General features: G+C 62.9%; 98 protein-coding genes and 1 tRNA gene. 40 read left to right on the top strand and 59 right to left on the bottom strand.

All coding sequences use genetic code 11. The annotated features are described in order from the left end of the window. Positions 1-229: 229 nt before the first annotated feature. On the top strand, positions 230-1,321 hold the full coding sequence (locus tag OKC29_RS17295) for a porin (protein WP_270669437.1): 1,092 nt from the start codon (positions 230-232) through the stop codon (positions 1,319-1,321). Positions 1,322-1,385: 64 nt separating this feature from the next. Here the strand turns inward: OKC29_RS17295 and mdtH are convergent, their stop codons facing one another. Next, positions 1,386-2,579, bottom strand: a complete 1,194-nt coding sequence (gene mdtH, locus OKC29_RS17290; RefSeq protein WP_011704798.1) for a multidrug efflux MFS transporter MdtH — start codon at positions 2,577-2,579, stop codon at positions 1,386-1,388. 208 nt (positions 2,580-2,787) lie between these two features. On the opposite strand from mdtH, the gene OKC29_RS17285 reads away from it, so the two are divergent. Further along, positions 2,788-3,687 carry a LysR family transcriptional regulator gene (locus OKC29_RS17285; RefSeq protein ID WP_024946193.1) on the top strand — a complete coding sequence of 300 codons (900 nt, stop codon included), beginning with the start codon at positions 2,788-2,790 and terminating at the stop codon, positions 3,685-3,687. 46 nt (positions 3,688-3,733) lie between these two features. Here the strand turns inward: OKC29_RS17285 and OKC29_RS17280 are convergent, their stop codons facing one another. After that, positions 3,734-5,503 carry a M4 family metallopeptidase gene (locus tag OKC29_RS17280; RefSeq protein ID WP_073348947.1) on the bottom strand — a complete coding sequence of 590 codons (1,770 nt, stop codon included), beginning with the start codon at positions 5,501-5,503 and terminating at the stop codon, positions 3,734-3,736. A 351-nt stretch (positions 5,504-5,854) separates the two neighbouring features. Between OKC29_RS17280 and OKC29_RS17275 the strand changes: the two genes are divergently transcribed. Both OKC29_RS17275 and rimJ read left to right on the top strand, forming a co-directional pair. Further along, positions 5,855-6,409: a GNAT family N-acetyltransferase gene (locus OKC29_RS17275; protein ID WP_073348946.1), complete on the top strand. Its 555-nt coding sequence runs from the start codon at positions 5,855-5,857 to the stop codon at positions 6,407-6,409. Beyond that, entirely contained in the window at positions 6,409-6,960 is a 552-nt protein-coding gene (rimJ, locus tag OKC29_RS17270; protein ID WP_029305176.1) for a ribosomal protein S5-alanine N-acetyltransferase, read from the top strand. The genes OKC29_RS17275 and rimJ overlap by 1 nt, the downstream gene beginning before the upstream one ends. A 102-nt stretch (positions 6,961-7,062) precedes the next feature. Here rimJ and OKC29_RS17265 read toward each other — a convergent pair whose 3' ends face one another. The 3 genes from OKC29_RS17265 to OKC29_RS17255 form a co-directional block, all read right to left on the bottom strand. Continuing rightward, the gene (locus OKC29_RS17265; RefSeq protein WP_005309486.1) at positions 7,063-7,308 is read right to left on the bottom strand and encodes a hypothetical protein; all 246 of its coding nucleotides are present in this window, start codon (positions 7,306-7,308) and stop codon (positions 7,063-7,065) included. Between the two features lie 309 nt (positions 7,309-7,617). Then, positions 7,618-8,667: an oxidoreductase gene (locus OKC29_RS17260; RefSeq protein WP_073348945.1), complete on the bottom strand. Its 1,050-nt coding sequence runs from the start codon at positions 8,665-8,667 to the stop codon at positions 7,618-7,620. A 108-nt stretch (positions 8,668-8,775) separates the two neighbouring features. Further along, entirely contained in the window at positions 8,776-9,939 is a 1,164-nt protein-coding gene (locus tag OKC29_RS17255; RefSeq protein WP_029302372.1) for a multidrug effflux MFS transporter, read from the bottom strand. 222 nt (positions 9,940-10,161) lie between these two features. Between OKC29_RS17255 and OKC29_RS17250 the strand changes: the two genes are divergently transcribed. Both OKC29_RS17250 and hemW read left to right on the top strand, forming a co-directional pair. Then, on the top strand, positions 10,162-10,758 hold the full coding sequence (locus OKC29_RS17250; protein WP_011704791.1) for an XTP/dITP diphosphatase: 597 nt from the start codon (positions 10,162-10,164) through the stop codon (positions 10,756-10,758). A 134-nt stretch (positions 10,759-10,892) separates the two neighbouring features. Further along, positions 10,893-12,038 (top strand): radical SAM family heme chaperone HemW, encoded by a 1,146-nt coding sequence (gene hemW, locus OKC29_RS17245; RefSeq protein WP_073348944.1) that lies wholly within the window; start codon positions 10,893-10,895, stop codon positions 12,036-12,038. Between the two features lie 116 nt (positions 12,039-12,154). On the opposite strand, the gene OKC29_RS17240 is transcribed toward hemW, so the two are convergent. The 3 genes from OKC29_RS17240 to zntR form a co-directional block, all read right to left on the bottom strand. Further along, a complete protein-coding gene (locus tag OKC29_RS17240; protein ID WP_017410628.1) occupies positions 12,155-12,373 on the bottom strand; it encodes an alternative ribosome-rescue factor A in 219 nt (72 codons plus the stop codon). A gap of 127 nt (positions 12,374-12,500) precedes the next feature. After that, positions 12,501-13,037, bottom strand: coding sequence for a dihydrofolate reductase family protein (locus tag OKC29_RS17235; protein ID WP_073348943.1), 537 nt, complete (start codon positions 13,035-13,037; stop codon positions 12,501-12,503). Continuing rightward, positions 13,027-13,464 (bottom strand): Zn(2+)-responsive transcriptional regulator, encoded by a 438-nt coding sequence (zntR, locus tag OKC29_RS17230; protein ID WP_073348942.1) that lies wholly within the window; start codon positions 13,462-13,464, stop codon positions 13,027-13,029. The genes OKC29_RS17235 and zntR overlap by 11 nt, the downstream gene beginning before the upstream one ends. Before the next feature lie 411 nt (positions 13,465-13,875). Here zntR and purH point away from each other — a divergent pair, with 411 nt between their 5' ends. From purH to OKC29_RS17205, 5 genes are all read left to right on the top strand, one after another. Then, complete coding sequence (purH, locus tag OKC29_RS17225) at positions 13,876-15,468, top strand: bifunctional phosphoribosylaminoimidazolecarboxamide formyltransferase/IMP cyclohydrolase (protein WP_073348941.1); 1,593 nt, start codon at positions 13,876-13,878, stop codon at positions 15,466-15,468. 110 nt (positions 15,469-15,578) lie between these two features. Beyond that, positions 15,579-16,868 (top strand): phosphoribosylamine--glycine ligase, encoded by a 1,290-nt coding sequence (gene purD, locus OKC29_RS17220; RefSeq protein ID WP_073348940.1) that lies wholly within the window; start codon positions 15,579-15,581, stop codon positions 16,866-16,868. Positions 16,869-17,131: 263 nt separating this feature from the next. After that, complete coding sequence (locus OKC29_RS17215) at positions 17,132-17,506, top strand: cytochrome b562 (protein ID WP_011704785.1); 375 nt, start codon at positions 17,132-17,134, stop codon at positions 17,504-17,506. Continuing rightward, on the top strand, positions 17,487-18,041 hold the full coding sequence (locus OKC29_RS17210; protein WP_073348939.1) for a cytochrome b/b6 domain-containing protein: 555 nt from the start codon (positions 17,487-17,489) through the stop codon (positions 18,039-18,041). Before OKC29_RS17215 ends, OKC29_RS17210 begins: the two co-directional genes overlap by 20 nt. Before the next feature lie 274 nt (positions 18,042-18,315). Further along, entirely contained in the window at positions 18,316-20,892 is a 2,577-nt protein-coding gene (locus OKC29_RS17205) for an alpha amylase C-terminal domain-containing protein (RefSeq protein ID WP_073348938.1), read from the top strand. A gap of 445 nt (positions 20,893-21,337) precedes the next feature. Here OKC29_RS17205 and OKC29_RS17200 read toward each other — a convergent pair. From OKC29_RS17200 to rpsU, 5 genes are all read right to left on the bottom strand, one after another. Further along, a tRNA-Ile gene (locus OKC29_RS17200) sits at positions 21,338-21,414 on the bottom strand. A 194-nt stretch (positions 21,415-21,608) separates the two neighbouring features. After that, the gene (gene rpoD / locus OKC29_RS17195) at positions 21,609-23,504 is read right to left on the bottom strand and encodes an RNA polymerase sigma factor RpoD (protein ID WP_263642045.1); all 1,896 of its coding nucleotides are present in this window, start codon (positions 23,502-23,504) and stop codon (positions 21,609-21,611) included. A 183-nt stretch (positions 23,505-23,687) separates the two neighbouring features. Further along, a complete protein-coding gene (gene dnaG / locus OKC29_RS17190) occupies positions 23,688-25,475 on the bottom strand; it encodes a DNA primase (protein WP_073348936.1) in 1,788 nt (595 codons plus the stop codon). A gap of 88 nt (positions 25,476-25,563) precedes the next feature. Further along, positions 25,564-26,007, bottom strand: a complete 444-nt coding sequence (locus OKC29_RS17185) for a GatB/YqeY domain-containing protein (RefSeq protein ID WP_016349543.1) — start codon at positions 26,005-26,007, stop codon at positions 25,564-25,566. 15 nt (positions 26,008-26,022) lie between these two features. Then, on the bottom strand, positions 26,023-26,238 hold the full coding sequence (gene rpsU / locus OKC29_RS17180) for a 30S ribosomal protein S21 (protein WP_005309452.1): 216 nt from the start codon (positions 26,236-26,238) through the stop codon (positions 26,023-26,025). Positions 26,239-26,417: 179 nt separating this feature from the next. Here rpsU and tsaD point away from each other — a divergent pair, with 179 nt between their 5' ends. Next, positions 26,418-27,431: a tRNA (adenosine(37)-N6)-threonylcarbamoyltransferase complex transferase subunit TsaD gene (gene tsaD, locus OKC29_RS17175; protein ID WP_024946180.1), complete on the top strand. Its 1,014-nt coding sequence runs from the start codon at positions 26,418-26,420 to the stop codon at positions 27,429-27,431. Positions 27,432-27,515: 84 nt separating this feature from the next. On the opposite strand, the gene rpoS is transcribed toward tsaD, so the two are convergent. From rpoS to rlmD, 14 genes are all read right to left on the bottom strand, one after another. Then, a complete protein-coding gene (gene rpoS, locus OKC29_RS17170) occupies positions 27,516-28,499 on the bottom strand; it encodes an RNA polymerase sigma factor RpoS (protein ID WP_011704778.1) in 984 nt (327 codons plus the stop codon). A gap of 47 nt (positions 28,500-28,546) precedes the next feature. Further along, positions 28,547-29,587, bottom strand: a complete 1,041-nt coding sequence (locus OKC29_RS17165; protein WP_083557431.1) for a peptidoglycan DD-metalloendopeptidase family protein — start codon at positions 29,585-29,587, stop codon at positions 28,547-28,549. Positions 29,588-29,597: 10 nt separating this feature from the next. Then, complete coding sequence (locus OKC29_RS17160; protein ID WP_016349540.1) at positions 29,598-30,179, bottom strand: YqaA family protein; 582 nt, start codon at positions 30,177-30,179, stop codon at positions 29,598-29,600. Continuing rightward, positions 30,176-30,793: a protein-L-isoaspartate(D-aspartate) O-methyltransferase gene (locus OKC29_RS17155; RefSeq protein WP_011704775.1), complete on the bottom strand. Its 618-nt coding sequence runs from the start codon at positions 30,791-30,793 to the stop codon at positions 30,176-30,178. The genes OKC29_RS17160 and OKC29_RS17155 overlap by 4 nt, the downstream gene beginning before the upstream one ends. A gap of 4 nt (positions 30,794-30,797) precedes the next feature. Continuing rightward, positions 30,798-31,544: a 5'/3'-nucleotidase SurE gene (surE, locus tag OKC29_RS17150; RefSeq protein ID WP_073348935.1), complete on the bottom strand. Its 747-nt coding sequence runs from the start codon at positions 31,542-31,544 to the stop codon at positions 30,798-30,800. Beyond that, a complete protein-coding gene (gene truD / locus OKC29_RS17145) occupies positions 31,525-32,583 on the bottom strand; it encodes a tRNA pseudouridine(13) synthase TruD (protein ID WP_073348934.1) in 1,059 nt (352 codons plus the stop codon). The genes surE and truD overlap by 20 nt, the downstream gene beginning before the upstream one ends. Further along, positions 32,583-33,059, bottom strand: a complete 477-nt coding sequence (ispF, locus tag OKC29_RS17140) for a 2-C-methyl-D-erythritol 2,4-cyclodiphosphate synthase (RefSeq protein WP_016349536.1) — start codon at positions 33,057-33,059, stop codon at positions 32,583-32,585. The genes truD and ispF overlap by 1 nt, the downstream gene beginning before the upstream one ends. Further along, a complete protein-coding gene (ispD, locus tag OKC29_RS17135) occupies positions 33,056-33,787 on the bottom strand; it encodes a 2-C-methyl-D-erythritol 4-phosphate cytidylyltransferase (protein WP_073348933.1) in 732 nt (243 codons plus the stop codon). The genes ispF and ispD overlap by 4 nt, the downstream gene beginning before the upstream one ends. Next, positions 33,780-34,097, bottom strand: a complete 318-nt coding sequence (ftsB, locus tag OKC29_RS17130; protein WP_011704770.1) for a cell division protein FtsB — start codon at positions 34,095-34,097, stop codon at positions 33,780-33,782. The genes ispD and ftsB overlap by 8 nt, the downstream gene beginning before the upstream one ends. A 178-nt stretch (positions 34,098-34,275) precedes the next feature. Next, complete coding sequence (gene eno, locus OKC29_RS17125; protein WP_011704769.1) at positions 34,276-35,577, bottom strand: phosphopyruvate hydratase; 1,302 nt, start codon at positions 35,575-35,577, stop codon at positions 34,276-34,278. Between the two features lie 89 nt (positions 35,578-35,666). Beyond that, a complete protein-coding gene (gene pyrG / locus OKC29_RS17120) occupies positions 35,667-37,304 on the bottom strand; it encodes a glutamine hydrolyzing CTP synthase (protein WP_017410643.1) in 1,638 nt (545 codons plus the stop codon). Positions 37,305-37,445: 141 nt separating this feature from the next. Then, positions 37,446-38,243 (bottom strand): nucleoside triphosphate pyrophosphohydrolase, encoded by a 798-nt coding sequence (mazG, locus tag OKC29_RS17115; RefSeq protein WP_073348932.1) that lies wholly within the window; start codon positions 38,241-38,243, stop codon positions 37,446-37,448. A gap of 84 nt (positions 38,244-38,327) precedes the next feature. Then, the gene (relA, locus tag OKC29_RS17110) at positions 38,328-40,538 is read right to left on the bottom strand and encodes a GTP diphosphokinase (RefSeq protein WP_016349532.1); all 2,211 of its coding nucleotides are present in this window, start codon (positions 40,536-40,538) and stop codon (positions 38,328-38,330) included. Between the two features lie 266 nt (positions 40,539-40,804). After that, positions 40,805-42,127: a 23S rRNA (uracil(1939)-C(5))-methyltransferase RlmD gene (rlmD, locus tag OKC29_RS17105; protein ID WP_060390863.1), complete on the bottom strand. Its 1,323-nt coding sequence runs from the start codon at positions 42,125-42,127 to the stop codon at positions 40,805-40,807. Between the two features lie 153 nt (positions 42,128-42,280). Here rlmD and barA point away from each other — a divergent pair, with 153 nt between their 5' ends. From barA to OKC29_RS17090, 3 genes are all read left to right on the top strand, one after another. Next, positions 42,281-44,992 carry a two-component sensor histidine kinase BarA gene (gene barA / locus OKC29_RS17100; RefSeq protein WP_073348931.1) on the top strand — a complete coding sequence of 904 codons (2,712 nt, stop codon included), beginning with the start codon at positions 42,281-42,283 and terminating at the stop codon, positions 44,990-44,992. 72 nt (positions 44,993-45,064) lie between these two features. Next, positions 45,065-45,544, top strand: coding sequence for a DUF1456 family protein (locus OKC29_RS17095; RefSeq protein ID WP_011704763.1), 480 nt, complete (start codon positions 45,065-45,067; stop codon positions 45,542-45,544). 3 nt (positions 45,545-45,547) lie between these two features. After that, positions 45,548-46,468 (top strand): N-acetylmuramoyl-L-alanine amidase, encoded by a 921-nt coding sequence (locus OKC29_RS17090; RefSeq protein WP_073348930.1) that lies wholly within the window; start codon positions 45,548-45,550, stop codon positions 46,466-46,468. A gap of 69 nt (positions 46,469-46,537) precedes the next feature. Here the strand turns inward: OKC29_RS17090 and OKC29_RS17085 are convergent, their stop codons facing one another. Continuing rightward, complete coding sequence (locus OKC29_RS17085; protein WP_005309410.1) at positions 46,538-47,335, bottom strand: DeoR family transcriptional regulator; 798 nt, start codon at positions 47,333-47,335, stop codon at positions 46,538-46,540. Positions 47,336-47,607: 272 nt separating this feature from the next. On the opposite strand from OKC29_RS17085, the gene kbaZ reads away from it, so the two are divergent. From kbaZ to ast, 9 genes are all read left to right on the top strand, one after another. Further along, positions 47,608-48,921 carry a tagatose-bisphosphate aldolase subunit KbaZ gene (kbaZ, locus tag OKC29_RS17080; protein ID WP_073348929.1) on the top strand — a complete coding sequence of 438 codons (1,314 nt, stop codon included), beginning with the start codon at positions 47,608-47,610 and terminating at the stop codon, positions 48,919-48,921. A gap of 12 nt (positions 48,922-48,933) precedes the next feature. Continuing rightward, a complete protein-coding gene (locus OKC29_RS17075; RefSeq protein ID WP_017780936.1) occupies positions 48,934-50,103 on the top strand; it encodes an SIS domain-containing protein in 1,170 nt (389 codons plus the stop codon). Further along, the gene (gene agaV, locus OKC29_RS17070) at positions 50,103-50,576 is read left to right on the top strand and encodes a PTS N-acetylgalactosamine transporter subunit IIB (protein ID WP_005309404.1); all 474 of its coding nucleotides are present in this window, start codon (positions 50,103-50,105) and stop codon (positions 50,574-50,576) included. Before OKC29_RS17075 ends, agaV begins: the two co-directional genes overlap by 1 nt. Before the next feature lie 15 nt (positions 50,577-50,591). After that, a complete protein-coding gene (gene agaW / locus OKC29_RS17065) occupies positions 50,592-51,368 on the top strand; it encodes a PTS N-acetylgalactosamine transporter subunit IIC (RefSeq protein WP_073348928.1) in 777 nt (258 codons plus the stop codon). Beyond that, positions 51,358-52,236, top strand: coding sequence for a PTS N-acetylgalactosamine transporter subunit IID (agaE, locus tag OKC29_RS17060; protein ID WP_073348927.1), 879 nt, complete (start codon positions 51,358-51,360; stop codon positions 52,234-52,236). Before agaW ends, agaE begins: the two co-directional genes overlap by 11 nt. A gap of 46 nt (positions 52,237-52,282) precedes the next feature. Further along, entirely contained in the window at positions 52,283-52,717 is a 435-nt protein-coding gene (gene agaF / locus OKC29_RS17055; protein WP_010635027.1) for a PTS galactosamine/N-acetylgalactosamine transporter subunit IIA, read from the top strand. Continuing rightward, positions 52,718-53,917 (top strand): N-acetylglucosamine-6-phosphate deacetylase, encoded by a 1,200-nt coding sequence (gene nagA, locus OKC29_RS17050; RefSeq protein WP_073348926.1) that lies wholly within the window; start codon positions 52,718-52,720, stop codon positions 53,915-53,917. Then, positions 53,908-54,762 (top strand): tagatose bisphosphate family class II aldolase, encoded by an 855-nt coding sequence (locus tag OKC29_RS17045; RefSeq protein WP_073348925.1) that lies wholly within the window; start codon positions 53,908-53,910, stop codon positions 54,760-54,762. Before nagA ends, OKC29_RS17045 begins: the two co-directional genes overlap by 10 nt. Before the next feature lie 102 nt (positions 54,763-54,864). Next, positions 54,865-56,775, top strand: a complete 1,911-nt coding sequence (ast, locus tag OKC29_RS17040; RefSeq protein ID WP_073348924.1) for a thermostable cytotonic enterotoxin Ast — start codon at positions 54,865-54,867, stop codon at positions 56,773-56,775. Between the two features lie 84 nt (positions 56,776-56,859). Here ast and pdxJ read toward each other — a convergent pair whose 3' ends face one another. The 10 genes from pdxJ to rpoE all read right to left on the bottom strand — a co-directional run bounded on the left by pdxJ (position 56,860) and on the right by rpoE (position 65,604). Beyond that, positions 56,860-57,597 carry a pyridoxine 5'-phosphate synthase gene (pdxJ, locus tag OKC29_RS17035; RefSeq protein WP_073348923.1) on the bottom strand — a complete coding sequence of 246 codons (738 nt, stop codon included), beginning with the start codon at positions 57,595-57,597 and terminating at the stop codon, positions 56,860-56,862. 140 nt (positions 57,598-57,737) lie between these two features. Next, on the bottom strand, positions 57,738-58,445 hold the full coding sequence (gene recO, locus OKC29_RS17030; protein ID WP_039214654.1) for a DNA repair protein RecO: 708 nt from the start codon (positions 58,443-58,445) through the stop codon (positions 57,738-57,740). Beyond that, entirely contained in the window at positions 58,446-59,345 is a 900-nt protein-coding gene (gene era, locus OKC29_RS17025) for a GTPase Era (protein WP_011704750.1), read from the bottom strand. It abuts the gene before it with no gap. Further along, complete coding sequence (gene rnc, locus OKC29_RS17020) at positions 59,342-60,013, bottom strand: ribonuclease III (protein WP_044799232.1); 672 nt, start codon at positions 60,011-60,013, stop codon at positions 59,342-59,344. Before rnc ends, era begins: the two co-directional genes overlap by 4 nt. After that, positions 60,014-60,937 (bottom strand): signal peptidase I, encoded by a 924-nt coding sequence (gene lepB, locus OKC29_RS17015; protein WP_016349520.1) that lies wholly within the window; start codon positions 60,935-60,937, stop codon positions 60,014-60,016. Positions 60,938-60,940: 3 nt separating this feature from the next. Continuing rightward, entirely contained in the window at positions 60,941-62,734 is a 1,794-nt protein-coding gene (gene lepA / locus OKC29_RS17010) for a translation elongation factor 4 (protein WP_016349519.1), read from the bottom strand. Between the two features lie 120 nt (positions 62,735-62,854). Then, positions 62,855-63,316, bottom strand: a complete 462-nt coding sequence (locus OKC29_RS17005) for a SoxR reducing system RseC family protein (protein ID WP_073348922.1) — start codon at positions 63,314-63,316, stop codon at positions 62,855-62,857. A 93-nt stretch (positions 63,317-63,409) separates the two neighbouring features. Further along, positions 63,410-64,390: a MucB/RseB C-terminal domain-containing protein gene (locus tag OKC29_RS17000; RefSeq protein WP_016349517.1), complete on the bottom strand. Its 981-nt coding sequence runs from the start codon at positions 64,388-64,390 to the stop codon at positions 63,410-63,412. Positions 64,391-64,409: 19 nt separating this feature from the next. Continuing rightward, a complete protein-coding gene (locus OKC29_RS16995) occupies positions 64,410-65,000 on the bottom strand; it encodes an RseA family anti-sigma factor (RefSeq protein WP_011704744.1) in 591 nt (196 codons plus the stop codon). 22 nt (positions 65,001-65,022) lie between these two features. Next, entirely contained in the window at positions 65,023-65,604 is a 582-nt protein-coding gene (gene rpoE / locus OKC29_RS16990; protein WP_073348921.1) for an RNA polymerase sigma factor RpoE, read from the bottom strand. A gap of 182 nt (positions 65,605-65,786) precedes the next feature. Here rpoE and nadB point away from each other — a divergent pair, with 182 nt between their 5' ends. Next, on the top strand, positions 65,787-67,394 hold the full coding sequence (gene nadB / locus OKC29_RS16985; RefSeq protein ID WP_011704743.1) for an L-aspartate oxidase: 1,608 nt from the start codon (positions 65,787-65,789) through the stop codon (positions 67,392-67,394). Positions 67,395-67,618: 224 nt separating this feature from the next. Here the strand turns inward: nadB and OKC29_RS16980 are convergent, their stop codons facing one another. Both OKC29_RS16980 and OKC29_RS16975 read right to left on the bottom strand, forming a co-directional pair. Then, positions 67,619-67,996: a protein YgfX gene (locus OKC29_RS16980; protein WP_073348920.1), complete on the bottom strand. Its 378-nt coding sequence runs from the start codon at positions 67,994-67,996 to the stop codon at positions 67,619-67,621. 19 nt (positions 67,997-68,015) lie between these two features. Next, on the bottom strand, positions 68,016-68,285 hold the full coding sequence (locus tag OKC29_RS16975; RefSeq protein WP_011704741.1) for an FAD assembly factor SdhE: 270 nt from the start codon (positions 68,283-68,285) through the stop codon (positions 68,016-68,018). 113 nt (positions 68,286-68,398) lie between these two features. On the opposite strand from OKC29_RS16975, the gene ygfZ reads away from it, so the two are divergent. Then, positions 68,399-69,304 carry a tRNA-modifying protein YgfZ gene (ygfZ, locus tag OKC29_RS16970; RefSeq protein ID WP_073348919.1) on the top strand — a complete coding sequence of 302 codons (906 nt, stop codon included), beginning with the start codon at positions 68,399-68,401 and terminating at the stop codon, positions 69,302-69,304. Between the two features lie 18 nt (positions 69,305-69,322). Here the strand turns inward: ygfZ and OKC29_RS16965 are convergent, their stop codons facing one another. Continuing rightward, a complete protein-coding gene (locus tag OKC29_RS16965; RefSeq protein WP_011704739.1) occupies positions 69,323-70,201 on the bottom strand; it encodes a LysR family transcriptional regulator in 879 nt (292 codons plus the stop codon). Between the two features lie 124 nt (positions 70,202-70,325). Here OKC29_RS16965 and OKC29_RS16960 point away from each other — a divergent pair, with 124 nt between their 5' ends. Continuing rightward, the gene (locus OKC29_RS16960) at positions 70,326-70,763 is read left to right on the top strand and encodes a PACE efflux transporter (protein ID WP_011704738.1); all 438 of its coding nucleotides are present in this window, start codon (positions 70,326-70,328) and stop codon (positions 70,761-70,763) included. A gap of 95 nt (positions 70,764-70,858) precedes the next feature. On the opposite strand, the gene OKC29_RS16955 is transcribed toward OKC29_RS16960, so the two are convergent. Then, on the bottom strand, positions 70,859-71,200 hold the full coding sequence (locus OKC29_RS16955) for a hypothetical protein (protein ID WP_016349513.1): 342 nt from the start codon (positions 71,198-71,200) through the stop codon (positions 70,859-70,861). A 193-nt stretch (positions 71,201-71,393) separates the two neighbouring features. Between OKC29_RS16955 and cutA the strand changes: the two genes are divergently transcribed. The 3 genes from cutA (at position 71,394) to OKC29_RS16940 (ending at position 74,018) form a co-directional block, all read left to right on the top strand. Then, a complete protein-coding gene (cutA, locus tag OKC29_RS16950; RefSeq protein WP_123785003.1) occupies positions 71,394-71,711 on the top strand; it encodes a divalent-cation tolerance protein CutA in 318 nt (105 codons plus the stop codon). Next, positions 71,708-73,480 (top strand): protein-disulfide reductase DsbD, encoded by a 1,773-nt coding sequence (locus OKC29_RS16945; RefSeq protein ID WP_073348917.1) that lies wholly within the window; start codon positions 71,708-71,710, stop codon positions 73,478-73,480. Before cutA ends, OKC29_RS16945 begins: the two co-directional genes overlap by 4 nt. Positions 73,481-73,604: 124 nt before the next feature. Beyond that, a complete protein-coding gene (locus OKC29_RS16940) occupies positions 73,605-74,018 on the top strand; it encodes a hypothetical protein (RefSeq protein ID WP_024946158.1) in 414 nt (137 codons plus the stop codon). 186 nt (positions 74,019-74,204) lie between these two features. Here the strand turns inward: OKC29_RS16940 and OKC29_RS16935 are convergent, their stop codons facing one another. The 10 genes from OKC29_RS16935 to OKC29_RS16890 form a co-directional block, all read right to left on the bottom strand. After that, complete coding sequence (locus tag OKC29_RS16935; protein ID WP_073348916.1) at positions 74,205-75,509, bottom strand: NAD(P)/FAD-dependent oxidoreductase; 1,305 nt, start codon at positions 75,507-75,509, stop codon at positions 74,205-74,207. A gap of 220 nt (positions 75,510-75,729) precedes the next feature. Beyond that, positions 75,730-76,809, bottom strand: a complete 1,080-nt coding sequence (gene fbaA, locus OKC29_RS16930) for a class II fructose-bisphosphate aldolase (protein ID WP_024946156.1) — start codon at positions 76,807-76,809, stop codon at positions 75,730-75,732. A gap of 116 nt (positions 76,810-76,925) precedes the next feature. Continuing rightward, complete coding sequence (locus OKC29_RS16925) at positions 76,926-78,089, bottom strand: phosphoglycerate kinase (protein ID WP_043164440.1); 1,164 nt, start codon at positions 78,087-78,089, stop codon at positions 76,926-76,928. A gap of 62 nt (positions 78,090-78,151) precedes the next feature. Further along, a complete protein-coding gene (epd, locus tag OKC29_RS16920; RefSeq protein ID WP_073348915.1) occupies positions 78,152-79,162 on the bottom strand; it encodes an erythrose-4-phosphate dehydrogenase in 1,011 nt (336 codons plus the stop codon). 49 nt (positions 79,163-79,211) lie between these two features. Beyond that, the gene (locus OKC29_RS16915; protein ID WP_073348914.1) at positions 79,212-80,141 is read right to left on the bottom strand and encodes an ROK family protein; all 930 of its coding nucleotides are present in this window, start codon (positions 80,139-80,141) and stop codon (positions 79,212-79,214) included. A gap of 179 nt (positions 80,142-80,320) precedes the next feature. Beyond that, positions 80,321-81,388: a uroporphyrinogen decarboxylase gene (gene hemE / locus OKC29_RS16910; RefSeq protein ID WP_024943205.1), complete on the bottom strand. Its 1,068-nt coding sequence runs from the start codon at positions 81,386-81,388 to the stop codon at positions 80,321-80,323. A gap of 142 nt (positions 81,389-81,530) precedes the next feature. After that, positions 81,531-82,310, bottom strand: a complete 780-nt coding sequence (nudC, locus tag OKC29_RS16905; protein WP_073348913.1) for an NAD(+) diphosphatase — start codon at positions 82,308-82,310, stop codon at positions 81,531-81,533. A 200-nt stretch (positions 82,311-82,510) separates the two neighbouring features. Beyond that, positions 82,511-85,675, bottom strand: a complete 3,165-nt coding sequence (putA, locus tag OKC29_RS16900) for a bifunctional proline dehydrogenase/L-glutamate gamma-semialdehyde dehydrogenase PutA (protein ID WP_073348912.1) — start codon at positions 85,673-85,675, stop codon at positions 82,511-82,513. A gap of 269 nt (positions 85,676-85,944) precedes the next feature. Continuing rightward, positions 85,945-86,550, bottom strand: a complete 606-nt coding sequence (locus tag OKC29_RS16895) for a TIGR04211 family SH3 domain-containing protein (RefSeq protein ID WP_011704726.1) — start codon at positions 86,548-86,550, stop codon at positions 85,945-85,947. A 152-nt stretch (positions 86,551-86,702) separates the two neighbouring features. Next, positions 86,703-87,524: a potassium channel family protein gene (locus OKC29_RS16890; protein ID WP_073348911.1), complete on the bottom strand. Its 822-nt coding sequence runs from the start codon at positions 87,522-87,524 to the stop codon at positions 86,703-86,705. Between the two features lie 31 nt (positions 87,525-87,555). Here OKC29_RS16890 and OKC29_RS16885 point away from each other — a divergent pair, with 31 nt between their 5' ends. The 3 genes from OKC29_RS16885 to glnE all read left to right on the top strand — a co-directional run bounded on the left by OKC29_RS16885 (position 87,556) and on the right by glnE (position 92,342). Continuing rightward, entirely contained in the window at positions 87,556-88,806 is a 1,251-nt protein-coding gene (locus OKC29_RS16885; RefSeq protein ID WP_029302409.1) for a methyl-accepting chemotaxis protein, read from the top strand. A 91-nt stretch (positions 88,807-88,897) separates the two neighbouring features. After that, entirely contained in the window at positions 88,898-89,338 is a 441-nt protein-coding gene (locus OKC29_RS16880) for a GNAT family N-acetyltransferase (RefSeq protein WP_073348910.1), read from the top strand. 130 nt (positions 89,339-89,468) lie between these two features. Next, complete coding sequence (glnE, locus tag OKC29_RS16875) at positions 89,469-92,342, top strand: bifunctional [glutamate--ammonia ligase]-adenylyl-L-tyrosine phosphorylase/[glutamate--ammonia-ligase] adenylyltransferase (RefSeq protein ID WP_162275610.1); 2,874 nt, start codon at positions 89,469-89,471, stop codon at positions 92,340-92,342. A gap of 50 nt (positions 92,343-92,392) precedes the next feature. Here the strand turns inward: glnE and OKC29_RS16870 are convergent, their stop codons facing one another. The 4 genes from OKC29_RS16870 to OKC29_RS16855 all read right to left on the bottom strand — a co-directional run bounded on the left by OKC29_RS16870 (position 92,393) and on the right by OKC29_RS16855 (position 98,405). Beyond that, positions 92,393-93,127, bottom strand: a complete 735-nt coding sequence (locus OKC29_RS16870; protein WP_270669429.1) for an SDR family oxidoreductase — start codon at positions 93,125-93,127, stop codon at positions 92,393-92,395. A gap of 55 nt (positions 93,128-93,182) precedes the next feature. Next, on the bottom strand, positions 93,183-93,719 hold the full coding sequence (locus tag OKC29_RS16865) for a GNAT family N-acetyltransferase (protein WP_073348908.1): 537 nt from the start codon (positions 93,717-93,719) through the stop codon (positions 93,183-93,185). 175 nt (positions 93,720-93,894) lie between these two features. Then, entirely contained in the window at positions 93,895-96,054 is a 2,160-nt protein-coding gene (locus tag OKC29_RS16860) for an AsmA family protein (RefSeq protein WP_073348907.1), read from the bottom strand. Between the two features lie 203 nt (positions 96,055-96,257). Continuing rightward, positions 96,258-98,405, bottom strand: a complete 2,148-nt coding sequence (locus tag OKC29_RS16855) for a prolyl oligopeptidase family serine peptidase (RefSeq protein WP_073348906.1) — start codon at positions 98,403-98,405, stop codon at positions 96,258-96,260. Positions 98,406-98,640: 235 nt separating this feature from the next. Here OKC29_RS16855 and OKC29_RS16850 point away from each other — a divergent pair, with 235 nt between their 5' ends. The 5 genes from OKC29_RS16850 to OKC29_RS16830 all read left to right on the top strand — a co-directional run bounded on the left by OKC29_RS16850 (position 98,641) and on the right by OKC29_RS16830 (position 102,842). Continuing rightward, positions 98,641-99,852, top strand: a complete 1,212-nt coding sequence (locus OKC29_RS16850) for a threonine synthase (protein WP_073348905.1) — start codon at positions 98,641-98,643, stop codon at positions 99,850-99,852. Next, the gene (locus tag OKC29_RS16845; RefSeq protein ID WP_024946291.1) at positions 99,849-100,514 is read left to right on the top strand and encodes an amino acid ABC transporter permease; all 666 of its coding nucleotides are present in this window, start codon (positions 99,849-99,851) and stop codon (positions 100,512-100,514) included. Before OKC29_RS16850 ends, OKC29_RS16845 begins: the two co-directional genes overlap by 4 nt. Before the next feature lie 74 nt (positions 100,515-100,588). Next, positions 100,589-101,251: an amino acid ABC transporter permease gene (locus OKC29_RS16840; protein WP_073348904.1), complete on the top strand. Its 663-nt coding sequence runs from the start codon at positions 100,589-100,591 to the stop codon at positions 101,249-101,251. Continuing rightward, a complete protein-coding gene (locus OKC29_RS16835; protein WP_073348903.1) occupies positions 101,248-102,009 on the top strand; it encodes an amino acid ABC transporter ATP-binding protein in 762 nt (253 codons plus the stop codon). Before OKC29_RS16840 ends, OKC29_RS16835 begins: the two co-directional genes overlap by 4 nt. Beyond that, positions 102,006-102,842 (top strand): transporter substrate-binding domain-containing protein, encoded by an 837-nt coding sequence (locus tag OKC29_RS16830; protein WP_011704713.1) that lies wholly within the window; start codon positions 102,006-102,008, stop codon positions 102,840-102,842. Before OKC29_RS16835 ends, OKC29_RS16830 begins: the two co-directional genes overlap by 4 nt. Before the next feature lie 310 nt (positions 102,843-103,152). Here OKC29_RS16830 and OKC29_RS16825 read toward each other — a convergent pair whose 3' ends face one another. Beyond that, positions 103,153-105,099: a MacB family efflux pump subunit gene (locus OKC29_RS16825; protein WP_073348902.1), complete on the bottom strand. Its 1,947-nt coding sequence runs from the start codon at positions 105,097-105,099 to the stop codon at positions 103,153-103,155. 2 nt (positions 105,100-105,101) lie between these two features. Then, the gene (locus OKC29_RS16820; RefSeq protein WP_270669425.1) at positions 105,102-106,262 is read right to left on the bottom strand and encodes an efflux RND transporter periplasmic adaptor subunit; all 1,161 of its coding nucleotides are present in this window, start codon (positions 106,260-106,262) and stop codon (positions 105,102-105,104) included. 161 nt (positions 106,263-106,423) lie between these two features. Between OKC29_RS16820 and OKC29_RS16815 the strand changes: the two genes are divergently transcribed. Further along, positions 106,424-107,104, top strand: a complete 681-nt coding sequence (locus tag OKC29_RS16815; protein WP_073348900.1) for a response regulator transcription factor — start codon at positions 106,424-106,426, stop codon at positions 107,102-107,104. Beyond that, a complete protein-coding gene (locus OKC29_RS16810; RefSeq protein WP_162275609.1) occupies positions 107,101-108,384 on the top strand; it encodes a HAMP domain-containing sensor histidine kinase in 1,284 nt (427 codons plus the stop codon). The genes OKC29_RS16815 and OKC29_RS16810 overlap by 4 nt, the downstream gene beginning before the upstream one ends. Positions 108,385-108,413: 29 nt before the next feature. Here OKC29_RS16810 and OKC29_RS16805 read toward each other — a convergent pair whose 3' ends face one another. Next, on the bottom strand, positions 108,414-108,914 hold the full coding sequence (locus OKC29_RS16805; RefSeq protein ID WP_073348899.1) for an NUDIX hydrolase: 501 nt from the start codon (positions 108,912-108,914) through the stop codon (positions 108,414-108,416). Positions 108,915-109,342 lie beyond the last annotated feature (428 nt).

Raw genomic sequence — 109,342 nt, 5'->3', positions numbered from 1 at the left:
AGGGAAGTGAATATCTCACGTTGCTTGCATGAGGCGCTGGGGCACCCCATGCAACACGTAATTGGGACATAGCCTTTTTTATGCCTGCTTTTCAGGTCAAACCATTAATTAATCCTTGTGCGCTTCAGTTTCTATCAAGGTTCGCAGATCTACTCTGGGGCATCGGAACAGAAACCGATCAACAGGGCCGAGCACAGGTCCGACAGTGTTTACACCAGAGGAACGAACAATGAAAAAGACAGCATTGACCATGGCCATCTCCAGCGTGCTGCTGGCCGGTGGTGCGCAAGCCGCTACCGTCTACAACCAGAACGACACCAAACTCGACATCGGTGGTCGCGCTCAAGGCATGTACTACGGCACTGATGACAACGGTTCTGAAGGTGACCAGAGCTACCTGCGTCTACACGTTGCCGGCGAAACCAAGATCGACAACGAGCTGACCGCGTTCGGCTTCGCTGAATACAACCTGCCGGTCTCCGGCTCCGACAACGACGAGCTGCGTTATGCCTACGCTGGCATCAAGCACGATCGCTTCGGCGCCTTCAGCTACGGCCGTCAAGATGGTCTGTTCACCAAAGCCGTGAACAACTACACCGACGTGCTGCCAGAGTGGGGTGATGACGGTCTGGGCAAGGACACCGAAGTGTTCGGTACCGGTCGTACCAACGGCCTGGCCCAGTACATCTATATCTATCAGGGCCTGACCCTGGGTGCCCAGTTCACCGGCAACAACGATCCGCAGAACACCGATCGCTCCAACCTGACTGCCACCAACGGCACCTGGAATCCGAAGGGTTCCGCTGAAGGCTTCGCCGTGTCCGCCAACTATGACTTCGACATGGGCCTGAGCCTGGGTACCGCCTACAACCAGGCTGGCAAGACCGACGAGCAGGCTGCCAACGCCGCCTTCGGTGGTGACCGCGACGCCAAGCTGTACGGTGTCGGTGCCAAGTACGCCGTCGGCGACCTCTACCTGGCTGCCACCTACTCCCACGGTGAAGACCACATGTACGTCAGCACCTTCAACGGCTACGCCGAGAAGATGGATGGCTACGAAGCCGTCGCCCAGTACGCCTTCGGCAAGTTCAAGCCGTCCCTGGCCTACCTGCGTACCGACGTGAAGGACAACGCTCGCGGCATCGATGACACCGCCACCGAGTACGTTTCCATCGGTGCCTGGTACAACTTCACCGACAACTTCAACGCCTACGTTGATTACAAGATCAACCTGCTGGACAACGTCAACGGTACCCACACCAACTCGCTGGGCAAGAACACCGACGACGTGGTCGCCGTGGCCCTGCAGTACAACTTCTAAGTCTTCCCTGAATTGCCTACTGTATTTTTTACCGGCCGCCCAGCGGCTGGTTTTTTATTGCCCGTCAGATATTGACCCGCGCCAGACTCGGCTCACGGTGAAAGCAGTTCACCAGCAGCAGCAAGGTCGTCACCCCGACCGTGCCCAGCACCAGCCAGGGTAACCAGGGCTGACCCTGCAGCATGGCGTAGTCATGCAGCGCGCCGCCCCCCACGTAACCCGTCATGCCCCCCAGCGCCAGCCCCAGCCGGCTAAAGCCCATGTAGCTGCCGCGCGCCCCCGGTTGTGCGAGCTTGGTCATCAGCGTCTCCCGCGCCGGTTCGGCGATGACGATCCCCAGATAGAAGCAGGCCAGCAGCATGAATACCGCAGGCAGGGTGTTGGCAAAGGCCACCAGCCCGATGCCGGTGGTCATCAGCAGCACCCCGGCCATCAAGCGGCTCTCCAGCTTGAAGTGGCGCTCGCCATAGCGCGCCAGCGGATAGAGCAGCGCCAGCGAGATGGCGGTCTCCAGGGTATACATCCAGCCCACCGCCGTGGTGGTGCCCGCCATCTGCTTGACCAGGATGGGGAAGATCAGCATCACCTGGACCCAGAGCGCATAGTAGCCGCTCAGGATCAGCACCAGCCGACAGAACGCCTTGTCCGCCAGCACCTGACCGAGACCGGCGCGGATCGGGGTCGGCCGCACCGAGAGCTTGTAGGCAGGCAGGATCAGCAGGTTGCACAGCGCGGCGCAGACAAACAGGCCGGCCCCCAGCAGGCAGACATACTCGAAGTCGAAGTTGAGCAGCCAGCTGCCGAGCAGGGCCCCCACCACGGCGCCGGCGCTCTCCAGCATCATCAACAAGGAGATGTAGCGCCCCCGCTGACGGGGCCGGGTGAATTTGATCACCAGTGCGGCGCGGGGTGGATCGAACAGACAGCCTCCCAGCCCCGAGATGACGCAGGAGAGGATCAGCTCCAGCCCGCTCTGGGCATAGGCCAGGCTGGCAAACCCCGCCGCCCGCAGCAGCATGCCGCCCACGATGAGCGGCCGTGCGCCGAACTTGTCCGCCAGCGAGCCACCCAGAATGCCCAGTCCCTGCTGGGTCAGCTGGCGCAATCCCAGCGCCAGCCCGACCACCCCGGCCGCCCAACCGAGCTGATCCACGAAGCGCAGGCTGATCATGGGCATCACCACGAAGAATCCCAGGATCACCAACAGGGAATCCAACGCCAAAAACCACCGCCCCAACCGCCTCGCCCGCTCCACCATGACTACCCGTCCCCTGCTTTTCTGATGACATTCCGATTAATTCGTCTCATCGCCCGAATGACGCCGTCACCAAACGGGCTCAAGGTGCAACGAGCCCCTGAACCGATATGGCAATATGCCAAAGCACAACGATTGATACTGCTATTCTGGAAGGACGCCAGATATAGTGGTAGCCGACAACTGGCTATATTTTATATTGGATTATGTTATGGCTATGACCCTCGACGATCTGCAATTGCTGCTGGATGTGGTCAATCGCGGCAGCTTCAGCAAGGCGGCCGCCGTGCGCGGCTGGTCACAACCCATGGTGAGCCAGCGGATCGCCGTGCTGGAACAGGATCTGGGCCAGCCCCTGTTTCGTCGCCATCGGCGCGGCGCCACCCCCACCCCGGCCTGCGAGCAGTTCCTGCCTGCCGCGAGTGCGGCACTGAGTGCGCTGGAAGGGGGTCGCCTGGCAATGCAGGGAGCGCCGGCGCTGCCGCGCATCCGGCTGGCCTGCCTGCCCTCCCTGACGACCGTGGTGTTCGGCCCCCTGCTGCTGGCACTGGTCGACGAGACCTTCGAGATCCGCTGCAACACGGATCACTCCGGCATCATCATGCAGGAGCTGCTGACCGGCGAGACCGACGTCGGCTTCATCCTCAAGTGTCCGGCCATCGCCGGCATCCAGCTCGAGCTGCTCTATCGCTCCCCCATCATAGCCGTGGCCTGTGCCACCCATCCGCTGGCCGGGCGGCAGGGCCTGACCCTGCAGGACATCGCCAACGAGCGGCTGGCCCCCCAGCAGTGGGGCACCGGCTGCGACGAGCTGATCCTGCAGTTGCGACTGCTGCGCCAGGTGGCGAGCCCGCTGCACGCCATCCAGCCCGCCAGCGCGGCCCGGGAGCTGGCGCTGGAGCACGGCTTCATCACCCTGATGCCGGCGCTCGCCATCGCCCGGGATCTGGAGTTCGGCCGGCTGGTGCAGCTGGACGTGGTGGATCTGCCGCCGGATCACTGGGACGTGATGATGGCCTGGCGCAGCGGCAAACGGCCCAATCCCGCCAAGGAGCGGGTGCTGGAGGCCGCCCGTACCCTGGCCCGGCGCTGGGCGGGCAAATCCGCATAAAAAAAGCGCCGGACAAGTCCGGCGCTCCCTCTCTATTTAAAGTTGCTCAGTAACTGGCCTTGAGGGTCACCCCAGAGAAGGCGCTGAAGGCGCTCAGCTGCACGTTCCAGGTCCCCGCCTTGGGCGAGTTCAGGGTGCAGGTCTCGGCATTGCCGCTCTTGTAGGGGCGGCAGTCATAGCTGCTGCTGGTCGGCACGCTGCCGAACTTCACATAGAGATCCGCATCGCCGGTACCGCCGCTGCTGGCGATCACCAGCTGGCTCTTGCCGGCCGGTACGTCGATGGTGAAGTTAAGCTTGCCACCCTTGGCGGCGGAGAGACCGCTCACCGGCACCCCGTTTTGCAGCACGCTGCCCGGCTGCGGCGTGGTGCCGCCACAGGAGGCATTGACCCCCACTGTGGTAAAGGCCGCCGCCACGTCGGTCACGCTGTAGCCCAGGTCGGTAGCGGCCTTGGTCACGCCGCAGGCGCCCTGATCGAAGGTGGTGTTGGCGCCCCAGTAGAGGCGGTTGGCCAGCACGAACACTTCAAAGGCCTTGCGGGTATTCCAGCCGCTGGTGTTGGCCAGCAGGTAGAAGGCGCGGTTGTAGACACCTGAGCTGTGGTGCACGTCGATGCCATCGTAGTAGTCGCTGGCATGACCGATGGAGCTGCCGTCCCGGGTCGGATCCTCAAAGTAGCGCAGCGAGCCGTTGCCCTTGAAGATCTGGGCGCCCACCAGCCAGTCGTTGCTGCCCTTCATGAAGTTCTCGGCCGCTTCCCCCGCCATGTCGGAGAAGGCCTCGTTGATGCCGCCCGACTGACCGGAGTAGACCAGCCCGGAGTTCTGCTCGGTGAAGCCGTGGCTCACCTCGTGGGCCGCCACGTCCAGGCTCACCAACGGGTAGAAGGTGGTGGCGCCGTCACCGAAGGTCATCTGGCTGCCGTCCCAGAAGGCATTCTCATAGTTGCGGCTGTAGTGCACCCGCATCTTCAGCTTGAAGGTCAGCGGCGCCGTGTTGTACCAGTTGCGGTACATGTCGAACACCACGTTGCCGAAGTAGTGGGCGTCGTTGAGCGGCGAGTAGGCGCCGTTGATCTCCTTGACCGTGTTCTCCGGACAGGTGAACTGATGAATGGCGCCGCCCGTGGTGGCGTGATTCATGTTGAGGGTGTCCACGTTCGGGCTGGTCATCCGGCAGTTGTCGTCCACCAGCAGCGGGCCGAAGTCGGCGCCGTAGAAATACTTGCCGGTCTTGACGTTGCCACCCGGGCCGGTGGCGTCCTTGTGGTTGATCCCTTCCCAGCGCTTGAGTTCGCTGCCGTTCTGGGCATCGATCACCACGAAGGGGCGGCTCGGCTCATCGCTCGCCGCCAGCCAGGAGACCAGATAGACCAGGCGGGCCTGCCCCGCGTCATCCTGCATCACGAACAGCTTGACCCGCTCGTTGCTGCCCTTGGCCCCGGCCCGCGCCTTGCTGGCAGCATCGGCCGGCGACAGGGCTGCAGTCGGGCTGGCCACATCGGCATCGATCTGGCGCAGGATCTGGCCGGAGACCTGGCTTATCTGCCCACCGAGGGACTGCTCGGCCACCAGCACCTGGCCCCAGACCGGGATCCCGTGCCAGGTCTGCTCATAGCGTACCCGCTGCTGACCGTTGGGCAGCTTGACCGCCCGTATCTGACGAAACTCGCCATCCCCGGCCAGGGCGCTCACCCCGGCAGCGCCGCTCGGCGCCCCCTGAATGCCCGCTACCTGATGCACATCCACCTGTTCTGCAGCCAGCGCTGCGCTTCCCCAGCAGGCCAATACCACGGCCAAATAGACTTTGTTCATCCGTCTTTTCCTTAAGTCGATGAAGATTACACGTCGGGTCCGTTGCCCGGCGCTCCTACACTAGTTGGCACGTTCAAGATTGCTGCCTGTCATATGTGACAGAGCAGCACAAACCCATAGCAGGATCTGCTGTTGCCCCTGTTTGGTAGCGTGAGAAGAGATCAAAATGGCGAATAACACCAAAAAAAGCCGAACAATGGCCAGGCGCTTGCTGGCCTCCACCAACCGCCCCTCCATATGGGGATGGCGGGGCGCAAGAACAGATGGAAAACCCTTGGCGTACAAGGGGTTGATTGGCTACATTGGCGGTTTGGCGGCCCGCTTCGGGCCCTGACTGGAGGGGAGGTACGGATGTTTTCATGGCAACTGGACGACGAGCTGGCGCTGCTGTTCCTGCAGCCCGACATGGCCAGCGAACTCTTTGCCCTGTGTCGGGAGAACCGCGACTACCTGACCCAGTGGCTGCCCTGGCCGCCCTACATTCAGCAGCCCGCCGACAGCACCACCTTCATCCGCCACGCCATCGAGAAGTTTGCCCGCGGCGAGGGGCTGACCACCGCCATCGAGTATCAGGGGGAAGTAGTCGGCGTCATTGGCTACAACCAGATCGACCGGGCGCTGGCCAAGGTCAGCATCGGCTACTGGCTGGCCGAGCGCTGGCAGGGCAACGGCATCATCACCCGCGCCTGCCAGGCCCTGATCCATCACGCCTTCGAGGAGATGGGGATGGAGAAGGTGGAGATCAGCGCCGCCACCGACAACGAGCCCAGCCGGGCCGTCTGCGAGCGCCTCGGCATGCAGCAGGAGGGGATCACCCGCCGTGCCGAGCGGCTGGCCGACCGCATCGTGGATCACGTTCACTACAGCCTGCTGCGCGATGAGTGGCTCAGGCAGAGGGATCACTGATGGCGCTGCCACACCTGTGCACGGCCCGCTGCCAGCTCACCATACTGCCCCCTGAGCGGGCCGACCTGATGCTGGATTTCTATCTGCGCAACCGCGCCCACCTCGCCCCCTGGGAGCCCAGCCGGGACGAGAGCTTCTACACCCTGAGCCACTGGCACGGCCGGCTGCGCGACAGCTATGGCCAGTTTTTCAATGGCAGCGGGGTGCATCTGGTGGCGCTCGATCCCCATGGTGAACAGGTGATCGCCACCTGCAACTTCACCAACATCCTGATGGGCGCCTTCAAGGCCTGCCATCTGGGTTACGCCATCGACCAGACTCACCAGGGGCAGGGGCTGATGCAGGAGATCGTCGAGGCCGGCATCGACTACCTGTTCCGGGAACACGGCCTGCACCGCATCATGGCCGGCTACATGCCGTCGAATCAGCGCAGCGGCGCCCTGCTCGAGCGGCTCGGCTTCGAGCGGGAGGGGTACGCCAAAGACTACCTGATGATCAACGGCCGCTGGGAGGATCATATCCTCACCGCGCGCCTCAACCCCGCGCTCTAGCTGGTTCTCTTGCCGGCGAAGACCCCGCCAAAGGCGGGGAGCGGGCATAAAAAAACGGGCCCGAAGTTGCCTTCGGGCCCGTTCTTCAGATGAGGTGCAGGCTTAGTTGGCCTTGGCATCGCTCACTGCGGCTTCTGCCTTGGTGGCTACGTCAGCGGCAGCCTTCTCAACGGTTGCAGTCGCTTCGGAAGCAGCCTTCTCTACGGTAGAGGTGGCTTCGCTAGCAGCTTTCTCAACAGTTGCAGCAACGTCGGCGGCCGGAGTAGCGGCCGGAGCGGCGGCTTCTTCTTTCTGACCACAAGCGGTCAACATCAGACCCAGGATACCGGCTACCAGTACTTTGTTCATGTGCATACCCTCAGAAAAATATGGAGAGATGGTTGGTACAACCATCACAGTGCGTCCTTTCACCCGGTGAAAAACCCATATGCCGGGAGCCAAGAGGCGCGCGAAATATATCCCCATACGCGCCCAATGAAAACGAGTATCACAATGATATTTTCTCGTTGGATGGATGAAAAGAACTACTACAACGACAAACATTAATACAAAACACTGTAAACGGCGCAGTTTTGTACAATAAAACGCCACAGGCCCCGTGGTTGCTGGCAATAAACGGCTATTGCATTGTGCCGGCAACCACGCGCGGACTGCGCCTCAATCAGACAGGATCTGACAAGCCAGCCGCTTACCCTCGCGGGCGCTGTCGCGAGCCAGGTCCAGCAGCGCCATCACCGCCAGCGCCTCGCCGGCCGGCACCGGGTTCGCCCCCTCCCCACGGATGGCGGCGCAGACGCCGCGATAGTAGGCGCCGTAGTCCCCCGCCTCGCCGGCCACGCTCTGCTGCTGCAGCTGACCGTCGCGGATCCGGCTGAGCTGGCCGGGTTCGTTGTCCACTCCCCAGTCTGCCGCCGGCGGCCGCTTGCCGAGCTTGAGCTGCTCCTCCTGCACATCCATGCCGAACTTGATGAAGGAGCCCTCGCTGCCGTGGATGACAAACCGCGGCATGGTGGCCGACACCAGGCAGCTGCCGTGCAGCACGACCCGCATCTCGCCATAGCCGAGCACCACGTGGAAGTAGTCATCCGCCAGGGCAGCGGGGCGCTGCTGGGCCAGATCCGCCTGCAGCCAGTCCGGCTGACCGAACAGCTGGAGCGACTGATCGAGGATGTGGGGGCCGAGATCGAACCAGAGGCCGGAACCCGGACCGCCCGCCTCGCGCCAGCGCTGGCGCACCTCGGGACGATAGCGATCGAAGTGGGATTCGAACTGGGCAACCTGACCGAGCGCTCCTTCCGCCAGCAGGCGGCGTACGGTGAGAAAGTCACCGTCCCAGCGCCGGTTGTGGAAGATGCTCAGCAGCCGCTGCTGCTTCTCCGCCAGCTCGACCAGCGCCTTCGCCTCGGCCAGATCCAGGGCGAACGGCTTGTCGATCACCACGTGCTTGCCGGCCAGCAGGGCCTCACGGGCGATGGGGGCATGGGTGTCGTTGGGGGTGGCGATCACCATCAGATCGACCGACGGGTCCGCCAGCACCTCGGCCAGCGAACCGACCCGGCAGCCGGGCAGCTCGCTCTGCACCTTGGCGGCATCGCGGCTCACCACCCAGCCGAGGGAGAGCCCGGGCGTGCTGGTCAGAAACGGGGCGTGAAAGGTTTGGCCTGCAAAGCCGTAGCCCACCAGGGCGGCATTGATTGTGTGGCTCATCCGGTTTTCTCCACGGGTAGCTGTGTCACGGGGCGCAGGCAAACCCTTGCCTGCCAAATAGAGAAGGGGGCCCAAGGCCCCCTGAGTGTGCCCATCAGAGCACAGGATTTATTGCAAACACAAGCGCCGGCCCTGGCGGGTCATCAGCATCAGCAGGGGGGGCAGCAACAGCCACATGTGCAGCGCCAGCTGGCTGAGCGGATCGTGCATCAGCATGCCGATGAAGCCCACCAGCGCGCCTGATCCGCTCATCTGGAACAGACCGAGCAAGGCGGCGGCGGTGCCGGCGCAGTGGCCGAACGGCGCCAACGCCATGCCGGCGGCCGCGCCCAGGATCATGGCAAAGCCGATGCTGGAGAGGAACACCGGGCCCATCATGGCCAGCGGATGCTCGATGTGCATGGCCAGGGTCAAGGCGATGGCGGAGAGCAGCAGCACCAGCAGGCCGATGCGCAGGGTGCGTCTTGGCCCCACTCTGGCGATGAAACGGGGCGCCAGGAAGCAGGCCAGGATGTTGAGTGCCGCGTTGGCGGTGAACCAGTAGCTGAAGCCGCTCATGTCCAGCCCCAGCTTCACCATCAGCTGCACCGGCGCCGCAGTGACATAGGCCAGGATCACCGCCATCGCCAGCATGCACAGCGTCGCGTTGAACAGGAAGCTCGGGGAGCGCAGTACCGGGCTGTAGCGCGACCAGCTGATGAGCGGGCCGCTGCTGCTGGTCTCTTCCGGGCGGGTCTCCGGCATCCGCCACAGCAGCCAGCTACCGACGATGACCGCATAACCGGCCATAAACCAGAAGTTGGCCGACCAGCCCGCCTTGGCGGTGAGCCAGCCACCGAGCAAGGGGGCCAGCGCCGGAATAAAGCAGATGGCACCGTTCAGGTAGGAGATCATCTGACCGCTCTTCTTGGGGCCATAACTGTCACGCACCACCGAGAAGGCGGCCACCGAGGTGGCACAGGCGCCAAAACCCTGCAGCACCCGCGCCAGCATCAGCTCGCCAAGGCTTGCGGCAAAGCCGGCACCCAGGGCGCTCAGACCGTAGAGCAGCACGCCGCCCAGGGCGATGGGCTTGCGGCCGTAGCGATCGGCCAGCGGCCCCACCAGCAGTTGCCCCAGTCCCATGCTGAACAGGAACCAGGTGATGGTGCCCTGCATCAGAGTCACCTCGGCCCCCAGCTGCTCGGCCATCTGCGGGATGGCGGGCAGGTAGATGTCGATGGCCAGCGGACTGAACAGCACCAGTAGGACAAGCAAAAGAATCAATGGCATCAGTCACCTCGTGGCATGGGGAAAATAGATTGGGGCGCGAGTCTACTGGCTCACAGTAATGAATTGAAATGGTATTTAATCACTTCTGTTATTCCATTCAGGAAACATTCATTTTATCCGCATCTTGCCATGACCCCGGCGAGGGTGATCCAGGGCAATTGGCGCTTTTCCTGGGCGCCAGCCCCGCATAGAATGCGCAGATTATTTTTGCGGAGGTGCTCGATGAACAAGCTTGTCCTGGCAACAGGGAACCAGAAAAAGGTGAAGGAATTGGCCGCCATGCTGGCCGATATGAAGATCCAGGTGATCCCACAGAGCGAGTTTGCGGTCTCCGATGCCGAAGAGACCGGCACCACCTTCGTCGAGAATGCCATCATCAAGGCCCGCCACGCTGCCCGCATCACAGGCCTGCCAGCGGTTGCCGACGACTCCGGCCTGGAAGTGGATCTGCTGCACGGCCGTCCCGGCGTCTACTCCGCCCGCTTTGCCGGTGAGGGTGCCAGCGACAAGGACAACATCGACAAGCTGCTGGGCGAGCTGAAAGGGGCCCCCGAGTATCTCAAGAGCGCCCGTTTCTGGTGTGTGCTGGTCTACATGCGCCACGCCGACGATCCCACCCCCATCATCTGCCAGGCCAGCTGGGAAGGAATGATCATCGACGAGCCGCGCGGCCAGCACGGCTTTGGCTATGATCCGGTGTTCTTCGTGCCCGACCACGACTGCACCTCGGCCCAGATGCCGGCCGAGCTCAAGAACCAGCTCAGCCATCGCGGCCAGGCGCTGGCCAAGCTCAAAGCGGCCCTGGCGGCGGTCAACTAAAGCGCTGTCTCCCGCCGCGTTGTCATCTACAATGGGGGCCGTCGGCCCCCGTTTCATTCGCGGCGCCCCGGCCCGTTGTCATCGACGACAAGGGCAACCCGACCCCTGGTGATTTTTTGAATACTGGAAACCCCATGCTGCAACTGCCGCCCCTCTCCCTCTATATCCACGTGCCCTGGTGTGTCCAAAAGTGCCCCTACTGCGACTTCAACTCCCACGCCCAGAAGGGGGAGCTGCCCCACCTCGAGTACGTGGCCGCCCTGCTGGAGGATCTGGAGCAAGACCTGCACTGGGCCCAGGGGCGCCCCCTCTCCTCCATCTTTATCGGTGGCGGCACGCCGAGCCTGCTGAGCGTCGAGGCCATGCAGGCGCTGCTGGACGGGGTGCGTGCGCGTATCGAACTCACCGCGGACTGCGAGATCACCATGGAGGCCAACCCGGGCACGGTGGAGGCGGACAAGTTCGCCGGCTTCCAGCGGGCCGGTATCAACCGCATCTCCATCGGGGTGCAGAGTTTCCAGCAGGAGAAGCTGACCCGGCTCGGCCGCATTCACGGCCCGGAAGAGGCGCGCAAGGCCGCCGCACTGGCTCACGCCATCAAACTGCCCACCTTCAACCTGGATCTGATGCACGGCCTGCCGGATCAGAGCCTGGCGGACGCACTCTCGGATCTGCAGCAGGCCATCGACTGCGCGCCGCCGCACCTCTCCTGGTATCAGCTCACCATAGAGCCGAACACGGCGTTTGCCTCCAAGCCGCCCACCCTGCCGGAGGATGACACCCTGTGGGACATCTACGAGCAGGGCCACGCCATGCTCACCGCCCACGGCTATCAGCAGTACGAGATCTCGGCCTATGCCAAGGCGGGCTACCAGTGTCACCACAACCTCAACTACTGGCGCTTCGGCGACTATCTGGGGATCGGCTGCGGCGCCCACGGCAAGGTGACGGATCTCGCCAATCAGCAGATCCTGCGCACCGCCAAGGTGAAGCACCCGAAAGGTTATCTGGACCCGAGCCGCCCCTATTTGGACGAACAGTGGCAAGTGAGTGCGGACGATCTGCCGCTCGAGTACTTCATGAACCGGTTCAGGTTGTTTGAACCGGCCCCCAAGGCGGAGTTCGAGGCCTATACCGGGCTGCCGCTGGAACGGGTAGAGACCATGCTGACCATCGCCCAGAGCAAGGAGCTGATCGAAGATCTCGGCGACAGCTGGCAGCTCACGTCCCTCGGCCATCGCTATCTCAACGTGCTGCTCGAGCTCTTTATGGACGAGTAAGTGCGGATTCACTCTCTTGCGGCAAGAGAGTGAATCCGCACCAGCGAATAGAGAAACAATCAGGGCGCCATTGGCGCCCTGATTGTGTTAGCTGATGCCTTGCGGCAGGAACCCGCTCAGCAACAGACGCGTACCATCTGCTGTTGGCCGGGCTCCCACCGCTTGCCGTGCTTGGCCTTGCGCTGATAGCTGCCCTTGCCTTTCTTGCTCGGTTCGACCCGGGCCTGGAACAGGGGAGAGGTCACCAGTGCCTTGAGGTGGTTGTCCTGAATGATGCCGCGCTGATGTTCGCAGGCGGGCTCGGTGGTGACCCGGGTCACCTTCTTCTTGGCCATGTCGGCTCCTTGATGCAGTTGTGTGTTTGCCCATCGCCCCTGCCACCACGGATCCGGGGCAGGCGGCGAAAAAACGTGCCGATTGTGCACCTCTCTCGGCCCACCTGCAAGGGGGCTGGTAAGCTCCTCAGGCCGGTTGATAGACGACCCGCACCAGGCCGCTTGGCAGTACGGTGCTCGACACCGGCACCAGCGCGCCGGGCAGCGGCCCAGCAAAGAGCGGTACCCCGCCTCCCAGGGTGACCGGCACCCAGAACAGGATCAGCTCGTCCACCAGCGCGGCCTGCAGTCCCTGCCTGACCACCTCGCCGCCATCCAGATAAAGATGGCGGCTGCCCGCCTGCCACAGCTCGTCCAGCACCTGCGCCAGCACCCCCTGCCGAAAGGAGACATGCTCACGGGGAGCGGCGGGTCTGTGGGTCAATACCACCACCGGCTTGTCGCCATAAAACCACTCGGGAAAGCCGAGCACAGTGTCGTAGCTGTTGCGCCCCATCAGCAGGGTATCAGCGCTCGCCATCAGCGCGCTGTAGCCGGTCTCTTCCTGGGAGTCGCCGTTGTAGGGTTCAAGCCAGGCCAGATCGCCCCCCTCCCCGGCAATGAAGCCGTCGAGGGAGAGGGCGAGAAAGGCGGATACTCGGGGCCGGCGCAGCTCAGTGCTCATGGTCGTGGTGCTCATGACGGGAGGGAGTGCCGGACTCCAGCGTCTCCAGGATGGCGCAGTGCTCCGCCGAGCGCGGACCGCCGCAGCAGATGTTGGAGAGCTCGCGCAGGTTGTCGCGAAAACGGGTCAGCTCGACGATCTTCTGCTCCACCTGTTCGAGCTTGGTGTCGGCCACCGCCTTCACCTCCTGACAGGTGACCTTGGCCTTGTTGGTATCGAGATCCAGCAGCTCGCCGATGTCGGCCAGCGAGAACCCCACCGACTTGGCGCGGATGATGAACTCCAGCCGCCGCTTGTCCTGCTCGCCATAGAGGCGATAGCCGGACTCGTTGCGAATGCCTGGCGAGATGAGACCATTCTTCTCGTAAAAACGCAGGGTATCCGCCTTCACCCCGCACGCCTTGGCCAGCTCCCCGATCCGATACATGCCTTTTCTCCCGTTGAATTTGCCACACAGCCACAACCGGCCCCCACTATCGCCCCTTTGCCCGGCGATTGCCAGCCGGCAGCAGGAAAGAGGGCGCGGCCACCCTTTTGCCATCAAGAGACTGAAAAGACAAACGTTTCACAAAAACCAACCAGAAAACGTTTAACACCGCACCAGACAAGGCTTTGTCACTTTAAAAAATCCACCACGGGTCACATTTTTTGTGTAGAATACGCGCCCACAAGAGAGCGTCGCGTCAAGCGGGCATTTCCTAAAACGCTTTTGCCTGTCGGCAGGTTTTTCAGGCGAGAGCGGTTTGCGAAATCCCCCACTTCCATTTATTTGGGGACTCTCTGTGTTGAGCCTCGCCTCCCATGGAACGGTCCCCGTTATGCTGAGGACGATAGTGTGATGGAACAAGCTCGACCCATTCGCCGTGCACTGCTGAGTGTGTCTGACAAGACTGGCATCCTGGAATTTGCCAAGGCACTCAACGAACGTGGCGTGGCCCTGCTCTCCACCGGCGGTACCGCCAAGCTGCTGGCCGACGCCGGTCTGCCGGTGACCGAGGTCTCCGATTACACGGGATTCCCTGAAATGATGGATGGCCGGGTCAAGACCCTGCATCCCAAGGTCCACGGCGGCATTCTCGGCCGGCGCGAGCAAGACGACGCCATCATGGCCCAGCACGCTATCTCCCCCATCGACATGGTCGTGGTCAACCTTTATCCCTTCGCCGCAACTGTCGCCAAGCCAGGTTGTACCCTGGCCGATGCGGTCGAGAACATCGACATCGGCGGCCCGACCATGGTTCGCTCCGCCGCCAAGAACCACAAAGATGTGGCCATCGTGGTCAAGGCCACCGACTATGACCGCGTCATCCGCGAGATGGATGGCAACGGCAACAGCCTGAAACTGGCGACCCGTTTCGATCTGGCCATTGCCGCCTTCGAGCACACCGCCGCCTACGACGGCATGATTGCCAACTACTTCGGCACCATGGTTCCCTCCTACGGTGACAACAAGGAGGGTGACGAGGAGTCCCGCTTCCCGCGCACCTTCAACAGCCAGTTCATCAAGAAGCAGGACATGCGCTACGGCGAGAACAGCCACCAGGCTGCCGCCTTCTATGCCGAGGAGCAGGCCGCACCGGGTTCGGTGGCAAGCGCCATCCAGCTGCAGGGCAAGGCCCTCTCCTACAACAACATCGCCGACACCGATGCGGCGCTGGAGTGCGTCAAGGAGTTCGACCAGCCGGCCTGCGTCATCGTCAAGCACGCCAATCCGTGCGGCGTGGCCATTGGCAGCGACCTGCTGAGCGCCTACGAGCGCGCCTGGCAGACCGACCCCACCTCCGCGTTTGGCGGCATCATCGCCTTCAACCGTGAACTGGATGGCGCCACCGCCAAGGCCATCGTCGAGCGTCAGTTCGTCGAGGTGATCATCGCCCCCACCGTCAGCCAGGCGGCCCGCGACGCGGTCGCCGCCAAGCAGAACGTGCGACTGCTCGAGTGCGGTCAGTGGACTGCACCGGCGCAAGGCTTTGACTTCAAGCGCGTCAACGGCGGGCTGCTGGTGCAGGAGCGCGACCTTGGCATGGTGACGCTCGGGGATCTGACCGTGGTCAGCAAGCGTCAGCCCACCGAGGCCGAACTGAACGACCTGCTGTTCTGCTGGAAGGTGGCCAAGTTCGTCAAATCCAACGCCATCGTCTATGCCAAAGACGGCCAGACCATCGGCGTCGGCGCCGGCCAGATGAGCCGCGTCTACTCCGCCAAGATCGCCGGCATCAAGGCCGAGGATGAAGGGCTGATCGTGGCGGGCTCCGTCATGGCTTCCGATGCCTTCTTCCCGTTCCGCGACGGCATCGATGCCGCAGCGGCCGCCGGCATCTCCTGCGTCATCCAGCCCGGTGGCTCTATGCGCGACCAGGAGGTGATCGACGCCGCCGACGAACACGGCATGTGCATGCTGTTCACCAACATGCGCCACTTCCGTCACTGATGGATCAGGGCCGCCGCCGGCGGCCCTTTTGTTGTCTCTTTTCACCTGGCTATTTTCACCGGCGCAGGCCCCAGGCCCGCCCGTGACCCCGAATAGAAGCGAGCGATACGATGAAAGTACTGATCATTGGCAACGGCGGCCGTGAACACGCCCTGGCTTGGAAGGCCAAGCAATCCCCTCTGGTGACCCGGGTCTTCGTCGCCCCCGGCAATGCCGGCACCGCCCACGAAGGGAGCATCGAGAACGTGGCCATCTCCGCCACCGACATCCCGGCCCTGCTGGCGTTTGCCAAGGAGCAGCGCATCGGTCTGACCATCGTCGGGCCGGAAGCGCCGCTGGTTAAAGGGGTGGTCGATGCGTTCCGCGCCGAGGGACTGGCCATCTTCGGCCCGACCGCCGCCGCCGCCCAGCTGGAAGGCTCCAAGGCGTTTGCCAAGGATTTTCTGGCCCGCCACGCCATCCCGACTGCCGAGTACCAGAACTTCACCGAGGTGGAGCCGGCGCTGGCCTACCTGCGCGAGAAGGGCGCCCCCATCGTCATCAAGGCTGACGGCCTGGCTGCCGGCAAGGGGGTCATCGTTGCCATGACCCTGAGCGAGGCGGAAGAGGCGGTACGCGACATGCTCTCCGGCAACGCCTTTGGCGACGCCGGGGCCCGGGTGGTGATCGAGGAGTTTCTGGACGGGGAAGAGGCAAGCTTCATCGTCATGGTGGACGGCGAGCACGTGCTGCCGATGGCCACCAGCCAGGATCACAAGCGGGTGGGTGATGGCGATACCGGCCTCAACACCGGCGGCATGGGCGCCTACTCCCCCGCCCCCGTGGTCACGGCCGACGTGCACCGCAAGGTGATGGAGCAGGTGATCATGCCGACCGTGCGCGGCATGGCGGCCGAGGGCAACGTCTACACCGGTTTCCTCTACGCCGGTCTGATGATCGACGGCCAGGGCAACCCCAAGGTGATCGAGTTCAACTGCCGCTTCGGTGATCCCGAGACCCAGCCCATCATGCTGCGCATGCGCTCCGATCTGGTGGAGCTCTGCCTGGCGGCCTGTGCCGGCAAGCTGGATCAGGTCGAAGCCATCTATGACCCCCGCGTCGCCATCGGTGTGGTGCTGGCGGCGGGCGGCTACCCCTGCGACTACCAGCAGGGCAAGCCCATCAGCGGCCTGCCGGTGGAAGAGGCGAGCGGCGAGAAGGTATTCCACGCCGGCTCGCAGCTGGAAGGCGATACCGTGGTGACCGCCGGTGGCCGTGTGCTGTGCGCCACTGCCCTCGGTCACAGCGTGGCCGAGGCGCAAAAGCGGGCCTATCAGCTGGCGGGTCGCATCAAGTGGGACGGCGTCTTCTACCGCCATGACATCGGCTGGCGCGCCATCGAGCGTGAACAGCAGCAGTAATCAACAGGGCCCGCAAGGGCCCTCTCTTCATCTGGTGTTATCTCGCGGTCGCGCAGCCCGGCAGATGGCTCGAATGGCCTGGTTCGCTTGGCTCAGCAACTCCCTTACATCTCCCCCTTCCCTGTTACCTTTGTGACAAAAAACAGCAATATTCACAAACAGTTCACGCACTGTCATGGCATCATGCCTGTGATGAATCCGAATAAGGGTTCATAAGAAGCCACATAGAATCGATAAGCATGTCGTTTAAATAAGGAAATCCCATGTTGAAAACTGTTCGCCCCCTGTTGCTGCCCCTGATGTTTGGCCTGATGACCCTGCCCGCCATGGCCGGTGAGCTGGAACAGCCGATGAAGAAGATCGGCTTCAACTACAAGCAGGCGGTCAAGGCCGACGATGCCGCCACCATGGAAAAATACATCAACGAGATGAAGGCGCAGTTCGACATCGCCAAGCAGAAGAACATGCCGGCCGCCAAGAAAGAGAAGTTCCTGGAAGGCATGAACGAAGTGCAGACCGAGCTGGATGCCAGCCTGGCCGCCCTCAAGGCGGGTGACGAAGCCAAGGCACGCGAGCACCTGGCCAAGGTCAACGACCTGAAGAAGGAGTACCACAAATATGCCAAGCAAAAAGGCTGATCCCTTCCACTGGGATAGTCTGGTCCGCCTCACCCACTGGGGTGTGGCGGCCATCTGTATCGGCAACCTCTGGCTCAACGAGGCGGGCGAGGAGTGGCACGAGCGGCTGGGTTACCTGGCCATCGCCCTGATCAGCCTGCGCCTGGCGTGGGGGCTCTCGTTTGCCAAGGGCCATGCCCGGTTGCGAGCCCTCATCCCAAGCCGGGAAGATTTTCGCCAGCAAGCGGTGGAGCTGCGCGAGCGCACGCCACCGGCCCCTGGTCACCACGGCAGCGGCAAGCTGGCGGTCTGGACGCTCTGGCTGCTGATCCTGGCCACCGCCGGTACCGGCTGGTTCCAGAATACCGAGATGGGGTTCGAGCTGGGAGCGGACGACTGGCACGTCTGGTGTACCTGGGCCCTGCAGAGCATGATAGCGCTGCACCTGCTGGCCATCCTCTTCACCTCCTGGCGCCAGCGCAGCAATCTGGTGAAGCGCATGTTGCCAAGGCGCCGTGACAAGGCCCGGGCCTTGCCGCAGGAATCCGACGCCTGAATACTCATGGGGCCCTGCCGGGCCCCTGTTCATTGCTCTGCCACTCCCCTGATCCCACACTACCCGCCTGTCCCCGGCTCTTGCCCTCTCTTTCGTCACCTGCATCGCTAGGGGCCATGAAAGCATTTTCATTCACATTTCTTAATTAATTCAGACTGTTCGATTTTCAACCACTGCGATTTCATGAATGCTACTGAGCTGAACGAGGTTGTTCGTTGTCCGTTCGACTACACGACAGTGATATGTCAATAACAAGATCGAAGGGAAAATCGTCATGCACAGCACACTGCTTCGAACCGCCCTGCTGACGGCGGCACTCGGCTCTTTCAGCCACAATGCCACCGCCGAAGGCGTCATGGTTCACCTGTTCCAATGGAAATTCAACGACATCGCCAACGAGTGCGAAACCGTGCTCGGACCCAAGGGGTTCGGGGGCGTCCAGATCACCCCGCCGGCCGAGCACAAGCAGGGCAGCCAGGTCTGGTGGACCGTCTATCAACCCGTCAGTTTCAAGAATTTCAACAGCTTCGGCGGTAGCGAGGCGGAACTCAGAAGCATGATCGCCCGCTGCAACGCAGCCGGGGTCAAAGTCTATGCCGACGCCGTCTTCAACCAGCTGGCATCGGGCTCAGGCACCGCCACCGGTGGCGGCAGCTACAACGCGGGGCAGTACCAGTATCCCCAGTTCGGCTACAACGACTTCCACCACAGCGGCGACATCACCAACTACGGCGACAGCAACAACGTCTGGAATGGCGCCCTCTACGGCATGCCGGACCTCAATACCGGCTCTCCCTACGTGCAGGATCAGATCGCCACCTACATGAAGACCCTGCTCGGCTGGGGCGTGGCGGGCTTTCGTATCGATGCGGCCAAGCACATGGCTCCGAGCGACGTGAAGGCCATCCTCGACAAGGCGGGCAGCCCCAAAGCCTACCTGGAAGTGATCGGCGCAGGCGGGGAGTCTCCCGACATCCAGCCCGGGCGCTACACCTATATCGACACCGTCACCGACTTCAAATACGGCACCGATCTCGCCGCCAACTTCAACGGCCAGCTCAAGAACCTCAAGACCCTGGGCGAGAGCTGGGGCCTCCTCCCCTCCGCTAAGGCCTTCGTCTTCGTGGTCAACCACGACCGCGAACGCGGCCACGGCGGGGGCGGCATGCTCACCTTCATGAGCGGTGCTCGCTACGATCTGGCCAACACCTTCATGATGGCCTGGCCCTATGGCTGGAAGCAGGTGATGTCGGGCTATCGCTTCGAAAACATGAGCACCTATGAAACCGACAAGGGGGCACCAAGCAGCACACCTTGCACGGACAGCCAGTGGAACTGCGAACAGCGCCGGCCGACCATCATGAACATGGCCCTGTTCCACAACCGGACCGAAGGCCAGCCGGTCAGTAACTGGTGGGACAACGGCAACAACCAGATCGCCTTCGGCCGCGGTGACAAGGGCTTCGTCGCCATCAACAACGAGAGCGGCAGTCTGGTGGCCTCGCTGCAGACTGCGCTGCCGGCCGGTGAGTACTGCAACCTCTTGGGCGGCAATGACTACTGCAGCGGCGGTTATGTCACCGTCGACGGCAGTGGCAAAGCCAGCCTGAATGTGCCCGGCATGAAGGCGGCCGCCATCATCGCCGGTTGCACCAAGGCCAGCCCCTGCGGTGGTTCCGCCCTGCCGGGCACCAAGTTCAGCAGCATGAACCTGCGCGGAACCCACAACGCCTGGGGCAATACCCCCATGACCGTCGATGCCAACCGTGTCTGGTCAGCCACCCTCACCCTGACCGGCAACGGTGACGCCACCGGCGCCCAGCGCTTCAAGTTCGACGTCTTCGGCAACTGGGCCGAAAACTACGGCGACAACGAAGGGGATGGCATCGCCGACAAGGGCAGCAGCAAGGACATTTTGGTCAGCGGAGCGGGCAGCTACCGCATCACCCTGAACGAAAGCGATCTGCGTTACACGGTCACCCCCCTCACCAGCAACCAGGCGCCGGTGGCCGCCCTCTCGCCCAAGACCCTCAGCGTCAAGGCGGGGGAGAGCGTGGTGTTCGATGCCTCCGCCTCCCGCGACGACGGGGGCGTGGTGAGCTACAGCTGGTCCAGCGGCGGCAGCGCCGCCACGGAGACGGTCCGGTTCGATACCCCGGGTACCCATACCGTGACGGTCACCGTGACCGATGCCGAAGGGTTGACCGCCAGTGCCAGCGCTACCGTGACCGTCACCGACGACAACGGCACCTACGCCAGCGTGCTGCCTACCCTGAATTTCCGCGGCACTCCCAATGCCTGGGGCTCCCTTGCCATGACGCTGGTCGCCGACAATCAGTGGGAAGCCCTGGTCACCTTCGATGGTCAGGCAAACCAGCGCTTCAAGTTCGACGTCAAGGGGGACTGGAGCAAGAACTATGGTGACACCAACAAGGATGGAGTGGCCGAACTGGCCGGCAGTGACATCCTGACCTCGGTCACCGGCCAGTATCGGGTACGCTTCAACGATCAGACCCTGCAATACAGCCTGACCCCGGTCAGCGTCGGCTACGCGAAGAACTTCGCCAGCCTGAACATTCGCGGCACCACCAACAACTGGGGGCCCACCCCCATGTCGCTGGTAGGCGATCACCTCTGGCAGGCCAGCATCACCTTCACCGGTAGCGGCGATGGCAACGGTGGTCAGCGCTTCAAGTTCGACGTCAAGGGCGACTGGACCCAGAACTATGGCGACACCAACAAGGACGGTGTGGCCGAGCTGGCCGGCGCCGACATCACCACGGCTGTGGTCGGTGTCTATGTGGTGCGCTTCAACGACCAGACGCTGGCCTACAGCCTGAACGCCCAGTAAGGCTCAATACGCTCGGTCACCAGACCCTGAAGCACTGAACCAGGCTTCCCACCATCGGCGGGAGGCCTTTTCTATTGCGTCATGCCACCGCGTCCAACCGGCCGCTCAGCAGGCTGATGACCTGGTACCATGCCCAGGCACATCCCAAACCATGCCATCCCTCAACGCCAAGAAAAGGCGCGAGCAGCCCATCGCGCACAAGCCGAACAGCATGATCACATGACCAACCTGCCCGGCAGGCTCGGACGAGAGGCTAAGGCTATCCCTTCCTCGTTCAGAAGGCCGCCACAGCAAGGCTCTGCGATGCCTCACTGCGCGAAACCTTGCCCAGTTCTGGCTGTTTGTGCTGCTCTATAGATCGTACTATGGAGCGCATGCCTGAGAGCCGGCACCGGTGAACGGCAGAAACGACAAAGCCGCTCAAGAGAGCGGCTTTGTCTGAAAATGGTGGCCCCTGGGGGACTTGAACCCACGACCAATCGATTATGAGTCGACTGCTCTGACCAACTGAGCTAAGGGGCCATTGATACTGGTTTGCGGCGTGGATTATAGGGGATGGCGGATACCCCGTCCATAGGCATATCAACCACTTGGCGAGATTTCATCCATATTCAAGCGGTTCCGTGACTCATCTTCACGCCCCCGTCACCACGGATAAAACAAAGCCCCGCATGGCGGGGCTTTTTGGCAGCGGTCACGGGTTGGCCCGTCCGGGATTACTCGTCCAGGAAGCTGCGCAGTACTTCGGAGCGGCTCGGGTGGCGCAGCTTGCGCAGCGCCTTGGCTTCGATCTGACGAATACGCTCACGGGTAACGTCGAACTGCTTGCCCACTTCCTCGAGGGTGTGGTCAGTGTTCATGTCGATACCGAAGCGCATCCGCAGTACCTTGGCCTCACGGGCGGTCAGGCCGGCCAGCACTTCGCGGGTCGCGTTGCGCAGGCTCTCGCTGGTAGCGGCATCCGCTGGCAGAGCCAGGGTGGTATCTTCGATGAAGTCGCCCAAGTGGGAATCTTCATCATCACCGATGGGCGTCTCCATGGAGATGGGCTCTTTGGCGATCTTCAATACCTTGCGGATCTTGTCTTCCGGCATGCCCATGCGCATGGCCAGCTCTTCCGGGTTCGGTTCACGACCCATCTCCTGCAGCATCTGACGGGAGATACGGTTGAGCTTGTTGATGGTCTCGATCATGTGTACCGGGATACGGATGGTACGGGCCTGATCCGCGATGGAGCGGGTAATAGCCTGACGGATCCACCAGGTCGCATAGGTCGAGAACTTATAGCCACGGCGGTATTCAAACTTGTCTACCGCCTTCATCAGACCGATGTTGCCCTCCTGGATCAGATCCAGGAACTGCAGACCACGGTTGGTGTACTTCTTGGCGATGGAGATAACCAGACGCAGGTTGGCCTCGACCATCTCTTTCTTGGCGCGGCGGGCCTTGGCCTCACCGATGCTCATGCGACGGTTGATGTCCTTGATCTGGGCGATGGACAGACCGGTCTCTTCCTCGATCTGCTGCAGCTTGCCAATGGCGCGCAGCACATCTTCGTCCATCTCGACCAGACGCGGTGACCAGGCCTTGCCGGCCTGCTTCTGGTATTCAAACCAGGCGGTTTCGCACTCGTTGTTGGTGAAGGCCGCGACGAAGGTCTTCTTCGGCATCTTGGCCTGCTCAACGCAGAGTTTCATGATGATGCGTTCCTGCACGCGGACTCGCTCCATCATCTCGCGCATGTTGTTGACCAGGCGATCGAACTGCTTGGGCATCAGGCGGAATTGACGGAATACATCGGCCAGCTGGGCAATCGCAGCCTGAGTATCTTCGTGCGCACGACCATTCTGCTGAATGGAGAGACGAGTTACTTCGTACTGGGCGCGCAGATCACCGAATTTCTCGCGAGCGACTTCCGGATCCGGACCACCGTCGCCATCATCGTCGGAGTCATCACCATCACCGTCTTCGTCTTCATCTTCGTCTTCATCTTCGTCAGCCAGATCTTCTTCGCTGAGCTCGGAGCCGATGTGAGTGGCGGTCGGTGCGACATCATCGGTCTCGTTGGGATCGATGAAGCCGGAAATGATGTCGGACAGACGCAGCTGTTCCGCTTCGTATTTGTCGTACTGCTCAAGCAGATAGGTAATCGCTTCCGGGTACTCGGCAACGGAGCTTTGTACCTGGTTGATACCGTCTTCGATGCGCTTGGCGATGTCGATTTCGCCTTCGCGAGTCAACAGTTCGACGGTACCCATTTCCCGCATGTACATGCGGACGGGATCGGTCGTACGACCAATCTCGGATTCAACAGATGCCAGTGCCTGGGCCGCTGCTTCGGCAGCGTCCTCATCGGCGGTACCACCTTCAGCCATGATAAGGTCATCGGCATCCGGGGCGTTTTCCACTACTTGGATGCCCATGTCGTTGATCATCTGGATGATGTCTTCGATCTGGTCAGAGTCGACAATGTCTTGCGGGAGGTGATCGTTCACCTCGGCATAGGTCAGGTAGCCCTGTTCTTTACCTTTGGCAACGAGGAGTTTAAGCTGAGACTGCGGGGTTTGCTCCATAGAACTCATCCGGTTGGTGTTGCTAGGTTGCGCGTACAGTGCGCTGCTGCGCAAATAGCCAATTCTAATAGAAAACCGCCAGACATGCTATGTCTGGTTGCGGCGTCGGTCATGAGAAACCCCTGCCCGCAGTATTGTCGGGGCCAGGCGGTTATAAAATGTTTGCTTTTAATCCCGTCGATTCGGGCAACGGTATTCATATTGGGGTTAATCACTCAAATATCAAGCCCCACTCTCATTTCTTTTCTCAATTTGCACCTCTCTGATCAGCATCATCAGCTCCTGAGTTTCCTCAGAGCTTAGCCCTTCCTGCGCCACCTTGGCCTGCAATTCCTCGATGCGCTGCTTCAGGAACAGGTTGATGAAACCGACGAAAGTATCCTGCAATTCTCCCAGAATATCCGGCTCCTGGTCGAGTTTTACCTCTTCAAACAGATCGTGCATTGCCAGTTGCGCCAGGATCTCTCCCTCTTTCGTACCACGCCAGTGCTCCAGCAGGATGCCCGTCGTGACCCCGGGCTGAGTCAGGATCTGTTGATGCAGCTGCAGCAGGAATCTGATGCCCTGCAGGCGCAGTCCGGCCAGTTCAGGCATGGCCGGCAGCTCGGCCGTGATCGCCGGATACTGTACCATCAGTGCCAATGCCCGGCGCAGCGGCGTCAGCTTGGCTGCCTTGGGTTTGTTGACCTCGGCCTTCGGCTGGCTGTTGCGGGCAAACAGTTCGGCGATCCGCTGCTTGTTCTCGCCCCAACGCATCATGCTGGAGAGGCGGGTGATCAGCCCCTCACGCGTGAACCCTTCCGGGACTCGCCGGATCAGCTCGGCGGCCTTGTTGGCCACTTCGAACTTGCCAGCCTCACCGGAAAGTGCCGCATCGCGCCCGAGGCGCTCAAACATGAAGTCAGCGAACGGCTGGGCCTGGTCGAGCAGAGCTTCGAACCCCTCCTTGCCGATCTGGCGCACCAGCGAGTCAGGATCCTCCCCATCCGGCAGAAACACGAACTTGAGTTCACGGCCGTCCTGCAGGTGGGAGAGCGCGTTGTCCAGCGCCCGCCAGGCCGCTTCCCGACCGGCGTTGTCGCCGTCGTAGCAACAGACGACCTCGGCCGTGGTGCGAAACAGGGTGTGGATATGGTCGCTGGTGGTCGCGGTGCCCAACGCCGCCACCGCATAATCGATCTCGTACTGGCCGAGCGCCACCACATCCATATAACCTTCCACCACCAGGATCCGGCGCGGATCCTTGTGTGCCTGCTTGACCTCGTAAAGGCCGAATAACTCCCGTCCCTTGTGGAAGATGGGTGTTTCCGGCGAGTTCAGATATTTGGGCGTCCCCTCCCCCAGCACCCGGCCACCGAAACCGATGACCCGGCCACGCTTGTCACGGATCGGGAACATGATGCGATCGCGAAAGCGATCATAGCTGCCGGGGCCGCTGTCACGAGTGATCAACATGCCGCCCGAGATGAGCAACTGCTCGTGCTCCCGGCTGGCGCCAAAGCGCCGACGCACCTGATCCCAATCGGCAGGGGCATAACCAATGTTGAAGCGCTTGACCACTTCACCGGTCAGACCGCGCCCCTTCAGGTATTCCACCGCCTGCGGCGCGTTCTTGAGATTGCTCTCGTAGAAACGGGCGATCTGGTTCATCAGCTCGAACAGATCCTTGCTGACCGCTGGTTGGCTGCTGCTCGACCCACCTGCTGTCTGCTCACGGGGGACCTGCATGCCATGCAGGCTGGCAAGTTCCTCAATGGCATCGGGAAATTCGAGCCCGTCATACTCCATGACAAAGCCGATGGCATTGCCGTGAGCACCGCAACCGAAGCAGTGATAGAACTGCTTCTCCTGACTGACAGTAAAAGAGGGGCTTTTTTCGTTATGAAAAGGGCAGCAAGCCTGGTAGTTCTTACCAGCTTTCTTCAGCCGCACCCGCGAGTCGATCAACTCGACTATATCGGTGCGTACGAGCAGATCATCGATGAAGGATTGTGGGATCCTGCCTGCCATAACCGTCCTGTTTCATTGCATAGAAAATAAAAAAGCCGCGCATTCCCAGGGAAGCACGGCTTCTTTCACCAAACAAGAGAGTTGCCTGTTACGCCAAGCGGGTTTTCACCTGAGCACTGACGGCGCCTACATCGGCACGCCCCTGAATTTTCGGCTTCAAGACAGCCATGACTTTGCCCATGTCAGCCATGACGGCAGCACCACTTTCAGCGATGGCTTGCTCAATCAGTGCGGCAATTTCGGCTGCGGTCAGCTGTTGCGGCAGGAACTCCTGCAACACAACGATCTCTGCGGACTCTTTGTCGGCAAGATCCTGGCGACCGGCAGCTTCGAATTGACTGATGGAATCACGACGCTGTTTGACCATTTTGGTCACCACAGCGAGGATATCCTGATCATTGAGCTCGACACGGGTATCAACTTCACGTTGCTTGATTTCAGCCATCAACAAACGGATCGCTCCCAAGCGAGCCTTGTCTTTGGCAAGCATGGCGAGTTTTTGTTGATCCTTGAGTTGATCCTTCAGCGACACGGCATGAACCCTTGATTAGTACAGGCGGATACGACGTGCGTTTTCGCGGGACAGCTTCTTGGCGTGACGCTTAACGGCAGACGCTTTGGCACGCTTGCGAATGGTAGTCGGCTTCTCGTAGAACTCACGGCTACGAACTTCGGACAGGATACCGGCTTTTTCGCAAGAACGCTTGAAGCGACGCAGAGCAACGTCAAACGGCTCATTTTCACGGACTTTGATTACTGGCATGTGCCTTTCACCTCAGTGATAAATTGTTAGCTGACCTTCAATCGATCAGCATGTCTTAAAATGGTGCGAAATTATACTCTGGACAGGGAATGAAAGTAAACCCGCAGAGATCGCTCTGGTTTAAAAAACCCGCGAAGGTTACCATAGCCGTCTCATTTTAGCAGTGAAATTTTTTAGCAATGCGTGTATTGGGCATAGAGACATCCTGTGACGAAACCGGGATCGCGATCTTCGACGATCAAAAAGGGATCCTTTCCCACCAGTTGTATAGCCAGGTCAAGCTGCATGCGGACTACGGCGGCGTTGTTCCAGAGCTGGCCAGCCGGGATCACGTCCGCAAGACGATCCCCTTGATCCAGGCCGCGTTGCGAGAGGCGGGACTGGGCAAGGACGACATCGACGGCATAGCCTACACCGCAGGTCCGGGCCTGGTTGGCGCCATTCTGGTGGGGGCCACCATAGGCCGCTCGCTGGCGATGGCCTGGAACAAGCCGGCCATTGCCGTGCACCACATGGAAGGCCACCTGCTGGCACCCATGCTGGAAGAGCGAGCCCCCGAGTTTCCCTTCGTGGCGCTGCTGGTCTCCGGCGGCCACTCCATGCTGGTTCGGGTCGATGGTATCGGCAGCTATCAACTGCTGGGCGAGTCGATCGATGATGCTGCCGGCGAGGCGTTTGACAAGACGGCCAAGCTGATGGGATTGGATTACCCAGGTGGCCCCCTGCTCTCCCGGCTGGCCGAGAAGGGCACCACTGGGCGCTTCACCTTCCCGCGTCCCATGACCGACCGCCCCGGGCTCGACATGAGCTTCTCCGGCCTCAAGACCTTCGCCGCCAACACCATCGCCGCCAACGGTGATGATGAACAGACCCGCGCCGATATCGCCCGAGCGTTTGAAGACGCGGTAGTCGACACCCTGGCCATCAAGTGTCGCCGTGCCTTGAAGGAGACCGGCCTCAATCGCCTGGTGGTGGCCGGCGGCGTCAGCGCCAACCGTCATCTGCGCGCCCAGCTGGCAGAGTTGATGGAGAGCCTCAAGGGGGAAGTGTTCTACCCGCGCACCGAATACTGCACCGACAATGGCGCCATGATCGCCTATGCCGGTATGCAGCGCCTGAAAGCCGGGGTGTTCGAGCCACTGGCAGTCAAGGCTGTACCACGCTGGCCGCTGGACACCCTGGATCCGGTTTGATCCAGCGGATCCAGTCAGCATGAAAAAGGGGCCTTTGGCCCCTTTTTGTTTTGCTTGGTAAGCATCTTCACTCACTAGCAACCCTTAGTTGGTACGGAACAGCGCCTCGATGGAGAGCCCCTGCCCCAGCAGGATCTCCCGCAAGCGGCGCAGCCCTTCTACCTGAATCTGGCGAACCCGCTCGCGGGTCAGCCCAATCTCGGCGCCCACGTCTTCCAGTGTCGCCGGCTCATAGCCGAGCAGACCGAAGCGACGGGCCAGTACCTCGCGTTGTTTGGGGTTCAGCTCCTCCAGCCAGTGCACGATGCTGGCGCGCATGTCGTCATCCTGGGACTCCAGCTCAGGCCCCATGCCGCGCTCGTCGGAGAGCACATCCAGCAGCGCCTTGTCGCGATCGCCACCGATGGGGGTATCGACCGAGGTGATCTTCTCGTTGAGCTTGAGCATGCGATTCACATCGTCTACCGAGCGATCCAGCGCGAAGGCGATATCTTCCGCCGTCGGTTCATGATCGAGCCGATGGGAGAGTTCGCGGGCGGTGCGCAGATAGACGTTCAGCTCCTTGACCACATGAATGGGCAGACGAATGGTACGGGTCTGATTCATGATGGCCCGCTCTATGGTCTGACGGATCCACCAGGTGGCATAGGTAGAGAAACGGAAACCGCGCTCGGGATCGAATTTCTCGACTGCGCGGATGAGGCCGAGGTTGCCCTCTTCGATAAGATCGAGCAGCACCAGGCCGCGATTGTTGTAGCGACGGGCGATCTTGACCACCAGTCGCAAATTGGACTCGATCATGCGCTTGCGGGCAGCTTTGTCACCTCGCAAGGCACGACGGGCGTAATAGACTTCTTCTTCGGCGGTGAGCAGCGGGGAGAAGCCAATCTCCCCGAGATAGAGCTGGGTGGCGTCCATCACCTTGTTCAGTTCAGGCGCCATCAGTTCATCGGAAATCGTCTCTTCGGCCTCGGCCGCGACTTCCTGAACCTCTTCCTCTTCGTGGGTCTCCAGCTCTTCGTCGAACTCTAACTCTGCATCCTGCATAACCAGTTGTTCTTGGCTCATGGCGTGTCTCCCTGACCGGCACCAGAGTAAGACTTAACTCTCTGGGTCTAACGCTTTGGCAAATGGCTCATCGGGTTAATCGACTTGCCTCTGTACCGGATTTCAAAGTGCAATCGCACATCCGGCGCGTCCGTGCTACCCATGTTGGCAATGACTGATCCGCCTTTGACGCTGTCCCCTTCCTTCACTCGCAACTCGTCGTTGTGGGCGTAAGCAGAAAGGTAGTCATCATCATGTTTGAGAATGATCAGCTTGCCATAACCCCTCAGTGCGCTACCGGCATAGACGACCTTGCCGCCGCTCGCCGCGTAGATGGGTTGCCCCTTCTGACCGGCGATATCTATGCCCTTGTTACCCTGTTCTGCAACAGAGAAACCTTCGACGATCCGACCCTTGGTAGGCCAGTGCCAAGATAGCTTGCTGTAGGAATTGTCTGATTTTTGTTCTTTTACCTGAGCGTATTCTTTTGAAGATGGCTGAGCAATCGTTTTCTGTTTGATAAATGGAGTGGTCGTACCTGAGGTCGCTGGCGCCAGGGGTTTGGGGCCGGAGCTCTGGGTCACCACCGGGCGCGTCGCCGCCACCATCTGGCCACTGCCGCTGCTGGTGGACTGCACATTCAGCACCTGCCCGACCTGGAGGGCAAAGGGTGCCTGCAGATTGTTGCTTTGTGCCAGTGTCTGATTCGACATGCCAAACTGGCGGCCAATGCTGCTCAGCGTATCCCCTGGACGGACCTGATAGGTACCTGCACTGCGCGCAACGGCCATGGTGCTGCCGGAGGCATCGAGCCGGATCTGTTGACCCGGATAGATGTTGTAGGGGGGGCTGATGCCGTTGAGATTGGCCAGCGAGGGCACGTCATTGCCCGAATTGAAGGCGATGGAGTAGAGGGTGTCCCCTTTTTTCACCGTGTAGCTGTTGCCCTGAATGGCGGGCTGGGCCGCCATCTGGCGAGCCGGAATGGTAGAGACGAGACCATCATTGCCCAATCCTTGTACCGGAGCAGCAGTCTTACTGGAAGAGCAAGCGAGCAGCAGCCATGACAACACGACGACACTGCTTCCTTGCCAAACACGCGAACGCATAGTGGATCCTTTAACGACTAAACCAGAAATAGGCCACAACGGCCAAACCAATACAGAGCCAACCCAGCACATCCACATAGTGCATCAGCTTGCGCTCCATCTTCTCGCCCCCCCAGCGCATCAGGCCTGCCACCAGGAAAAAGCGCATGCCACGCCCGATCAGCGAGGTCACGATGAAGGGCAGCAGTGCCATTTGCAACAGGCCGGCCGTCACGGTAAACACCTTGTAGGGGATCGGCGTGAAACTGGCAATAAAAATTACCCAGATGCCCCACTGCTCGAACCATTGCCGGGCCAGGGCAATCTTGTCTTCATAACCCACCGAGACCACCAGCGGCTGGACCACCGGCTCCCACAGGGCATAACCGAGCAGATAGCCGAACAACGCGCCCAGCACGGAGAACAGGGTCGCCAGTGCGGCGTAGTGCCAGGCCTTGTGCGGTCTGGCCAGCGCCATGGGGGCCAGCATGACGTCCACCGGAATGGGCCAGAACACCGACTCGATGAAGGCGGTGATCGCCAGATACCAGGGGGCATACTTGTGGCGTGCCCACTGCATCACCAGCACATAGAGGCGGGAAAACAACTTCACTCGACATCTCCGTCAATCAGGGGGACGAAACGGACCGGCTCCAGGATCCGGCTGGTCAGCTGGGAGCCCGACCGCTCGATCAGCTGCAGGGTCTGCTGGCTGTCCCCCACCGGCAACACCAGCCGGCCACCATCGGCCAGCTGATCGGTGAGGGCCGTCGGCACCTCGCTGGCGGCCGCCGTGACCAGAATGGCGTCGAAGGGGCCCTTGTTGGGCCAGCCCAGCCAGCCATTGCCGTGCTTGGCGGAGACATTGTGCAAATCGAGCTGACGCAGCCGGCGCCGGGCCTGGAACTGCAGCGACTTGATCCGCTCCACCGTGTAGACGTGCTCCACCAGATGAGCCAGCACCGCCGTCTGGTAACCCGAGCCAGTGCCGATCTCCAACACATGGGCCGGATCGTTCTGGATCAACAGCTCGGTCATCCGAGCCACCATGTAGGGTTGCGAGATGGTCTGACCGTGGCCGATGGGCAACGCCGTATTGTCCCAGGCCTTGTGGGCCATGGCTTCATCCACGAACAGCTGGCGCGGCACCTTGGCAATCGCCGCGAGTACGCGGAAATCGCGAATGTCCTGCGCGATCAGCTGGTTTAACAGGCGCTGTACTATCACACCTTCATCCCTGCAGGTCCAACCAAGCCCCCAGCCCCGCCAGACTGCTGTAGGCAGTCATATCGATGGTCAGGGGGGTGATCGAGACGTAGCCCTGCTCGATGGCGGCGAAATCCGTGCCTTCGCCCGCATCTTGCTGGCTGCCGGGCGGGCCGATCCAGTAGATGGGCTGGCCACGGGGATCCTCGCTGCATATGACCGACTCCGCCCGGTGGCGGTTGCCAAGGCGCGTCACCCTGATCCCCTTGATCTGGTCGAGGGGCAGGTCCGGCACATTGACGTTGAGGATCTGATCGGCGGGCAGCGGGTGCACCATCATGCCCCTCACCAGCTGGGCGGCGTAGTGGGCCGCCGTGGCGAAATGGGTCTTGCCTACCAGCGAGATGGCCAGCGAGGGGAAGCCGAGGTGGCGTCCCTCGGTTGCCGCCGCCACCGTGCCCGAGTAGATGACGTCATCCCCCAGGTTGGCGCCGTGGTTGATGCCGGCCACCACCATGTCGGGCTCCGGGCGCACCAGCTCGTTGACCGCCAGGTGCACGCAGTCGGTCGGCGTGCCCTTCACCGCATGATATCCGGTTTCGGCGATACGGGTGACCCGCAGCGGCACTTCCAGCGTCAGGGAATGACTCGCCCCGCTGCGGTTGCGATCCGGCGCCACCACGATGACCTCGCCACAGGCAGCCAGCGCCTCGCTGAGGGCTCTTATGCCCTTGGCATGCACACCGTCATCATTACTGACCAGAATTCTCATCGGACTGATTCCTGAAACCATGATCGGCCTCTTCGGCCTGCATTAACTCGCGCACCACGCTGGTGGCAAACGCCCCGGCCGGCAGGAAGAACGACAGGGTCAACACGGCCCCTTCCAGCTGCCAGCTCATCGCTTGCGGCTTGAGCAGCAGCGGGCGGCGATCCTGGTCCAGCCCGGCTTTTTCCAGGCCGTCACACCAATCGTGATAGGGGGCCAGCACGCTCTGTTCGAACTCGGCGGCGGCACCCTGGCTGGCCAACCGACCACGGCCCCACTGGGGCGCGGTGAGCTGCACGTCGCCAGAGGCGAGACGCGCCTCCAGCTCAGGGGTCACGCCCTCTTCGCTGAAGATGGAGTGGCTGCCCTTGAGCATCACACAGTCGCCGGCCAGCAGCTGATGGGCCAGTCCCTGCTCAATGCGGGCACTGACGATGGCATTGAACAACATGCTGCGGGCAGCGGAGAGATAGAGGGAGCGCTTGTTGCGATCCTTGATCCGCTTGCCGGCGAACATCGCCTTGGCCGCCTCCAGGTTGTTGCCGCCCCGGCCAAAACGCTGCTCGCCGTAATAGTTGGGCACCCCCTGCTCCGCGATGGCCTGCAGGCGGGATTCCAGACCGTCGGCCTGCTCCAGCCCGGTGAGGCGCAGGGTGAAGTGGTTGCCCTTGAGATAGCCGACCCGCAGCTTCTTGTTGTGGCGCTTCACCTGCAGGATCTGGATGCTGTCGCTCTCGATGACGGAGAGATCAGGTTCTGCCTTGCCCGGCAGATGAATGCCGAACCACTGTTCGGTCACCGCGTGGCGATCTTTCAGCCCGGCCCAGGTCACCGCATTGCGGTTGACCCCGGCAGCATCGGCCAGCAGGCCGGCCACCCAGGCGGTATTTTCCCCGGTTTTACGCACCCAGACGAAGATGTGCTCCCCCTCGCCGCAGGGTTCAAACCCGAGATCTTCATTGACCACGAAATCGGCGGCTTGTGCCTTGAGGATGCCGCGGGCAGTCGGCGCCCCGTGCAGATAGGCAAGTTGTTCCAGCATTATTGTTTCACCAGTAAGACGACGGCTTCGGTGGCGATCCCTTCCTTGCGCCCCGTGAATCCCAGCTGTTCGGTGGTGGTCGCCTTGACGTTCACCCGGTTCAAATCACATTGCAGATCGGCGGCCAGCACGGCGCACATGGCTTCGATATGCGGTGCCATCTTGGGCGCCTGGGCAATGATGGTCACATCCAGGTTGCCGATGGCATAGCCCGACTGCTGCACCCGGGCAAACACGTCTCGCAGCAGGATGCGGCTGTCGATCCCCTTGAACTCGGCGGCGGTATCGGGAAAGTGACGGCCGATATCGCCGGCGCCGATGGCACCAAGCAGGGCATCGCTCACCGCGTGCAGCACCACGTCACCATCGGAGTGAGCCAGCAGGCCCTGCTCATACGGCACCGCTACCCCGCCCAGCATGCAGGGGCCAACCCCACCAAACTTGTGTACATCAAAACCATGTCCAATCCGGATCATGCCAGCTCCTCTGTGGGTGAATCGGGTTGCGCCAGCTGGCGCGCATTCTGTTGCTGCAAATAGAGCCCCGCCAGAGAGAGATCCTCCGGCCGGGTCACCTTGATATTGTCAGCTCGTCCTTCCACCATCCGCACTGTGAAACCGGCACGCTCCATGGCGGAGGCCTCATCGGTGATGGTGGCCCCCAGCGCCAGCCCCTCTTCCAGAGCCCGCTTGAGCGGTCTGGTGGGAAACATCTGGGGGGTCAGGGCATGCCAGAGCTGCTCGCGATCGACGGTGGCGAGGATGTTGCCCGCCCAGTCGGATCGCTTCATAGTGTCGCGCACCCGGCTGCCGAGGATGGCGCCATCACAGGCCATGGCGGTGGTAATCAGGGCATCGAGATCGCCGTGGGTCAGGCAGGGACGGGCGGCGTCGTGCACCAGTACCCACTCCCCTGCGGCCACGTGCAACGCATTGAGCACGGAAAAGGCCCGCTCGGCGCCCCCTTCCACTCGCAGGATCCTCGGATCGGCGGCCACGGCCAGGGCGTCGAACCAGCGGTCATGGGGAGCCAGCGCCACGATCACCTGAGCGATGGCCGGATGGGAAAGCAGCCGGGTCAGGGTATGTTCCAGAATGGTCAGACCCGCCAGCTGCAGATACTGTTTGGGGCACTCGGCCCCCATTCGGCTGCCGATGCCCGCGGCCGGGACGATGGCGGTCAGCCCGGGGCGGAGATCAGTCATCGTAGGCTGCGTCCCCGGAGCTGGAACCCTTGTCTTTGTCCTTGGGGATGATCCGATAGAAGGTCTCGCCCTGCTTGATGTAGCCAAGATCGTTGCGCGACAGCTCCTCGATGGCTTCCAGGCCCGAGGTCAGATCGTCGATCTCGCGATAAATCAGGTTGTTGCGATCCTTGAGTACCAGATTGTCCTGCTGCTGCCGGGTTATGGCATCGGACAGCTCATGATAGTCAGACAGGCCGTTCTTCCCCAGCCAGAGGTCATATTGAAGCCCCCCCAACAGGAGAAGCAGGATAAGAGTGAGTAGCCGCATGCACTGAGTCTCCTTCAAGCGGCCTAGTTTCCCATATTCGCAGGCAAGACAAAAGAAAGCCTGTGCCCCGGATGGATTGGGCCGGAATAAAAAATGCAGAAACCCGCCGCGGCGGCGGCAGAAACGAAAAAGCCCCGCCGATTGGCGGGGCTTTGCAAAGCGTGGAAGCAGGCGAAAATTAAGCCTGGTTCTTCACTTCTTTCAGACCACGGAACGGAGCCTTGGCACCCAGCGCTTCTTCGATACGGATCAGCTGGTTGTACTTGGCAACACGGTCAGAACGGCTCATGGAACCGGTCTTGATCTGGCCAGCAGCGGTACCAACGGCCAGGTCGGCGATGGTCGCGTCTTCGGTCTCACCGGAGCGGTGGGAGATGACGGCAGTGTAGCCAGCGTCTTTGGCCATCTTGATGGCAGCCAGAGTTTCGGTCAGGGAACCGATCTGGTTGAACTTGATCAGGATGGAGTTGGCGATGCCGTTGTCGATACCGCGCTTCAGGATCTTGGTGTTGGTTACGAACAGGTCGTCACCCACGATCTGGATTTTCTTGCCCAGTTCAGCAGTCTGGTAAGCGAAACCGTCCCAGTCAGATTCGTCCAGGCCATCTTCGATGGAGACGATCGGGAACTTGGTGGTCAGGTCAGCCAGGAAGTCGGAGAAACCATTGGAGGTGAAGACACGACCTTCGCCTTTCAGGTTGTACTCTTTCTTCTCTGCGTCGTAGAACTCGGAAGCAGCGCAGTCCATGGCCAGGGTGATGTCGGTGCCCAGCTTGTAACCGGCAGCGGCAACGGCTTCGGCGATCACTTCCAGCGCTTCGGCGTTGGATTTCAGGTTCGGAGCAAAACCACCTTCGTCACCAACGGCAGTGTTGTAGCCCTTGGACTTCAGCACTTTGGCCAGGTTGTGGAACACTTCAGCGCCCATGCGAACAGCTTCTTTCAGGGTCTTGGCGCCAACCGGCTGGATCATGAACTCCTGGATGTCGACGTTGTTGTCGGCGTGCTCACCACCGTTGATGATATTCATCATCGGCAGCGGCATGGAGTAGACACCCGGGGTGCCGTTCAGCTCGGCGATGTGGGCGTACAGCGGCATGCCTTTGGCAGCAGCGGCAGCTTTGGCGTTGGCCAGGGAAACAGCCAGGATGGCGTTGGCGCCGAACTTGGATTTGTTCTCGGTACCGTCGAGGTCGATCATGATCTGGTCGACAGTGGCCTGGTCCTTGGCATCTTTACCCAGCAGAGCTTGAGCGATCGGGCCGTTTACGGCTTCGAGAGCTTTCAGCACGCCTTTACCCAGGAAACGGCTCTTGTCGCCGTCACGCAGTTCCAGCGCTTCGCGGGAACCGGTGGACGCGCCAGACGGAGCGGCTGCCATACCAACAAAACCACCTTCCAGGTGAACTTCGGCCTCAACGGTCGGGTTACCACGGGAGTCGATGATTTCACGACCGATCACTTTAACGATCTTGGACATGTGTATTTCCTCAGGTTTCGTAAAAAAACAACAAAAATATGCCAAAAAAAGCGGCTGCGGCACAGGGCCCCAACCGCATTTATTTTCAATTACTTCAGATTACGCTTCTGATACTCGCCTGCCGCCTTCACAAAACCGGCGAACAGGGCGTGGCCATCACGGGGAGTCGAGGTGAACTCCGGGTGGAATTGCGCGGCCACGAACCAAGGGTGATCCGGGATCTCGATAATTTCCACCAACTTCTTGTCGGCGGAGAGACCGGTCACTTTCAGGCCTGCTGCTTCAATCTGCGGCAGCAACTTGTTGTTCACTTCATAACGGTGACGGTGGCGCTCGTAAATGGTCGGGCTGCCGTACATCTGGCGCACCTTGGAACCTTCCACCAGGTGGCAGAGCTGGGAACCCAGACGCATGGTACCGCCCAGATCGGACTTCTCGGTACGGGTCTCGACGTTGCCTTCGTCATCCACCCACTCGGTGATGAGACCCACCACCGGATAGGCACAATCCTTCTTGAACTCGGAAGAGTGAGCCCCTTCCATGCCTGCCACGTTGCGGGCGAATTCGATCATGGCAACCTGCATGCCGAGGCAGATACCCAGGTAGGGGATCTTGTTCTCGCGAGCATACTGGGCCGCCTGAATTTTGCCTTCCACGCCGCGCTCACCGAAGCCACCCGGTACCAGGATCGCGTCCAGACCTTCCAGCAGCTCGGCGCCACGGGTCTCGATGTCCTGGGAATCGATGTACTTGATGTTGACGGACAGACGGGTCTTCAGGCCACCGTGCTTGAGTGCCTCGTTGACGGACTTGTAGGCATCCGGCAGGGATACGTACTTGCCGACCATGCCGATGGTCACTTCTGCAGTCGGGTTGGCCTCTTCATAGATGACCTGTTCCCACTCGGCCAGATCGGCCTCCTTGCACTCCAGACCGAAGCGCTCGGTGAAGTAGGAGTCCAGATTCTGGGACTTGAGCAGCGCCGGGATCTTGTAGATGGAGTCGACGTCTTTCATGGAGATGACGGCGCGCTCCGGCACGTTGCAGAACAGGGCGATCTTGGCGCGCTCAACGGCCGGAATGGCACGGTCGGAGCGGCAGATCAGCACGTCTGGCTGGATACCGATGGAGAGCAGCTCTTTGACGGAGTGCTGGGTCGGCTTGGTCTTCACTTCACCGGCGGCAGCCAGGTAAGGAACCAGCGTCAGGTGCATGAACATGGCATTGTTGCGGCCCACTTCGGCAGCCAGCTGACGAATGGCCTCGAGGAACGGCAGGGACTCGATGTCGCCCACGGTACCGCCCACTTCGACGATGGCAACCTGATGGCCTTCGGCACCGGCAATCACCCGCTCCTTGATGGCGTTGGTGATGTGCGGGATCACCTGAATGGTGGCGCCCAGATAGTCACCACGGCGCTCTTTGCGCAGCACGTCTGCATAGATGCGACCGGTGGTGAAGTTGTTGCGGCGGGTCATCTTGGTGCGGATGAAACGCTCGTAGTGGCCCAAGTCCAGATCGGTCTCGGCCCCGTCCTCGGTTACGAACACTTCACCGTGCTGGGTCGGGCTCATGGTGCCCGGATCCACGTTGATATAGGGGTCCAGTTTCATGATGGTCACATCCAGACCACGGGCTTCCAGAATGGCTGCCAGAGAAGCTGCGGCAATGCCTTTGCCGAGGGATGAAACAACGCCACCAGTTACAAAAATATATTTTGTCGTCATGCTGAACCTGAAAGAAGTTTAGGGAATTTTAAGGGGTGCTTCGGGGATGAAGCAGGACGGGGAAACAGTATATCAAAACCCCCTCTCCCAAACAATGAACAAAAATCTATCAGGCTCCCGGCGCCCCCATCTTGCGCCAAATCAACTTTGTTCGGTTTCCTTGGCCCTGTCCCAGGCGGCATCGAGCTTTTCCAGCGAACAGTCGCTCACTTTCAGCCCTTCTGCGGCGATAAACTGCTCAACCTGACGAAACCGGCGTTCGAACTTGGCGTTGGCGCCCCGCAGCACCTGCTCCGGATCCTTGCCCAGATGGCGCACCAGATTGACGGTGGCGAACAAGAGATCGCCGAGCTCATCGCTCACCCGCGCCTCGTCCACGTCAGCCATCAGCGCCTCTTCCATCACCTCGTCGATCTCCTCGTGGATCTTGTCCACCACCGGGCCCAGGGTCTTCCAGTCGAAGCCGACAGTGGCGCAGCGCTTCTGGATCTTGGCGGCGCGGGTCAGGGCCGGCAGCGAGAGCGGGATGTCGTCGAGCACGCTCTCCTTGTCGAGCGCGGCCCGCTCTCTGGCTTTTTCTGCCTCCCAGTTCACCTTCACCGCCTGCTCGTCGCCAAGGTCGGCATCGGAGAAAACATGGGGATGGCGGCGAATGAGCTTCTCGCTCACCGTATCGACGATATCGGCAAAATCGAACAGCCCCTGTTCCTTGCCGAGCTGCGCATAGAACACCACCTGGAACAGTAGATCGCCCAGTTCACCCTTTAATCCGTCCCAATCCTGGGTTTCGATGGTATCGGCCACCTCGTAGGCCTCCTCCAGGGTGTGCGGCACTATGGTCTGGAAGCTCTGCTTCAGATCCCAGGGGCAACCCCCGTTCGGGTCGCGCAATCTGGCCATGATGTCGAGCAGTTGAGGCAGGTCGTAACGTTGGGACATGGGATATTCGCTTCTTGATTCGTAACGCAGGGGGAAAACAGTGACCGACCTGGCGGTCGGTCACGAGTGGGCTGTTGATGACAATCAGAGGCGCTTGGCGCTGATCACGTCGTTGAGCTGACTGAGCTTGGCCAACGCCCGGTTGAAGGCGTTGATGTTGTAAATCTCCAGCTCCATGTCGATCTCGGCGGTCTGCTCGCGCACGTTGGAGCGCGAACGCACCCCCATCACGTTGATCTTCTCGTTGGCCAGCACGGTGGTGATGTCGCGCAGCAAGCCGGAGCGGTCGTTGGAGAGGATGCGGATGGTGAGGCCGTAGCCACCGGAGTAGTTCTCCCCCCATACCGCGTCGATCAGTCGCTCCGGGTTGCGACGGGAGAGCTCTTTGAGCTGCTCGCAATCCTCGCGGTGGATGGAGACACCGCGTCCCATGGTGATGAAGCCCTGGATGCCGTCCCCCGGAATGGGCTGGCAGCAACGGGCGATATGGGTCATCAGGTTGCCGACCCCTTCCACCACTATGTGATCCTTGGGCTTGGGCCGGAACGGCACGTTGGCCTTCTGCTCCAGCTTCTCCAGCAGGCGGCGATCTTCCTCTTCCGCCGTCGGCTTGTTGTAGCGGGTATCCAGGTAGTTCAGCAGCTGGTTGATGCGGATGTCGCCACTGCCGATACCGGCCAGCAGATCTTCCAGCTCGTCGGCATGGAAGCGCTCCAGCACCACCTTGTCCACCTTGGAGAGGGTCAGGTTGTGCCTGTCGAGCTCCTTCTCCAGCAACTCCTTGCCGGCGGCGATGTTCTTGTCCCGATCCAGCTTTCTGAACCAGGTGGCCACCTTGGCCCGCGCCCGGCTGGAGCGCAGGAAGCCGGAGTTGGGGTTCATCCAGTCGCGGCTCGGGTTCGGTTCCTTCTGGGTGATCACCTCCACCTGATCGCCGGTCTGCAGCGCATAGGTGAACGGCACGATGCGGCCGTCAATCTTGGCGCCGATGCAGCGGTGGCCGATCATGCTGTGCACGTGATAGGCAAAATCGAGCGGGGTGGCGCCCGCCGGCAGGTCGATGACATCCCCTTTCGGGGTGAAGACATAGACCCTGTCCTCGAACACCTGACTGCGCAGATCTTCGAGCAGGGAGCCGCTCTCGGAGAGATCCTCCTGCCAGGCGAGCAGCTTGCGCAGCCACTCGATCTTGTCTTCGAAGGTGTTGGCCTTGCCGCCGGCCTGAGCCCCTTCCTTGTAGCGCCAGTGCGCCGCCACGCCGAGTTCGGCATCCTGGTGCATCTGGTCGGTACGGATCTGGATCTCCACCGTCTTGCCCTCGGGCCCCACCACGACTGTGTGGATGGACTGATAGCCGTTGGGTTTAGGGTTGGCGACGTAGTCGTCAAACTCGCGGGGAATGTGATGGAAGTGGGTGTGGACGATGCCGAGCGCCGCATAGCAATCCTGCAGACGCTTGGTCACCACCCGCACCGCCCGCACGTCGAACAACTCGTTGAATTCGAGGTGCTTCTTCTGCATCTTGCGCCAGATGCTATAGATGTGTTTCGGCCGGCCGTAGACCTCGGCCTCGACCCCCGCCTCTTTCAGGGCATCGCGCAAAGACTGCACGAACTCGCGGATGTAGCGCTCCCGATCGAGCCGTTTCTCGTCGAGCTGTTTGGCGATCTGCTTGTAGGTATCCGGGTGCAGGTAGCGGAAGGCGAGATCTTCCAGCTCCCACTTGAGCTGACCGATGCCGAGCCGGTTGGCCAGCGGGGCGTAGATGTTGGTGATCTCCTGGGCCATCAGCACCCGGGTCTCTTCATCCGCCTTCTTCGCTTCCCGCAGGCAGGCGATCCGCTCCGCCAGCTTGATCACCACGGCGCGCACATCCTCGACCATGGCGAGCAGCATGCGGCGCACGTTGTCGACCTGTTCCGGCGAGGTTTCACTGCGGTGCAGGGTCTGCAGGGAGCGGATGGCCTCCATCTCCAGTACCCCTTCCACCAGCTTGGCGATCTTGGGGCCGAAGTCCTCGTCCATCCGCTCCTGGCTGATGAGACCGGCTTCGACGAAGGGGTAGATGATGGCGGCCTTGAGGGTGCCGAGATCCATGCTGAGCATCAGCAAGATACCCACCATCTCGACCCCGCGGACCAGCAGGCGGTTGGTGAGCGCTTCGTCACCGAGCGTCAGACAGTACTGGTAGACGGTTCGCAGCTGATCCTTGTCACTGTCACTCAGAGTGAGCGAGCTGACCCACTCCTCCAGGGTGAAGTTGTCTTTCAAATGAATATCGCGAACCGCAACCATGGTATCAATCCTTTAAATTATTGGGCCGAAGGCTGTCGCCCCCTCCCCCTCATGAGAATGCCTCAAATGGGGATATACGGAGATTTTTTCAAGGCATATTGTCAAGAAAGACAATAGAGTTCTCCGCCAGCCCCTGCCGATTTACGAGGGTCTAGATTACCCCAATCATGCCCGCCCAGACAGCGTTATGGACCGGGCAGATGCCACGCAACCTGGCGAGCCGACGCCCCTTTGGCCATAGCGTTTCATCTGCCCCGCAGCGCCCGTTACTTGCGCTCGAACAGCGCCATGGACTCCAGATGGCCGGTGTGGGGGAACATGTCGAGCATGCCGAGGCGCACCAGCCGGTAGCCCCCTTTCACCAGCACCTGGCTGTCACGCGCCAGGGTGACCGGATTACAGGAAACGTAGACCACCCGTCTGGGTGAAAGTTTCACGACGTGCTCCATCACCTCGAACGCACCGGGGCGGGCCGGATCCAGCAGCACCAGATCGAAGCCTTCCCGTGCCCAGGACATGCCGGCGATGTCGCCGCTCAAGTCCGCCTTGTAGAAACGGGCATTGTTGATGCCGTTGCGACGGGCGTTCTCTTCGGCGCGCGCCACCATGGCCAGCTCCCCTTCTACCCCCACCACTTCGCGGGCCTGGCGGGCCAGCGGCAGGGTGAAGTTGCCGATGCCGCAGAACAGATCGAGCACCTTGTCATCCTTGCCTGCCTCCAGCCAGGAGAGCGCCTGCTCCACCATGCGCTGGTTGACCGGCGCATTGACCTGAATGAAGTCACCGGGAGCAAATGCAAGAGACAGGCCATCCAGCGAGTAGGAGGGGGCAAACTGCTGGTGCAGCGGCTCAATCTGCTCGTCGGCCGCCTGCAGATAGAGGTCGATCCCCTGCGTCTTGGCAAACTCGATCAGCTGCGCCCGATCCGCCTCGGTCGGTCGGCCGGTATGGCGCAGCAGCATCAGGATCCCCTGCTCGGCCTGGATAAGCTCCGCATGGCCTAGCTCGCGCTGGCTCTTGAGACGGTTGAGACACTCGCGCAGCGGGGTGATCAGCACGGAGAGCGGCTCGGCCAGCACCGGGCAACCGCCGATCTCCACCAGATCGTTCGACTGACGGCGACGAAAGCCCACCCGGGTGCAACGGCCGTTCTTGTCAAACTTGATGGCCAGTCGGCAGACCCGGCGATAGGCGCGGGACTCTCCGCCCAGCACTGGCTCCAGCGCCGGGGGCTGGATGTTGCCGAGCCGCTCGAACAGGCTGACCAGGCCGGCCTCCTTGGCGGCGCGCTGATCCGCTTCGGCCAGGTGCTGGGCGCTGCAGCCGCCGCACTCGCGGTAGTGGCTGCAGAAGGGGGCGATGCGATTGGCCGCCGGGGTCACCACCTGTTGCAGGGCGGCGTGGGCATACTGCTTCTTGTCTTCGAGGATGCGGGCCTTGACCTGCTCACCGGGCAGCGCCCCTTCGATGAAGATCGCCTTGCCCTGATGGCGGCCGATCCCGACGCAGTGGTGATCCAGGCTGTCTACCGTAAATTCAATGCGTTGGGGCTGGGTGGATTTCTTTTGGGGCTTGAAAAACTGGGCCATAAAACTTGGTGCCTATAGGTGGCTATGTCATGATTGTGGAATCTGCAGCAGGCTATTGTCCCACAAGAATAATAGTATGACCAAATACGGCCTGTGGGCCCGCTCCCGCTCGTTTACGCCATTGCCAACCCTGCTCATCGGGGGACCATCCGCATGACCAAATACGGCCTTCGGGCGCGTGTGCTGGCCTTTACCATCTTGCCGACCCTGATCATCGGCGGCCTGATGGCCGGCTATTTCACTTTCCACCGCTATCAGCAGCTGGAAAACAACCTCATCGATCAGGGCATCAACATCATAGAGCCGCTGGCCATCGCCAGCGAATACGGGATGACCCAGCACAGCCGCGAGTCGCTCAAGCGGCTGATCGGCCTCACCCACCGCAAGAACTCGCCGCTCATCAAGTCCATCGCCGTCTTCACCCAGGACAACCAGCTGTTCGTGACGTCCAACTATCACAGAGACTTCACCCGGCTGCGGCTGCCGGACGGCAGCCAGATCCCCGAACTCACCAGCGTCACCCTCTATGGCGACGACATCATACTGCGCACCCCGATCCAGGCCGAGACCAGCATGGATGGCTTCCCGCTGCCAAGCGACGTGGAGCCGCCGATGATCGGCTACATCTCCATGCAGATGACCACCGATCGGGCCATGATCCTGCAATACCGCGACACCTTCTTCGCGGTGATCATGGTGCTCATCGGCATCGCCTTCAGTACCCTGTTTGGCTTCAGGCTGGTCAAGAGCGTGACCCAGCCCATCACCGACATGGTGCAGGCGGTGCACAAGATCAGGGAGGGGCGGCTCGATACCCGGGTCAGCGGTCAGCTCACCGGCGAACTGGACATGCTGAAAAACGGCATCAACGCCATGGCCAAGGCACTCTCGGAATACCACGAGGAGATGCAGCAGAACATCGATCAGGCCACCTCCGACTTGCGCGAGACGCTGGAGCAGATCGAGATCCAGAACGTCGAGCTCGACATGGCCAAGAAGCGGGCGCAGGAGGCGGCGCGGGTCAAGTCGGAGTTTCTGGCCAACATGTCCCACGAGCTGCGCACCCCGCTCAACGGGGTCATCGGCTTTACCCGCCAACTGCTCAAGACCAGCCTGACCCCGAGCCAGACCGACTACATGCAGACCATCGAGAAATCGGCCCGCAACCTGCTTGGCATCATCAACGACATCCTCGACTTCTCCAAGCTGGAGGCGGGCAAGCTGCAGCTGGAGCACATCCCCTTCAGCCTGCGTGACACCCTCAACGAGACCATGCACCTGCTCGGCCCCAGCGCCCACGACAAGCAGCTGGAGCTCTCCCTGCAGGTGGATGCCGAGGTGCCGGACTACCTCACCGGCGACCCCATGCGCCTGCAGCAGGTGCTGACCAACCTCACCGGCAACGCCATCAAGTTCACCGAGCACGGCAACGTGGATGTGCGCATCGAACAGATCGGCAGTGCCAGCGGCAGCAAGGTGCGGCTCAACGTGCTGATCCGCGACACCGGCATCGGCATCTCGGAAGAGCAGCAACGCCAGCTGTTCCAAGCCTTCAACCAGGCCGACTCCTCCATCTCCCGCCGCTATGGTGGCACCGGCCTTGGCTTGGTCATCACCCAGAAGCTGGTGCAGCAGATGGGTGGCCAGATCCGGTTCGAATCGGAGCTCGGCAAGGGATCTGTCTTCTCCTTCAGCCTGGATCTGGAGGTCTCCCCCCTGCCCCAGACCGACAAGCTGCCGCTGGATCGCATTCAGGGCAAGCGGGTCTGGCTGCTGGAGCCGGATCCCTTCAGCCACTCGGCCCTCTGCGCCCTGCTGGCGGAGTGGCAGCTGGAGGTGCAATCCCTGGCCAGCGACGCCCCCTGGCCCGAAATGAGCAGCCAGGACATGGTGATCATCGGCAGCGGCACCCAGCACAGCCCGCAGCAGGTGGTGGCGCGCCTCGACGGGCTGGATCGCCAGCAGAACACCATAGTGCTGCTCAGCAGCCACGAGCCTTCGCTCTACGAGGCCATGCTGGCCCACGGCGCCCAGCACTGCCTCTCCAAACCCATCAACCATCGCAAGCTGCTGCACGCCCTGCTCTCCCCCGAGGCGGTCCGCAGCGCCCCGCTGCCGACCCCTTCCCCGCGCAGCGTGCAGGAGATCAAGGTGCTGGCGGTGGACGACAACGCCGCCAACCTCAAGCTCATCGCCGCCATGCTCAAGGAGATGGTGAGCCAGGTGGTGGTGTGCAAGAACGGCAAGGAGGCGGTCAGACTGGCCCAGAGCCAGCCGTTCGACATCATCTTCATGGATATCCAGATGCCGATCATGGACGGCATCAGCGCCACCCAGGCTATTCGCAGCCAGTCGCTCAACACCGAGACCCCCATCGTCGCAGTTACCGCCCACGCCATTCCCGGCGAGCGGGAGCGGCTGATCCGCCAGGGCATGGACGACTACCTAGCCAAGCCCATCGACGAGGCCATGCTGGCCAAGCTCATCACCGACTTCGCCCATCGTCGCCACCAGAATCACGCCAGCCAGCAGATCGACTGGGCGCTGGCGGTGCGTCAGGCGGCGGGCAAGCTGGATCTGGCCAAGGAGATGCTGACCATGCTGATGACCAGTTTCGACGAGGTGGATCCGGTGCTGGAGGCGGCGCTTGCCGGCCAGGTGGAGGATAGCGAGGTGCTGGCCCAGCTCCATCGCCTCAACGGCGGCTGCGCCTATTCCGGCGTCCCCGGCCTGCAGCGGCTGCTCTCCCAGCTGGAGCAGCAGCTGCGCGACGGGGTGCCGGTGGCCGAACTCGAGCCCGAGCTGCTGGAGCTGCAGGATGCGATGGAGCAGGTACGCCAGGAGGCGCCACGCTATCTATCCTGAACCGGGCAACCCGCTTTTTCTGACGCGGGCCCCGCCAGATGGTAAAGTTGCGCCGTTTCCACAGGAGTCGACATGACCAACAACGATATTTTGCGCCGCCTGCGCTACGCCCTCAGCATCAGCAACGACCAGATGGTCGACATGTTTGCCAAGGGCAACCTGACCGTCACCCATGCCCAGCTGCACGGCTGGCTGATCAAAGAGGCGGAGGAAGGGGAAGAGCAGGAAGCGGGCTTTGCCGCCTGTCCGGATTCGGCCCTGAGCCAGTTCCTCGACGGCTTCATCCTGGTGCGCCGCGGCGCGCGGGAAGATGCGCCGGCCCAGGTGATCCCGAACCGGATCAACAACAACATGATCCTGCGCAAGCTGCGCATCGGCCTCAACTTCAAGGAAGAGGACATGCTGGGCACCCTCAAGCTGGCCCACTTCAACCTCTCCAAGTCCGAGCTGAGCGCCTTGTTCCGCTCACGGGACCACAAGCACTATCAGGATTGCGGGGATCAGATCCTGCGCAACTTCCTCATCGGTCTCACCGCCAAGTATCGCGGCTGAACCATGGGCCGGCGTCTGCACTCACCGTCATCCCGCCAGCAGGCGGCCGGTGGGTGGCGCCGGCCATGGCAACTGGGTATTCACCTCCCGCGCACAGATCGCCGCTGGTTTGCACTCTGCCTCGCCCTGCTGCTCTGCGCCTGCCAGCCCGCCCCCTATCGGCTCAACAACGACTATCAGAGCGCCAGCCAGAACGAGCGCATCGCCTTTCTGATCCTGCACTACACGGACGAAGACGATGGCCACTCCCTGCGCCTGCTGACCGAGCCGGCCCATCAGGTGAGCGCCCATTACCTGATCCCGCGCGATACCGATGAGCAGCCGCTGCCGGTCTACCAGCTGGTGCCCGACAGCCAGCGCGCCTGGCATGCCGGCCGCAGTCGCTGGCATCAATATGCGGGGCTCAACGCCAGCTCGCTCGGCATCGAGATCGTCAACCTCGGCTACCCGCCACAAGATGAGTTGCTACCCGCCCACCAGCGTCGCTGGCAGCCCTACACCCAGGCGCAGATAGCCGCCCTCGGCGCCCTCACCCGCAAGCTGGTCGAGCGCTACCAGATCCCCCCCACCCAGGTACTGGCACACAGCGATGTCGCCCCCGAGCGCAAGCAGGATCCCGGCCCCCACTTCCCCTGGCGCGAGCTGGCCCTGCACTACGGGGTGGGAGCCTGGCCCGACGAAACCCGGCTGGCCGAATTGCGCCAGCAGCCGGCACCGGCCTGGGATGCCCTCGGCTGGCAGCAACGGCTGGCCCGCTACGGCTACGGCGTCGCCCCGAGCGGCAGTTGGGATGAGCAGAGCCGCGCCGCCCTGCGCGCCTTCCAGCTCCACTTTCGGCCCGCCCTGGTCAGCGGTGAAGCGGATGCCGAGAGCCAGGCCATCCTCACTGCCCTGCTCGAGCGTTACTTTCCCGAGCAACGCTGAGCTTTGCCCCCGACCACGAAAGAGGGACGCCGCGGCGTCCCTCTTTCGCATTCTCACTCGAGTGCCGACTCAGGCCTCCACCAGCAGCACCTCTATCCCGGCCTGACGCAGACCGGCCAGGGTCTCGGCCGCAATGGCGTCGTCGGTGATCAGGGTGTGGATGCGCCGGGTATCGATGATCTTGTGCAGACTCAACCGGCCAAACTTGCTGGAGTCGGTCACGACGATGATCCGCTCGGCCACGTGGCACATGCAGCGGTTGAGCCTGGCCTCGTCTTCGTGATGGGTGCTGACGCCGCGCTCCAGATCGATGCCATCCACCCCGAGAAACAGCAGGTCAAAGTGATAGTTCTGCAAGGAGAGATCCGCCTGGGCGCCGTAGAAGGAGAGCGACTTGCGGCGCAGGTGGCCCCCCGTCATCAGCAGTTCGACCCCTTCCGCCTCCAGCAGGGCATTCGCCACGTTCATGCCGTTGGTCATCACCACTATCTCCTGGTGATCGCGCAGGTGGCGTGCCACCTCCAGGGTGGTGGTACCCGAGTCGAGAATGAGGCGGCAACCCGGCTGCACCAGACTCGCCGCCATGGCGCCGATGCGCTGCTTGACCGGGGTGTTGAGCACGCTCTTGTCGGCGATGGTGCGCTCGGCCACCGGCTGGCCGGATTCACACAACAGGGCGCCACCGTAGGCGCGCACCGCCACCCCCTGTTTCTCCAGAAATGCCAGATCGTTGCGGATGGTGACGGTGGAAACCTGATAGTGGCCGGCCAGCTCGTTGACCTGAACGCTGCCATTGCTGCGCAGCTGCTGAATGATGCGCTCCCGTCGCTCGCTGGTGCCGAGCACGCTCTTTTCGGTGATTTGCATAGTCTCTCTGCCGGAGTCCTGTGGTGAAAGTAGAGCTTTCACTTCGTTACGTTTCCCTATTAACACTCAGCCTCGGTGGCAAATCAAGCTTTCATTGAATTGAAAAGTGCCGTCAGACTCCCTAAAACAGCCACGAACCTTTCGATTCATTTCTTTTTGTGATCTTGCTCAAGATGTGAACACACTTTTATTTCGTTTCGAACGCCGTACGCCTAGGGTAAAGAAAGAAATCGAAAGCAAAGCATCTTGTTCAGGCCAAGAGGAAGAGGGAAATGAAATCAATGCTGGATCTGGTCGCACAACACAAGCAGGGGGAGCAGGTCGGGATCTACGCAGTCTGCTCCGCCCATCCGCTGGTGCTGGAGGCGGCCCTGCGACTGGCGGCGCAAGGGGACCAGCTGCTGCTGGTCGAGGCCACCTCCAATCAGGTGGATCAATTTGGCGGCTACACCGGCATGACGCCGGCCGATTTTCACGACCTGCTGCACCGGCTCGCCGCCGAGTGCCGCTTTCCCGTGCAGCGGCTGGTACTGGGTGGGGATCACCTCGGCCCCAACCGCTGGCAGAGCGAGCCCGCCGAACGGGCCATGGCCCACGCCGAGGATCTCATCGCCAGCTATGTCGCGGCCGGCTTCAAGAAGATCCACCTCGACTGCAGCATGTCCTGCCAGGGGGATCCGGTGCCGCTGACCGACGAGCTGGTGGCGGCGCGTGCCGCCCGGCTGGCAAACGTGGCCGAGCAGACCGCCATCCGGCAGTTTGGCCACAGCGACCTGGTCTATGTGATTGGCACCGAAGTGCCGGTACCGGGCGGTGCCCACGAAGAGCTGGCCGAGCTGGCAGTCACCACGCCGGAGGCGGCGCGCCACACCCTGGCCGCCCACCAGCAGGCCTTCGAGCAGGCCGGACTGGTCCAGCTCTGGCCGCGGGTGATCGGTCTGGTGGTGCAGCCCGGCGTGGAGTTCGACCACACCCACGTCATCGACTACCGTCCCGAGCGGGCCGCCCCCTTGAGCCGGATGATCGAGGCCTATCCCCATCTGGTGTTCGAGGCCCACTCCACCGATTACCAGACCCCGGACGCCTACCGCCAGCTGGTGCGCGATCACTTCGCCATCCTCAAGGTCGGCCCCGCCCTCACCTTTGCCCTGCGCGAGGCACTGTTTGCCCTCGCTGCCATCGAGGAGGAGCTGGTGGTGGCCAAAGCCTGCTCGGGCCTGCGCCAGGTGCTGGAAGAGACCATGCTGGATCGCCCCGACTTCTGGCGCAGCCACTATCAGGGCAGCCCCAACGAGTGCCGGCTGGCCCGCGGCTACAGCTACTCCGATCGCATTCGCTACTACTGGCCCGACAGCCGGGTCGACGACTGTTACGCCAGATTGCTGGCCAACCTGGCCGCCGAACCCATTCCCCTGCCGCTGCTCAGCCAGCACCTGCCGCTGCAATACCGCAAGGTGCGCCAGGGCACGCTGTCGCCCCGGGTTCACGACCTCATTCTCGATCAGGTGCAGGAGGTGCTGCGCCAATACGCGGCGGCCTGCAGCGCCGTTCCCGCCAGCCACTCCCGGCTGACCCCGGTTGTATAAGGAGTTGTAGAGATGATCCTTGGTTATCCAGAAGAGACGCTGCGGTCGGCCAACGGCCTGGCCACCGCCCGTGAAATTCGCCAGCAACCCGCCACCTGGCGGGAGACCCTCACCATGGTGGAGGAGTGCCGCGCCACCATAGAGCGCTTCCTGCTGCCCCTGCTGTCGCGGGGCAACCTGCGGGTGATCCTGACCGGAGCCGGCACCTCCGCCTTTGCCGGCCGCGCCCTCGCCCCCTATCTCAGTGCCCGCCTCAACGGCCGCTTCGAGGCGATCGCCACCACCGACATCGTCACCGATCCGGGCGAATACCTGGCACAGGACTGCCCGACCCTGCTTATCTCCTTCGCCCGCTCCGGCAACAGCCCGGAGAGCGTGGCGGCAGTGGAGCTGGCCAGCCAGCTGCTGAGCGAGTGCCACCACCTGGTGCTGACCTGCAACGGTGAGGGGGAACTCTATCGCCGCTGTCAGAAGGATGCCCGCTCCCTGGCGCTGCTGATGCCGCCCCAGACCCACGACCGCAGCTTTGCCATGACCAGCAGCCTCACCAGCATGATGCTGAGCTGCCTGGCGGTGTTCCTGCCACGCCAGTTCAACCCAATCGCCAGCCAGCCGCTCATCGCGCTGGGGGACGCCATCCTGCCCCAGGCCGAGCTGAAGGTGCCCGAGTGGGATCGACCGCTGCCGGAGCGGGTCATCTACCTTGGCAGTGGCAGCCTGCAGGGGGTGGCCCAGGAGGCGGCCCTCAAGCTGCTGGAGCTCACCGCCGGCCAGGTGATGGCCATGCACGACTCCCCCACCGGCTTTCGCCACGGGCCCAAGTCGGCCATCAATCGGCAGACCCTGATCGTGCTGATGGTGTCCAACGATCCCTATACCCGCCAGTACGATCTGGACCTGCTCGGCGAGCTGCGCCAGGACGGCCATGCCGCCCGGGTGGTCGCCCTGGCCGACCGGCCGGATCCGCTCATCAGCGCCGGCGAACACATCTACCTGCCCACCCCCCTCAACGGTGACGACGCCGAGCTGGCGCTCTGCTACCTGCTCTACGCCCAGTACTACGCCTTCCACACCGCGCTGGTGCTGGGCATCACCCCGGACAATCCCTGCCCGAGCGGGCGGGTCAACCGGGTCGTGCAGGGGGTCAACATCTATCCGTTCAACCAGCAAGGAGGCGTCTGATGCCGAACATAGTGCTGAGCCGTATCGACGAGCGCCTGATCCACGGTCAGGTCGGCGTGCAATGGGTCGGCTTCGCCGGTGCCAATCTGGTGCTGGTAGCCAATGACGAAGTCGCAGAGGACCCCATCCAGCAGAACCTGATGGAGATGGTGCTGGCGGAGGGCATCGCAGTGCGCTTCTGGCCGCTGCAGAAGGTGATCGACAACATCGGCAAGGCCGCCGATCGCCAGAAGATCCTGCTGGTGTGCAAGAGTCCGGCGGACTTTCGCACCCTGGTGGAGGGCGGGGTGCCCATCCCCCGTATCAACGTCGGCAACATGCACTACGCCGACGGCAAGCGTCAGATCCACAAGACGGTATCGGTGGACGAGTCGGACATAGCGGCGTTTCGCGCCCTGCAGGACGCCCACGTCGCCTGCTTTGTCCAGGGGGTGCCGACCGAACCGGCACAGGACATTTTCAACCTCATCTGATTAAGGACAATTGTGATGGAAATCAGTTTGTTGCAAGGGCTCTTGCTGGGCATGCTGGCGTTCTTCGCCGGGCTTGACCTGTTCAACGGCCTGACCCACTTCCACCGGCCCGTGGTACTGGGCCCGCTGGTGGGCCTGATCCTCGGCGACCTGCCCACCGGCATTCTGGTGGGCGGTACCCTGGAGCTGGTCTGGATGGGGCTGGCCCCGCTGGCAGGCGCCCAGCCGCCCAACGTCATCATCGGCACCATAGTCGGCGCCACCTTCGCCATCACCACCGGGGTCAAGCCGGATGTGGCGGTCGGGGTCGCGGTGCCGTTCGCGGTGGCGGTCCAGATGGGGATCACCTTCCTCTTCTCGGTGATGTCGGGGGTCATGTCCCGCTGTGACCGGATGGCGGAACAGGGGGATGTGCGCGGCATCGAGCGGGTCAACTACCTGGCGCTGCTGGCGCTCGGCTCCTTCTACTTCCTGTGTGCCTTCCTGCCCACCTACTTCGGGGCCGAACACGCCAAGACCGCCATCGACGTGCTGCCCGCCCGTCTCATCGACGGCCTCGGCGTCGCCGGCGGCATCATGCCCGCCATCGGCTTCGCCGTGCTGCTCAAGATCATGATGAAGAACGTCTACATCCCCTACTTCATCCTCGGTTTCGTCGCCGCCGCCTGGCTCAAGCTGCCGGTGCTGGCCATCGCAGCGGCCGCCCTGGCCATGGCTCTGATCGATTTCATGCGCAAGGACCCGGCGCCACAAACCCGCCCCATCCAGGAGGAAACCGAAGATGGCATCTAACAACACCGCCACCCGGCTGGCCCAGGCGGCCGAGCCGCAACCGACCCGCGCCGTCTCCGACGACGTCTACGAAGATCAGCACCTCGGGGCCGAGCTGACCCGCCAGGACATCAACCGCTTCGCCTGGCGTTCCCTACTGCTGCAGGCCTCCTTCAACTACGAGCGGATGCAGGCCTCCGGCTGGCTTTACGGCCTGCTGCCGGCACTGCAAAAGATCCACACCAACCCCAAGGATCTCTCCCGGGCGATGAAGGGCCACATGGGCTTCTTCAACACCCACCCCTTCCTGGTCACCTTCGTGATGGGGATAGTGCTAGCGATGGAGCGCTCCAAGCAGAACGTCAACAGCATCCAGAGCACCAAGATCGCGGTCGGTGCCCCGCTCGGCGGGATCGGCGATGCCATGTTCTGGCTCACCCTGCTGCCCATCTGCGGCGGCATCGGCGCCGACCTGGCCCTGCAAGGCTCCATCATGGGGGCTGTGGTCTTCTTCCTGCTGTTCAACCTGGTGCACTTCGGCCTGCGCTTCGGGCTGGCGCACTACGCCTACCGCATGGGGGTGGCTGCCATTCCGCTCATCAAGGCCAACACCCGCAAGGTGGGCCATGCCGCCTCCATCGTCGGCATGACGGTGATCGGCGCCCTGGTCGCCACCTATGTGCGGCTCGGCACCACCCTGGAGATCACTGCCGGCGATGCGGTGGTGAAGCTGCAGGCGGACGTGCTCGACAAGCTGATGCCCGCCTTCCTGCCGCTGCTCTACACCCTGGCCATGTATGGGCTGATCCGCCGCGGCTGGAGCCCGCTGCGCCTCATCGTCATCACGGTCGTGCTCGGCATCGTCGGCAAGTTTGCAGGCTTCCTCTAATCCGGTGCCGGCACCAGGCCGGCCCTTTGCTGTAAAGGAACAGATTATGTTGGGCATCATCATTTGCGGACACGGCGGCTTCGCCAGCGGCATGGAACAGGCCATGTTGCAGATCCTCGGCGAGCAGGAGGCGGTGGTCGCCATCGACTTTCCCGAGTCCTCCACCACGGCCCTGCTGCAGGATCAGTGCGAAACCGCCCTGACTCAGGTTGAACGAGGGGATGGCGTGGTCTTTCTGACCGACCTGCTGGGGGGAACCCCGTTTCGGGTCGCCTCCACCCTGGCGCTGCGCCAACCCGGGCGGGAGGTGGTCACCGGCACCAATCTGCAGCTGCTGCTGGAGATGGTGATGGAGCGCGGCGAGCTGACCCCGTCCCAGTTTCGTGAACAGGCGCTGTGCTGCGGTCATCGCGGCCTCACCAGCCTGGTGGACGAGCTGGCGCGCGAGCGGGCCGAGACGCTGGCCGAGGAGGGGATCTAGATGGCAGAGCGGATCCGCGCCCGCCGCCTGCTGACCGAGCAGGGCTGGCTGACACATCAGGTACTGACCCATGAAGCGGGCGTCATCACCGCCATCGACCCCATCCCGGCCGACGACCCGGAGCGGGAGGTCGAGCTGCTGGTGCCCGCCCTCATTGATGGCCACGTCCACGGCGGGGCCGGCGTCGACGTGATGGATGAGGCGGCCGACGCCCTGGCCCGCCTCTCCCTTGCCAAGGCGGCAGAAGGGGTGGGCGCCTTCCTCGCCACCACGGTCACCGCTCCGCTGCCCGCCATCCTTAGCACCCTCAGTCGCATCGCCGATGCCATGGCCAGTCCCCTGCCGGGTGCACAGCTGCTCGGCAGCTATCTGGAGGGGCCCTACTTCACCCCGGACAACAAGGGTGCCCATGACCCGGCCCTGTTCCGGGAGCTGGATCTGGCGGAGCTCGACCGGCTGCAACAGGTGGCGCGAGGCACCCTGAAGGTGGTCGCCCTCGCCCCCGAGAAGGCCAGGGCGCTGGCCGCCATCCGTCATCTCAAGCAGGCCGGCATCCGGGTGATGCTGGGTCACTCCGCCGCCGACCACGACACCACCATGGCGGCACTGGCGGCGGGAGCCTCCGGGCTGGTGCACTGCTTCAACGGCATGCGCGGCCTGCACCACAGAGAACCCGGCATGGTCGGCGCGGGGCTGGTGCATCCCGATGCCTGGCTGGAGCTCATCGCCGACGGCCACCACGTCCATCCGAGCGTGCTCAGACTCTGTCACTGCTGCGCCAGGGATCGCCTGCTGCTCATCACGGATGCCATGCGCGCCGCCGGCATGCCGGACGGTCACTACCTGCTCGGCGACTACCGGGTGGAGATGAAGGACGGGGTGGTGCGCACCGACACCGGCGGCCTGGCGGGCAGCACCCTCACCCTGCTCGGCGCCGTGCGCAACATGGTGCAGCTGGCCGGCGTGCCGCTGGAGGAGGCCATCCGCATGGCTTCGCTGGCACCGGCCCGGCTGCTGGGGATGGCACATCGCCTCGGCTCGCTGGCCGTCGGCAAGCAGGCCAACCTGCTCGCCCTGACTGCGGAACTCAATCAACAACATATCTGGGTGACGGGCCGGAAGATCCTCCCCGCCCTTACCCCGCTCTCTTTCCCTGAAGCTGGTGCCCACCAGGGTGCCAAGGAGTCCTCATGTATCTGATCTCGTCCCATGAAATGCTTAAAGATGCCCAGCGCCGCGGCTATGCGGTGCCCGCCTTCAACATCCACAACCTGGAGACCGTCGAGGTGGTGGCCCGCACCGCCGCCAAGCTGAACTCCCCGGTGATCCTGGCCGCCACGCCGGGTACCTACCGCCACGCCGGGGTCGAATACCTGGTCTCCATCTGCGCCTCGGCTGCCCATCAGTACCGCATCCCGCTGGTGCTGCATCTGGATCACCACGAGGACGAGCAGGATATCCACTACAAGGTCGAGGCCGGCATCCACTCCGCCATGATCGACGCCTCCCATCTGCCGTTCGAGGAGAACGTCGCCAAGGTGCAGCGGGTCGTCACCTTCTGCCACCGCATGGGGGCGAGCGTGGAGGCCGAACTGGGCCAGCTCGGTGGACAGGAGGATGACCTCATCGTGGACGCCGCCAACGCCCATCTGACCGACCCGGACAAGGCGGCCGAGTTCGTGACGCGCACCGGCATCGACTCCCTGGCCGTCGCCATCGGCACGGCCCACGGCCTCTACAAGGAGGAGCCGCGCCTCGACTTCGAGCGCCTCGCCGCCATCCGGGCCAGGGTAGCGGTGCCGCTGGTGCTGCACGGCGCCTCCGGCATTCCCGACCGGGACGTGCGCCGCTGCATCGAGCTCGGGGTGTGCAAGGTCAACGTGGCCACCGAGCTCAAGATCGCCTTCTCCGACGCCATGAAGGCGTTCCTGGCCTCCCACCCCGACGCCAGCGACCCGCGCCAGTATCTGGTGCCCGCCATGGCCGCCATGGAGGAGGTGGTCGCCGCCAAGATCCGCATGTGCATGAGCGACGGCAAGCTGTAATCCCCGAGCCGGGCCCGCTGCGGCGAGCCCGCCTCCATCCCGGTATCACAGACGAGGTTCTGCCGACTCACACCTCACTCACATCAACACGTGGAGACAACCATGCACGCACGTACCGCCATGACGCTGCTGCTCATGCTGACCCCCTTCGCCCAGGCCGAAACCCTGTCGCTGGAGGGTGACCAGTACCGTATCAAGGTCGAGACCGATGCCGGCAAGTTCCGGGAGCTGACCTTCACCAATACCGCCAACGGCGATCTCATTCGCTCTGACAACCTGTTCGACATCAAGGGGGCGGATGATCGGCTGACCCCCTCCGCCGATTTCAAGGTCACCGCATTTACCAAGAGCGATGACCGGATCGAGATGGCGTTGGAAAATGCCGACTTCGTGGTCAAGAGCGCCATCCGGCTGGGCCGGGACAAGCGCTACGCCAGCATCGACTTTGCCCTTGACACCCTCAAGAACGGCAAAAAGATCAACGGCTTCTCCATGCTTCCCTTCCACTCCCAGGCACCGTTTGTCTATGGCGCCATCAACAGCTCGCCCATCGTCAGCGACAGCTTCTTCATTACCCCCCAGAATCCGCTGGTCAATACCCGGGCCTACGAGGGTGGCGTCAGCCAGCTGATCCCGCTCAAGCTGCCGCTCGCCGAAGGCAAGCCGCTCAGCTATCGCACCTATGTCGGCACCTTTGGCGGGGGTCAGCTCAGGCGCGACTTCAACCGCTTCCTCAACGAGGCCCGCGATCGCCCCTACGCCCCCTACCTGCATTACAACTCCTGGCTCGACATCGGCTTCTTCAATCCCTACACGGAGGCCGAGGCACTCAAGCGCATCGATCAGTTCGGCGAGGCGCTGATCAGCCGGCGCGGAGTGCCCATGAACGGCTTTCTGTTTGACGACGGCTGGGACGATCGACTGGGCAACTGGGGCTTCAGCAAGGACTTCCCCAACGGCTTCAGCAAGCTCAAGCGTGCGGCCGAACGCTACCATGCCCAGCTCGGGATCTGGCTCTCCCCCTGGGGTGGCTACAACAAGCCAAGGGATGAGCGGGTCTCCCATGCCGCCGAGTTCGGCTATGAGCTGAGCGATGGCAAGTTCGCCCTCTCCGGCCCGGTCTACTACCAGAACTTCCACCAGAAGGTGATGTCGCTCATCAAGGATCAGGGGGTCACCCACTTCAAGTTCGACGGGACCGGCAATGCGGACAAGCTGATCGAGGGGAGTCGCTTTACCAGCGACTTCGATGCCGCCATCCACCTGATTGCAGATGCGCGGGCCGCCAATCCGAAGGTGTTCATCAACCTGACCACCGGCACCACCGCCTCCCCCGCCTGGCTGTTCTTTGCCGACTCCATCTGGCGCGGCGGCGATGACATCAACTTCTACGGACCCGGCTCCAGGGTGCAGCAGTGGATCACCTACCGGGATGCCGAGACCTATCGATCCATCGTCAAGAACGGCCCCCTGTTCCCGCTCAACTCCCTGATGCTGCACGGGCTGGTCTATGCCAAACAGGCCAAACACCTGGATCGGCAGTCACCGCAGGATTTCGCCGATCAGGCCTGGAGCTACTTCGCCACCGGCACCCAGTTGCAGGAGCTCTATCTCACGCCGGAACTGCTGAGCGGCCAGAACTGGGACCTGCTGGCCAAGGCGGCCCTCTGGTCACAGCAGAATCAGGCCGTGCTGTTCGATAGCCACTGGATCGGCGGCGACCCCACCCTGCTGGCGGTGTATGGCTGGGCGGCCTGGAGTCCGAGCCGCGCCTTCATCACCCTGCGCAACCCCTCCAGCCAGCCGCAGACATTCCTGCTGGAGCCTCAGCGCCAGCTGGAGATCCCGGCGGGCGAGGCCACCCGCTTCACGGTGCAGCCACGCTACGGCAGCAATGCCAGCGTACCGGCCACCCTCGATGCCCCCCGCCTCATCACCCTGGCGCCGCTGGAGCTGATCACCCTGGAGCTGACCCCGGCCGGAGACAAACCCGCTGCTGTGAAAAAGTCCTGACCCAGACCAAGTTTGACCTGACAAAAAGGGACGCCGTGGCGTCCCTTTTTCTTCGTGCCGCGGGGCTCAGCCCCTGCCGACAGATCAGATCCCCTGACGGGCTTCCTGCATCAGCAGGCGCATGTCGCTGACTGCCTTGGCTAGGCCGTCGAAGGCGGCGCGGCCGATAATGGCGTGGCCGATATTGAGCTCATAGAGCTCGGGGATGGCGGCGATGGCCTTGACGTTGTGGTAGTGCAGGCCGTGGCCGGCATTGACCTTTAGCCCCTTGCCAGCGGCGTAGGAGGCACCGGCGGCGATGCGCTTGAACTCGGCGTTGCGCGCGGCATCCGTGGTGGCATCGGCGTAGCGGCCGGTGTGGATCTCGATGAAGGGAGCACCGCTCGCGGCGGCAGCATCGATCTGCAACGGATCCGCATCGATGAAGAGGGATACCTGAGCGCCGACAGCTGCGAGGCGGGCCACGGCGTCAGTCACCTTGTCCAGCTGGCCGGCCACGTCCAGGCCACCCTCGGTGGTCACCTCGGTGCGCTTCTCCGGCACCAGGCAGACGAAGTGGGGCTGGATGCGGCAGGCGATGCCGATCATCTCTTCGGTCACCGCCATCTCCAGGTTCATTCTGGTCTGGATGGTCTGGCGCAGGATCTCCACGTCACGGTCGGTGATGTGACGGCGATCTTCACGCAGGTGCACAGTGATGCCATCGGCACCGGCCTGCTCGGCCACAAAGGCGGCCTGTACCGGATCCGGGTACTGGGTGCCGCGGGCGTTGCGCAGGGTGGCGATGTGATCGATGTTCACACCCAGATAGATTTCACTCATTGAGGACTCCTTGAAACTCTTCATCTGTTGACTGCGCGGCTACCGCGCGGATATCCGTATATCAGCTTGTAGGTTCGATTAGCGCAGCGTAATCGGACCCAGGTAACATTCTTGCCATGTCGGGTAACGCCGTAGGGGGGTTAACCCAGGCTATTGCGGCGTTTTAAAAACAGCTCTCGGCTCTTCAACTGGCGCCGTCCCAGATAGGGCTGCAGTGCCAGCCGGCTGAAACGCTTGGCCGCCTGCAGCAGGGGCGGACTGTCGAAGCGCCCCTCGGCAAAGGCCAGCAGGTGCGCGCCGAGAAACAGGGTACGGGGATCCGGCGCCCGCTCGCAAGCGACAAAGCCCAATTCACGCTCGAAGCCGTACAGCAGCTCGGGCTGGATCGGCGACTCATCGTCGGCGGCATATTCGAAGTCCACCGCGTAGCCGAGCGCCTGCAGCAGCAGGAATTCGAAGCGGCGCAGCGGCAGCTCCGGCGTCTCGCCATCGGCCAGCGCCATGATGGCGCGGGCATAGGCGTCAAACACTTCCGGGAACGGGGTGTGGGCTTCCAGCAGGTAGTAGACCAGTTCGTTGAGATAGAGGCCGTAGAAGAGGCGATCGCCGCCGAGCCGCAGGGAGTGATCCGGGCACTCGACCTGGGTGAGATTCTTGAGATCGCCCTTGCCACGCCAGGCGATGGTGAGCAGGGTAAAGGGTTGCAACAGCCCCTTCAGAGGCGAGCGTGGCCCGCGGGAACCGCGAGCCACCAGAGTAAAACGACCACTATCCTGGGTGAAAACCTCGACCAGCTGGCTGGTCTCCCGATAGGGCCGACTGTGGATGACGAAAGCCGGGGTCAGCAATCAGTCGTCACCGTAGCCGAGACTGCGCAGGGCGCGCTCGTCGTCAGCCCAACCGGATTTGACCTTGACCCACAGCTCCAGGTGCACCTTGTTCTGGAACAGCCGTTCCATGTCGAGGCGCGCCTCGGTGCCGATGGTCTTGATCTTCTCGCCCTTGTTGCCGATGACCATCTTCTTCTGACCGTCGCGCTCCACCAGAATGAGGCCGTGGATATGGTAGAGACCGTTCTCCTCCACCTTGAAGCGCTCGATCTCCACCGTCACCGAGTAGGGCAGCTCCTCACCGGTGAAGCGCATCAGCTTCTCGCGGATGATCTCGGAGGCCATGAAGCGGGAGGAACGGTCGGTCACGTAGTCTTCCGGGAAGAAGTGAACGTTTTCCGGCAGCAGATCCTTGGCCCACTCGCGGATCTTCTCCACGTTGGTGCCCTTCTCGGCACTGATGGGCAGGATGTGGGCGAAGTTCATCTGCTGACCCAGCCACTCGAGGTGCGGCAGCAGATCCTCTTTCTCTTTGACGTTGTCGATCTTGTTGACCGCCAGCACCACCGGGCACTTGAGGTGACGCAGCTTGCCGAGCACCATCTCGTCGTCCTTGGTCCAGTGAGTCCCGTCGACCATGAACACCACCATGGCCACGTCCCCCAGCGAACTGGTGGCGGCGCGGTTCATCAGGCGGTTGATGGCCCGCTTCTCTTCGATGTGCAGACCCGGTGTATCGACATAGATGGTCTGGTAGTTCTCCTCGGTGTCGATCCCCAAGATCCGGTGACGGGTGGTCTGGGGCTTCTTTGAGGTGATGCTGACCTTCTGGCCAAGCAGCTTGTTGAGCAGGGTGGACTTGCCCACATTGGGGCGGCCCACGATGGCGACAAAGCCGCAGTAGGTGGTATCTGTCATGACAGTTTTTCCAATGCTTGCTGCGCAGCGGCCTGTTCGGCCTTGCGACGGCTGGTGCCGACCCCGACCAGCGGACCATCCAGGCCTTCCACGTCACACTGGACGGTGAACTCCTGGTTGTGGGCTTCGCCCTTGACGTTGGTCACAGTGTAGGTCGGCAGGGATTTGCGGCTTCCCTGCAGAATTTCTTGCAGACGGGTCTTGGGATCCTTCTGCTCTATGCCCGGTTTGATCTCCTCCAGGCGGCTGGCGTACCAGCCCAGCAGCAGCGTCCGTACCGTCTCAAGATTGGTATCCAGATAGACGGCGCCGATCACCGCCTCGACCGTGTCGGCCAGAATGGATTCACGGCGAAAACCGCCGCTTTTCAGCTCACCCGGCCCCAGGATCAGGTGATCCCCGAGGTCGAACTCCCGGCCCAGTTCGGCCAGGGTCTTCTCGCGCACCAGGGTGGCGCGCATGCGACTGAGATCCCCTTCCGCCGCCTGCGGGAAGCGGTGGAAGAGATCATCGGCAATCACCAGACTCAAAATGGAGTCACCCAGGAATTCCAGTCGCTCGTTGTGACGGGAACCGGCGCTGCGGTGAGTCAGCGCCCGGGTCAGCAGTTCTTGATCCTGAAAGACATGCCCTAGACGGGACTGCAGTCTGTTCATCTTGATATTCATTTACTTGATTCCGCCAATGCGGTTGAAGCGCACCCCTGTCGGTACCCAGCTTGGCAGCAGGGAGCCTTCTTCGCGCTCGAATTCAAAACTTATCCAGATAGCGACCGCCTTGCCGACCAGGTTCTGCTCGGGCACGAAGCCCCAGAAACGACTGTCGGTACTGTTGTCACGGTTGTCACCCATCACGAAGTACTGGCCTTCCGGCACCACCCATTCGTCTGGGTAGGTGCCGGGCTGGCGGTAGTAACGGCCGACCATATCGGGCATCAGCGGGTTGCGCAGGGTCTCGTGAGACACCTCGCCCAGCTGCTCGGTATAGCGGTCAAGCGGGATCCCCATCTGGGTAAATTCACCCCTTTGTTCAAACTTGACGTCGAGCTTCTGGAAGCCCGGGCACGTTTTCCCTTCCTGTTCATCGCACTTTGGCCGGATCATCAGCTCCTTGTTGCGATAGATGACCCGATCCCCCGGCATGCCGACTACGCGCTTGATGTAGTCCACCCGGGTATCCAGCGGATACTTGAACACCACCACGTCGCCGCGTTTGGGCTCACCGGTCTCGAGGAACTTGGTGTTGGTCACCGGATCCTTTAGACCATAGGCAAACTTCTCCACCAGGATGAAGTCGCCCACCAGCAGGGTGGGCATCATGGAACCCGACGGGATCTGGAACGGTTCAAAGATGAACGAACGCAAGATCAATACCAGCGTGATGACCGGGAATACCCCGGCGGTCTGCTCGATCCAGACCGGCACCGGCGCCACCTTGGCCAGGGTTTTCTCGTCCAGATGGGCGCCGCCGTGGGCACGGGCCACGGCAATCTTGGCGGCCCGCTGCTTGGACCAGATCATCTTGTCCAGACACCAGATAACACCGGTGATCGCGCAGACCACCACCAGGATCAGGGAAAACGTGCTTGCCATCTATTAGTCCTTTCCGACGTGGAGAATTGCGAGGAAAGCTTCCTGCGGCACGTCGACACGGCCCAGAGACTTCATCCGCTTCTTACCTTCTTTCTGCTTGTTCAGCAGCTTCTTCTTCCGGCTCACGTCACCACCGTAACACTTGGCGGTCACGTCCTTGCGCAGCGCCTTGACGGTACTGCGAGCGATGATCTGGTTGCCGATGGCAGCCTGGATGGCGATATCGAACATCTGGCGCGGGATCAGCTCGCGCATCTTCTCCACCACCTGGCGACCGCGGTACTGGGCGTTCTCCTTGTGGGTGATGATGGCCAAGGCGTCGACCCGCTCGCCGTTGATCATGATGTCCAGACGGACCATGTCGGAGGTCTCGAAGCGCTTGAAGCCGTAGTCCAGCGAGGCATAGCCACGGCTGGTGGACTTCAGGCGGTCGAAGAAATCGAGCACCACTTCCGCCATCGGGATCTCGTAGGTCAGAGCCACCTGCTTGCCGTGGTAGACCATGTTGGTCTGCACGCCGCGCTTCTCGATACAAAGGGTGATCACGTTGCCCATGTACTCCTGCGGCAGCAGGATGTGACACTCGGCGATCGGCTCGCGCATCTCCTTGATGCTGGTGATGGCGGGCATCTGGGCCGGGCTGTCGATGTGGATGGTAGTACCGTCGGTCAGCTCGATCTCGTAGACCACGGTCGGCGCCGTGGTGATCAGATCCAGATCGTATTCACGCTCCAGCCGCTCCTGGATGATCTCCATGTGCAGCATGCCGAGGAAGCCGCAACGGAAGCCGAAGCCCAGCGCGGTGGAGCTCTCCGGTTCGAAGAACAGGGAAGCATCGTTCAGGGAGAGCTTGTCGAGGGCGTCACGGAACGACTCGTAGTCATCGCTGGAGATGGGGAACAGACCCGCATACACCTGCGGTTTCACTTTCTTGAAGCCAGCCAGCGCCTTCTCGGCACCGTTCTTGGCCTGGGTCAGGGTATCGCCCACCGGCGCGCCGTGGATGTCCTTGATACCGCAGACAACCCAACCTACCTCGCCGCAACCCAGCCCCATGGTGTCCACCTGTTTGGGCGTGAAGATACCGATACGATCGACACCCCACACCTGACCGGTGCTCATCACCTTGATCTTGTCGTTCTTCTTGAGAGAACCGTTCTTGATCCGCACCAGCGACACGACGCCCAGATAGGAGTCGAACCAGGAGTCGATGATCAGCGCCTGCAGCGGCGCATCCGGATCACCTTCCGGCGCCGGGATCCGGGCCACGATCTCTTCCAGCACCAGGTCAACACCCAGGCCGGTCTTGGCGGAGCAGCGCACCGCATCGACCGCGTCGATGCCGACGATGTCTTCGATCTCTTCGGCAACCCGCTCCGGCTCGGCGGCCGGCAGGTCGATCTTGTTCAGCACTGGCACCACTTCCAGATCCATTTCCATGGCGGTATAGCAGTTGGCCAGAGTCTGTGCCTCAACCCCCTGGCCGGCATCCACCACCAGCAGCGCCCCTTCACAGGCCGCCAACGAGCGGGAGACCTCGTAGGAGAAATCCACGTGGCCAGGGGTGTCGATAAAGTTCAGCTGGTAGGTGTTACCGTCTTGTGCCTGGTAGTTCAGGGTCACACTCTGTGCTTTGATGGTAATGCCGCGCTCGCGCTCCAGGTCCATGGAGTCAAGCACCTGAGCCTGCATCTCGCGGTCGGACAGGCCGCCACAAGTCTGGATCAGACGGTCCGACAGGGTCGATTTACCGTGGTCGATGTGCGCAATAATCGAAAAGTTACGAATGTGTTTCATCGAGCAAGAATCACTCAAAATTAGGTTAGGGCCGGATATGGAGGCAGGATTTTACTGGATAACCCGGTCGACGGCCAATCTTTAGTCGACGAAGCACCAGAAATACAGGCCTGGACAGTGTCAGGAGAGGTGGCGGGTAGGCAGGACCACACCCAGCATGCGGGGACCATAAGCCCCCTGATCGAGCCGGTTGGAAAAGTAACGAACCAGTGAAAATCCGATAAGGCCGCCCAGCAGGCAACTGAGGATGGTGACCCCCTCCCCGGCCGACAGCAAGGGCGCCAGCCAGAGTTGCCCCAGCAGGGCTCCCACCAGCAGACAGAACAGCGGCAGCACGTAGACCAGCGCCGCCCCCTGCAGAATGCTCGCCTGGGGGATGCCGAGCCTCACTTGCTGGCCGACGCTCACCTCGATGGTGAGTGCCACCCGCAGCCGCTGCGCCTGCAACGGAAACGCCTTGGCTACCGTGCCGGTACCGCAGTTGGACTGTTGATGGCAACCGCTACAGGCGGAGCGCCGTTCGCACTCCACCCAGGCATGTTGTCCATCAATGGCCACTACGGTTGCCAGCTCTTCGCTCATTCCACTCACAAGACGGTTCCACATTAACTAGACAGAGATTGACCCAATCTGAACATGACTGCCCGGATTGGGCAAGCAACAGTGCATCGGCGACTACTGGACGGTCTCGTTGCGGGCCAGCGGTTGCACCGACTCGGCGATGCGTTTGGCGGTGTCGGCCGGCACTTCCCCCACCACAGTGATCTCGACCCCCACGTCGTTGACATAGCTCACCAGCGAGGTGGCGCCCTGGCGGATCAACTGCTGGCGCACCGCCTGCTTGGGATCAACCCGGGCAACGTAGACCGAGAGATCCACCAGCCCATCGGAGAGCATCATGTAATCCACCGGCAGGCTGGTGGTGACCAGCTGATGCCGATCCCGCGAGAGCACCTTGAACCCCTCCGGCAACCAGGTCAGGTGCCAGTTCAGCTGCTGCTGCGGCGCCGGGTAGGCGTCTTCCAGTGCCAGTGCCTGGGGCAGCTTGCTGCCAGCCAGCTTCACCAGCCAGGGCGCCGGGGCAGGCAGCCTGTCCAGATCCACCCCCAGCACCTGTTCCACCAGATTGCCTTCCCGATCCACCATGTCCACCCGCACCAGCAGGTGGCTCTGCTCGTCGATCCAGAGCACGAAGCCGTACTTGTCGGCCTCTTTGGGCACCAGCCGCACGACCTGTGCCACCAACCCGGCTGCCCGGCTGCGACCGGCCAGCACGGGGTCATAGCTCTCCAGCACCCGTGGCAGCGGCATCCTGACCAGGCTCGCCCACACACCGGGGAAGCGGGCGCCTTTGAGGGTGTAAGGTTCGTGGGTATTTTCGAAGAAGGTGTACTCATCCTGGCGCTGCAGATACTCGATGGTCTTGCCATCGAGATAGCTGAGGTGGGCCACCTCCTTGCCATCGATAACGCCGTGGCTGAAGCGGATAGGTTCGAGGCGCCCCTGCCGGGCCTTGACCATGGACAATTCAAAATTCTGTTGCGAGACGGCACTCTGCATCTGCTGCAACAAGGCCTCGGCCGACTTATCGTCGGCCGAGGCCTTGGCACTGATCAGCAGGAGAGAGGCCAGCAAAATACGGCTGGACTGGCGCACGTTCTGATCCCTAAATCCGTTATTCCTGAATCTGCTTGTCTTGCAGCAGACGCTGTTGCAACTGGTGGTCACGCAGGAAAGCATTGATGCGCTCGCGCTGCTCCTGCATCTGCTGCTCGCTCAGCCCTTGCTGACGGGCAGTGGCCCGGTTGCCATCCTGCGGGTAGTGCACGCTCACCGGTGAGGCACTACCACCAACGGGGATAGTGTTGAGTACCGGATTGGTCGGCAGCCCATCCTGCCCCTGATACTGCTGCACCCCGAAGATGACGGCGGCAGCGACCGAGGCGGCAATGGCGTATTGCCCCACCTGTTGGCCGGCACGACGCAGAAACGGCACGACCTTGGCGGTGCCCGGCTGCGGTGCGGCAGGTTTGCTCTCCACCGGCTTGGGCGCCAGGATGGTGGGTTCATCTTCCAGCGCAGCCATGATGCTGTCGCTCAGATCCAGTTGCAGATTGACCGGCAGGTCCCCCCGCATGGCATCACCAATCAGGTGGTAACGAGACCAGGTGTCTTGCAGAGCCGGATCCGTTCCCAGCTCGTTCAGAACCTCAACATCGCTCAAGTCACCGTCCATCAGGGCCGAGAGTTGCTCTTTAGTTGCCATAAGTTAACCTGTCTTTCCCCAGTTAATTCTCGATCAGAGGTTGCAGCCTTTTATCGATTGCTTCCCTCGCCCGGAAGATTCGGGATCTCACCGTACCCACCGGACAATCCATGATTTCGGCAATCTCTTCGTAGCTCAGCCCTTCCAGTTCGCGAAGGGTGATAGCTGTCCTCAAGTCTTCCGGCAAAGCTTCTATGGCAGAAAACACGGTGCGCTTGATCTCGTCGGTCAGCGTCAGGTTTTCCGGGGTAGCCACCTCTTGCAAGGCTTCGCCACCGCCATAGTATTCTGCCTCTTCCGCCTCTACGTCACTGCTGGGCGGCCTGCGCCCTTGAGAGGTCAGATAATTTTTGGCCGTATTCACGGCGATCCGGTACAACCAGGTGTAAAACGCGCTCTCGCCACGGAATGTCGGCAACGCACGGTAGGCCTTGATGAATGCCTCCTGCGCCACATCCGGTACATCGCCCGGGTTGTTGACATACCTGGCCACCAGGTTGACCACCTTGTGCTGGTATTTTTTTACCAACAGGTTGAATGCATTTTTATCGCCACGCTGGACCCGTTCAACCAGCTGTTCGTCCAGTAGATTCTGGTCGCTCATCAGAGCCGTAAAACCCCCATCAGGTTATCGTTTTTCTTTTCCGGCCCTTCCTAAGCGCACAAGTTCAGACAGGAGGAATCAGGGAAAGTTCGCTTGCATTGAAAAAAATGTGACGCAGGCTGCATCACCACCCTCGCTTGGGCTACCATGGTGCCAGTTCTTAATCCAGGCCAATGATACTTATGAAAGCAAGTGTTGAATACCTTTGCGACGTACTGATCATTGGCAGCGGTGCCGCCGGTTTGTCTCTCGCATTGCGATTGGCAGACCAGGCCAAAGTCCTGGTTCTGAGCAAGGGGCCCATCAGTGAAGGGGCCACTTTCTATGCGCAAGGAGGCATCGCTGCCGTGTTCGACGAGACCGACAGCATCGAATCCCACGTGAGCGACACGCTCAACGCCGGGGCCGGGTTGTGTGACCCGGCCGTGGTGGAGTTCACCGCCCGCAACGCCCGCGAATCCATCCAGTGGCTGATCCAGCAGGGGGTCCCCTTCGATCAGGAGGAGGACGCCGAGGGCGAATCCCACTATCACCTGACCCGCGAAGGGGGCCACAGCCATCGCCGCATCTTCCACGCCGCGGATGCCACCGGCAAGGCGGTGCAGCTCACCCTGATCGACCAGGTGCGCGCTCACCCCAACATCCAGCTGATGGAGCGTTTCAACGCGGTCGATCTCATCACCACCCGCAAGCTGGGTCTGCCGGGCAACCGGGTGCTGGGCGCCTATGTCTGGAACCGCAACGCCGAGCAGGTCGAGGTGATCCGCGCCCGTTTCGTGGCGCTGGCCACCGGTGGCGCCTCCAAGGTGTACCAGTACACCTCCAACCCGGACGTCAGCTCAGGTGACGGCATCGCCATGGCGTGGCGCGCCGGCTGCCGGGTGGCGAACCTGGAGTTCAACCAGTTCCACCCCACCAGCCTGTTCCACCCCGATGACCCCAACTTCCTGCTGACCGAGGCCCTGCGCGGCGAGGGGGCCTACCTGCGCCGTCCCGACGGCAGCCGCTTCATGCCGGAGTTTGACGAGCGGGCCGAGCTGGCGCCACGGGACATAGTCGCCCGCGCCATCGACCACGAGATGAAGCGGCTCGGCGCCGACTGCATGTATCTGGACATCAGCCACAAGCCGGCCGACTTCATCATCAAGCACTTCCCGACCATCCATGAGCGCTGCCTTGCGGTCGGCATCGACATCACCAAGGAGGCGATGCCCATCGTCCCTGCCGCTCACTACACCTGCGGCGGCGTGATGATCGACAACAACGGCCAGACCGACATCCCCGGCCTCTACGCCATCGGCGAAGTGACCTACACCGGCCTGCACGGCGCCAACCGGATGGCCTCCAACTCCCTGCTCGAATGCGTGGTCTATGCCCATCAGGCGGGGGCCGACATCCTGGCCAAGCTGCCGATGAGCGTGGAGCCGCCCCGTCTGCCGGTGTGGGACGAGAGCAAGGTGGAAGATTCGGACGAACTGGTGGTGATCCAGCACAACTGGCACGAGCTGCGGCTGATGATGTGGGACTACGTGGGGATAGTGCGTACCAACAAACGCCTGGCCCGGGCCAAGCGCCGCATCGACCTGCTCAAGCAGGAGGTGCAGGAGTACTACGCCCACTTCCGGGTCTCCAACAACCTGCTGGAGCTGCGCAACCTGCTGCAGGTGGCCGAACTCATCGTCAACTGCGCCCTGCAGCGCAAGGAGTCGCGCGGCCTGCACTACAACCTGGACTACCCGGACATGCAACCGGACTCCAAGCCGACCGTGCTGACGCCAGAGCGGGACTAACCCTTTCGTTCAGTAATGAGCCAGAGGGTCACGCGGCCTGCACTGCTGCAACCCGGACTACCCGGACATGCAGCCGGACTCCAAGCCGACCGTGCTGACGCCGGACAAGGATTGATCCTGCCCGCCATGAACCAGCATTGCTGACGATGGATAGGGATTAATCGATCCGCATCCCCCAGATGGCCTCGCTCCGGCGGGGTCATCTGTTTTATGGGGAAGAGAGGCTAGTGGGTCGGCTGGGAGCAGTGGATGGCGCGAGCCAGCGTGCGGTAATGAGCCGGCGCCAGCGCATCGCTGAACAGCCAGAGGCGAATGGCTGGACGCTCCACCGCCACCAGCTGCAGCCAGAGTACCCCGGGCCAAATACGGCTGCCTGTCCCCAGCTGATAACGATGGCCCTGCCAGGTCAGCCACTGCCCATCCCACTCCAGCACGCCGGTCATCCGGCTGGCGCCAAGCCAGGCGCGCCACAACCCCAGCGCCCAGCAGGGCAGCAGCAGTGCCCACTGCCAGCCGTGGATCAGGGTGGCCAGCGGCCACAGGATCAGCAGAAACAGCGACAACAGCAGCAGGCGCTGCTGCCTGGAGACGGTGACGGGCATCGACACCCGTACGGGCAGATCAGCGCTGGCGATCGTGGCGGGCCTGATTGCGCTCCAGGATCAGCGGGATCATGGCGGCAAACGCGGGGTCTTCCGGCACGCCGTGGCCCATGCTCCAGCGGAACAGCTCCGGATCCTCGCACTCCAGCAGGCGGATGAAGGTTTGCTGCTCCGCCTCGCTCAGGCCATCGAACTCGTGTTCGAAGAAAGGCATAAAGATCACATCCAGCTCGAGCATGCCACGGCGGCAGGCCCACTTCAGGCGGGATTTTTCAATTGGGCTCAACATGGAACTCTCCTTACAAAGACCCGGCGATGGTAACAGCTGGATTTTCCGGCTGACAAACATTCCTTACGTCTTTACCATGCAGGTCACATACTTTCTGTCTCTGGAATGCCATCGTGAGCCTGCCAACCCTTCCCGCCGAGCCAACCCTGTTCCCTCTGACCGATCTGGCCATCACCAGCCTGAGCGGCCAAGATCGCGCCAAATACCTGCAGGGTCAGGTCACCTGTGACGTCAACGCCTTGCAGCCGGGCCAGCACACCCTGGGTGGCCACTGCGATCCCAAGGGCAAGCTGTGGAGCGATTTTCGCCTGCTCTGCCTGAGCGATCGCCTGCTGATGCTGACCAAGCCGTCGGTGCTGGCCCGCCAGCTGCCCGAACTCAAGAAGTTCGCGATCTTTGCCAAGGTCGAGATCAGCGAGAATCACGGCCAGGCGGTCGGCGTGGCTGGTCAGGGGACCGATGGCTGGATCGCAGGGCAATACGGCCTGCAGCAGAGCGGTCTCATCGAGGGTGGCATGGCGGTGCGAATCGAGGCCGATCGCTGGCTGCTGGTCAGCGAACAGCCGCTGGCATTGACTCTGCCCAGTGGCCCCGAGTCGCTCTGGTGGGGACTGGAGATCAAGGCCGGCATCCCCCATCTGGAGGCGGTTCATCAGGGTGAGTACATCCCCCAGATGCTCAACCTGCAGGCGCTCGATGGCATCAGCTTCACCAAGGGCTGCTACATGGGACAGGAGACGGTGGCCCGCGCCAAGTATCGTGGCGCCAACAACCGCGCCCTGTTCGTGCTGAGCGGCACTGCCACTACGCCGGTTGCCAGCGGCGACCCCCTGGAGATCCAGCTCGGTGACAACTGGCGCCGCAGCGGCATGGTACTCAACGCCTGGCAGCAGGATGGCGAGCTGTGGCTCACCGCCGTGCTGCCCAAGGACACCGAGGCCGACGCTCGCTTCCGGCTCAAGCAGGAGGAGGGCTCAAGCCTGAGCCTGCAGCCCCTCCCCTATCAGCTGACCGAGTAAGCGAAGCAGAGCGCCCTGCTAGCGCGCCCGCGCCAGCAGGGCCTCCTTCAGCCAGCGCCCCGCCTGCCCAAGCGGGCGGGCGCGATGCCACTGCAGCTCCAGTGCCAGCTCCGGCTGGGTAATAAAGTCCGGCTTGAGTACCACCACCTCGCCCCGTGCCAGCGGCCGGTGCAGCAGAAAATCGGGCACCGCCGCCCAGCCCAGTCCCAGCTTGACCAGCTCCAGCACCCCCAGATCCCCCTCGACCCACCACACTTGCGCCGACAGGCGGAAGCGATGACGCTCAGTCCCTTCCCGCCGCCCCGTCACCATCAGCTGGCGCGCCCCCTGCAGATCGCTCTCCCGCAGCGGCGCCTTGTGGGCCAGCGGATGCTCGGGAGAGACCACCAGCGGCATGGGCACGCCCCCCAGCGAGCGGGCGACGATCTCCCGCTGCGGGTGCTCCTTCTGATAGCTGATGCCAAGCTGGGCGCGGCCGCTGGTCAGCATCTCGGTGAGATCCTCCATCAAGGGAAACAAGAGCTCCAGCTCCACCGTCGGGTAGCGGGTGGCGAACCCCTCCAGCACGGAGCCGAGCCAGGGCAGATGGGAGTCATCGTCGATGGCCAGCGTCAGGCGCGACTCGACGCCGGTGGCCAGCTCGCCGGCGATGGCCTGCAGTCGCTCGCTCTGGGCCAGCAAAATGCCGGCCTCCTGGCTGATGCGCACGCCCGCCTCGGTCAGCACCGGATAGCGGCCGCTGCGATCGAACAGCTCGAGCCCCAGATCTATCTCCAGATTGGCGATGGCGGTGCTGACCACCGACTGCGCCTTGCCCAGCTGGCGCGCCGCCGCCGAAAAGGAGCCGGCCTGTGCGGCGGCCAGCAATACCCTGAGTTGTTCCAGCGATGGATTCATCGTCCTGCTCCTGCAAATGCGGTCATCTATCTATTTTAGCGATGGATACCAACGTGAAACTATCAATAAATAGGGATAGATTGCCAACCAGTCAGTCAACATACCTGTTTAAAGAGAGGAATTTATGCGTACCCGCAACGACCGTATCCGCCATGCCATCGGCTTTGAAGTGATAGGTCTGCTCATCGCCGCCCCCCTGGCCAGCTGGGTCACAGGTATCGAGCTCAGCCACATGGGGCCGCTGGCCATCCTGTTCTCGGTGCTGGCCACCGTCTGGAACTATGTCTACAACATCGGCTTCGACAAGCTGCTGCTCAAGTACCAGGGACACCCGCACAAGACCTTGTGGCAGCGCGTAGTCCATGCGTTCGGCTTTGAAGGGGGCTTCATGGCGCTGACCCTGCCGGTCATCGCCTGGTGGCTGGATCTCGCCCTGCTGGCGGCACTGGCGCTCAACATCGGCTTCGTGACCTTCTATCTGGTCTACGCCTTCATCTACAACTGGAGCTATGACAAGGTATACCCGATCCCGGGCCAGTGGCAGCAGAACGCACTGGGTTGAACGACGGCAAAAAACGGCAGGAAAAACGAGGCACCATCATGCAAGGGGCATGATGGTGCTGGGGGAGGACAAGCCCGGCGGGCCTGCCGCGGCGTTCAGGCTTGTGCCTTCAGCTCTTCGGTCGGGGCCTCTGCCTCGGCCGACTCCTGCGTCAGCATGGCCTCAATGTCGCTCTGATACTGGGTCAGCAGTCGCTGGGCCGCGACCATGTCACCCTTGTGCAGGCGCTCGAACAGATGGTGCTGCACCACGCCGTTGAGATACTCCACCGTGACCGGTTGCTCGAGGGTATCCAGCAACTCCTCTTTTTCCAGCTCGGCATTGATTTCATCGGCACTGGTACGCAGCAGACCGGCCAGTTGCACCAACATACGGCGCTCACCTTCGCGCAACAGGCTCAACATGCGGTTTCTCTGCTGCTCATTCTGTTGGGTCATACATTTCCTTACGTCGAATGGGAACAAGCCCGCTCATTCTGCCTTGTCGCTCTGACAGCGTCTATCTCATGCCCCCCACTTATTTTCATGTCGCAGCCGCAAAGTGCGCCAGATGCTATTTGACCCGTCGCTAGGTATAGTAGCCACTGGTTTACGGGCGCCGAGCCGCCCCGATCGGACGAGATATTTCACCATGACCGACACCATTCTGGTGCTTTGCACCTGCCCGGATGAGGCCAGTGCCGACCTCATCTGCGCACAACTGCTGAACCAGCGGCTGGCGGCCTGCATCAACCAGCTGACCGGCCTCACCTCCGTCTATCGCTGGCAGGGCCAGATCGAACGGGCCACGGAGATCCAGCTCATCATCAAGTCGCACGCCGCCCTGTTCGAGCCGCTGCGCCAGTGCATTCTTGCTCATCACCCCTATGAGGTGCCGGAGATCCTGGCGCTGCCCACAAGCCAGGGCCACCAGCCCTATCTCGACTGGATAAAACAGGAAACCTCATGACTCCGTCTCGCCTGCTCTTTCCCCTGTTGTTGCTCTGTGCCCTGCTGGCCGGCCTGGGCTCACTGCCGGCCCGCGCCAGCAGCACGGATCTGCTGAGCGCCCTCGGCATCGAGGCCAGCGCCCAGCCCAAATTTCTGACAGTGGACGAGGCGTTCGTCCTCGAGAGCGAACAGCAGGGCCATCAGCTGCTGCTGCGCCTGCGCATCGCCGACGACTACTACCTCTATCGCCACAGCTTCCGCTTCAAGGGGGAAAACCTCGCCTTCGAGGAGCCGATGCTGCCCGCCGGCACCGAGCATGAAGATGACTTCTTCGGCAAGACCCAGGTCTATTACCGGGAGCTGCAGATCCCCGTCACCCTGACCGAGGCCGGCCAGCAGGCCAGCCTCAAGATCAGCTATCAAGGCTGTACCGACGGCCTCTGCTACCCCCCCACCGACAAGCTGATCAGCATCCAGCCGCTCACCGCCCAGCAGAGCGAGCAGCCTGACCAGCCCACACCGGCCAGCAGCCAGCAGGATCAGCTGGCGGCCGCCCTCGGCAGCCAGGGCTTCTGGCTCAGCGTCGCCGCCTTCTTCGCACTCGGGCTCGGCCTCGCCTTTACCCCCTGCGTCTTCCCCATGTATCCCATCCTGACCGGGATCATCGCCGGAGCCGGCCATCACCTATCCACCCGCCGCGCCTTCCTGCTCTCCTTCGTCTACGTGCAGGGGATGGCAGTCACCTACACCCTGCTCGGGTTGGTGGTGGCGTCGGCAGGCTTAAAATTCCAGGCCGCGCTGCAGCATCCCTACGTGCTGATCGGCCTCTCGGTGATGTTCGTGCTGCTGGCCCTCTCCATGTTCGGGCTCTACACCCTGCAGCTGCCAAACAGCCTGCAGACCCGGCTGTCCGGGCTCTCCAACCGCCAGCAGGGCGGCTCCGTGCTCGGGGTCGGCATCATGGGGATGATCTCCGGCCTGGTCTGCTCCCCCTGCACCACGGCCCCGCTCTCCGGCGCCCTCATCTACGTGGCCCAGAGCGGCGATCTCTGGCTCGGCGGTGCGGCCCTCTATGCCCTCTCCTTGGGCATGGGGCTGCCACTGCTGCTGCTCGGCACCTCGGGCGGCAAGCTGCTGCCCAAGGCGGGCGCCTGGATGGACGTGATCAAGCAGCTGTTCGGGTTTGCGTTGCTGGCGGTACCCATCCTGCTGCTCTCGAGGCTCTGGAGCGATCAGGTCACCACCCTGGCCTGGCTCGGCTGGGGGCTGCTGCTGTGCGGCTACCTCTATCATCACAACCAGCATCAGGGCCATTCGGTGGGTCGCAGCCTGCGCGGCTTCGTGCTGCTGCTGGCCATGATCAGTGCCGTGGTGGTAGGCAAGGATCTGCTGCTGCCACCCCAGGGTGCCAGCACTGCCGCTCAGACCGAGGCGCCGGCCTTCATTCGCATCAAGACGCTGGACGATCTCAAGACCCAGCTGGCCGCCGCCCGCGGCAAGCCGGTGCTGCTCGATCTTTATGCCGACTGGTGCGTGGCCTGCAAGGAGTTCGAACACAAGACCTTCAGCGACCCGGCCGTGCGCGAGCGATTCGGCCAGATGGTGCTGCTGCAGGCGGACGTCACCGCCAACGACGATGCCGATGTGGAACTGCTCAATGGCCTCAACGTGCTGGGGCTGCCGACCCTCATCTTCTTCGATCGCACCGGCAACGAGGTAAGCGGCCAGCGGGTCACCGGCTTTATGGGGCCCACCGAATTTCTCGGTCAGCTGGACAAGCTGCGCTGAGGCCGGGTGGCCCGTGCAATCGTGCGGGCCCCCGGTTTGACCGCCATTTTTCCGGCAATCCCTTGTATATGATCGACAGCGTGGCAATATTTGCGCTTTCCCGTCTCGTTCGTCCGGAGTTTTGATGAAAAAGTGGTTCATCCCCCTGCTGGCCCTCTGGCTGTATGGCTGTTACGCAGGTCCAGGTGAAGAGGCAATCCGGACCCAGGTCACCGCCAAGTTGCAGGCAGACACCGACGCCAATCTGTTCGAAATCAGTGACTTTGCCATTCTGGACAAGGAAGAGCGCATGGAAGGAGTCTATCTGGTCAAGGTGAGCTACCAGCTCCACTTCAAGCAGGGGATGGAACAGCTACAGGTGCTGCACGACGAGGATCTGGTCTATGACAGGGTCGGCCCCTTCCAGCAGGAGATGGGACTGATGGAGCTGGAACGCAAATACGGCGAGTTCGAGGCGGGCCAGGTGCTGCCGCAGCAGGCCGAAGTGTGGATGATGAAAACCGAGCAGGGCTGGCGTCTGGCCGAGCCCGCCCACTGACGCTTAGCCAACCAGGTAACCCGGGCTGACTCAGGCCTGGGTATCCGCCCTATCCCCCTCGCTAGCCGGCGTGCGGCCTCGTTCAACACACGGGATGGGCGGACGCTGATTGTTTGACAGCTCCAGCTAAATAGCAGTATCAATCCGGCCAACCGCCACGCCGTGGCGCACCAGATTCAGCCCCCCTTAGAACAGATCCTTGAAGCGGTACCAAAGCATGCCGAGCGCCAGCAGGGGCGAGCGCAGCGCCGGACCGCCGGGGAAGGTCATGTGGGGCACGCTGCCGAACAGATCGAAACCCCGGCTCTCCCCCTTGATCGCCTCCGCCACCAGCTTGCCCGCCATGTGCGTGGCATTGAGACCGTGGCCGGAATAGGCCTGGGCATAGAAGACGTTGGGCTGCTCCGGCAGGCGGCCGATCTGGGGCAGCCGGTTGGCCCCGATGCCTATCATGCCACCCCACTGGAATTCGATGGCGGTATCCGCCAGCTCGGGAAACACCCGCAGCAGCTTGGGTAGCATGAAGGCCTTGATGTCGCGAGGATCCCTTCCTGAATAATTGCAGGCACCGCCAAACAGCAGCCGGCCGTCGGCGGAGAGGCGGTAGTAGTCGAGCGCCACGTTCTGATCGCACACCGCCATGTTCTGCGGCAGCAGGCGCTGGCGCAGCCGCTTCTCCAGCACCTCGGTGGCGAGGATGTAGGAGCCCGCCGGCAGCACCTTGCCCCCCAGCTCGGGGTTGAGGTCATTGAGATAGGCGTTGCAGCCGATCACCAGGTAGTCGGCGCTGACCCGGCCGTGGGCGGTGGTGACCTGCAACCGATCGCCATAGTCGATGTGCACCACTCTGGACTGCTCAAACAGGGCCACACCCAGGCTGGCCGCCGCGCGCGCCTCACCCAGCGCCAGGTTGAGGGGATGCAGATGGCCGGAGCCCATGTCGATCATGCCGCCGATGTAGCGATCCGAGCCCACCACACTGTGAATATCCTCCCGTGCCACCAGCTTCACCTCATGCCGGTAGCCGAGGCTCGCCAGGTGCGCCGCCTCCTCTGCAAACCCGGCCAGATGGCGCTGACGGGTGGCGAGATCGCAGTAGCCCCAGCGCAGGTCGCAGTCGATGTTGAAGCGCTCGATCCGCTCGCGCACCAGCTCGACCGCCTCGAGCCCCATCAGATCCAGCTCGCGCACGCCCTCTTCACCAATCCAGCGGGCGAACTGACTGGTATCGTGACCAATACCGCGAATGAGCTGACCGCCGTTGCGCCCGGAGGCGCCCCAGCCGATGCGGTTGGCCTCCAGCAACACCACCTTGTAGCCGGCTTCGGCCAGATTGATGGCGGTGTTGAGACCGGTGAAACCGCCACCTATGATGCAGACCTCGGCATTCAGTTCGCCACTGAGCTCAGGCCACTGCTGATTGTCGTTGCGGGTAGCCGCGTAATAGGAGGCCACGTGCTCCTGATGGGGGTAGTGCTTTCCTGCCTGCATGCTCAGCATCCTGCCTTGATAGCGTTGCGTTTACTAAAATAAACGGCCTGTCATCGATAATACTCAGCCACCCGCCGCCAATCCAGCCCGCAGGGATCACAGAAATGCAAAAGGTGCCTCGAAAGGCACCTTGTTCACGTCCGCTGGCGACCCCGCCATGCTGCAATGCAAAAGGCGCCCCGCAGGGCGCCTTTTCATGCAATCAAACTACCGTAACGAATTACAGTACGTCGATGGCGTTCAGGTCGGAGAAAGCCTTCTCCAGACGCGCGATCATGGTAGTCTGGCCGGCACGCAGCCATACACGCGGATCGTAGAACTTCTTGTTCGGCTTGTCGGCGCCTTCCGGGTTGCCCAGCTGACCTTGCAGGTAGGCTTCGTTCTTCTTGTAGAAGCCCAGAATGCCTTCCCAGGTCGCCCACTGGGTGTCGGTGTCGATGTTCATCTTCACCACGCCGTAGGAGATGGACTCGCGGATCTCTTCCAGAGTGGAACCTGAACCACCGTGGAATACGAAGTCCAGGGACTTGGCCGGCAGACCGAACTTCTCGGAAACGTACTTCTGGGAAGCGTCCAGGATGGACGGGGTCAGTTTGACGTTACCCGGCTTGTATACACCGTGTACGTTGCCGAAGGAGGCTGCGATGGTGAAACGCGGGCTGATCTTGGACAGACGCTCGTAAGCGTAGGCCACGTCTTCCGGCTGGGTGTACAGGGCGGACTGGTCCATGTGGCTGTTGTCGACGCCGTCTTCTTCGCCACCGGTGCAACCCAGTTCCAGCTCCAGAGTCATGTTCATCTTGGCCATGCGGGTCAGGTACTCGCAGCAGATGTCGATGTTCTCTTCCAGAGACTCTTCGGACAGATCCAGCATGTGGGAGGAGAACAGCGGCTTGCCGGTTTCGGCAAAGTGCTTCTCGCCCGCGTCCAGCAGACCGTCGATCCACGGCAGCAGCTTCTTGGCGGCGTGGTCGGTGTGCAGGATGACCGGTACACCGTAGGCTTCGGCAACGGCGTGAACGTGCTTGGCACCGGAGATGGCACCGATGATGGCAGCTTGCTGGCCTTCCAGTTTCAGACCCTTACCGGCGGTGAACACGGCACCACCGTTGGAGAACTGAACGATAACCGGTGCTTTCACCTTGGCGGCAGCTTCCAGTACGGCGTTGACGGAGTCGGTACCGACGCAGTTGACGGCCGGCAGAGCGAAGCCGTTCTCTTTCGCGATGGCGAACACTTTCTGAACGTCATCACCAGTGATCACGCCGGGTTTTACGAAGTCGAAAATTTTCTTAGACATGTTTAATCGTCCTGTTCTCGTATGCCGTTAATAAAAAATGGGGGGTTCATCATGAACCGGCACAGCGGGCACATGATAAACGAAACGGGAGGCTTTTGCCCCCCGTCTCGGGTCAATTAGGCTTTGGCGCGCTGTTCCAGAATCGCAACAGCCGGCAGTACCTTGCCTTCTACAAACTCCAGGAAGGCGCCGCCGCCGGTGGAGATGTAGGAGACCTTGTCGGCGATGCCGAACTTGTCGATGGCAGCCAGGGTGTCACCACCGCCAGCAATGGAGAAGGCCGGAGAAGCAGCGATGGCTTCGGCGATCACCTTGGTGCCTTCAGCGAACTGGTCGAACTCGAACACGCCGACCGGGCCGTTCCAAAGGATGGTCTTGGCGTTCATGATGATGTCGGCCAGGGCCTTGGCAGAGTCAGGGCCGATGTCGAAGATCATGTCGCCGTCGGTCACGTCAGCGACGGACTTGATGGTGGCCGGGGTGGACTCGGAGAACTCGGCACCGACAACCACGTCGGTAGTCACCGGGATGTTGGTTTCGGCAGCCAGTTTCTTGGCGGTGTCAATCAGGTCGTGCTCGCACAGGGACTTGCCGACGTTGTGACCGGCAGCAGCGATGAAGGTGTTGGCGATGCCACCACCGACCACCAGCTGGTCAGCGATCTTGGAGAGGGATTCCAGTACAGTCAGCTTGGTGGAGACCTTGGAGCCGCCCACGATGGCAACCATCGGGCGCTCGGGCTTCAGCATGGCTTTGCCCAGGGCTTCCAGTTCACCGGCCAGCAGCGGGCCGGCACAGGCGACCGGAGCGAACTGGGCCACACCGTAGGTGGAACCTTCGGCGCGGTGAGCAGTACCGAACGCATCCATTACAAAGACGTCACACAGGGCGGCGTATTTTTTGGCCAGCTCTTCGGTGTTCTTCTTCTCGCCTTTGTTGAAGCGGCAGTTTTCCAGCACAACCAGCTCACCGGCGGCGACGTCTACGCCATCCAGGTAGTCTTTGGCCAGACGAACCGGGCAGGACAGTGCGTCTTTCAGATAGTTGACAACCGGAGCCAGGGAGAATTCTTCGTTGTATTCACCCTCGGTCGGACGACCCAGGTGGGAGGTGATCATCAGCTTGGCGCCCTTTTCCAGAGCCAGCTTGATGGTCGGCAGAGTCGCCACGATACGTGCATCGGAGGTGACCTTGCCGTCTTTTACCGGCACGTTCAGGTCAGCACGGATCAGAACGCGTTTGCCCGCCAGATCCAGGTCAGTCATCTTGATAACAGACATATTCAGTCCTCTATATTTTCAGGTAATGTTAAAAACAGTAACCTTGCGCCCGGTGCAGGCTCTCAGCCTGCGGCCATCATGGCCCGGGTGGTATCCAGCATACGGTTGGCGAAGCCCCATTCGTTATCACACCACATCAACATCTTGACGAGGTTGGCATCGCTGACCCGGGTCTGGGTACCATCAATGATGCAGGAGTGAGCATCATGATTAAAGTCTACGGAGACCAGTGGCTCTTCCGTGTAATCCAGAATACCGCTTAATGTACCTCTGGATGCCCGTTGCAGGGCTTGATTTACGTCAGTAACCGTCACTTTTTTACGAACAGTAATACTGAGATCCATTGCCGTTACATTGATGGTCGGTACCCGTACCGCGATCGCCTCGAACTTGCCGGCGAAGTGGGGGAGGATCCGCTCCAACCCCTTGGCCAGCTTGGTATCCACCGGGATGATGGACTGGCTGGCAGCACGGGTTCGACGCAAGTCGCTGTGGTAGGCATCGATGACTTGCTGATCATGCATGGCCGAATGAATTGTCGTAATAGTACCACAATTTATCTCGAATTCTCGATGCAATGTTTCGATGACGGGGACCACGCAGTTGGTGGTGCAGGAGGCGTTGGAGACGATCCGCTCGCGCCCCGTCAGCACCTGATGGTTGACCCCGTAGACGATGGTGGCGTCCACGTCCGCCTCGGCCGGATGGGAGAACAACACCTTGCCCGCCCCCGCCGCCAGATGCAGCTCGGCATCGGCCCGCGAGCCGAACACCCCGGTACAGTCCAGCACCACGTCCACCCCCAGCGCCCGCCACGGCAAGCGCGACGGCTCCCGCTCGGCGAACAGGGAGATGAGATCCTCCCCCACCAGCATGCTGTTGCCGGCCAGCTGCACCGGATGGTGGAAGCGACCGTGGCTGGTGTCGAAGCGGGTCAGGTGCACCATGGCCTCTGGGGCGGCCAGCTCGTTGATGGCCACTATCTTGATGTTCTTGTCGCGGCCGCTCTCGTAGAGGGCCCGCAGCACGTTGCGGCCGATCCGCCCGTACCCGTTGATGGCAATCTTGATCATGAAAACTCTGGGTCCTTAGCTGGGACAAAGGGGCAAGCGGATGGCTGATTCACGACAGCAGGGCATCCTGAAATTCACCGCGGGCCAGCAGTGCCGCCCCGAATACCCCGGCGCTGTCCCCCAGGGCTGGAGCAATAATGGGGGTGGCGAAGCGGGGATTAAAGAGGAAGGGCAAAATAGTCTCCCGTCCCACGCTGTACAGGCTCTGCACGTTGCCGACCCCGCCGCCGATGACGATCACATCCGGATCCAGGATGTTGACCACGTTGGCCAGCGCCTGGCCAAACAGCAGATGCAGCCGATCGATGGTGAGCTTGGCCACGTGGTCGTGAGCCGTCGCCGCCGCTATCTTGGCCAGCGAGAGGTGACGCTTGGCCTTGGCCTCGTACCAGGCCTCCAGCGCCGGGCCGCTGATGAAGGTCTCGACACAGCCGCGCTTGCCGCAGTAGCACTCGGGGCCATCGGGTGAGAGCACGTTGTGGCCCCACTCGCCGGCAATGCCGTGGTGACCGTTGAGGATGCGGCCGTTGATGACGATGCCGGAGCCCACTCCGGTGCCCATGATGATGCCGAACACTACCTTGGCATCAGGGTGCTGCTGGCGCACCGCCCCCAGATGGGTTTCCGCCAGCGCGAAGCAGTTGGCGTCGTTGGCGATCAGCACCGGTACGCCGAGCCAGCGCTCCAGATCTTCCTTGAACGGCTTGCCGTTGAGCTCGGTGGTATTGCAGTTCTTCATCAGGCCGGTTTGCGGATCCCGCGCCCCCGGCGTCCCCATGCCGATGAGGGTCGGCCGCTGGCCGATCTTGTCGGCGCACTCGGCCACCAGTTTGGCGATCTGGCCGATCATGTGGTCATAACCGCCGGCACGCTCGGTGGGAATGCGATGGCGCAGCAGCACCTCGTCCCCTTCCAGTACCACGCATTCGCACTTGGTACCGCCAAGGTCGATACCCCAATCCAACAACCTGTTGCTCATCCTGCCTCCAGCCATGACCTTGGGGCGTCAGGCCCGGGGCACATTGCCGTGCCCGCCTGCAGTCGATCGCCCTCTACCGGGTTGCAGTGTAACCCGAGCGGCGGTCAGGATGCAGCCCCCGCTGCAGGCAGCAAAACGGGGCCCGCAGGCCCCGTTGTTCACTGTGTTGTCGACGGCGCTCAGCGGCCGTGGTACTGGGCGGACAGCTCGTGTACCGCGTTGACGAACACACCGGCGTGCTCCGGGTTCACATCCTGATGGATGCCGTGACCCAGGTTGAAGACGTGGCCGTTGCCGTGACCGAAGCCGGCCAGGATGGAGGCGACCTCTTCACGGATGCGAGCCGGGCTGGCGTAGAGCATGGAGGGGTCCATGTTGCCCTGCAGCGCCACCTTGTCACCGACCCGACGCTTGGCGTCCGCGATGTCGGTGGTCCAGTCCAGCCCCAGCGCATCGCAACCGGTGGCGGCGATCTGCTCCAGCCACTGGCCGCCGTTCTTGGTGAACAGGGTGACCGGCACACGGCGACCGTCGTGCTCGCGGATCAGGCCGTCGACGATCTTGTGCATGTACTGCAGGGAGAAATCGCGGTAGTCGCGCGGGGTGAGCACGCCGCCCCAGGTGTCAAACACCATGACAGCCTGGGCACCCGCCTTGATCTGGGCGTTGAGATAGGCAATCACGCTGTCGGCCAGCTTGTCGAGCAGCAGGTGCAGGGTCATGGGCTCTGCATACATCATCTGCTTGATCTTGGTGAACGCCTTGGAGCTGCCCCCCTCCACCATGTAGGTGGCCAGGGTCCAGGGGCTGCCGGAGAAGCCGATGAGCGGCACTTCGCCCTTGAGCTCGCGGCGGATGGTGCGCACCGCGTTCATCACGTAGCCGAGTTCATCTTCCGGATCCGGCACCGGCAGCGCCTGCACGTCGGCCATGGAGGTGATCGGACGCTCGAAGCGCGGGCCTTCACCCTGCTCGAAGTAGAGACCCAGCCCCATGGCGTCGGGCACGGTGAGGATGTCGGAGAAGAGGATGGCGGCATCGAGTGGATAGCGGCGCAGCGGCTGCAGGGTGACTTCACAAGCCAGCTCGGCATTGCGGCACAGGGACATGAAATCCCCCGCCTGGGCGCGCGTGGCCTTGTATTCCGGCAGATAGCGGCCAGCCTGGCGCATCATCCATACCGGGGTCATGTCCACTTCTTGGCGCAGCAGGGCACGCAGGTAACGATCGTTCTTCAGCTCTTTCATCCCAGTTCCTGAGTCATATCCAGCATAAAATGGCGGATATGATACCACTTTGTGCGCGGCGGGGGGCGGCTCAAACGCCTGCCGCCGCCGTTGGAGTGCAAAGATGTGAAGGGGCGCAAACAAGCGCCCCTCTTTGCATCCCTCAGGCTTGGTCGCCGAGGCAAAGCGCGATGAGCCGCCGCGCTATGGTGCCGTGGGGCGGCAGCCGTGGCAGCCCGTCGGCCTCGAAGAAATCGGCGGCCACCAGCTCCTCGTCCTGCACCCGGATCTCGCCACTCTCATAATCGGCGGTGAAGCCCATCATCAGGCTGTGGGGAAACGGCCAGGGCTGGCTCGCCACGTAACGCACGTTGGTCACCCGGATGCCGCTCTCCTCGAACACCTCCCGCGCCACGCACTGCTCGAGGTTCTCCCCCGCCTCCACGAAGCCGGCCAGCACGGTATACATGGGATCCTCGGCCTGATAGTGACGGCGGTGGGCCGCCAGCAAGATGGCGGCCCCCTTGCGCACCGCCACGATGATGCAGGGGGAGATGCGCGGATAGACCAGGTGGCCATGGCGGCACCCTTGCGCCCACTCCCCCGCCTTCGGGCTCATGGGGGCACCGCACTCGCCGCAGAAACGGTGGGTGCGGCGAAAGGTGGCGAGCTGCCAGGCGCGGCCGGCCAGCTGAAAGCCCGTTTCATCCCCGGCCACCATCAGCTGGCGCAGGGGAGTCAGGGCCTCGGTGTCAGCCGCCTCCCCCAGATCCAGCAGCAGGCAGGGCAGCCCGTCCCACTCATCAAAGCGCTCAAAGGCGGCATGCTGCAAGTGGCTGGGCAGACAGGCACGGGGGCCTTGTGGAATGCGCCCCTGGTCATCCAGCAGGACGAGGTGATCGCCCCCCAGCACGAACCAGCGGGCCTGTTCGGTTAATGGCATAGATGCAGCACTCTTTGTTGTGACGTCGGTCGGGATGCGCGCCCGGGGCTGGGCGGCGGTGACGGATGAAAGCGACAACCGGCCACCATATTAAGACGCGGCAAGCCGGGTGGCGACCCCAAGATGGCAGCTTTTCAATGCTCATGAGAACGCCCATGAAAAAGGCCGCCCGCAGGCGGCCTGATGTCGGTCACGGTCGATCAGGCGTCGCCCATCGCCAGCAGGGAGGCGTTGCCGCCCACCGCCGTGGTGTTGATGGTGCGAGTCTTCTCGGTAATGAAACGGCTCAGGTAATGAGGGCCGCCCGCCTTGGGACCGGTGCCGGAGAGCCCCTGTCCGCCGAACGGCTGCACCCCGACCATGGCACCGATCTGGTTGCGGTTGATGTAGACGTTGCCCACGTTGATGCGGCTCGCCAGCTCCTCGGCATGGGATTCGTTGCGGCTGTGGATCCCCAGTGTCAGGCCGTAACCGGTGCCGTTGATGTCGCTGATCACCTTGTCCAGATCCCGGGCGGCGTAGCGCACCACGTGCAGGATGGGGCCGAACTGCTCACGGGTCAGCTCGCGGATGGAGCCGATCTCCAGCGCGGTCGGCTGCACGAAGTGGCCCCCCAGGGTCACGGCCGGCATCGGCGCCTGGGCGATCAGGCGGGCACGCGGGATCATGTGCACCAGGTGCGCATCCAGCCCGGCCTTGGCCTCGGCGTCGATGACCGGGCCGACGTCGGTGTTGTGCTCGGCCGGGTTGCCCACTTTGAGCTCCTGCAGGGCACCGGTCAAAATCTCCAGCACCCGCGGCGCGATCTCTTCCTGCAGGTAGAGCACTCGCAAGGCGGAGCAGCGCTGGCCGGCGCTCTGGAAGGCGGCGCTCACCACGTCGCGCACCACCTGCTCCGGCAGGGCGGTGGAGTCGACGATCATGGCATTCTGGCCGCCGGTCTCGGCGATGAGCGGCAGGATGGCGCCATCGCGCTGGGCCAGGGTCATGTTGATGAGCTTGGCGGTCTCGGTGGAGCCGGTGAAGCAGACGCCGCCGATGCGGGTATCCGCCGTCAGCTTGGCGCCTACGGTGGCGCCGTCACCCGGCAGCAGTTGCAGCACGTCGCCCGGAATGCCGGCCTGATGAGCCAGGGTCACCGCCAGGTGGGCGATGAGACCGGTCTGCTCGGCCGGCTTGGCGATGACGGTGTTGCCGGTGGCCAGCGCCGCGGCGACCTGGCCCAGGAAAATCGCCAGCGGGAAGTTCCACGGGCTGATGCAGACGAACACGCCGCGGCCCTGCAGGAACAGCTCGTTCATCTCGCCGGTGTAACCCGGCAGCAGGGTCGCCTGCCCCATCAGGCCGCGGGCCTGCACCGCGTAGTAGCGACAGAAGTCCACCGCCTCGCGCACCTCGTCGATGCCGTCCTGCAGCAGCTTGCCCGCCTCGCGGGTACAGAGGGAGATGAACTGCTCGCGGTTCGCTTCCAGCAGGTCCGCCAGCTTCTCAAGGGCGGCAGCACGCTCGCTCACCGGGGTCTCGCGCCAGCGTGGGAAAGCGGCATGGGCCGAGGCCAGTGCCTGCTCCACCGCCTGCTCGTCGGCCCAGTGGATCTTGCCCACTAGCTGGCTCACGTCCTGCGGACTCAGCACCACACGGGCCTCGTTGCGCTTGAGGGTCTCGCCATCGATGATGGGGCCCGCCAGCCACTGCTTGCTCTCCAGCTCCTTCAGCTTGGCGAAGAAGGGGCGCTGGATGGAGACGACGTTCATGTTGACGCCGCTGGAGTTCTTGCGGTCGCTGAACAGGTTCACCGGCTGCGGAATGCGATCGTTGGCCAGGCTGGAGTAGCGCTTGAGGGTGCGCAGCGGGTGCTCGGCCAGGGAGTCGACCGGGGTGTTGGGATCCACCAGCTTGTGGACGAAGGAGGTGTTGGCCCCGTTCTCCAGCAGACGGCGCACCAGGTAGGGCAGCAGATCCTTGTGGGCACCCACCGGCGCATAGATACGGCAGTGCAGGCCGGGATGCTCGTTCAGTACGGCGTTGTGCAGCTCCTCCCCCATGCCATGCAGGCGCTGGAATTCGAACTGGCGATCACCGGCCATCTCCAGGATGCTGACCACGGTATTGGCGTTGTGGGTGGCGAACTGGGGCGAGATGAAGCCGCGGGTCGGCTCGCTCAACAGGTAGCGGGCGCAGGCAAGGTAGGAGATGTCGGTGCCCGCCTTGCGGGTAAACAGCGGGTAGCCGGGCAGGCCGGCCTGCTGGGCATATTTCAGCTCGCTGTCCCAGTAGGCGCCTTTTACCAAGCGAACCGGAATGAGATCGCCCTGCTCGCGGGCCAGTCCGGTCAACCAGCAGAGCACCGGCAGGGCGCGCTTGGAGTAGGCCTGCACCACCATGCCGAGCTTGCCCCAGCCGCGGTTGGCATCGGAGCGATAGAGCTGCTCGAACAAATCGAGAGAGAGCTCGAGGCGGTCCATCTCTTCGGCGTCGATGCTGATGGCCACATCCTTGTCGCGGGCCAGCCGTACCAGTCCCACCAGTCGCTCGCACATCTCGCCGAGCACCCGCTCGCGGTTGGCCACGTCATAGCGCGGATGCAGCGCCGACAGCTTGATGGAGATGGAGGGGGCCGGGCCGCCGTCGCTGATGCGCTCGTTGCCCACCGCCTCGATGGCGCGCTGGTAGTCACCGAAATACTTGTCGGCATCGGCCAGGGTCAGGGCGGACTCCCCCAGCATGTCGTAGGTGTGGGTGTAACCCTTCTCGCGGGACTTGCGGCTCGCCTTGAGGGCTTCCTTCATGTCGCGCCCCAGCACGAACTGCTTGCCCATGATCTTCATGGCGGCGTACATGGCGGAGCGCACCACCGGCTCCCCCAGCTTGTTGACCATGCGGCCCAGCAGGTTGGCCGGGTTGCCATCCAGCTTCTTGTCCAGCTTGATGATCTTGCCGGTCAGCATCAGCCCCCAGGTGGAGGCGTTCACCAGGGTGGAGTCGCTCTTGCGAAAATGGGACGACCAGTTGGCGCCGGAGAGCTTGTCCTTGATCAGGGCATCGGCGGTCTCGGCATCGGGAATGCGCAGCAGCGCCTCGGCCAGACACATCAGGATGATCCCCTCCTGGGTATCCAGGCTGTACTCCTGCAGGAAGGCGTCGATGCCGTCACCGGAGCCGCTCTCCTTGCGCACCTTGGTCACCAGGGTGCGGGCACGCTGGGTCACCCGTTCCAGCGAGGCGCCATCCCCCGGCAGCATGGCCGACAGCTCGGCCAGATAGGCATTTTCATCCACCACGTAGTTCTGGGTGATGGCTTCGCGCAGGGCGGCCAGATTGGAGGGAACATAGTCAGCGGCAAGCACTTGGGTAGCTTTGAACATATGGGGTCTTCCTGTACGCCCTAGGGCTGATATCGACGAAGGCGGCCATGCCGCCGAAACGCCGATAATGTATACAATATCACCCCATAGATGAAATGAAATTGTTGCCTGTTATTAACAAATATCGCTGATTGGCTCATATGACGCACTATATCGGCGCCATATGCTAACCAGGCAAAATTAATCGCCTTATTTTGTATACAATTTTTCTCCAGGCAAAAAAGAAGGGTCGCCATGGCGACCCTTCACTCTGCTTCCGACAGCGGTTGTCAGTTCATCCAGCGATCGCCGCGGCTGCGACGACGGGGCAGCATGGGCAACAGGATGCCGAGCAGGATACCGCCACCCACCATGGCACCACCGCGGATGAACCAGTCCATCTGCATGTCGTGCTCCTGGTTGTCGTAGCTCTGGGTCAGGGCGTCGTTCTGCTCTTTGAGATTGCCCATCTCCTCGCTCTGGCTGGCCAGCTGAGCCTTCAGGCTGGCGATCTCCTTGCTCTGCTCGGCGATCTTGCCATCCTTCTCGGTGAAGCGTTTCTCGTTGTCACCGTTGAGGTTCAGCAGGCGGGCCTTGGCCTCTTCCAGCTCTTTTTGCACCTGGGGCAGCCGTTCGCGCAGGCTGATCTCACCCTGCAGCTCGCTGCTCTTGATCCAGCCTTCACGGCCACGACCATCCACCACCTGGGTGAAACCGGCTTCGTTGTTCACTGCCTTGACGTCCAGCGGCTCACCCGCCTTGACGCTGCCAAGGATCCGGTATTGGGTACCCGGACCATTGTGAATAAAGGTAAAGATGTTGTCTGAAACATAACGGGTATCGGCCAGTGCCTGTTGGGCACACAAGCAGATCAGGATCCCGAGAAGGGCGCGCATGGTCGATCGGTTCTCTTCGTTTGGTTAGGTGACTGGCGAATGTTAAGCCGCCTGCGGGTCAAAGGACAAGCAAAGAAAAGTGGCGCCCCCCGAGCTGAGAGCTGGCTCGCAACTTGTCTGCGCCGCGACGCGACCATTCCGGACGCCGCCGCCTATTTCTGTTTCAGTGCCTTCACCTCGTCCCGCAGGGCACGCAGCTCCTGCAACAACAGATCCTGCTGCGCGCTCTGGTGATGGCGCCACTTCTCCAGCTCGCCATCCCCTCGCCCCGGCTGCAGAAACAGGCTGGCCATGAAACCGCTGATAGCGCCAAACAGGCCGACCCCGAACAGGATCAGCAGGCTGGCGACGAAACGCCCTTGTTCCGTCTTGGGCACCAGATCGCCGTACCCCACGGTCGACAGGGTCACTAGCGTCCACCAGAAGGCATCGTAGGGCGTCTGGATCAGGCTGCCGGGCTGGCCCGATTCGATCAGATACATGACCCCGGAACCGACCCCCAGCAGCAGGAAGAACAGGAACAGAATGCCGGAGAGGGTGGTCTCGTTGCGCTCGCGACGAAACATGGCCCAGAGATCCGGGTGCTCCTTGAACAGCTGATAGACCCGCCACAGCTGCAGCAGACGGGCCCAGCGCAGCTGCTCCACCATCGGCAGGCTGCCCGGCAGATAGAACCAGTTGGCCTTGAAGAAGGCCATCCGGTCGGAGGCGCGGGCCCAGCCATAGGCGAAGTGGGCGAGGAAGAAGTAGCAGATCAGGCTGTCGACGTCATAGAACAGCTGCAGGGTCTGAGGGGTGAGCTGGGCATGCCCCCACCAGCGGGCCGTGACCAGCAAAACCGAGATCACCGACAGAAACGCCATCAGCAGATCCATGGCGCGCAGATGAGTTAAGTGATGTCGCATACATTTTCCCACTTTAGGCACGGTGCGAATTAATAAAAAGGAAGATAATGCCGATAGTCCTGAGGACAAAGGAAAACCGGTCATTAAAAGGAGAAATATTATGCAGTTAAACCCGCTGGAGAGGCGAATGAGCAATATCCGGCTGGTACCCAAAGTGGTACTGCTCATGGTGTTCAGTACTGTGTTGCTGCTGGTCAAGCTCTGGTTCGACGCCAGCAATCTGGAAACCACCCTGCTCAGCGAAGGCATCGCTCCCGACAAGGCGGACACTATCGCCAACAGCCTGCTCTGGACCGGGTTGATGGAGACCGCCATCATGGGGCTGCTGTTCGTGGTGCTGCTGCTGACCGGCTCGCGCCTGATGGTCAAGCAGGTGCACTATCTGGTGGGCCTGCTGGAGCGCTTCGCCCGCAAGGATCTGAGCCACCGGGTGCTGCTCAAGTCCCGTGATGAGTTCGGTGACATCGCCAAGGCGGTGGCCCACTCCCAGGAGAACCTCAAGGAGGTGTTCGGCACCCAGCGCGTCGCCTGCAAGGAGCTCAACGACATCGCCTCCCAGGTCACCCTTTGCATGGAGGAGGCCAACGAGGCCATCAGCGAGGAGTTCACCCAGATTGAGCAGTTGGCCAGCGCCATGAGCCAGATGGTGGGCGCCATTCGCGAGGTGGCCGCCCATGCGGAGCAGGCCTCCCACGCCACCGCCGAAACCAGCCTGCTGGCCGAGGAGGGCAGCCGCTGCGTGGCCGCCACCGTCAACACCATAGATACCCTTTCCGGCAACATTCAGCGCTCCTCCACCGTGGTCAATCAGGTGGAACAGGGGGTCGAGCAGATTGGCTCCGTCGTGGATACCATTCGCGGCATCTCGGAGCAGACCAACCTGCTGGCGCTGAACGCCGCCATCGAAGCCGCCCGCGCCGGCGAGGCCGGCCGCGGCTTCGCGGTGGTCGCCTCCGAGGTGCGCGAACTGGCCAACCGGGCCCAGGCCGCCACCGTCGAGATCCAGAAGATGATCGAGCAGTTGCAGGGCAACGCCCGCCAGGCCGCCGAACTGATGGCCCAGAGCGTGCAGCAGGCCGACAAGGGGGTGGAGCAGGTGACCCAGGCCGGCGACCAGCTCGCCACCATAGTGCAGCGGGTACAAGGGGTGGCCGACATGAACCGCCAGATCGCCGCCGCCTCCGAGCAGCAGAGCTCGGTGGCCGAAGAGATGAGTGGCAACCTGGAGCAGGTCAAGCAGGTGGTGGAGGGCTCCGTGGTGGTGCTGCGCGAGCTGCAGGAGGCCTCCGAACTGGTGGAGCGCCACAGCCAGACCCTGGATACTCATATCCAGGCCTTCAAGCTGGCCTGACACAGGGCCGCTGTTGTTGAACGCCGCAATCCGGTTAGACTGGAAGGCCCCATGAGGGGCCTTTCTTTTTTCATCGCGGCAAGGAGCCAGGATGCAGACCACAGAACTTGCGCTTGAAATCAGCGCCGACAAGGGACGGCTCGACGTGCCGCTGATTCACCGCTTCTTGTCTGAAGAGGCCTACTGGTGTCGCGGCATTCCCCTTGCCACCCTGCAGCGGGCCATCAACCATTCGCTCTGCTTTGGCGGCTACCTCGGCGCTCAGCAGGTCGCCTTCGCCCGGGTCATCACAGACAAGGCCACCTTCGGCTATCTGGCCGACGTGTTTGTCCTGCCCGAGCATCGCGGCCGCGGCTACAGCAAGGCGCTGGTGGCAGCCATGCTCGACCATCCCGAGTTGCAGGGATTGCGTCGCCTCTCCCTCGCCACCTCCGATGCCCACGGCCTCTACGCCGGTTTCGGCTTCGTGCCACCCGCCAGCCCCGGCAGTCTGATGGAGATCTACCGCCCCGATATCTACCAGCGCACCTGAATCACTGGCTGCCGATAATTCCCGCCGGCTCATGCTTCTCGTCCCTGCGCTGTGACGCGGGGACCTGACAGTGCTAGATTGGCAGCCAGCTTTTTATCCGGCAGTTTCGTTAACCACAAGGACGGCAACCGTGGCCCAGCACTCTCCCTCTTTCTCCGCCTTCTCCCCCCTGCTGCAGGAGCTGGCCCAGCGCCAGTGGCAACGGCTGACTGAACTGGCCCCCGACTATGGCAATCAGCCCGAGCCGGTGCGCCAAACCCTGCTGACCCTGCTCGGTCTCTCCGATTTTGTCGCCGACTCTCTCTTCAAACAGCCGGAGTTGCTGACCGAGCTGCTCACCTCCGGGGATCTGGAGCGGGTCGAACGCTGGCCCGCCTACCAGCACGATCTGACCGCCCTGCTCGCCGAGGTAAGCGATGAAGAGGCGCTCAAGCGCATCCTGCGCCAGTTCCGCCGCAGCCGCATGCTGGTGATCGCCTGGCGCGAGCTGCTGGGCCACGCGACAGTAGAAGAGAGCTTTATCCACCTCACCAAGCTGGCGGATGCCCTCATCTGCTCTGCCCGCGACTGGCTCTACGCCAAACAGTGCGGCGAGCTGGGCACTCCGATGGACGGCAACGGCAACCCGCAGCCGCTGCTCATTCTCGGCATGGGCAAGCTGGGCGGTGGCGAGCTCAACTTCTCCTCGGACATCGACCTCATCTTCACCTTCCCCGAGAACGGCTACACAGTCGGCGGACGGCGCGAGCTCGCCAACCAGCAGTTCTTTATCAAGCTGGGCCAGCGCATCATCAACGCCCTCCACCAGCCCACCCAGGATGGTCAGGTGTTCCGGGTCGATATGCGACTGCGCCCCTTTGGCGATGCGGGGCCGCTGGCCATCTCCTTTGCCGCCATGGAGGATTACTACCAGCACCACGGCCGCAACTGGGAGCGCTACGCCATGGTCAAGGCGCGGGTACTGGGCCCCCAGTGCGAACACGCAGTGGAGCTGGCCGAGATGCTGCGCCCCTTCGTGTTTCGCCGCTATATCGACTTTGGCGTTATCGACGGCCTGCGCCAGATGAAGGCGATGATCGCCGCCGAGGTGCGCCGCAAGGGGCTGGAGGGCAACATCAAGCTGGGGGCTGGCGGCATTCGCGAAGTGGAGTTTATCGCCCAGGCGCTGCAGCTGATTCGCGGCGGCCGTGAACCGGCGCTGCGGGTGCGCCACCTGCCGGAGGCGCTGGCCGCCATCGCCCAATGTGGCGCCCTCGAATCTGCCCATTGCGATCGCCTGCTGGATGCCTATCGCTTCCTGCGCCGGGTCGAGAACATATTGCAGGAGATCGGCGATCAGCAGACCCAGACCCTGCCCACCGAGGAGCGGGATCGCCAGCGGCTGATCGCCGCCCTCGGTTTTGCTGACTGGGGCGCCTTTATGGCTCATCTGGATGAGGAGATGGCCGCCGTCCACCAAGAGTTCGCCGCCGTTGTGGGGGAAGAGAAAGAGGCCCCCGCCCATCTGGAGCAGCTCTGGCTCGATCTGTGGCGCACCGAGCTCGACGCCGCCGAGTTGGAAAAACTGCTGACCGCACAGGGAGTGGCCGAGCCCGTCCCGCTCTGCGCCGCGCTGCTGCGTTTCAAGGAGGAGTACAAACGCCGTCAGGTAGGGCCGCAGGGGCGCATCGCGCTGGACTGGCTGATGCCGGAGCTGCTGCGACTGGTGGTCGCCAGCGAGCAGCCCGCCCGGCTGTTCGAGCGGGTGTGCGAGCTGCTGACCCGCATCTTCACCCGCAGCGCCTATCTGCAACTACTGGCGGAGAACCCGGGCGCCCTGCGCCAGCTGGTGCGGCTGTGCGACGCCAGCCATCTGGTGAGCGAGCAGCTGGCCCGCTACCCGATTTTGCTGGACGAGCTGCTCGATCCCCAGCACCTCTATCACCCCACTCCGCTCGATCAGTACAAACCCCAGCTGCGCCAGTTCCTGCTGCGCATCCCCGAAGAGGATGTGGAGCAGCAGATGGAGGCGCTGCGTCAGTTCAAGCAGGTGCAACTGCTGCGCATCGTGGCGGCCGATATCGCCGGCGCCCTGCCGCTGATGAAGGTGAGCGACCACCTCACCTGGCTGGCGGAGGCGATCACCGAGGAGGTGGTCAATCAGGCGTGGGCCCAGATGAGCGAGCGCTACGGAGTGCCGCCCGAGGTGGCAACCAGCGGCCAGCGCGGCTTTGCGGTGGTGGCCTATGGCAAGCTGGGCGGCATCGAGCTGGGTTACGGCTCGGATCTGGATCTGGTGTTCCTGCACGGCGGTGACCCCAACAGCTACACAGATGGTCGCAAACCCATCGACAGCCGCCAGTTCTACCTGCGCCTCGCCCAGCGGATCCTGCATCTGTTCAGCACCCGCACCCCTTCCGGCATTCTCTACGAGATCGACATGCGGCTGCGCCCCTCCGGCGACTCAGGCCTGCTGGTCTCGTCGCTGTCGGCCTACGAGCTGTATCAGCAAAACGAGGCCTGGACCTGGGAGCATCAGGCGCTGGTGCGGGCCCGTCCCATCTATGGCGATGAGGCGGTGATCGCCGAGTTTGCCCGCATCCGCCGCGCCGTGCTGGCCAAGGAGCGCGACCTGCCGACCCTAGCTCGCGAGGTGCGCGAGATGCGCCACAAGATGCGGGATCACCTGCTCAAGGCGGGTGCCGGCGAGTTCGACCTCAAGCAGTCCCCCGGCGGCATGGTGGACATCGAATTCATCGCCCAGTACCTAGTGCTGGCCCATGCCTGCGGTGAACCCGAGGCGCTCACCCGCTGGTCCGATAACGTGCGCATCTTCGATGAGTGCGTGCTGGCGGGGGTGCTCACGCTGGAGCAGGCAGAGGGGCTCAAGCATGCTTATCTGGAGATCCGCAACCTCGGCCATCGCCTCAACCTCTCCGAGGTCTCCCGCAAGGTGGGCGACGACAGGCTGCTGCCGGAGCGCGGCCATGTGCTGGCGGTCTGGCAACAGCTGCTGGGGGAATAAACCGAAGGGGCGCCGAGGCGCCCCTTGTTGTATCTATCATCGGGTCGGGGTCAGCGCCCGCCGGCCACGTCGATGAAGGTGCCGGTGACGTAGGAGGCCTCGTCAGACAGCAGCCAGGCGATGGCGGCAGCCACCTCGGCCGGCTGACCGCCCCGTTGCAGCGGGATCTGCCCCTTCACCCGGTCGACCCGACCGGGCTCGCCGCCGTCGGCGTGCATGTCGGTGTAGATAAAACCCGGACGCACCCCGTTGACCCGGATCCCCTGGGCCGCCACCTCCAGCGACAGCCCCCTGGTCAGCACGTCGACGGCCCCCTTGGCGGCGGCATAGTCCACGTACTCCCCCGCCGAACCCAGCCGGGCGGCGGCCGAGGAGACATTGACGATGGCGCCCCCCGCCGTCATCCGGCGCACCGCCTCGCGGCAGCAGAGAAAGCAGCTGGTGACATTGGTGGTCAGGGTCTGGTTGATGCGCTCGGCGCTCATCTCCAGCACCCGCATCTGCGGCTGCAACCTGCCGGCGTTGTTGACCAGATGAGTGACGGGGCCAAGCCGCGCGTCCATCTCCTCGAACAGACGCACCACCTCGGCCTCCACCCCGACATCGGCCTGCACCGCGATGCAGCGGACCGGATGGTGGGCCAGGATCTCGGCCACCAGCGCCTCGGCACTGGCCTTGTCATGGCGATAGTTGAGGCACAGATGATAGCCCTGCCCCGCCAGATGGCGGGCGGTGGCGGCGCCAATGCCACTGCCGCCGCCGGTGATCAGCACCCGTTTGTTCATGGACCCTCCTGGTCGTGTGGCGCATGGTGGCATTGCGAGATGGATGGCAACCGCGTCAGGCCGGGCCGTGATCCATCACAGTCTCCACCAGCACCTTGTTGAAACGCCGATAACCCTGCTCATCGAGCGGGGCCGGATAGCTCAGCACCCGCAGCGCATGGCCTTGATGATCCGGCTGATAAGGCGGGTGCACATGGTCATGCTCGCTCAGGCAAAAACCCAGCGACTGATAGAAGCGCAGCCGGCGCAGGGCGATCTCGTCCTCTGGCGGGTCTATCTCCAGGATGACCGGGCGCCCCGCCGTTTCGCAGAAGGCGGCAAGCAGGCGTGAGCCGTGGTTCTGGCCGCGCAGGGCCGGGTTGATGGCCAGGTGTTCGATGTAGATCTGTTCGCCGCAGTCCCACCAGAAGATAAAGCCGAGCAGCTGCTCGCCCTGATAAAAGAGCTGACAGTGAAAGCGCGAGTCTCCCATCTTGAGCTGTTGATGCTGCGGCTGGCGCTGTTCGTAGCGGGGAAAGCTGCTGCCGTAGATCTGCCAGACCAGCGGCCAGTCCGGATGGGATACCTCTCTTGCGATTTCACTTCGACTCATTCATCTGCTCCTTGGTAAAACCACAGTGATACCATCTTTGTCCGGCCCAAACACCCCTCTCTTTTGCTACCGGCGCCGGCAGCATCCCGCTTAGACACCTTGCCAGGCAGCGACCCACAATGCACAGAGCCCGCACGGGGCGGGCTCTGTATGGCGATAACGCGAAAGGCCGGGGCTACTTGAACAAGCCCTTGAGCAGCTGATCGGCCACCCCCTTCACCCCTTCGTTGTCGGCCTTGTCACCCAGCAGCTTCTTGAGGCCGCGCTCGGCCTCCTTGCGGGCCTTCTCCTCCAACAGCTTGTTGTTGCTGAGCAATTCCTTCACGTCTAGCCGGTAGCTCGGCGCCTGCCAGTAGCCGCCGATGCGCACCGGTATGGTGATGTCCTTGAGCTCGTCCACGCTCTTGCCCCCCTGCCCCTTGCTGCTCTCCACCACGGAGGTGAGGAACAGGAAGTCGAGGGTCTCCGGCATCAGGGCGGTCTGGCCCTGCCCCTTCACCCGCAGGGCGGGGGCAAACAGCTGGATGTCGTCGCTCCTGGCAACCCCGTCGGCAATCAGGAAGCTGGCGGTGAGGGCGCTGAAATCGGTCTTGCGCACCTCCTTCACCTGATCCGCCCCCTTGCCGGTCAGGGTGGCCCGCGCCTCACGGATCATCTCCGCCAGATTGATGCCGTGCAGGGCACCATCGCTCAGTCTGAGGCTCACCTTGCCCTGCATCCGGCTGCGCAGCGCCTGCTCGGAGAGTCCTGAGCCCTGCGCCTCGACCTCCAGATCCCCCTTGCCTTCCAGCAGGTCGGTCTGGGCCAGGGACTGCAGCAGCGGCCGCACATCGACCCCATGTACCCGCTTGTGCACCTGATAGCGGGCCGGCTGCTGACGGGCATCGAGCACGCCGCTGGCCGTCACCTGACCGCCGGCCACCCCGGCACTGAACTGCTTGAGGGTGAGCTGGCCACCGGCTAGGGCGAGCTGCAGGTCGACGGCGCTCAGATCCAGTCCCTTCAATCGCAAACTGCCCAGTTGCAGTCGGCCAGCCAGGTCCACCGCCTTGAGGGCGGTCAGGTCGGGCTCTTGCGTTGAGAGCGCCTTGGCGGCGGGCGCGGTGGTCTGTGCCGGCGCCCCGGCCGGCGCTGCAGCGCCTGAGGTGGCGGTCGCAGGTGCAGCCTTGGCCGGCTGACCGAGCCAACTGTCGAGATCCAGCTTCTCCCCCTTGAGGTCGAACGCCACCTTGGGCACGGCGCCCAGCTGCACGCTGCCGTTGCCGCTCAGCAGAGCCTCATCCACCCCCATCACCAGGTTGCTGAGGGTGACGGCCTGCTTGTCCAGCTCGGCGCGGGCAAAGCCCGCCAGCTTCACCTGCATCTGTGGGCGCGGCAGGGCATCGCAGCTCAGCTTGGCGGCCAGCACGGCATCCGACAGCTCCAGCAGTTGCCGGTTCTCGTCGAGGCGCGCCTTGAGGGTCCCCTCCAGCGTCCCGGCCAGGGTCGGCTTGTCCGCCGCCCCCTGTGCCCCTTGCAGACTGAGGGTGAGGCTGCTCCACTGCCCCAGCGCCAGCCGGTCGGCCTTGAGAGAGAAGGCATCCAGCCGCTGGGTCGGTTCGCTCAGGCTCCCCGCCAGTGCGACATCTTTCAGCTCACTGCGGCTGGCATCGGACGCCAGCTTGAGCTGGGCCGACCCCTTGAGATCAAACGCCAGCTCACCCTGGGCCCCCTTGGCGGCCAGGGTCACCGGCACCCACTGATCCACGGCCAGCTGGCCCAGGTTCAGGTCCAGCTGTTCGAGGCGGGAGACGGTGCCGCTGCGATCGTCCTGCAGCAGGGCGCTGGCCTGTTGCAGCTCCACCCCTCGCAGGCTGATCTGCCAGGGCTGCTTGTCACTGGCGGGCGGGGGCGTCGTTGCAGCAGGCTCGGAGGTCGTTGCCTCCCCCCTGGGCTCGGCGGAGGCCTTGAGCAGATCCCTCAGGTTGGAGCTGCCGTCAGCCTTGGTCTGGATAAACAGATGGGCGCCGCTCAGGGTCACCTTGCCGATCTCAAGCTTGTGGGAGAGCAGCGGCAACAGGCCCACCGAGGCCTCCCCGCGCGTGAAGCGCACCAGATCGGGCTCGGCAAAGCCGGCAGGGTTGCGCAGTGCCACCTGCTCGAGGGAAAGGCCGAGGCTTGGCCAGAAACGCCAGCCGATATCCCCTTGTATCACCAGCTCGCGGCCGGTGCTCTTGCGCACCTGTTCCACCAGCTGGGGCTTGAACTGATTGGGATCGATGAGGGACACCAGGGCGGCGATGGCCACCACGGCCGCCAGCGCCAGTCCCAGCAGGATGTAGATGATCTTCTTCACGATGGACTCCTTGAATGCGGATCTTGTTGCTGACTATACCACCGGGGGGATGACAGATGGGGCCCGTCTGCCAAAACGGGCCAGCGGCGAGACAGGGATGGTCGCAGCCAGTGCTGCCAGCGCAGGCCCTCCAACGCGCGGCAATGAAAAGGGCCCCGCAGGGCCCTGATGATAGTGGATGGCTGGCGCCCGTCTCACCCGGATCAAGGCTGACGCGGCAACTGCTGATAACCCATCTCGTACAGGGTGAAGGCATAGATGTCCGCACTCTGCTCGATCAGTTTCGCCACCGGCGTGCCCGCCCCGTGCCCGGCATTGGTCTCGATGCGGATGAGCTGGGGATGGGGGCCGCCATTGTCGGCCTGCAGAGTGGCGGCAAACTTGAAGGAGTGGGCCGGCACCACCCGATCGTCGTGATCCGCCGTGGTCACCAGGGTCGAGGGGTAGCTGACCCCGGGTCGGACGTTGTGCAGCGGCGAGTAGCCCTTCAGGTAGTCGAACATCGCCTCGCTGTCGGCGCTGGTACCGTAGTCATAGGCCCAGCCCGCCCCGGCGGTGAAGCTGTGGTAGCGCAGCATGTCGAGCACCCCCACCGCCGGCAGGGCGACCCGCATCAGATCCGGCCGCTGGGTCATCACAGCCCCCACCAGCAGACCGCCGTTGGAGCCACCGCGGATCGCCAGCCGATCGGTGCGAGTGTAGCCCTCGGCCTTGAGGTACTCGGCCGCCGCGATGAAGTCGTCGAACACGTTCTGCTTGTTCATCTTGGTGCCCGCCAGGTGCCAGGCCTGGCCGTACTCGCCGCCCCCGCGCAGGTTGGCCACCGCATAGACGCCCCCCAGATCCAGCCAGTTGGCCACCGACACGCTGAAGCTCGGGGTCAGGCTCACGTCGAAACCGCCGTAGCCGTAGAGGATGGTCGGGTTGCTGCCATCGAGTTTCAGCCCCTTGCGGTAGCTGATGATGAGTGGCACCCGGGTGCCGTCCTTGCTCTGGTAGAAGCGCTGCTCGGAGACGTAATCCGCTGGCTTGAACGGCGCCGCCGAGGCGCGATAGAGGCTGATGGCACCGCTCTTTGGCTCGAACCGGTAGAGGGTGGGCGGCTGGGCATAGTTCTCGAAACCGAAATAGAGCGCGGGATCATCGTGCTTGCCGTTGAAGCCGCTGACGCTGCCAAGGCCGGGCAGCGCCACCTCGCGCACCCGCTTGCCTTCGTAGTCGAACTGCTCGACCCGGGCGGTGGCATCCACCATGTATTCGGCGAACAGATAGCCGCTGCCGCTGTGCACCGTCAGCACCTGCTGGCGCTCGGGGATGAGATCCCGCCAGCTGGCCGGACCCGGGTTGGCGGCATCCACCGTCACCAGCCGGCGGTTGGGAGCGTCCCGGTTGGTCAGCAAATAAAGCGTGCTGCCCTGGTTGTCCACCAGGCTCACGTCCGCATCCAGATCCCCCTGCACCGTCAGCAGCGGCGCGTTCTCCTGGCTCAGATCCTTCACATAGAGGCGGTTTCCGGAGGTGGAGTTCGCCGCCGAGATGAGCAGGAAGCGGTCATCTTCGGTGACAGTCGCCCCCACGTAGCGGTGGTGCTGGGCCGGGATGGCGCCGAACACCAGCCGGTCATCCTCCTGCGCCGTGCCGAGCCGGTGGAAATAGACCTTGTGCTGATCGGTCTTGGCCGACAGCTCGCTGCCGTCGGGCTTGTCGTAGCTCGAGTAGAAGAAGCCCTCGTTGCCGAGCCAGCTGATACCGCTGAACTTCACATCCTTGAGGGGCGCCTCCAGCGGCTGTTTGCTCTCCACGTCCATCAGGTGGATCTCGCGCCAGTCGCTGCCCGCCAGCGACAAGGAGTAGGCCAGGATGCGGCCATCGCGGGAGAAGCTCAGCTGATCCAGCGCCGTGGTGCCGTCGGGGCTGAGGGTATTGGGATCGAGGAACACCTCGGCCGGCTTGCCCTCCTGCTGGCGCCACAGCACGTTCTGGTTCTGCAGGCCGTCGTTCTTGAAGAAGTAGTGGTAGCGCCCCTCGCGAAACGGCGCCCCCTCCTTGGCGTAGTTCCAGGAAGAGGCGAGCTTCTCCTTGATGGCGGCGCGATACGGGATCTGTGCCAGGTAGTCCCGGGTCACGGCGTTCTGGGCCTTGACCCAGGCCTCAGTCTCGGGGCTGCGATCATCCTCCAGCCAGCGATAGGGGTCGGCCACGGCCTGGCCGAAGTAGTGATCCACCTGCTCACCCTGGCGGGTGACGGGGTAGTGAAGGCGCGCTTTCCCTGACATGGCATCCTCTTTGGTTGACTGGCCACTGCATGCACACAGCAGTGACAGGGCCAGCAGGCTGACAATGGCTCGCATCGATGCGGCTCCCTGCGATTTCGGGTGAAGCGGGCAGGTTAGCAAAGAGTGCCGGACGGCCCAACCCCCCAGCGGGTGACCACGCGACATGAGCAGGAAACCGCCACAACCCTGAACAATCGGAGTCATATGAATTTTTTCGCTTAGGTTTGCCAGTTTATTTTGTTTGTTATCCGGCACTTGGGTCACAGGATGGAATAAGCGACTGACCATCTCGACTCATTCAGGATAAAGCATGCCGTACAGCTACCTATCACATCTGCGTTGCAGCAAGACCGGCGAGATTGTGGATGCCGATCAGCCCCAGCAGCTGAGCCCGGTCGGCGCCCCCTTGCTGGCCAGTTACGACCTCGAGGCCCTGAAGCAGGCCTGGCATCCGGCCGCCCGGCTGGGGCGCCCCGCCAGCCTGTGGCGCTACCACGAGCTGCTGCCGGTGCGCGACCCCGCCCAGGTGGTCACCCTGGGGGAAGGCTTCACCCCGCTGCTGCCGCTGCCGCGTCTCGGCAAGCAGGTCGGCATTCCGGATCTCTGGATGAAGGATGAGAGCCTCACCCCCACCGGCTCCTTCAAGGCCCGCGGTGCCGCGGTCGGCGTCTCCCGCGCCCGCGAACTCGGCGTCACCCACTTCGCCATGCCCACCAACGGCAACGCCGGCGCGGCCTGGGCACTCTACGGCGCCCGCGCCGGCTTGCGCAGCACCATAGTCCAGCCGCAGGCGGCCCCCACCATCACCCGGCTGGAGAGCGCCCTGGCCGGTGCCCGCCTCTATCTGGTGGACGGCCTCATCAGCGATGCCGGTCGCCAGGTGGCCGAGGCGGTGGCGCAGCAGGGGCTGTTCGATGCCTCCACCCTCAAGGAGCCCTATCGCATCGAGGGCAAGAAGACCATGGGGTTTGAAATCGCCGAGCAGCTCGGCTGGACTCTGCCGGACGTCATCCTCTACCCCACCGGCGGCGGCGTCGGCCTCATCGGCATCTACAAGGCGCTGCGGGAATTGCAGGAGCTGGGCTGGGTGCAGGGGCCACTGCCGCGCCTGGTGGCGGTGCAGGCGAGCGGCTGCGCGCCCATCGTCCAGGCCTGGCAGCAGGGGGAGCGCGAGTCGCGCTTCTGGCCCGACTCCCAGACCCTGGCGTTCGGCATCAACGTGCCCAAGGCGCTGGGGGATTTTCTGGTACTGGACGCCCTCTATCGCACCGAGGGTTGCGCAGTCGCGGTGGAAGATGGCGCCATCCAGCGCGAGCTGCGTCAACTCGCCTCTCAGGAGGGCTGCTTCGTCTGCCCGGAAGGGGCCGCCGCCTTCGCCGCCGCCCGCCAGCTGCGGGAAGCGGGCTGGATCCAGGGGGGCGAGCGGGTGGTGGTGCTCAACACCGGCGCCGGCATCAAGTACCCGGACGCCATCACGGTCGTGCCCCAGCGGCTGCGCCGCGACGGGAGGATCCCGACATGAGCTTCGACTGGTCCTTTGTTCTCACCACCCTGCCGGCGTTCGGCCAATCGGTCTGGGTCACCCTGCAGCTCGGCGCCATCGTGATCCTCACCTCGCTTGCCGTGGCGCTGCTCAATGTGACGCTGCAAAGCCTGCACAAGCCCTGGCTGAACGGGGTGATCCGCGCCTATGTGGAGCTGGCCCGCAACACGCCGCTCTTGATCCAGCTGTTCTTTCTCTACTTCGGGCTGCCGGCGCTCGGCCTGTCGCTGTCGGGCTTTGCCACGGCGGTGATCGCCATGACCTTCCTTGGTGGCGGCTACCTGACCGAGGCGCTGCGGGCGGGCATTCAGGCGGTCCCCCCCAGCCAGCTGGAGGCGGGGCGAGCCATCGGCCTCTCCCGCTGGCAACTGCTGCGCCACGTCCAGCTGCCCCAGGCCTGGCTCGCCAGCCTGCCGGCGCTGTTTGCCAACTTCATCTTTCTGCTCAAAGAAACCACGGTGGCCTCGGCGGTGGCGGTACCGGAGCTGCTCTACACCACCAAGAACTACATCGCCCTCTACTACAAGACCTACGAGATGCTGGCGGTGCTGACCTTGATGTGCGTGCTGATCTTTCTGCCGCTGTCCCTTGCCCTGCGCGTCGTTGAAAGGAGGCTGCAACATGGTCAGTTCGGTCACTGAGCAACTGATACAGGCATTGATCGTCCTGCTACCGCTATCACTCGCCACCAATGCTGAGGAAAGGAGGGATCAATATGGCCAGTCCGGTCACTGAGCAGCTGACGCAGGCGCTGCCGCTGCTGGCGGTGGGCGCGGGTCAAACCCTTGCCATCTCGCTGCTCGCCATCCTGTTCGCCACCCTGGGCGGCGTCGCTTACGGCGTGCTGGCACAACAGGGCGGTCGGTTGGTTCGGGGGCTGCTGCGGCTTTATCTCGAGCTGTTTCGGGTGGTGCCGGTGCTGGTGTGGCTCTATCTCTTTTTCTTCGGGTTGCCGATCTTCTTCGGCCTCGATATTCCGGCCTTCTGGTGCGCCGTGCTGATGCTCGCCCTCTGGGGCGCCAGCGAGGTGGGGGAGGTGGTGCGCGGCGGCCTGGGATCCCTGGCTCGTGGTCAACAGGAGGCCGGCCTGGCGCTCGGGCTCTCCCGCTGGCAGCTCTATCGCCACGTGTTGCTGCCCCAGGCGCTGCAACGGCTGACGCCACCGACCATCAACATCTACACCCGCATCATCAAGACCAGCTCGCTGGCGGTGCTCATCGGGGTGGTGGAGGTGATCAAGGTGGGCCAGCAGATCATCGAGCGCACCTATGGCTCGTTGCTCATCTACGGTCTGCTGTTCCTGTTCTTTTTTCTGGTCTGCTATCCGCTCTCGCTCGCCTCGCGCCGGCTGGAGCAACAATGGGGTAATGCGGTATGACACCTCTGCTTGAGCTCAATGCTGTCAGCAAACAATTCGGCCAAAACCGGGTACTGGACGAGGTCAGCCTCACGGTGCACGCCGGGGAAGTGATCGTCATCCTGGGGCCGAGCGGCTGCGGCAAGAGCACCTTGCTGCGCACCCTCAACGGGCTCGAACCCATTCAGGGGGGCGAGATCCGCTTCGACGGGCAGAGGCTGGATGGTGCCACCGACTGGCAGCGGCTGCGCCAGCGCATCGGCATGGTGTTCCAGAGCTATCACCTCTTCCCCAACCTGACAGTGCTGGAGAACGTTCTGCTCGGCCCTGTGCAGGTGCAGAAACGGGAGCGGCAGGAGGCCCTGCTGCAGGCAGAACAACTGCTGACCCGCATCGGCCTGTGGGAGCGGCGCCACGACTATCCGCGCCAGCTCTCCGGCGGCCAGCAGCAGCGCATCGCCATCGTGCGGGCGCTGTGCATGAACCCGCAGGTGATGCTGTTTGACGAGGTGACCGCTGCGCTGGATCCCGAGATGGTGCAGGAGGTGCTGGAGGTGATCCGGGATCTCGCCGGCAGCGGCATGACCCTGCTCATCGTCACCCACGAGCTGGCGTTCGCCCAGGCGGTGGCGGATCGCATCGTCTTCATGGACGGCGGCCACATTCTGGAGCAGGCCGCCCCCCATCAATTTTTCGAGAACCCGCGCAGCCAGCGTGCCCGCCAGTTCCTCGCCAAGTTTTCTTATACCAATGTCATCAAACGAAAGGAGTCAGCATGAAAAAAATCACCTCGGTTCTGTTCAGTGCCCTGTTGGGACTGGGTCTCGCCAGCGGCGCCGCCCATGCGGCAGACGGTTCCCTCGACAAGATCAAGGCGCGTGACAAGCTCATCGTCGGCGTCTTCACCGACAAGCCCCCCTTCGGCTATGTGGACGAGAAGGGTAACTACGTCGGCTTTGACACCGACCTCGGTCGCCGTTTCGCCAAGGATCTGCTGGGGGACGAGAACAAGGTCGAGTTCGTGGCGGTGGAGCCCGCCAGTCGCATCCCCTTCCTGCAGAGCGACAAGGTGGACCTGATCCTCGCCAACATGACGGTCACCCCGGAGCGGCGGCAGGTGGTGGACTTCACCAACCCGAACCTGCGAGTGGCGGTGCAGGTACTGGTGCCGCAAGGGAGCCCGGCCAAGCAACTGGATGATCTGGCCAGCAAGACCCTGATCGTCACCACCGGCACCACGGCCGACATCTGGCTGACCCGCAACCACCCGGACTGGAAGGTGCTCAAGTTCGAGAAGAACACCGAATCCCTGCAGGCACTGGCCCAGGGCCGTGGCGACGCCTATGCCCAGGACAACCTGGTACTGTTCAGCTGGGCCAAGGAGAACCCGGGCTATCGGGTGCTGCCCGAGAAGCTGGGATCGGAAGACCCCATCGCGCCGGCGGTGAAGAAGGGCAATATCGAGCTGCGTGACTGGGTCAACGACCGCCTCGCCAAGCTGGGAGAAGAGAAGTACCTGCTGAAACTCTACGACCAGTATGTGCGCGACAAACTGAGCGCCGATACCGATCCCAACGACGTGATAGTGGAAGGAGGCAAGTGGCAGGGCTGAGCCTGCCAGAAGTGCTGAGAGTGTGATGTGTGTGAAATCTTGGTTCCGTTGGTCCGCAAACCGCAAGGTTTGACCTTTCAGGCGTCCCCCTCGGGTGGCGCCTTTTTTTCGCATGAGAAAAAGAACCGGGCCAGGAGCCCGGTTGAAAACCCGCGCAGAGCAGGCTGTGTCACGTCGATGACACGGTTCAGGCTGCCGGACTGGCACAGGGTGCCGTCCGGCCAACTCGCCAGGCCACCGAGGCGGGATGAGCCCTCTGCAGCGCCGGCGAATGGGGTGGCGCTGCGGGCGCCGAAGCCGAAGAGGGTGCCTACTCCCGCTCCAGTGCGTGGATGGGGTCCATCCGCGCCGCCCGCCGCGCCGGGAAGAAGCCAAACAGCACGCCGATGAGGCTCGAGCAGAAGAAGGCCATCAGCACGGCGTCCAGAGAGTAGCTCAGGCTGAACTGGCTGCTGAAGTGCTCGAACAAGACGCCGACCAGCAGAGAGAGCAGCACCCCGGCCACCCCGCCCAGCAGGCAGACCAGCACCGCCTCGATCAAGAATTGCTGCAACATGTCGCCGGTTCTGGCACCCACCGCCATCCGCACGCCGATCTCGCGGGTGCGCTCGCTCACCGATACCAGCATGATGTTCATCACCCCGATGCCGCCCACCACCAGGGAGATGAGCGCAATCATGGCGATCAGCAGGGTCAGGGTGGCATTGGTGCTGGTGATCGCCTGGCGGATGCTGTCGGTGTTGAGCACGAAGAAATCCTGAGCGCCGTGCCGCTCACGCAGCAAGCGATTGATGCCATCCTCGGCGGCGGCCAGCGCCACCTCGTCCTGCACCCGCACGCTGATGCTGCGCAGGTAGCTCTGGCCCAGCATCCGCGTCATGGCCGTGGTATGGGGGATCCAGACGTTGAGGTTCTCGTCGCTGCCAAAGCCGCTCTGGTTGCGGGCCACCACCCCGATCACCCGGCACGGCAGGCTCCCCAGCAGGATCACCTGACCGAGCGGCGACTCCCCCTCATCGAACAGGCGCGCCAGGCTGTTCTCGTCGATCACCACCTCCTGCGCCAGAGCGGTCACACTGGCGGCATCGAACAGCATGCCCTGCAGCAACCGATAGCCGCGCACCTGGAAGAACTGCTCCCCCACCCCGTTCACCGAACCCAGCACCGCCTGGCTACCCCGGCGCAGGGTGACGCTGGTGGCCAGACTGGGGGTCACGCTGTGCACATAGCCGAGCCCGGCGAGGGCCTCGGCATCCTCCACCCTGAGGGTCTGGACCGCCTCGGCCCGCCGATCGCCGAAGCCGCTGCCGGGGAAGATCTCCAGGGTGCTGGTACCCATGGCGTTGATGTTGGCCAGCACCTGCTGCTGGGAGCCGCGCCCCAGCGCCACCACCGACACCACGGCGGCGATGCCGATGATGATGCCGAGCATGGTGAGGAAGGTGCGCATGCGCTGGGCCCGCATGGCCAGCAGCGCCATCTTGAAGGCGGCGCCGAGCCGCCCGACCAGAGCGCCGCATCCCCCGATGTCGGCACGGGGAGTGGTTGGCGCAGGGGACCGCGGTGTCGGCTCGCGACGACGGTCGGCCACCACCGCCCCGTCTTTGAGCTCGATGATCCGCTCGGCCTGTTCGGCGATCGCCATGTCGTGGGTCACCAGCACCAGCGTGTGGCCCTGCCGATGGAGCGCGCCCAGGATGCCGAGCACCTCGGCCCCGCTCTGGCTGTCGAGGGCGCCGGTCGGCTCGTCCGCCAGGATCACCTGACCGCCGTTGATGAGGGCGCGGGCAATGCTGACACGCTGCTGCTGGCCGCCGGAGAGCTGGCTCGGCTTGTAGTCGAGCCGGCTGCCGAGCCCGAGCCGCTGCAGCAGGTTCTCCGCCCTCGCCTTGCGCACATCGCCGGCCAACCCGGCATAGAGGGCGGGCAGCGCCACGTTGTCGCGGGCACTGAGATCCCCCAGCAGGTGGTAGCGCTGAAAGATGAAGCCGAAGTGCTCGCGGCGCAGGGTCGCCAGCGCATCGGCCGTCAGCCGGCCCGTCTCCCGTCCGGCTACCCGATAACTACCCTCGCTCGGCTGATCCAGGCAGCCCAGAATATTGAGCAGGGTCGATTTGCCGGAGCCGGAGGCGCCGACGATGGCCACCATCTCGCCTCGCACTATGGTCAGGTCGATCCCCTTGAGCACCTCGACGCGCCGCTCCCCGTCGCCAAAATGGCGGCGGATCCCGCTCAGTTGCAGCAGTGGTTCCCTCATGATCACATCCCCATCGGCGGGCCCATTCGCCCGCTCTGCTGGCTCTGGGCCGTCAGCTGACTAACCACCACGGCCTCCCCGGCGGTCAACCCCGCCAGGATCTGGGCATCCACCTTGTTGTTGAGGCCAACCTTCACCTGCCGCCATTGGGGCTGGCCCGCACCATCCACCACCTGCACCCGCCCCTCACTCAGGGCGATGGCCGGGATCACCAGGGCGTTGCGCTCGGTCGCCAGCACTATGTGCACCTGGGCCGTCATACCGATACGCAGGGCCCGGTGTGGATTTTCCACCTCGAACAGACCATGGTAGTAGACGGCCGTGCTGGTCGAACTGCTGCTGGTCGTGTCGTCGTTGATGGTGTCGGGGGCCGGCTCGATGGCGCGTAGACGGGCCTGGTAGCGCTGCTCGGGCGCACCCAGCACGGTGAAATAGCTGGGCAGGCCGGCCTTCACCTTGATCACGTCCGCCTCCGAGATCTGCGCCTCCACCGTCATGGTGTCGAGCCGCGCCACCTTGACCATGGTCGGGGTACTCTGCACCGCGTTGACCGTCTGCCCCTGCTCCACCGGGATCGCCACTATGGTGCCCGCCATGGGGGAGACGATGCGGGTATAACCCAGATTCACTCTGGCGGTGTCCACCGCGATGCGGGCCAGCACCGCTTGCGCCGTCAACGCCCGGATGTCGGCACGGGTAGCCGTCAGGGTCGCCTCCGCACTGTCGTAGTCGGCCTGGCTGCCCAATCCCCGGGCCAGCACCTTGCGCTGGCGCTCGAAGGCCAGCTGGTTGTTGCGCAGAGTTGCCCGGCGCGAGGCCAGCTGGGCCTGCACGTTGTCGAGGGCGGCTTCGGCATCCTTGAGGGCGTTCTGCTGGGTGAGATCGTCGATCTCGACCAGCAGATCGTCCTGCTTCACCTCATCCCCCAGCGCCACGTGCAGCGCCTTGATCTGCCCCGACACCTGCGCCCCCACGCTCACCAGCTTCTGGGCCTGCAGGGTGCCATCGGCCAGCACGCACTGCTCCAGATCCCGCCGCTCGACCGGGACCGTGATGAAAGAGGCGGTTGGTGCGGCAGTGGAAGGCAGCAACAGCCAGCCAGCACCGACCAGCACCAGGGCGGGCAGCAGCAGGCGAACAACGAGGAGACGGGCACGGGCCATCGCGGATATCCTTGGCTGAAACAGAGGGTGAAACAGACCCGGGCAATCTACTCCAATGTCCGGTTAAGCCTCTTGCAGGGCAGTGTAAGGATTGCGTAAAAGCAGCTGTCAGGCGGGGACGGACACGGGAAAATGGCGCCAACCCGAGACGGAGAAGAGCGATGAAGATCCTGCTGGTGGACGATGATCTGGAGCTTGGCACCATGCTGAGCGAATACCTGGCTGGCGAAGGCTTTGCCACCACCCACGTGCTGACCGGCAAGAGCGGCGTGCAGCACGCCCTCTCCGGCAACTATGCCGCCGTGGTGCTCGACATCATGCTGCCTGATCTGAATGGCAGCGAGGTGCTGCGCCAGATCCGCCGCGACAGCCGGATCCCCGTCATCATGCTCACCGCCAAGGGAGACAACATCGAGCGGGTGATCGGGCTGGAGATGGGAGCCGATGACTATGTGCCCAAGCCCTGCTACCCGCGGGAACTGGTGGCCAGGCTGAGGGCCGTGCTGCGCCGGGTCGAGCCTGCCCCCGCCCATCCGGGCAAGGAGCAGGGCCTGCGCCTTGGCGAGCTGGTGCTCTCCCCCGCCAGCCGTCAGTGTCACTGGCAGGCGCAGCCGCTGGAGTTGACCGCCACCGAGTTCAACCTGCTGGAACTGCTGCTGCGATCCCCAGAGCGGGTGGTCAGCAAGGATGAGCTCTCCCTGCACGGGCTCGGCCGCCCGCGCGAGCCCTATGATCGCAGCGTCGACGTGCACATCTGCAACATCCGCCAGAAGCTGCAGGCCCTGGCGGGAGAAGCCATCGGCATCGAGACGGTGCGCAGCATAGGATACCGGCTGGCATGATCCTCAAGGGGCGCCTGTTCTGGAAGATCCTGTTCGGCTTCTGGTTCACCATCATCATGATGAGCCAGCTGCTGTGGGTGGCCTTCAGCCTCTATCGCCACGAAGGGCCGCCAGAGCAGCGGATGGCCAACCAGCTGGCCGAACGTCAGCTGGCAGCCGCCGCCAGTTTGTTGCAGCGGCAGGGACCGGCTGCGGTTGCGGCCCTGCAGGCCAGCTGGCCGGCCCGGGAGCGAAGGCTGCTGCAGCTTGAAGCGGTCGCAGCAGAGCCATCCACAACACAGGGTGGCCGCATCCTGCTGGGAGCCGATGGCCGGCACTACCGGCTCGACTACAACAGTAACGGCCTGCAGCAGTTGCTGGCACCACCCCAGCCCCGCCGCAACTGGCTCAACATGCCGCCCCCCATGTGGTGGATCGGCGGGCTTGGCGGTCTCTTCTTCAGCGCCCTGCTCGCCTGGCACCTGACCCGCCCCATGAACCGCTTCCGGAAGGGATTCGAACGCCTCTCACAGGGGGATCTGGCAGTGCGCCTCTACCCCGCCATGCGGCGGCGCCACGACGAGATCAGCGATGCAGCCCGCGACTTCGATGCCATGGCCGAGCGGCTGCAACTGCTGGTGGAGAGCCGCGAGCAGCTGCTGCACGACGTCTCCCACGAGCTGCGCTCCCCCCTTGCCAGGCTGCAGCTGGCCATCGGCCTCGCCCAGCAGGATCCGGCCAGGATCGAAGGGTCCCTCGAGCGGATCCAGCTCGAGACCCAGCGCATGGACAAGATGATCGGCGAGCTGCTGACCCTCACCCGCGCCGGCCATGGCGAGCGGGACGGCGAGGAGTATTACGATCTGCAGGGGCTGGTCGACGCCGTGGTGAGCGACGCCCGCTACGAGGCGCAGCACATGGGCGTCGAGATCAAAACCTGGGTGGATGAGACCCGGGAATACACGGTCTGTGGGCAGGCGGAGCTGATCCGCCGGGCCCTCGACAACGTGCTGCGCAATGCTCTGCGCTTCTCGCAAGCGGGCCAGACCATCCGCCTGACCCTGCAGCGGCAGGGAGCAGAGTTTGTCATCGAGGTGGCGGATCAAGGAGTGGGAGTGGATGAGAGCAAGCTCTCCAGCATCTTCGATCCCTTCGTGCGGATCGGCTCCCCTACAGCAGGCAAGGGTTATGGACTGGGGCTCGCCATCACCCGCAAGGCAATCCAGGCCCAGGGTGGACGGGTCGAGGCCAGAAACGGTGAAGAGGGCGGCCTGATCGTCACCCTCCACCTGCCGGGCTAGCTGCTCCGCCCTGCCATCACTGCTATCGGTTAGCCCCGCAGCCGCTGCAATTGACTGATGGCAGCGCCGGTAGAGCGGAAAGCAAACTCGGCAGGGGCAAGGCCAGCCAGCTTGCGCCACTCGCAGGCGGCCACATCGTCGGCCGCTACCACAGCAGGCTTGTCTGCCAACTCCAGCAGAAAGACGGTGTCGCAGGTGTGATAGGTCACCTCGTCATAGGGATAGACGTTGGCATAGGAGCCCAGGTAGCGCGGCGTCTCCCCCGTCAGATCCAGTCCCAGTTCCTCCTTGAGCTCCCTTACCAAGGCTTCCTCCAGCGATTCGCCTGGATCGACGAAGCCGCCCGGCAGATCCAGCAAGCCCTGGCCGGGATCCCGGGCCCGCACCGCGACCAGCAGCTCGTCCTGCCAGCACAGCGCCACCATCACGGCCGACGCCACATTCTGGAAATAGTGAAAACCACAGCCACAGGCAAACTCTTTCTCGCTGCGCTGTTGCAGCGATCCGGAACCACAACGCGGACAAAACATAGGGGACTCCCATCCGACACCAAAAGCGCATTGTATGCCGAACCCCATCCCTGATGGAAAAGGTTGAAGCACAACACCCATGACGTGATAAATCAGCGGGATATAGAAGAGGGGGAGAGGTAATACTGAGGGAATCAAACGAAAAAAAGCCCAGTCTTTCGACTGGGCTTCTTAAGTAGTGGCGGAGCGGACGGGGAGACGGACAGAGTCCGGCTCAAGCACAAAGGACCACAGAAAGGGACCGAGTTGCCAGTGGCAAGTCGCAGCCCTGTCTGTGGTCCTTTGTTTCCTTATTTCATTCGCCAAAATCAGATAGCAAAAAGGCCTTCCCAAATGGGAAGGCCTTTCAAATTAGTGGCGGAGCGGACGGGACTCGAACCCGCGACCCCCGGCGTGACAGGCCGGTATTCTAACCGACTGAACTACCG

The sequence above is a fragment of the Aeromonas sp. QDB34 genome (genome assembly GCF_027705405.1).
Lineage (GTDB): Bacteria > Pseudomonadota > Gammaproteobacteria > Enterobacterales > Aeromonadaceae > Aeromonas > Aeromonas hydrophila.
Note: the sequence above shows the minus strand (reverse complement) of the source record. Positions and strands in the feature narration are given on the sequence as shown.

Bases quoted from the DNA above. Each gene is read 5' to 3' on its own strand.
- OKC29_RS17295 (WP_270669437.1), top strand. From the start codon at position 230: ATGAAAAAGACAGCATTGACCATGGCCATCTCCAGCGTGCTGCTGGCC.
- mdtH (WP_011704798.1), bottom strand. From the start codon at position 2,579: ATGGTGGAGCGGGCGAGGCGGTTGGGGCGGTGGTTTTTGGCGTTGGAT.
- OKC29_RS17285 (WP_024946193.1), top strand. From the start codon at position 2,788: ATGGCTATGACCCTCGACGATCTGCAATTGCTGCTGGATGTGGTCAAT.
- OKC29_RS17280 (WP_073348947.1), bottom strand. From the start codon at position 5,503: ATGAACAAAGTCTATTTGGCCGTGGTATTGGCCTGCTGGGGAAGCGCA.
- OKC29_RS17275 (WP_073348946.1), top strand. From the start codon at position 5,855: ATGTTTTCATGGCAACTGGACGACGAGCTGGCGCTGCTGTTCCTGCAG.
- rimJ (WP_029305176.1), top strand. From the start codon at position 6,409: ATGGCGCTGCCACACCTGTGCACGGCCCGCTGCCAGCTCACCATACTG.
- OKC29_RS17265 (WP_005309486.1), bottom strand. From the start codon at position 7,308: ATGAACAAAGTACTGGTAGCCGGTATCCTGGGTCTGATGTTGACCGCT.
- OKC29_RS17260 (WP_073348945.1), bottom strand. From the start codon at position 8,667: ATGAGCCACACAATCAATGCCGCCCTGGTGGGCTACGGCTTTGCAGGC.
- OKC29_RS17255 (WP_029302372.1), bottom strand. From the start codon at position 9,939: ATGCCATTGATTCTTTTGCTTGTCCTACTGGTGCTGTTCAGTCCGCTG.
- OKC29_RS17250 (WP_011704791.1), top strand. From the start codon at position 10,162: ATGAACAAGCTTGTCCTGGCAACAGGGAACCAGAAAAAGGTGAAGGAA.
- hemW (WP_073348944.1), top strand. From the start codon at position 10,893: ATGCTGCAACTGCCGCCCCTCTCCCTCTATATCCACGTGCCCTGGTGT.
- OKC29_RS17240 (WP_017410628.1), bottom strand. From the start codon at position 12,373: ATGGCCAAGAAGAAGGTGACCCGGGTCACCACCGAGCCCGCCTGCGAA.
- OKC29_RS17235 (WP_073348943.1), bottom strand. From the start codon at position 13,037: ATGAGCACTGAGCTGCGCCGGCCCCGAGTATCCGCCTTTCTCGCCCTC.
- zntR (WP_073348942.1), bottom strand. From the start codon at position 13,464: ATGTATCGGATCGGGGAGCTGGCCAAGGCGTGCGGGGTGAAGGCGGAT.
- purH (WP_073348941.1), top strand. From the start codon at position 13,876: ATGGAACAAGCTCGACCCATTCGCCGTGCACTGCTGAGTGTGTCTGAC.
- purD (WP_073348940.1), top strand. From the start codon at position 15,579: ATGAAAGTACTGATCATTGGCAACGGCGGCCGTGAACACGCCCTGGCT.
- OKC29_RS17215 (WP_011704785.1), top strand. From the start codon at position 17,132: ATGTTGAAAACTGTTCGCCCCCTGTTGCTGCCCCTGATGTTTGGCCTG.
- OKC29_RS17210 (WP_073348939.1), top strand. From the start codon at position 17,487: ATGCCAAGCAAAAAGGCTGATCCCTTCCACTGGGATAGTCTGGTCCGC.
- OKC29_RS17205 (WP_073348938.1), top strand. From the start codon at position 18,316: ATGCACAGCACACTGCTTCGAACCGCCCTGCTGACGGCGGCACTCGGC.
- dnaG (WP_073348936.1), bottom strand. From the start codon at position 25,475: ATGGCAGGCAGGATCCCACAATCCTTCATCGATGATCTGCTCGTACGC.
- rpsU (WP_005309452.1), bottom strand. From the start codon at position 26,238: ATGCCAGTAATCAAAGTCCGTGAAAATGAGCCGTTTGACGTTGCTCTG.
- tsaD (WP_024946180.1), top strand. From the start codon at position 26,418: ATGCGTGTATTGGGCATAGAGACATCCTGTGACGAAACCGGGATCGCG.
- rpoS (WP_011704778.1), bottom strand. From the start codon at position 28,499: ATGAGCCAAGAACAACTGGTTATGCAGGATGCAGAGTTAGAGTTCGAC.
- OKC29_RS17165 (WP_083557431.1), bottom strand. From the start codon at position 29,587: ATGCGTTCGCGTGTTTGGCAAGGAAGCAGTGTCGTCGTGTTGTCATGG.
- surE (WP_073348935.1), bottom strand. From the start codon at position 31,544: ATGAGAATTCTGGTCAGTAATGATGACGGTGTGCATGCCAAGGGCATA.
- truD (WP_073348934.1), bottom strand. From the start codon at position 32,583: ATGCTGGAACAACTTGCCTATCTGCACGGGGCGCCGACTGCCCGCGGC.
- ispF (WP_016349536.1), bottom strand. From the start codon at position 33,059: ATGATCCGGATTGGACATGGTTTTGATGTACACAAGTTTGGTGGGGTT.
- ispD (WP_073348933.1), bottom strand. From the start codon at position 33,787: ATGACTGATCTCCGCCCCGGGCTGACCGCCATCGTCCCGGCCGCGGGC.
- ftsB (WP_011704770.1), bottom strand. From the start codon at position 34,097: ATGCGGCTACTCACTCTTATCCTGCTTCTCCTGTTGGGGGGGCTTCAA.
- eno (WP_011704769.1), bottom strand. From the start codon at position 35,577: ATGTCCAAGATCGTTAAAGTGATCGGTCGTGAAATCATCGACTCCCGT.
- pyrG (WP_017410643.1), bottom strand. From the start codon at position 37,304: ATGACGACAAAATATATTTTTGTAACTGGTGGCGTTGTTTCATCCCTC.
- mazG (WP_073348932.1), bottom strand. From the start codon at position 38,243: ATGTCCCAACGTTACGACCTGCCTCAACTGCTCGACATCATGGCCAGA.
- relA (WP_016349532.1), bottom strand. From the start codon at position 40,538: ATGGTTGCGGTTCGCGATATTCATTTGAAAGACAACTTCACCCTGGAG.
- rlmD (WP_060390863.1), bottom strand. From the start codon at position 42,127: ATGGCCCAGTTTTTCAAGCCCCAAAAGAAATCCACCCAGCCCCAACGC.
- barA (WP_073348931.1), top strand. From the start codon at position 42,281: ATGACCAAATACGGCCTTCGGGCGCGTGTGCTGGCCTTTACCATCTTG.
- OKC29_RS17095 (WP_011704763.1), top strand. From the start codon at position 45,065: ATGACCAACAACGATATTTTGCGCCGCCTGCGCTACGCCCTCAGCATC.
- OKC29_RS17090 (WP_073348930.1), top strand. From the start codon at position 45,548: ATGGGCCGGCGTCTGCACTCACCGTCATCCCGCCAGCAGGCGGCCGGT.
- OKC29_RS17085 (WP_005309410.1), bottom strand. From the start codon at position 47,335: ATGCAAATCACCGAAAAGAGCGTGCTCGGCACCAGCGAGCGACGGGAG.
- kbaZ (WP_073348929.1), top strand. From the start codon at position 47,608: ATGAAATCAATGCTGGATCTGGTCGCACAACACAAGCAGGGGGAGCAG.
- OKC29_RS17075 (WP_017780936.1), top strand. From the start codon at position 48,934: ATGATCCTTGGTTATCCAGAAGAGACGCTGCGGTCGGCCAACGGCCTG.
- agaV (WP_005309404.1), top strand. From the start codon at position 50,103: ATGCCGAACATAGTGCTGAGCCGTATCGACGAGCGCCTGATCCACGGT.
- agaW (WP_073348928.1), top strand. From the start codon at position 50,592: ATGGAAATCAGTTTGTTGCAAGGGCTCTTGCTGGGCATGCTGGCGTTC.
- agaE (WP_073348927.1), top strand. From the start codon at position 51,358: ATGGCATCTAACAACACCGCCACCCGGCTGGCCCAGGCGGCCGAGCCG.
- agaF (WP_010635027.1), top strand. From the start codon at position 52,283: ATGTTGGGCATCATCATTTGCGGACACGGCGGCTTCGCCAGCGGCATG.
- nagA (WP_073348926.1), top strand. From the start codon at position 52,718: ATGGCAGAGCGGATCCGCGCCCGCCGCCTGCTGACCGAGCAGGGCTGG.
- OKC29_RS17045 (WP_073348925.1), top strand. From the start codon at position 53,908: ATGTATCTGATCTCGTCCCATGAAATGCTTAAAGATGCCCAGCGCCGC.
- ast (WP_073348924.1), top strand. From the start codon at position 54,865: ATGCACGCACGTACCGCCATGACGCTGCTGCTCATGCTGACCCCCTTC.
- pdxJ (WP_073348923.1), bottom strand. From the start codon at position 57,597: ATGAGTGAAATCTATCTGGGTGTGAACATCGATCACATCGCCACCCTG.
- era (WP_011704750.1), bottom strand. From the start codon at position 59,345: ATGACAGATACCACCTACTGCGGCTTTGTCGCCATCGTGGGCCGCCCC.
- rnc (WP_044799232.1), bottom strand. From the start codon at position 60,013: ATGAATATCAAGATGAACAGACTGCAGTCCCGTCTAGGGCATGTCTTT.
- lepB (WP_016349520.1), bottom strand. From the start codon at position 60,937: ATGGCAAGCACGTTTTCCCTGATCCTGGTGGTGGTCTGCGCGATCACC.
- lepA (WP_016349519.1), bottom strand. From the start codon at position 62,734: ATGAAACACATTCGTAACTTTTCGATTATTGCGCACATCGACCACGGT.
- OKC29_RS17005 (WP_073348922.1), bottom strand. From the start codon at position 63,316: ATGAGCGAAGAGCTGGCAACCGTAGTGGCCATTGATGGACAACATGCC.
- OKC29_RS16995 (WP_011704744.1), bottom strand. From the start codon at position 65,000: ATGGCAACTAAAGAGCAACTCTCGGCCCTGATGGACGGTGACTTGAGC.
- rpoE (WP_073348921.1), bottom strand. From the start codon at position 65,604: ATGAGCGACCAGAATCTACTGGACGAACAGCTGGTTGAACGGGTCCAG.
- nadB (WP_011704743.1), top strand. From the start codon at position 65,787: ATGAAAGCAAGTGTTGAATACCTTTGCGACGTACTGATCATTGGCAGC.
- OKC29_RS16980 (WP_073348920.1), bottom strand. From the start codon at position 67,996: ATGCCCGTCACCGTCTCCAGGCAGCAGCGCCTGCTGCTGTTGTCGCTG.
- OKC29_RS16975 (WP_011704741.1), bottom strand. From the start codon at position 68,285: ATGTTGAGCCCAATTGAAAAATCCCGCCTGAAGTGGGCCTGCCGCCGT.
- OKC29_RS16965 (WP_011704739.1), bottom strand. From the start codon at position 70,201: ATGAATCCATCGCTGGAACAACTCAGGGTATTGCTGGCCGCCGCACAG.
- OKC29_RS16960 (WP_011704738.1), top strand. From the start codon at position 70,326: ATGCGTACCCGCAACGACCGTATCCGCCATGCCATCGGCTTTGAAGTG.
- OKC29_RS16955 (WP_016349513.1), bottom strand. From the start codon at position 71,200: ATGACCCAACAGAATGAGCAGCAGAGAAACCGCATGTTGAGCCTGTTG.
- cutA (WP_123785003.1), top strand. From the start codon at position 71,394: ATGACCGACACCATTCTGGTGCTTTGCACCTGCCCGGATGAGGCCAGT.
- OKC29_RS16945 (WP_073348917.1), top strand. From the start codon at position 71,708: ATGACTCCGTCTCGCCTGCTCTTTCCCCTGTTGTTGCTCTGTGCCCTG.
- OKC29_RS16940 (WP_024946158.1), top strand. From the start codon at position 73,605: ATGAAAAAGTGGTTCATCCCCCTGCTGGCCCTCTGGCTGTATGGCTGT.
- OKC29_RS16935 (WP_073348916.1), bottom strand. From the start codon at position 75,509: ATGCAGGCAGGAAAGCACTACCCCCATCAGGAGCACGTGGCCTCCTAT.
- fbaA (WP_024946156.1), bottom strand. From the start codon at position 76,809: ATGTCTAAGAAAATTTTCGACTTCGTAAAACCCGGCGTGATCACTGGT.
- OKC29_RS16925 (WP_043164440.1), bottom strand. From the start codon at position 78,089: ATGTCTGTTATCAAGATGACTGACCTGGATCTGGCGGGCAAACGCGTT.
- epd (WP_073348915.1), bottom strand. From the start codon at position 79,162: ATGATCAAGATTGCCATCAACGGGTACGGGCGGATCGGCCGCAACGTG.
- OKC29_RS16915 (WP_073348914.1), bottom strand. From the start codon at position 80,141: ATGAGCAACAGGTTGTTGGATTGGGGTATCGACCTTGGCGGTACCAAG.
- hemE (WP_024943205.1), bottom strand. From the start codon at position 81,388: ATGAAAGAGCTGAAGAACGATCGTTACCTGCGTGCCCTGCTGCGCCAA.
- nudC (WP_073348913.1), bottom strand. From the start codon at position 82,310: ATGCCATTAACCGAACAGGCCCGCTGGTTCGTGCTGGGGGGCGATCAC.
- putA (WP_073348912.1), bottom strand. From the start codon at position 85,675: ATGTTCAAAGCTACCCAAGTGCTTGCCGCTGACTATGTTCCCTCCAAT.
- OKC29_RS16895 (WP_011704726.1), bottom strand. From the start codon at position 86,550: ATGCGCGCCCTTCTCGGGATCCTGATCTGCTTGTGTGCCCAACAGGCA.
- OKC29_RS16885 (WP_029302409.1), top strand. From the start codon at position 87,556: ATGCAGTTAAACCCGCTGGAGAGGCGAATGAGCAATATCCGGCTGGTA.
- OKC29_RS16880 (WP_073348910.1), top strand. From the start codon at position 88,898: ATGCAGACCACAGAACTTGCGCTTGAAATCAGCGCCGACAAGGGACGG.
- OKC29_RS16870 (WP_270669429.1), bottom strand. From the start codon at position 93,127: ATGAACAAACGGGTGCTGATCACCGGCGGCGGCAGTGGCATTGGCGCC.
- OKC29_RS16865 (WP_073348908.1), bottom strand. From the start codon at position 93,719: ATGAGTCGAAGTGAAATCGCAAGAGAGGTATCCCATCCGGACTGGCCG.
- OKC29_RS16855 (WP_073348906.1), bottom strand. From the start codon at position 98,405: ATGCGAGCCATTGTCAGCCTGCTGGCCCTGTCACTGCTGTGTGCATGC.
- OKC29_RS16850 (WP_073348905.1), top strand. From the start codon at position 98,641: ATGCCGTACAGCTACCTATCACATCTGCGTTGCAGCAAGACCGGCGAG.
- OKC29_RS16845 (WP_024946291.1), top strand. From the start codon at position 99,849: ATGAGCTTCGACTGGTCCTTTGTTCTCACCACCCTGCCGGCGTTCGGC.
- OKC29_RS16840 (WP_073348904.1), top strand. From the start codon at position 100,589: ATGGCCAGTCCGGTCACTGAGCAGCTGACGCAGGCGCTGCCGCTGCTG.
- OKC29_RS16835 (WP_073348903.1), top strand. From the start codon at position 101,248: ATGACACCTCTGCTTGAGCTCAATGCTGTCAGCAAACAATTCGGCCAA.
- OKC29_RS16830 (WP_011704713.1), top strand. From the start codon at position 102,006: ATGAAAAAAATCACCTCGGTTCTGTTCAGTGCCCTGTTGGGACTGGGT.
- OKC29_RS16825 (WP_073348902.1), bottom strand. From the start codon at position 105,099: ATGAGGGAACCACTGCTGCAACTGAGCGGGATCCGCCGCCATTTTGGC.
- OKC29_RS16820 (WP_270669425.1), bottom strand. From the start codon at position 106,262: ATGGCCCGTGCCCGTCTCCTCGTTGTTCGCCTGCTGCTGCCCGCCCTG.
- OKC29_RS16815 (WP_073348900.1), top strand. From the start codon at position 106,424: ATGAAGATCCTGCTGGTGGACGATGATCTGGAGCTTGGCACCATGCTG.
- OKC29_RS16810 (WP_162275609.1), top strand. From the start codon at position 107,101: ATGATCCTCAAGGGGCGCCTGTTCTGGAAGATCCTGTTCGGCTTCTGG.
- OKC29_RS16805 (WP_073348899.1), bottom strand. From the start codon at position 108,914: ATGTTTTGTCCGCGTTGTGGTTCCGGATCGCTGCAACAGCGCAGCGAG.